The following is a 115,343-nucleotide window of genomic DNA, read 5'->3' as shown; positions in this document are numbered from 1 at the left end:
GACAGCAAATACATCCTTTAAAGTGGTTTCAAGCGATGCCTTCATCGTTAAAATCGCAACGGTGGTTGTTAATGATGCCGAAACACCAAAACAGGCTTCTAGTGCTGCTAATAGTTCAAAGACGACCGCTAGTGCCGCTGACGGAACCAGTTCACAAGAAGCGGCAACCAACAGTTTTGCAAGTGCTGCAGGAAGTTATGCAAGTGAAGCGGAGACGATTGCCAAGAGCCAGGCTTCCAATGCGACGATTCAGTCACTAGCAAGCGATGCGCAGAAGCAGGCAAGCTTAGCATCTGACGCCGAAGCTGCGGCAAGCAAGAACTCAACTGCCGCTGCTGCAGCAGCTAAATCTGCAGCCAGTGCCGCCAGTGAAGCATCATCCGCGGCTGCTGCTGTAGCCAGTGACGATGCCTTAGCAAGTTCTGCTGCCGCTGCATATGATTCATACGCAGCCGAAGCCAGTGCTGCCTCTGCAGTCAATGACTCGGCAGGCCTTGCAACAGCGTCATCTGCCGCAAGTGCTGCCGCTGCGCAAATGAATGGGGCATTGTCTGACGCGCAAACAGCCGCAAAAGTGGCCGCAAGCGATGCAATCGTTGCAAGTAGTGCAGCCGTTACAGCCGCAGCTGCTCAAAGCGAAGCCGTCAAGAGTGCGGCAGCTGCATCAGCTGCAAGTAAGCAGGCACTTGATGACTTGAATAAGATCAAGGATGCATTAAACAGTGATGCCAGTGGTGCCAGTTCCAGCGCGAGTCAAGCTGATAGTGCTTCAACCGCGACGCATGAGTATGCGAGTGCTGCAAGTTCAAGCGCCAGTGAAGCTGGTTCCTATGCAGATAATGCCAAGTCCAGTGCCAGTGACGCAACGGGTCAGTCAAGCACAGCCGACAAACATGCAAGCACCGCTGCCTCAGCTGCCTCCAGTTATCCGAAGGATAGCGGGATCCAGTCCTATGCGAATGCGGCCAAGAGTGCTGCTGCTGAAGCAGATAGCAATGCAAGCATGGCTAATAGTGCTTCAAAGGCTGGATCAACTGCTGCCAGTGATGCCAGTGACCAAGCTAAGACAGCTGCCAGTGCTGACACAGATGCAAGTACTGCTGCAAGTACTGCAAGCAGTGCCGCGAGTGCCGCAGCAAGCTCAGCAGCAAGCTCAGCAGCAAGCCATCATGTCCTACCAAATACTGGTGGCAATGGCTCATCATCGAGTTCATCATCTAGCGCAGCTGGCAATGGTGGCAGTGGCGCAGCTTCAGGCTCGTCATCAAGCTCATCCTCGAGTGCAGCTGGTGCCGGTGGCAACGGCAGTGGCACGCAGCCAGGCAATGGTGGCAATGGTGGCAACTCCGCGAATGGTGGAGGTTCATCATCGCAAACCGGCAATGGTGGTAGCAACACGTTACCAGCAACCGGTGGCACAACGGGTCAGGCAGGCTCATCATCGGAAAACGGTAACAGTGGCAAACACACGTTGCCGCAAACCGGTGAGGCAAGCGATCAAGATGCTCCTGTTCTTGGTCTGCTTATGGTCAGTCTGATGGGATTGTTCGGCCTTGCAGGAACCAGACGTCGCAAGGATGACAAAACATCAAAGTAAAGCTGAGTGACGACGATCATTAAATGTTGTTACGCAACTAAGCTTTGACACAAATAGAGAGTGGTGTGAGAAACGTTTAGACGTTTCTTGCACCACTCTTTTTGCTTGGCATTAAAAAAGAGGGCAGCCAGCGAATGGTTGTCCTCTTTTTTAAATTATTCTAGACGCCGGTATGCGTAAAGGCATTTATTATGACTTTGACGGCGCTGTCTCAATCGAATCAACCAACTTAACACCCATGGTTTCTTGTCCCAAAAAGACGATTGCGACGATAGCGATGAGGATGGATGCAGTGAAAATAGCAAAGATGCTGGTGACAGACCAGTTGGCGCCTAACAGGTGGCCGACAAGCAGTGGACCGACAATACCGCCAATGCGACCGATGCCGGCTGCCATGCCAGAACCGCTGCTGCGGACGATGGTTGGGTATTGTTCCGGTGAGTAGGCGTAGAGGGCACCCCATGCACCAAGGTTGAAGAATGAGAGCAACATGCCGGCAGTTAATAGCATTGGCAGACTCGTTGCCATTCCGAAGGCCAGTGCACTGGCGGCGGTGCCGAGGAGGAACAGGCTTAAGACGAGCTTTCGGCCCCATTTTTCAATCAACCAGGCAGCAACGAAATAACCAGGTAATTGGGCTAACGTCATAATCAGCACATACCCAAAACTGTTGATGAGGCTGAAGCCTTTAAGCACCATCACACTTGGCAGCCACAGGAACATGCCATAATAGGAGAAGACGACCATGAACCAGACGATCCACAGCATGATGGTTGAGCGTACGTAAGGCGGATGCCAGAGTGTCGTGAGCGTTTTGATCAAGCCTGGGCGGGCGACCCTTTTGAAGGCGCGTGATTCGTTGATGCCTTCGCGGAAGTAGAAGGCGTATAAGCCGGCTAAACCGGTTGCGAAAACGGCAACGCGCCAGCCCCAGACCGGCATGATGAAGTAGGAAATAATAGCCGCGAGCAACCAGCCAGCTGCCCAGAAGCTTTCTAACAACACAACGCTGCGGCCGCGTTTTTCAACCGGCACACTTTCGGAGACCAGCGTAGAAGCCACTGGTAGTTCGCCGCCCAGTCCAGCGCCGATGATAAAGCGTAAAACAAGAAAAATACCATAACCCGTTGCAAAAGCGGAAATGCCGCTTCCAATCGAAAAGACCAATAGTGTGAGAATGAGAATTGCTTTGCGGCCAAAACGATCGGCCATCATCCCGAACAAAATGGCGCCAACCGCCATGCCGATCGAGCTGACGCTGCCGATCCACCCCATTTCAACAGTACTTAGTTGCCATTCCTTATGTAAGGCTGCGATAACGAAACTCAGCATCCCCACATCCATCGCGTCAAACAGCCAGGCAATGCCAATGCCGACGATCAACCGCGCATGACTCGGTGCTTTCTTTGTCATTTTTCTCCTCCTTGATGAATTCCTCACAAGTTGGGTGTCTTGACACCCGTTTGCATGATCTTAATTTCATCAAAAAAGCGGGTCGCTGTCAATAAGAATTTTCATGAGATGCATCACAAGCGGATAAGACCTCAATGATTTCAAGTGTTTAGAAAGCAAAATAATTTTCAAAACTTGTATCAGCCTTGAGGAATGAACGGTGCTGCATGTTAAGATGGAACAACATAGCAAAAAAGCGAGGAAGGCAAAGTTTTATGAAGAAAATCACGGAATGGTATTACGGTATTTCACTTAAAGATCGCTTCAAGCAACGCACTTATGACGCGATCATGGGCCGCAACATGCTGACGGCAGAGCTCATGCTGCTGATTGCCAGTGCGACGGCCATTTTTATTGATGCCAACAGTTTGAAAATGATAACAGCCAGCACATGGATTCTGTTGCTGGTGACGGTGATCATTGGCTTGATGAACACGGTCAGCTTACATTACTACCGATTGCAGGTGATTGAAGTTGACACCCCTGAAGCTTATCACCAGTATGTTTGGCTAGCAGTTGCCCGTGGCGTTTTATCTGCGCTGATGCTAGCGGTGGCGATTTTTGCGATTGAAATGGCATATGAAGCCGCGATGGACATGAACCCGCTCCCGCAGTATTACCTGACGAATCATTTCTGGATCGGCGTGATGTTGCCAATCGCTTACGGCATTTGCCGGTTTGGTTACGGGTACCTGCATTTGCATGGCACTTGGGAGCATAAAAAGGATACTGAGGACAATGATTAATTGGCAGCCGGGAGCAGGGCGAAATGTCTCGTCGGCGGAATTACAACCTTTGTTAAAAGGCGAAGATCAATGGACGAAGCAGCTTTTTGGTAACAAAGCAGCAATCATCCGTGGCTTTCCTCAGGTAGGGCCTCTACAATATGCGGTGGCTGTGTGGCAAAATACTTATCATAAGCGTGCGCTCTATTTCAATGTGGTCGGCCGAAACATCCGGTTAGCTGAGCTGATCCCGATGCTTAAGCAATTAGCGGGTCAACACGATCGGTTGCAATTTAGCAGCTATGATTTTCCGTCAGAGACGACGCAACAATTGCGTCAGGCAGGTTTTCAGGTCATTCGCCACACCGCCATGGGTACTTATCGAACGTTGCAACCGACAGCGACGATCCGTGGCATTAAATCACGTTCTCAGTTAACGGCAACCCAGTGGCAGGCTGTGGTTCAGCTAAGCTATCAAAATTACGTAAGTGCACACACAGTTAATCCTGCCACAATGACGCAAGCTCAATTTGAAAAGGCGTTAAGTGATGCCGATCCGCAGCAGCCCGGTTTTTGGGTTGTGGGCAACAGTGTCCGGGCTTATGTGTTTTGGTTTGAAGATGAGCCCGGCGAATTGACAAGTGCCTGGCTCGGCGGGGTCAAGCAGGCTGACACCTTGCGACTGATGCGGGCCGTTTTGCCGCTGGTTCAAGCAAACTACCGAGTGGTTAACGGTGAATTTGATGATACCAATCCGCATGCTTGGGCAGTTTATCGCCGATTAGCGATCCCTGATCCGCATCCACTTGTTACGTGGCAGCTGTTGTTGCGCTAACACTTATTGGCAGGCACAATTCAAAAAGGTTCCGCAGACAAATTCAACGTCTACGGAACCTTTTTGAATACAAATATGCTGTTACCACTTATCACAGCAGACGATTATTCCTGCTGCTGCGGCCGGCTGGACCAGATGTGCGGAATGAACGTCCAAACCATTGCAAGATCAAGCGCCAGGCACAAAGCAGTGAAAATGAAAACGCCGTTGTAGTCGAAAATATTGGAGATGAAACCACCAGCCAGTGATCCGGCCATGGAACCAAATGCCTGAGCGCTTTGATTCCAACTGAAAACCGTTCCGGTGTAGCTCACCGGCGTCAGTTTGGAAAGCAGGGTTTGGATGGTCGGGAAAAGCGCGCCATCCGAAACGCCGATCATGAGCCGAAGAAATCCTAGTGCCCAGATGCTGCCGACAATGCCTTGAGGAATATACATAATGACGGCAAAGATCAGGCCGCTGACCAGAATTTTACCGGAACCGATCCGATCACCTAACTGACCTAAACGCGGGGCCGCCATTAAATTCGAGATCCCGGGTAGTGCCGCGATAATGCCGGCGACAACTGTGATTGGCCCGACGTTGTGCATTAACTCTTTAACGTAAAGACTGATAATCGGGTAAATCGACATGTTGCCCAGCTGAATGATTGCCGTCGAGATGAGAAGCACCATAATTGCTTTAGGGTTGCTGACTTGGGTAAGCAGTCCCGGCCGCTTTTCCTTTTTTAACAGGCGCGGATCAGGCGTATAGTGTTCGTGAACCATTGTGAGACTTAGGACAAACACGATCAGTAGCAAGGCACCGGTAATGATGAAGGTCAGCCGAATCGAGAATGTCTGGGCGAGAAAACCGCCGAGAATCGGACCGATTAAATTACCGGAAACATAACCGGTTGTGAGAATGCCAATCGCCGTACCACTTTTGGCTTTCGGTGTTTCGGTCGCAATTAACGCACTGGCATTAGGGATGTAGCCTGCCGCCAGCCCTTGCAGAAAACGCAGCGCGATCAAGACGTAGACATTGTGCACGAATCCGCAGGCGCCAATGATAATCGCCATCCCAAAACTGGAACGCAATAACATGAGCTTACGGCCGCGGCGATCAGCCAATCGACCCCAAAGCGGACTGACAATGGCAACGACCATGAAAGTGACCCCGAAGGTAATCCCGGAATAAATGCTGAGTTGGCCTTTGGTAAAATCGCCGAGTTGGTCGACATATAATGAGATAAACGGCGAGACCTCACTGAAGCCCATGCCGGCGATGAAGGTACCAAGCCATAAGACAGCCAGATTTTGCTGCCATGGTTCGAGACTTTTAAGTTTACTTGGCAAAATCGCCAACTTCCTTTCAGAAAAATAGTTACCCAACTAATATAACGCAATCAAAAAGGGGATACAATTGGGGGGACTGCTGAAAATCAGACTTGAAAATTTGACATTAACGCTAAATAATTTTGACATGCCTTGGTTACCATGGTATTCTACTCGTTGTGATTAGTCACTCTGCCTAAGACTCAGGGGGCGTAAAAGCCTTAATCATCCTGCCGAGGTGGTATCGGAAACATAAGATACCTCTATGTCTTGGTAGGCATGGAGTTTTTTTATTGCTAAAAACTTCAACCAAACTAATGGAGGTGAAAAACATGAGTGAACAAGCTATCGCAAAAAAAGCTGAACTCGTTAAGACGATTTCTGAACAATTCAAGAATGCTACCAGTGCTGTCGTTGTTGACTATCTGGGCTTAACAGTTGAGCAAGTAACCGCATTACGTAAGGAACTGCGCGAGGCCGGTGTCAAGATGGAAGTCTTGAAGAACACTTACCTGCGTCGGGCCGCTGATGCCAACGGTTACGAAGCATTGGACGATGTTTTCAAGGGCCCTACAGCCGTTGCCTTCTCCAATGACGATCCTGTTGCTCCGGCACGCATTATGGCCAAGTACGCTGACCAATTTGATGCACTGCAGATCAAGGGCGGCATTATCGAAAATAAAGTTGCTTCTTTGGACACCATTATGGAAATGGCCAAGATGCCAGATCGCGAAGGTCTGTTGTCGCAACTTGCTTCTGTCTTGCAGGCACCTGTCCGCGACTTTGCACTTGTTGTTAAAGCAGTTGCAGAAGCCAAAGACGAAGAACCTGCTGCATAATATGACGTTACAAACTATTTAAAAAACGGAGGAAACAAACATGGCTTTAGATGTAGATGGCATCATTGCACAACTTAAAGATGCTTCCATTTTGGAACTCAATGACTTAGTTAAGTCAATCGAAGATGAATTCGGTGTTAAGGCAGCTGCTCCTGTTGCTGCCGGTGCCGCTGCTGGTGGCGACGCTGCAGCTACCAAGGATACCTATGACGTTGAATTGACCGAAGCCGGCCAAGAAAAGGTTAAGGTTATCAAGGCTGTTCGTGAAATCACTGGCCAAGGTCTGAAGGATGCCAAGGGTCTGGTTGACGCCGCTCCTAAGGTTATCAAGGAAGGCTTGTCCGAAGACGACGCTAACAAGATCAAGGAACAGCTTGAAGAAGTTGGCGCAACGGTAACCCTCAAATAATTAAGCTTCATTTTCGAAAAGGCACCTCACTCAACACAGTCGTTAAGGCTATGGTTGAGCGAGGTGCTTTTTTGATGTGTATAAATTGATTGGTTTTGTGGAATCGATACCATAAACTTGGAAGCAAAGGAACCCTGCTTTAACAGGATCCATATAAAACTAATCCTTCGCGACGCTTTGCTTGTAACTATCCAGCGCATCTGACAGATCCTTATCTTTAATCGTCACATGTTGGTCTTTTAACACCTGACTAATAACCCGCTGCATGACGCTGGAATTACGCGACCATTTTGCGTAAACGTTGGCTGTCAGCGCTTCTTTATTGCTTTCAAAAGAGCCTTTAGCGGGGTGGTTGACCATCTTGATCACTTCATAGCCGTTGGTCACTTTAACCGGTGATTGGGTATAATCGCCATTTTTTAACTTGTATGCTGCGTCTTTAAAGGTCGAATCGAAACTTTTGCTGGTGGCTTCAAAGCTGGTTTTGCCACCGTTGTCTTTGGTTGCGGTATCGATTGAATATGTTTTGGCTAATGTCGTGAAATCCTTGCCGGCTGCTAAATCGCTGATGACTTGCTTGGCCGTCGCTTCATCGCTGGTCAGAATATGTTGCACGGTGACTTTGGGCTGATAGGTTTTCCACGCTTCTTTAAGTTGGCTGTTCGTGACCTTCTTCAGCTTTTTAAGTGCCACTTCGCTTAGCAGGTTCGTGCGGATGCTTTGCCGGAAGCTGGCCTTGCTGAAGCCGTTTTGGGTTAAGAAGCTGGTGAAGTTTTCACCGTATTGTTTTTGATAGCTGTCATAAGTGGTGTTAACAGCTTTGGTGCTGACGGATTTGCCGTATGCATGGTCTAGTGCGCGATAAATCAATAGGTTAGCCAGAACGGTTTTTGTTGTTGGTGATTGTTTGAGTTCTTTATATAAACTCGCCTGGGTGACCTGGCCACCTGAATAAGTTGCAACAGTCGAACTATTTGCCTGCTTGGTTTGGCAACCGCTTAGTAGCACAAGTAAGGCGGCCAGCGTGGTTAACAAGCCCTGAATGCGCAGTTTATTTTTCATTGCATCAATCCCCCTATGACAAGCTGACGGCATAACGTGGCTACATTTTAACGTTTAAAATTAAAAAACTCAATATATTTCCTCATAATCACATAATCTAATTTTTGAACCGAAAAAATGAATTCTGATTCCTTGATACGACAAGAATGGATGAAAATTTACAGATAAGAAAATTAAGTTAAGATTAAGAAAATTGTTGAAAGTCTTTTTTAATCGTATATAATCCTAACTATATCGAGCAGGGTTTTGATTGGTTGTGGAACTACCGGGAATTGGAGGGTATTGGATGCAAACGAAAAAGAAAGGGCTATCTATTCTCTTAGCCAGCACTGTTGCATTGGGCGCGCTGGCGGTTTTACCGGTCGGCGAGGTTCAGGCTAAGGCAGCGATCTCGCAACAGACCAAGGAAAAATCACTGGCAAAGACCGTTGCGGCCGGACAAACGGCGACCGATACAACAAGTGCCGTCACGAGTCAGGCCATTGCAACCCAGTTAGCGGCAAAAGGCATTGATTATCACAAGCTGAACAAGGTGCAACAGCAGGATACTTATGTGGATGTTATTGTTCAGATGAGTGCAGCACCTGCATCTGAAAATGGCACCTTGAAGACGGATTACTCCAGCACCGCCGAGATTCAACAAGAGACGAACAAGGTCATTGCCGCGCAAGCAAGCGTGAAAGCCGCGGTCGAACAGGTGACCCACCAGGCAGCTGGGGAAAGTTATGGTTATGTGGTCAATGGCTTTACCACGAAGGTCAGAGTGGCGGACATTCCGCAGTTGAAGCAAATCGCCGGCGTCAAAACCGTCACACTCGCCAAAGTTTATTATCCGACCGATGCCAAGGCCAATTCGATGGCGAATGTCCAGGCGGTTTGGTCCAATTACAAATACAAAGGTGAAGGAACCGTTGTTTCAGTCATCGATACTGGCATTGACCCGACGCACAAGGATATGCGGCTGAGTGATGGCAAAAAGGCCAAGCTAAAGCGTGCGGATGTCGAACAATTTACCAAAACCGCTAAGCATGGCCGGTATTTTACCGACAAAGTGCCTTATGGGTTTAACTATGCCGATAATAATGACACGATTACCGATGATACTGTTGACGAACAGCACGGGATGCACGTGGCAGGGATCATTGGCGCAAACGGTACCGGGAGTGACCCGACCAAATCGGTTGTTGGCGTGGCTCCGGAATCGCAATTGCTGGCGATGAAGGTGTTCACCAATTCGGATACTTCCGCAACGACGGGATCATCGACGTTGGTTTCGGCAATTGAAGATTCGGCCAAATTAGGGGCGGATGTGTTGAACATGTCGCTTGGTTCGGTTTCCGGCAACCAAACGCTTGCGGATCCGGAAATTGCCGCGGTCCAAAATGCCAATGAATCCGGTACGGCAGCGGTTATTTCTGCTGGTAACTCCGGGACTTCCGGTTCGGCAACCGAAGGCGTCAACAAAGATTATTATGGTTTGCAGGATAACGAAACGGTGGGCAGTCCGGGGACGGCGCGTGGCGCAACCACTGTGGCGTCGGCCGAGAATACCGATGTGATCGGGCAAAGCGCGACAATTACCGATGGCAGCGGTCTGAAACTCGGACCGGAGACCATTCAACTTTCAAGCAACGATTTTATCGATAGTTTTGACAAGAAGAAGTTCTACGTGGTGAAAGATGCCACTGGTAAACTCAGCATCGGCGGCGCCAGCGATTACACGGCCGACGCCAAAGGAAAGATTGCCATTGTCAAGCGTGGCGACATTGCATTCACCGACAAGCAAAAGTATGCCGAAGAAGCAGGCGCATCCGGCTTAATCATCGTCAACAATGATGGGACAGCTACTGCGCTAACCTCGATCAAACTCGATGCAACCTTCCCGACATTTGGTTTGTCCAGTGTCACCGGCCAGAAGCTGGTTGATTGGGTAACGGCTCACCCGAATGATGAATTGGGTGTCAAAATCGGGTTGGCCTTGTTACCTAACCAGAAATATAACGCCGATCGGATGTCAGATTTCACTTCATATGGTCCGGTTTCTAATCTGGCCTTTAAGCCGGATATCACGGCGCCAGGCGGTAATATCTGGTCCACACAAAATAACAATGGTTACACTAACTTATCCGGAACCTCGATGGCATCACCGTTCATCGCTGGCTCACAAGCCTTGTTGAAGCAAGCACTTAATAACAAGGATAACGAGTTCTACGCTGACTACCAGAAGCTAAAAGGCACGGCGTTGACCGATTTCCTTAAAACGATCGAGATGAACACCGCTCAGCCGGTCAATGACATCAATTACAACAACGTCATCGTCTCGCCGCGGCGGCAAGGGGCAGGATTTGTCGATGTTAAGGCTGCCATCGATGCGCTGGAAAAGAACCCGTCGACGGTTGTTTCCGAAAATGGCTATCCGGCAGTTGAATTAAAAGATTTTACCAGCACTGACAAGACCTTCAAGCTGACCTTTACGAACCGCACGAAGCACGAGCTGACCTATCAAATGGACAGTAACGAAGATACTAACGCGGTGTATACCTCAGCAACCGATTTAAACTCAGGTGTACTTTATGACAAGAAAATTAACGGTGCGACGATTAAGCCCGATGGTGAAATTGTGGTACCGGCAGGCCAGTCAGTTCAGGTTGGCTTCACGTTATCATTGCCTAAATCTTTTGACCAACAACAATTTGTTGAAGGTTTCCTGAATTTCAAAGGCAGTGACGGTTCGCGATTGAATCTGCCATATATGGGCTTCTTTGGTGATTGGAATGACGGCAAGATTGTCGACGGCATTAATGGCCAGACTTATGCGCCTGCCAGTGGTAACTATGGAACTGTACCGGTCATTACCAGTCGGCGAACAAAGAATCAGTTTATTGGCGGCCTGGTGAACGATGCCAGTGGTAACCCGACGATTGATGAGAAGGCCATTGCTATTTCCAGCAGCAAGGATGCTATTTATAACGGAATTAGCATGCAGTACTATCTCCTGCGCAACATCAGCAATGTTCAAGTTGACGTGTTAGATGGTCAGGGTAATAAGCTAACAACGCTCAGTAGCTCGACCAATCAGACGAAGACTTATTATGATGCGCGCGCAGGTATGTATATTTATTACCAGGCACCGACCTGGGATGGTACTTACTACGATCAGCGTGATGGCAACATTAAGACTGCTCAAGATGGAAGCTACACGTATCGACTTTCAGGTGTTCCTGAAGGCGGCAACAAGCGGCAGACCTACGATGTGCCGTTCAAGCTTGACTCCAAAGCGCCGGATGTTCGCAACCTGTCGTTAACCTCCAAAAATGAAAACGGGAAAACGGCGTACTATCTTAAAGTCGAAGCCAAGGATGAGCTCAGTGGATTGGATGCAGCAAAGGATATCAAAACATCCATCAATGACGTCACCAATCTGGAAGGCACGTTTGCAACCACCGGCACAACTGCTGACGGTTACACACAACTCGAAGTGCCTTTGACGGATAAACAGGCGCAGGCTTTAGGCGAAGGTGATAATCAGGTTGAAGTTTACCTCACTGATAACGCGTCGAACCCGACGTATCAATCGGCCGCGGTTCAGAAACCGGGATCAACGACCTTCAGTCTGATTGTCAATGGCGGCGGATTACCGAATAAAATTTCAAGCACAACCGAGAACTATGAAGCAGGCAAGCAAGGTGGCAAGTATACCTTTAGTGGCACGTATCCTGCACCGGTTTATGGCACTTATACTGATGCGCAAGGTAAAAAGCACGACTTGACGACCACGTATGATGCCGCAACTAACAGCTTCACCGCTTCCATGGCATTGACGGCGGATGATTATGCGACCAAGGTTGATCTGTATGCCGACAAGGCGCACACCCAGTTGCTCAAGCATTTTGACACCGACGTTCGCCTGACCGCCCCGACTTTCCGTGACTTGAAGATCAACAACAACCAAGACCAGACCTCTGAAAATTCGGTTAAAGTCACCGGGACTGCCAGTGCGGATACGACGAAGGTAACGATCACGAATGGCAGCACGAAAACGCCAGTAACGTTGGATAACAAGCATCAATTTAGTGTCGATGTGCCGGTCAACTATGGTGACAACACGCTGAAAGTGACGGCTGAAGATGAAGATGGCAACACCGCAGTTCAGGAGCAAAAAGTAAGCTCGACCTATGATGCCGATGTGCTAAAGGATGCAGTAACCTTTGATCAAGGCGTTCACTTCGGGGCAAACGATCTGTCGAACATTAATCAGATCAAATACTATAATCCAAAGACAGGAATCGCGACCATCACCGGCAAAGTCAAGCATCCAACCACGACATTGCAGGTTGATGGCAAGCAGGTACCGATCAAGAGTGACCTGACCTTTAGTTTCACGTTAAACTTAGGCACCGCGGGGCAAAAACCGTTCGGTGTTGTTGTGGGTGATACGACCCAAAACAAGACCTTCCAAGAGGCCCTAACGTTCACCTTGGACGCTATTCCACCGACGTTGTCATTGGATCAGCCAACCGACAAACCGGTTTACACCAACGATCCTAATTTTCGGATTACCGGAACGGCGACTGACAACGTGAATTACCTGGAACTTGCGATCAACGGCAGCAATGTTGCCAGCCAGTATGCCGATGTCGACATGAACAGCGGCAAACCGGGACACATGGCAATTGATCAGGCCGTCAAACTCCTCGAAGGCAAAAATGTTTTAACTGTGGCCGTCACTGACAGTGAGAAGAATGTTACAACCAAGAAACTGACAGTGTACTACGAACCAAAGAAAACATTAGCGGCACCGACCGTCACGCCAAGCACAACTGATCCGGCTAAGCAGGTGACGTTGACCGTCAAAAACGTAGCAGCAGGTGAAACTGTTCAATACAGTGCGGATGACGGTAAAACGTATCAGGATCTTCCGGCAAACGGTCTAAATGTGACGGCTAATGGAAGCTTTAAGTTTAAAGCCGTTGATTTGTATGGTAATGAATCGCCGGCGGTAGACTACGTTGTTAAGAATATCAAGACGGATGATCCGGCTCAGTTGCAGCAGGCTAAAACAGCCTTGCAGGATCTGATCGCCAAGGCAAAAACGACAGCAGCAACCGGCAAGTATCTTGATGCTTCGGTTACAGCGCTAAATACGGCGGTTGCGGCGGCACAAGCGGCACTGGATCAAAGTGATGCAACGGTCGATTCATTGACTGCTGCTAATAATCAGTTAACGACGGCACTCAACCAGCTGGTGCTTAAACTGCCAGCCGATCAGCAAGACGCACTGCTTAATAAACTGCAGTCAGCAAAAGATGTTTTAGGGACAACGTTTGGCGGTCAGACAAATCCAGCTACTGGAATGACGTTCACTGCCGAGCTAGACGCATTGGCCGCTGAAACCAAGGCCGGCACGAGCACTGCCGACCAGCTTGATGCCAATTTCAATAAGATGTTGGATGCAGCCTTAACACAATTGGCGAAAGCAGTTAAAGACGACACTCCGGCAACGGTTGGCGATGCCAAGGACACCACCACCGGTCAGACCTGGTATGCGCAGATCGACGCTGCATTGACAGCTGGGACAGCGGCAACGGCTGACACGCAAAAGATTGCGCAACTACAAGGTTTGTTTAGCTTAAAGGCCAAAATCGCGGCGGCAGTTGAAGCCGCCAAGCAAGCCGGTGGCAACGGTAGCGATTCGAATAAGGGCGGCTCAACCAACAAAGGTAACGGTAGCGACTCGAATAACGGTGGTAGCGACAAAGACTCCAATAATGGTGGCTCAACCAACGATGACAAAGGAAATGATTTGAACAAAGGTGGAAGCGGCAGTGGCGCGAATAAAGATGGCACTGGTAACGATCCAAACAACAACGGTGGGACACCAGCACCGGAGCCAAATCCGGGAAGCGGAAAGGATCAAAAGCCAGGTGAAGGTGGTGGCAGTTCAGCTGACACCAAACAACAACCATTGACACCAACTGGCGCCGGGACGCAACCACTGGGAACGGCTGGCAAAGATGACACAACACCGCAACCGCCTGTATCAACCGGTCAAGGTGATGGCACTTCCACACATGATACAAATCAACAAACTTCCAAGAAAGACATTCTGCCGAGAACAGCCGAAGTTGGCCAGGCAGCGGCATTGGCATTCCTTGGTGCTTTCATCACAAGCATCGTTGGGTTTCTTGGGGTTCATCGTCGGCGCAAAGAGCATTAACAACCGCCGTTAAGTCCAGTGACCATCGGAACTGGCCGGCGATCACCAAGCTCAGATTCACGGTTCTATTTTCAATAAAAGCGGCACGCAATCAGGGTGATTCCTGTCATTGCGTGCCGCTTTTAAATTGATTTATGTGCTGATGAACGCTGATAACTAAAAGTTAATCACGAAGAATTAAATCCGACTGAATCACCGTTTGCGCGACTTCTGCCCGCAATGCCAGCTTTAATGCTGCTGCGCCGATTGCCGTGACGTGGTGATCGATGGTGCTCATGTTCAGCAGGTGACTGGAAAGCTGATTTTCCTGGCCCATCAGTGGTGGGACGGGGAGGTGGTGATCAACAAAATATTGACGTACACCAGCGGCAATATCATCCCCGTTGCCGAGAATAAAATCAGGATGTTGCGGCGCCAACTTAGCGCCAGCTTGGTAGCCATCCTGAAAAGTCCGCATTTGATAAACGACCAGCGAATGTGGGGGACGTTGCCCGAAAACGTCCACGTAGCTGTTGATGGTCAGTTTACTGGTAGCACTTTGCGCGTAGGACCGACTTAGCAGCAAAGCAATTTTGGTATAGCCTTGCGCTTGCATCCATTCAAACGCTTTTCGATAAGCAGGTGTCCGCTCGGCATAGGCGGCTGCCAATTTGACACGGCCAGGGTCTTCACAAACGACAATGGGACCATATTTTTGGTAAGCGGCAATAGTTGTCAAGCTGAGTCCATGGGAGGTGAAGATAAGGCCATCAAAAGCGTGGCGGCGTAAGGCTTCCAGATAGGCTTCTTCGAGTTTCTGGTCGTAACGCGAAGGCAAAATAACGGCGTGATAGTTGCCAGCCATGGCGGCATTGAGTATGCCAGTGACCAATTGTTGAAAATAGGGATGGTCGGTGTGCGGCAGAATAACACCGATTGTGCGCGTTTTGCCAGCGCTCAGGTTTTGCGCCATAGTGCTGGGCACATAGTCTAGCTGATCAATGACGGCCTGTATTTTGGCGCGTGCCGAAGCCGAGACGTAGGGATGGCGATTCAAGACACGGGAAACCGTTGCCGTTGAATAGCCTGAAAGCCGCGCAATATCGTGAATATTTGCCATGTTATCATCTCCCCATTCAGTATAACAGAGCCCGTTTTTGCAACAGGCAAAAGCCGGCATGCGCATGGTGGATAACGCCACCCGGCATGTCGGCTTATGGCAATGCACACATTTTAGGCAATCGCGGCAGTCGCACTTTGGGTCATGCTTTCTAGGCTTTGATCGGGATCATTAGCTGCTGCAATGGTTGCCAGCCACTCGTGGATAGTCACATCATCGGTTGCCACCGGGACGAGCAAGACCACAGCACCGCTGATCTGATGGTTACCGGCCCATGGTAAGGACTTGCCAAAGTCAAAACCGATGACAATCGGTTCAGTCAACTTGCTGACATGACCATACGTCAGCACCACTTGATCGCCCATCGTCTGCGTCGGCTCCGCGGCACTGGCGAGCAACGAACTCAATACTTCTTGATAGTCAAAATCATAATCATTGGTTAGTTTCAGTGCAATACCTTTCAAAGCACCGATTTGCGTGTCTTGATAAACGGAAAGTTCTGGGTAAAAGTGTGTTTGCATTAACATGGTGCAACCTCCTTTAGTGAAACGTTCAGGGACCCTCATTAACAAGTGTGATTTGTATCGGCGGAACAGTCGCGAAAACAACTGATGTAACAATTGATTTCTTAATGGCGATCACACATATTTGTTATTTCCTAACTGCAAACACAGTGTAATTTGTGTAACGCGTTTCAGGTCAAGCGTTTTTATTCAAAAATTTTGGAAGAGCTTTCAGATGTCAGTGCAACCTTACACCGTCTTACAAAAAAGTCAGAATGAGTGCGACCGAGGCGGGTTTTCCCTATAATGAATGAGAATACAGGCACGGAGGACACAAGTAATGAAGAGACTCTTTCGAGAAGTCGGAGCTTTTTTTAAAAAACATCTCACAACGCTAAAAGTGCTATTTGTGTTGGCAGTCCTAGTGTTTGTGATTGTTCAAGTCGGACGGATCAGTCAGGATCTCAGTGGCGAGCAAATGCGAGCCAGCCTGGCGACCCAAAGCCCGGTTTCTTTGTTGATTTTGTTGGTGGTGGGCTTGATCGCCGTCACACCAATGCTGACTTATGATTTTGTAATCACAGAACTGCTGCCGGGTCATTATAAACGCAGGTATGTTGTGAAGTCCGGTTGGATCGTCAATACCTTTACTAATATTGCCGGTTTTGGCGGCTTATTGGGTGCTAGCTTGCGCGCCAATTTCTACCACGAAAAGGCGACCCAAAAGCAGGTTCTATTTGCCATTTCGAAAATAGCATTGTTTTTGTTGGCGGGACTGTCATTGTGGTCGATGATTGGCATCGTGGTTATTTTCGTGTTCGGGATTGGTCAGGAATTCTCGAATTACTGGATTTGGCTAGTTGGCGGCGCCGCTTATTTTCCGTTGTTGATGTTGGTCACCCATTTACGAAATAGCGAATTTTTTGCGGATATGCCGTTGAAACGGCAACTGCGCTTGACCTTGGGCTCGTTTCTTGAGTGGGGCAGTTGTGCTGCGTTCTTCTTGTTGATCGGTTACTTTCTTGAAGTGCATGTGCCGTTGCTGTCGATTTTGCCATTGTTCATGGTGGCGAATGTTATCGGGGTCGTTTCGATGGTGCCCGGCGGTTTGGGTTCGTTTGATGTCCTGATGATTGTTGAACTCGGCCAAATGGGGCTTGATAGCAACATTGCCGTTGTTTGGCTCCTGTTTTATCGACTGTTTTACTATGTGATTCCGTTTCTGATCGGCGCTGGTCTGTTCGCACAGGATGCAGGAAAACGACTGAATGCTTTTCTTGAAGGGTTGCCGGTTCAACTCATTCGGAAGGCAGCCTTTGGTTTTCTGGTCGTATTCCTGTACTTTTCAGGGATTATGCTGTTATTGCGTGGCGTTGCGCCGGATCTTGCTTTTCGCAACACGCTTTATCAGCGACTGTACCCATACACTTTCCTGTTCCTGGATCGCGTCACCAATGTGGTTGTCGCCTTTTTGATTCTGGGATTCGGGCGCGGCATTGCCAGTCGAGTGAAGCGGGCTTATTGGCCGACGGTGATCGTCTTGATCGTCGCGATGGTGGCCTCCTTGCGCGAAGATAATCATTTGCGGTTTGTCCTTTTCCTGGTACTGGTCGTTGTGGCGCTGATTCTGACACGGCGCGAGTTGACGCGCGAACGTCTCGCCTTATCGTGGGGTAACAAGCTGATCGACGGCGCGGTATTCGGCATGACGTTTATCTTTTATGCGTTTGCCGCGTTTTACAATGCGCCGGCAATTCATCATCGCCGGGTGCCGGATGTGTTTCTTTTCCCATCCGAGCGCATGTTTTTTACAACGCTGATTGGTGTGATGCTGGCAGCGTTGACGGTTTATTTGATCTTCCGATATCTATCGGCGCCGTCCAAAGATTTGGCTGATCCTTATGACGAGGAGCGGTTGAAGGCGGTGGTTGAAAAATACGGCGGCAATGAGGTTAGTCACCTGGCCTTGATGCGCGACAAATCATTGCGGTTTTATCAAGTCGACGGCGAAGATCGGGTTTTCTTCCAGTTCAAGAAAAAGGCGGACAAGCTGATTATCATGGGCGAGCCGATTGGGGATGAGACGCAGATGGCTGCTGCGATCGGCGATTTCATGAAAGAAGCCGATAAGCAGGATATGTCGCTCGTGTTCTATGAAATCAATGAAAATCTGACGATGAAGCTGCATGAGTTCGGGTTTGATTTTATGAAGTTCGGTGAAGAAGGCTATGTCGATGTAACGACCTTCACGTTGGCTGGCACGAAGCGCAAAGGCGAGCGGGCCTTGATGCATAAGTTTGAGCGGGAAGGTTATACCGTCGAATTGGTTAAGCCGCCGTTTGATGACACCTTAATGCACGAATTAAAGGCCGTGTCTGACTCTTGGTTAGACGGGCGCAGTGAGAAAGGCTTTAGTCTGGGATTTTTTGACGAGCATTATTTGAATGAGGCCCCGATAGCCGTGGTGCATAGCCCGGAAGGTAAAATTGTGGCATTCGCGTCAGATATGCCAAGTGGTAATCACGAGGTCACGAGCATTGATTTGATGCGGTCAAGTGCCGATGCACCATCTGGCATTATGGACGAGGTCTTTATCAATCTGTTCCGGTTGGCAAAGGATCGCGGCTATAAGTACTTCAATATGGGAATGGCGCCCTTGGCGAATGTCGGAACGTCGACTTATTCCTTTGTTGAAGAAAAAATTGCCCATCTGGTGTACGAGTATGGCTATCGGTTTTACGGATTCCAGGGGTTACGTTCCTATAAAAATAAATATGTGACGGAATGGGTACCAAAATACGTTGCTTATCGTAAGCGAACGTCATTACTTTTCACGCTGTTGCAGATCATGATGGTCGTGAACCAGAAGGTGTCTTTGACCACTTCTAACAGTTGGTGGCCGAAACGATTGGCGTGGGTCAGCCGCCTTGGTCAGGGAATCGATAAGTAGCCGGTTGATACGAATAAGATGCGAAAAAGTAGTATCAACGTGTAAAATACTGGTAGTGCCAGGTAGATAGGAAGGCGGCTTATCCATGCAGCATTATTATACGAACGATCCTGATTTAGCCCATGACGAGCACAGCTTTGATTTTGAACTCGGCGGCCGCGTTTTGCACTTGACGACCGATAATGGCGTGTTTTCAAAACACACGGTTGACTTTGGCAGTCGCGTCTTGATTGCCAGCGTTTTAGCGGCATCTTTGCCTGAAGGGCCGATACTGGATGTGGGCGCGGGCTATGGGCCAATTGGGCTTGCACTGGCCAAACATTTTCCCGAGCGGCAGATTACCATGAGCGACGTGAATGAACGGGCGCTTGCGTTGGCCAAGAAAAATGCTGCCGACAATGGGATTACCAATGTGACTATCCTCGAAAGCTCGATGTACGACCAAATTGATGGACAGTTTGGCGTCATCGTGACTAATCCGCCGATTCGAGCCGGCAAAGCAATTGTTTCCGGTATCCTAGCCGGAGCAGCCGAGCATTTATTGCCTGGTGGCCAGTTGTATGCGGTGATCCAAAAGAAACAAGGCGCCCCATCAGCCTTGAAATTGATGAAAGCGACTTATAAAACGGCGGAAGTCATTAAAAAAGAGCACGGTTATTACATTCTCAAGGCGAGTCAATAACAGTTTTAATACTTGACGTGGTAAACTCGTAGTAAGGATAGAAAGGAGCAGATTTAGATGACAAAATCGAAGTACTTAGCAGCAGGTGCCATTGCGGCGGCTGTCCTTGCAACCGGTGCGTTTGTTTGTGCCAAAAATCTGACGGAATATTTTGAACGCAGGCAACAACGCAAGCAGGTTGAAGGCTTTGTGAAGAAGATTTTTGGCGACAGCGATCGGGTTCAGAGCATTCTGGATAAACTGAGTGACGAAGACGTTGCCAGTCTGCTCCGGGTAAGCGACAAGCTACGCAGCCTCAAAGACAGCGCCAGCGAATACGCGGGATCGGCACGCGAACAAGGCATGGCCACGCTTGATCGGTTGAAGAGCGCTTTGAATCGCTAAACAATTGAATGGCGATTAGAAAAGCGTGGGCAATAATATGTTCCGTGCCGTGCCAAACTCCGCAATCTCCGGCCAGCTGGGGTGGCGACGCGAAGCTAGAGCGGAGGGCACGACTTTGAACCCGCAAAGTGCGCGGTTTCAAAGCTCGGCCTTGTTGTAGGCGGGGCAAAGACCGCCCCACCAACAACAATTTCACCACTAAGCCTCATCTGGCCTCCGATTGCTACGCTTTGGCACTGGAATCTTAACTTTCTGACAAATTGACCACGGACACAGGATATAAAGCGAGCGATGTTTTTCGTTCGCTTTTATATTTGTCTATGACTCGTTCAACAGCTATATTCTTACGATTTAAAATAGGGGGATTTTCCGTGGCCGAGACCGAAAAAACAACCATCAACCAATATATGGAAGCCGCACTGGCCGAGGCCAGAAAAGCCGCTGCGATTGGCGAGGTGCCAATTGGTGCTGTGGTTGTTCATGATGGCCAGATTGTCGGCCGGGGCCATAACCTACGCGAGACTTCCCAGGATGCAACGCAACACGCCGAAATCATCGCCATTCAGGCAGCCTGTCGCAAACTCGGCACCTGGCGTCTGGAGGATTGCCAATTGTTTGTCACACTGGAGCCTTGCCCCATGTGTGCCGGCGCGATGATCAATGCGCGGGTTGCCACATGCTATTTTGGTGCAACCGATCCCAAGGCAGGTGTCGCCGGGACCTTCTACAATTTGTTGGAAGATTCGCGGTTTAACCACCAAGTTGCCGTGGTTGGCGGAATCAAAGCCGCGGCCAGTGCCGAACTGCTGCAAAGTTTTTTCCGGACCATTCGCGCAAAACGAAAAGCAGCCAAACAGGTGTCAAGCGATTTTCGACTTTGACAGTAAATTCCATAAAACATGCGTCCGAAAACTGGACGCGAGATGATCCTGATTAGACTTGAATCGCTTGTGAATTCTTGTATGGATATCGTTCGGCGACCAACTGTTTAACCCTTGTACTGTTAATGCCAAGAGAATCAAGGTAATCGCGATAGTTAGCACGGCGCCACGGATGCGTAATTGCCGGGATTTTCTTGGTTCGTTTAGGAGTTGGTGCCGCGGCTGGCGTAAGATCGAATTTAGCTGACATGAACTGTTCTTTTGGCACACAGAAAAGGTCGTACACCTGGTCGTCATCAGTGGTCATATAAAGTCTGCCAGTGAAGCTTTTGATGACTAAGACCTTTGTATGCGGCGGTAAGTAAACCAATTCGCCATTTCGATGTGGCAGATAGCGCTTGTTGTCAAAGCGAACACAGTGTCCGTGGCCGATGCTGCGTTCATTGGCAATGATCAAAATATTGTCAATTTCCTTGGGTGTTAGTTGCTTATCAAACACCGACATGCTACTTTTGATGGTAGATGCGAAGCGGTCATTGTAACGCTTGATAAAGCCGACCAAAAACCGATTGGCATCTGCGATTGTGGTGATGTTATGCAACCGCAGTTCACTTGTGAGCCGATCTTGAAAAGTCTCCAGAAGACGTTCTATGCGGCCTTTGGCTTGCGGAATACTGGTGACCGAAAGTTCTGTTCCAAGTGTCTGGCAGGCATAACCGAAACGTGTGAGAGGGTTCTCGGTCGAAGGTGAGCCCTCTTTTTTGTTGCTATTAAACACGGTGCGCCGATCCGTTAGGAATTCTGCTGGAGCGCCATAATCGCGAAGGACTTGGGCAAACACGTGATAATAGCCGCTGAGTGTTTCCTGTTTGGCAAAGTAGCCGCCGACAACGTTCCCGGACTGATCATCAATGGCTGCGTGTAAGGTGGTTTTTTGAGTACCAAACCAATACTCCCATGAAGCATCCATTTGTACCTGTTCACCAGAATAATGTTTCCGAGGACGTTCTGGATGGGCTTTGATGTTTTCAACGACTTCGATGGCTGACAAGGTGGCTTCATCACGTTTGGATAGGAGCTTGGCCTTCTTTTCTTTTTCTTTTAACTCACGCTTGACCCGACGCTTGGTGGCTTTATGGGCTTTGGGTGACAGAATGTGGTGGTGTCTGAATAAGAGCCGAAGTGAGGATTCGGAGATAGCGATTTGTTCGGCAGTGGTTAAGAACTCGTGGAAATGAGCGATGTTGAAACCGGCATACTTGTTGGTGTACAGATGAATGATCCGACGTTCGAGTTGCGCGTTGCGTTTGTTGGCAGGCTCACGGCCGGCATTACCATGGATAAAGCCGTCTTTGCCTTGTTGCTTGTAAAGCTTGATCAGTCGGTAGATGGTTCGTTCGGAGCGCTTGAGCTTAACGGCTGCGCGTTGCACGGAGGTCTTACCATTGACCACTGCTTTGATGACTCGGTAACGTTCTTCTTCTTTCATTGTTAAGACAACCTTCTTCATGTGATTCCTCCTAGATGTATCTTCTAAGAGGTTACAGTTTTTGTGACACTTTGGCTAACTGCTTACTTAAGACAATATCGCTTGCGGTCGACACGCAAAACGAAAAGCAGCCAAACAGGCTAGTCAAACGCGTAAAAATCAGGTATAATAGTTTTTGCCGCAAGGCCTTAAGGCAATGGTGACTTTCCAAATTGTGTCAGGTCCGGAAGGAAGCAGCACTAAGGTAAGTTCGTCATGTGCCTTTTGTTATTGAGAAATTGACCGGTCGCTTTCATCACGAAGCGACCGTTTTTGTTGTCATCATGTCAGGCAAATTTGTTCCAAGCTATGGTAAACTAGAACGAGGTTTTGCCGTCCGCTACGCTGAGTGGTGGACGGCAACATCAAACAAATCGTTGTTTGATAGCATTCAAGTGAACCTGGGGCATCCGCAACAGGTTGAAAGGGGCGTTAAGGTGAGTTATCAAGCGTTGTATCGGGTCTGGCGCCCGCAACAGTTTAAAGATGTCATTGGCCAAGATGCGATTACCAAGACGCTGAAGAATGCGTTGATCACCGGACAGACAAGTCACGCCTATCTTTTTACCGGCCCGCGCGGAACCGGGAAAACGTCCGTTGCCAAGATCTTGGCGAAGGCATTAAACTGCCTGAACCTGAAAGATGGTGAGCCGGATAATACCTGTGAAATCTGTCAGGCGATTAATGATGGCAGTCTGACTGATGTGATTGAAATCGATGCGGCCTCTAATAACGGGGTCGATGAAATTCGCGATATTCGCGACAAGGCGAAGTATGCCCCGACGCGTGCACGCGTTAAGGTTTATATCATTGATGAAGTACACATGCTTTCAAGCGGCGCCTTCAATGCTTTGCTGAAAACGTTAGAGGAACCACCGGCACACGTGGTCTTCATTCTGGCGACCACCGAACCGCATAAAATTCCGGCAACGATTATTTCCCGAACGCAGCGCTTTGATTTTCGCCGCATTACGCCGGAAGACATTGTCAAACGGATGCGCTTCATCTTGGATGACAAAAAAATCACCTATGATGACGCCGCGCTCAAGGTCATTGCCAAGGCGGCTGAAGGCGGGATGCGCGATGCCTTGTCCATTTTGGATCAGGTACTGAGTTTTGGCGATAATCATGTCACCACCGAGGATGCCCTGGATGTTACCGGTGGCGTCACAACCGCGGTGCTCGGCAAGTATCTGGCGGCGGTCCTTGCCAAAGATCATGCCCAAGCGTTGAAAATGATCGAGGACTTGCTGGCGGCCGGTAAAGATGCTGGTCGACTCATTGAAGACCTCATCGAATATTTACGCGACTTGCTGGTCAATCAACAAGCATCATCATTATTAGGGGACTTGGAAAAGAGTCTGTTAGACGATCAGTTCAAAATTTTAAGTGAAAATTTCAAGCCGGCGCAGATTTATCACATGATTGATGTGTTGAACAATACGCAGCAACAGCTACGAATGACCAATCATCCGGAAATTTATCTGGAAGTGGCCACGGTGCGGCTAAGTGAAACCGCCGCGCCTGCTGCTGCCCCTGTGGCTGCGGAGCCGGCAGACACGCAGAAACTGGACCAGCTTTCGGCTAAAGTCAAACAGTTGAGTGACCAACTCAAACGGGTTGAGGCAAATGGTGGCACAGTGCCGCCACCAACCCGGACGCGGAAGCATGTGAAGGCCAAAGCCAGCCATGTCAACCGCAAGGCGATTTATCCGATTCTTGGCGCGGCCACGAAGCAAGATTTAACCAATCTGAAGGATGTCTGGCCGGATTTGTTGGGGATGTTGAGCATCACCAAACGGGCCATGATGAAAGTCAGCGAGCCGGTTGCCGCCAGTCCTGACGGTGTGATTGTCAGCTTTGATTATGATATTTTGGTCGAACGGGCCATGAATGATGCCGCACTGATGACTGAACTGGAAAACGGCTTGCAGAAGCTGACCGGCAAACAGCCTAAGATCGTGCTGGTTCAAAGCGATGTCTGGCCAACGATCCGTAAAGATTATATTCAAGAACTTAAAGCGCCAGCGACCAAAGGAAAAAGCGCCGACACCAAGCCAAAAACGCCACCGGTTGTCAACAAGATGACTGAACTTTTTGGCAAAGATGCGCCTAATGTGACGATTAAAAACGATTAGAAAAGGATGATCAAATATGCGTGGAATGGGCAATATGCAAGGTATGATGCGCCAAATGCAAAAGATGCAAAAGGAAATGCAGGCGGCACAGAAGGAACTTTATGCAACGGAATTCGAGGGCAAGTCAGCGTCTGATATGGTCATCGTTAAATTCACCGGTGAAAAGGTTATGAAAGATATTCAGATCAAGCCGGAAGCCATTGATCCTGACGATCCTGATATGTTGCAGGATTTGATCCTCGAGGCAGTTAATCATGCGATGAGTGAAATTGATAAGCAAACTCAGGATAAGTTAGGTAAATATACCCGCGGCTTGCCGATGTAGCGTGCCGCGCCAGTCTATCCAACCTGGTAGGATGACGACTGCAGCCACATAATGTTTTGAACGTTTTCAGCAAGAGGGATGACTATGCAATATCCGGAACCAATCAGTAAATTGATTGACAGTTACATGCGTTTGCCCGGCATCGGAGCGAAGACAGCCACCCGACTGGCTTTTTACACGATTGATATGGACAAGGATGATGTGACGGCTTTTGCCAAAAGTCTGGTGGCAGCTAAAGAAGACCTGCATTATTGCTCGATTTGCGGCAATATTACCGATGAAGATCCTTGTTCGATCTGTCGGGATAAAAGCCGCGATCAAAGTACGATTCTGGTCGTTGAGCAGCCTAAAGATGTGATGAGCATTGATCGGGCTCAGGATTATCACGGCCTCTACCACGTTCTTCATGGGGTGCTTTCGCCGATTGAAGGCCGGGGACCGGAAGACCTGAACATCGAAAGTCTGTTGAAGCGCTTGAAGACGAACACGGCTGTCAAAGAAGTGATTATTGCGACGAATGCAACGCCTGAAGGGGAAGCTACGGCGCAGTACCTTGCGCGACTCATCAAACCGGCCGGCATTAAGGTGACCCGGCTTGCCCACGGGCTGGCAGTCGGCAGTGACATTGAATATGCCGATCAAATGACGTTAATGAAGGCCGTTGAAGGAAGGACTGAACTGTAATGTTTGGACGCAAGCGGATCAAGGTCAAAGAGGAAAAAGACGAAGAACTCATGATGCTTGTTTACCGAGTTCGTGACCAGATGGCAGCTCAGCGCAAACTTGTTGCGACTTTCCGCGAAGTCGACGAAGAGACGAAATCACAGGTGGCGCTTGAAGCTGCCTTGTTTGATTTTCTCTACCGCGAGGCGCGCACTCGTAAGATCAAAGGTGAGGTCGTTGCTAAGGTCGCTGCCGAGCAGATTGCGGAGTTTAGGGATTTGTAAAAGCGCCGACTTAGTTATGGACCGCGTACCATGTTAAATAGACCATAAGATGATTCTAATTCACTGAATATAGCTTTTCGATTGACGGCAAATGGTGATGATCGCACGATAAGATCGGCCATGGCCGTTTTTCTTTTTTCAGCATCGTTGTTGGGGCGTTTTAAAAGTTCATCGGCGCAGATAAATTTTTAATTGTGAAACATATCAAGTAAAATAGACTTAATTCTAAAAAAGGAGCAGCATATCGTGACAGGGACGTTTATCACATTTGAAGGCCCGGATGGTGCAGGAAAAACCAGTGTCTTGCAAGCGTTAATTCCAAGACTTAAGGCGCAATCACAGGTCGCCTTGAATCTCACCAGAGAACCCGGAGGCGCCAAGATTTCCGAAAAGATTCGTGACGTGATCCTCGATCCAGCTAATACAGAGATGGATGCGCGTACCGAAGCATTACTCTATGCGGCTTCTAGACGACAGCATTTGGTCGAGGTGATCAAACCGGCGCTTGCACAAGGTGATATTGTTATCTGTGACCGGTTTGTCGATAGTTCTGTTGCCTATCAAGGCGGTGGTCGGCAAATCGGTACACAGGCGGTTTTGCAAATGAATCAGTTTGCAACAGCCGGGCTTGAGCCGGATTTAACGATTTACTTAGACGTGCCGGTGCAGGTCGGTTTGGATCGGATTGCGGCCCATCAACATGAGCGCCAATATGATCGACTCGATCAGGAAAGCCTAGCCTTTCACGAACGCGTTCATTCAGCCTATATGAAGTTGGTGGCGGATAATCCAATGCGAATTGTCACGGTTGATGCCACTCAGCCGCTTGGGTCCGTCGTCACGGCAGCAGAGGCAGCGATTACGAAGCGGTTCCCGTCGTTGTTCGGATAATAGTGCTGAGGATGGCTCACGCTCACACTCATAGGAGGACATACCATGAAACTCATTCTCGCAATTGTTCAAGATAAAGATAGTAACTTACTCAGCAGTCAATTTATTGATGCCAACATTCAGGCGACCAAGTTGTCCACCACGGGCGGCTTTCTGAAGGCGGGGAATACGACGTTTATCATCGGGGTTGCGGATGAACGGGTCGATGACGTGTTGAAGATTATCAAGGAAACCTCGCAGACCCGGCAACAGTTTATGACGCCGCCGGTTAATCTTGATGCGACATCAGACAGTTCCATGGCTTATCCAGTTGAGGTTCAAGTCGGCGGCGCCACCGTCTTTGTCTTGCCGATTGAATCTTTTCACCGCTTCTAATGGCTAAGTTTTTGATTGATTCGTTGCAGCCTAAGTTAGTCGCCCAATTTGCCCGAATCATTGACCGCAAGCAACTGGCCCAATCCTATTTGTTTGTGGGGCCAAAAGGTGCCGGTAAGTTGGAACTGGCTGAATGGATTGCCTTGCGCCTATTTTGCCAAAATGTCCAAGACGGTGCTCCTTGTGGCGAATGTCCTGAGTGTGAACGTATTTTGAATCACAATCATCCGGATGTGATGGTGCTCAAAACCAGTACCCAGAGCATTAAGGTGGATGATATTCGCAACTTGAAACAGGAAATGAGCAAAACCGGTGTGGAAGGCAACCGCCGCGTGTTTATCGTTGAAGATGCTGATAAAATGACGGCAGGAGCGGCTAATTCACTACTGAAGTTTTTTGAAGAACCGGTTCCGGGCATGACGGTGATTCTCACTGCTTCATCGAAAAATCAACTTTTGCCAACGATTTTATCGCGGGCGCAGGTGATTACGTTCCAAAGCCCTGATCGGCAAGCGGTGATTGCCAAATTAGAAGAAGACGGTGCCAATCCGCAATTGGCGCGGGTGGCTGGCCGGTTAACCGGTAATGTCAGCGAAGCTCAGGAATTATTGACTGCCGAGGACTTCCAGGATCGGGTCAATCGCGTGTTTCAGTTGTTGGACCGTTTGGCTGACCATGATCCTGAAAGCTTTGTGCGGGTGCAGACCCAATTATTACCGGTTGCCAAGGATGCTGCGGCACAACGTCAGGTTTTAGCGCTGATCGGCTTGGCGTATGCCGATGCCTTGAATCGCCATTTTGAAATTGCGGCGACGCAACAGCTGGATATCCCGGCGGTTGCTGCGTTGGCGAAGTTATCGAGTCGGCAACTGACCGATGATTTGCAGGCCATTTTAACGGCCCAGGTGCGCTTGAGCCAGAATGTGACGTTTCAGTCGGCAACAGAACAGTTAATGCTTAAACTCTTAGAAGGGTGATCTTGTGGAAAAGAAAGAACTGTACGATGGTTTCTTAGTCCTTGAGAAACACGCCCAGCAGATGCTCAAGGAAATTGCGGCGATGAAAGACGACATGGCGGAGACGCTAGAACGTAACGCGGAACTTGAAATCGAGAATAAGCATCTGCGTCAGCACCTGGCAGAGCTGGAAAAAGATGACAACAAAACCAGCGATGGCGGCGTTGAGTTATCCAAGTCGAAGCAGAACCTGGAAAGCCTCTACAATGAAGGATTCCACGTTTGCCCGATGTTTTATGGCCAGCGCCGGGTTAATGACGAGCCATGCGCCTTTTGTCTTGATATTATTTATGGGGAGAATTGATTTGGAGCAGCAACGAAGCTTTGGGTCGCATACAACGGGGACTTTGTATTTGGTGCCGACGCCGATCGGAAATTTGGATGATATGACCTTTCGGGCGGTTGAGATTTTGAAAACGGCTGATTTAATTGCCGCGGAAGATACGCGCCATACGCAGATGTTGTTGAATCATTTTGCGATTACGACCAAAACCATTTCATTTCACGAACATAATACCCAAATGCGCATTCCGGAGTTGTTGACGAAACTGGAAGCCGGGCAGACGATTGCTCAGGTGAGTGACGCGGGGATGCCGTCGATTTCCGATCCTGGCAAGGAATTGGTCCATGCGGCGATTGAACGTGGTGTGCCGGTTGTTCCGCTGCCAGGGGCCAATGCGGCGACAACGGCCTTGATTGCCTCCGGATTGTCACCGCAGCCATTTCTGTTTTATGGGTTTCTACCGCGCAAAACCGGCGAAAGGCAACGCATTTTGGCCAAGTTGGCGACTGAACCGGCAACGCTTTTGTTCTATGAAAGTCCACATCGGGTCGGGAAAACCCTTGCCGCGATGTTAGAAGCGTTCGGTGATCGCCAGGCCGTTTTGGCGCGGGAATTGACCAAAAAGTTCGAAACCTTTATCCGCGGGACGATCACGGAACTGCAGACGTATGCTGAGAATGAGTTGAAAGGCGAATTTGTGATCATGGTAGCAGGAGCACCGGATAAGCCAGTTGTTAAAAGCGCGGCGCCGTTCAAAGACCAAGTGGCCGCCATCGTTGCCACCGGCGCCAAACCGAATGCGGCGATCAAGCTGGTCGCCAAGCAAAACGGGGTTGCTAAACAAGTGGTCTATGATGCATATCATGACCTAGACAGAGCGTGAACCGGTGCCAGTACGCGCTCGAACACTGACTAACAGGAACAAGTCGAAACGAAAGAGAAGGGATTTTCATGGGAAAAGTCTATGAAGAAGATTATCGCATTCCAGGCTTTCTGGGTGATCGGTTTGGCCGTGCGGGCTTAGCCAATATGATGAATGTGATGCTAGAAGTGTCTGAGCGTCAGTTGGAGAAGCTGCATGCCGGGATTGATGCCATCAGTGAATTCCACGCAGGTTGGGTGATCACCCAGTATCACATGGAAATCCAACGTATGCCAAAAATCGAAGAACTGTTGCGGGTCGGGACCGAAGCTACGACTTACAATAAATATTTTACTTACCGTGATTACTGGATTGACGATGCGCAAGGTAACCGGCTTGTTTCCGTCAGCAGCAATTGGGTTATTATGGATTTGCGCACGCGTAAAATCGTGGACGTCATTCCTGAACTCGTTGAGCGGGTTGGTGCGGTTTCCGATCGCAAAATCAAACGGTTCCCCCGATTCAAAAAGGTTGATCAACCGGATGGCGAAGAGACGTTTCATGTGCGCTATTTTGACATTGACAGCAATGGCCATGTAAATAATGCCCATTATCTGGAGTGGATGGAAAATAGCCTTGGATATGACTTTTTGAGCTCGCATACTTTGCGTGGTGCCGATATTCGTTACGAGCGCGAAGTGGCGTATGGAACGAGTCCGAAAGCCCAATTTCAGGCCGATCCGGATGACGCAACCCGCACGTTACACCGCGTGACGACCGATGGCGAAGTGAACGCCGAGGCCCAGATGATTTGGGATGACTTTAAGGCGTAAGTTTTGTATAACTCATATTAAAGCGTCAAAAAAGCAGTTCTAGGGACAAAATCTGTCGCGCCTAGAACTGCTTTTTTCCTAGTCTTAGATCGATTAACTCACGGCATTATCAACGAAGTCAGCGAGTGCCTGGCCGCGTTTGCCATCACTCAGACCAACTTGCAGCTTGATGCGCGCTTTCTGGCCGTTGAGTCCCTGACAGAAGATGATACCCATTTTTTTGAGCTGGACACCGCCGCCTTCGTAATTGTAGACAGCTTGGGCAACCCCGTTGAAGCAGCGGGAGACCAGTACGATCGGCACATGCCGGTCTAGCAGTCGCTGGATAGCCGGCAAGGTGGCTGGTGGGAGATTACCGGCGCCGAGCGCTTCAATGGTCAGACCGTGGATATTTTCCGGGAGTGCGTCAAACAGCGTGCCGTCCATCCCTGCGTATGCCTTGATCAAGAAGACGTGGTCGACAAGGTGGTCAATAGCACAGACTTCCTGGTTGATCAATTCCTGGAAGAAACGCACACCATCTTTTGTCACGAGACCAACCGGCCCGAACGTTGGCGTACGGAAAGTTGCGACATTAGTGGTGTGGGTTTTGGTAACAAAACGGGCGGTATGGATTTCATCATTCATCACGACCAAGGTGCCCTTGTTCCGCGACTCGTCGCTGGCAGCGGTTTTAATCGCGCTTTGCAGATTTTCCAGCCCATCGCTGCCAATTTCGTTACTGGAACGCATGGCGCCGGTGACAACGACCGGCATGGCGGAATCCAGGGTGAGATCCAAAAAATAGGCGGTTTCTTCTAAAGTGTCTGTGCCGTGGGTGACGACCACCCCGTCAGCACCGTCTTTTTCGGCCTGGCGGATGCGTTTGACTAAGGTGAGCATTCGCTCGGGGGTCATGTGCGGCGATGGTAGATTAAAAATCTCCTCACTGGTCAGTTCGACGCCGGCAGGGACAAAGCTATCGGCGCCGAGCAACGGATTATGCTTGCTGGGCATGATGTCGCCGTCCCTGGTTTCGGTCATGGAGATGGTGCCGCCAGTATGTAAAACGAGAATGTGTTTAGTCACGGTCAAAGCTTCCTTTCAACGGTTATTGAAACTTATTATACGGAGTTTTGAGTGCAAGTCTATGCGGGAAGTGAGATTGTTGCAGTATTTGGTGAATTAGGGTGTTCTTACGCCCATAACGCGTTCGCAGTCGCAGAAATCTACGTGTAAGGACCTTAAAGCCTAAATGGCCAAAGCCCAGCCATTTAGGCTTTAAGGCCACTTACACTCCGATTTCTAAGCGCTCCTGCTCACGCTCACACAAAACTAGCGGTGCACTCATAGTTCTGAGTACACCGCTTTTGAGGGAATCCCTTTTTCAGGGAGTTTTGAGCAACTAAGAAAAATTTGCTTACGAGGCATCATTTTAGCGGACCAATCTGGTAGCAGACTTGGTGTAGCGCTAAAAAATACCGAGAAAGTCGTGAGATAATTTTCACGATGATGTCAAGAGTTGAGCATGCCTTTAAGTGATGATGCGAACGTTTAAGGGGTTCCCTTTGGTTAACTTTCGGTGTACGATAGAACTCGTGACAAAATCTAGGAGTAGGTATCTGCGCGTTAAGTGCTGCTGGAACGGAATGTGAACGGCAGACGAAGACGAAAGTCGCGGTGCAGATGCCGCATTCGCCTGATATTTAGGCGTCTCCGCAAAAAAGGAGATTGCAGCTTATGCAAGTTTTATCGTTTAGTAGTCCCAAGCTTTCCACTCGAAACATCGTGTATATGGCCATGTTGATGGCGATGCAGATTGTTTTGGGTCGTTTTTCTTTTGGTACACCATGGTTGAAGATTAGTCCGGCATTTTTCGCCACCATTTTGATGGGGTATTATTTCGGACCATGGCTGGCCGCGGGTGCCGCTGCCTTGAATGACCAGCTGTCGATTATGGTCTTCAACCCGGGCGCCAATTTTCCTGGGTTCACGCTTAGTGCCGCAATTGCTGCGATGATTTACGGCATGTTCTTCCACGGCAAGAAGGTAACGGTTATGCGGACGTTACTTGGTGTCGGGTTGGTGTTGCTGATCAGTAATGTCATTTTGACAACGCTGTGGCTGAACATGATGGGGACGCCTTGGCAGGGAATTATTTGGCCACGAACGATTAAGAACGTGGTCATGTTACCGATCCAGACGGCACTGTCTTATGGGACGTTAAAAGCCGTCGAACGGATTCGGCCGCATCTTTAATTGAAAAAGTCGTTTTAACGCCGACTCAATAAGTGGCAGCAAGGTTCTCGGTCATCTTCGCAGTGACTTGGAAGCTTGCTGCTGCTTTTTGCATGCTGGCGTGAACCCGCTGGCACAACCTAGCACCCAGTTCATCTAACTGGTCACTCACCGGATTAATTGCTAAAATAGGCGAATCAAAGTTTCTGGAAAGGAAGGCGGACGATGGATCTTTTATTGCTTGGTCTGGTCGCGGTCGCATTGGCCGGAACCGGTTTATGGGCGTGGTCCTTGGAGCGTAAAATTGTCGCTATGCAGCTGACGACGCACAAGATGATGTACCCGAATCAGATACGTACTGGCCGGAAAACGTATGTCCGCAACTTATATCGTGAAAATGTTTTGGCGCAGCAGATCCGCCGTGTCGGACTGACAGGCAGTTGGATCAGCGGCTTAGCGTTCGCTTTTGCGATTGGGAATCAGTTTTACAACGAACTGAGTCACTTGCCGCTTATTAGGCGATTATATATTTTTACGGCAGATTATTTAACCACGCGCAATCAGGCGTTGTGGGTACTGGCCATCAGTGCGGTCGTTGCCGGGTTTGCCTGGATGTGGCTGGCAAAATGGTTGCACGATCAGCTGCTTGCTGCCAACGAGGCGACCGGGATCCAGAGTGCCGCGGACTTGTACTGGACGCCGGAAAATATCATTCATCAACGCTTATGGCTTAAGATTCTATTACAGATTCTTTTAATGATTGGTAGCATTCTCATTTTGCTTGCGGCGTTGAACGGGGAACTGCCTAATCCCGGCGAAGCGTGGTTATCCTTGTAGTTGAGGGTCATGCTTGGGGTTCGTTTGGTTCGGTGAGAGGCGGGCTGCTTAGCGGCCTGTATGCAGCCGCACGAATATACCACTCACGCTCTAAGCCCATTTGTGATAAACTATTGCCATGATTGTATCGCCGAAGGGAGGCCTGAATTATGCGATTATTAGCACTTGATACCTCAAATGAGGCGATGTCGGTTGCCGTGTTGGACAATGATCGGTTATTGGCGCAGACGACCATTAATCATGAGCGGACTCATAGTGAACAGTTATTACCAACGATTGACGATTTGGTTGCGGCAAGTGGCCTGCAACCCGAAGATCTTGACAAAATTATTGTTGCGGACGGTCCGGGTTCCTACACGGGCATTCGCATTGCCGTGACTACCGGAAAAACTCTGGCATACACGCTGAACATCGCATTGGTCGGTGTCTCCAGTCTAGAAGTGTTAGCGGCTAATATCACAGACACCAAAGCCATGATTGTGCCGATTATGAATGCGCGGCGCAACAATGTCTTCACAGGTGTTTACCAGTGGGACAAAGGCCAACTAATCAATGTGGTCACGGATCGTCACGTTCCGCTGACGCTTTTACTCACCGAGTTGACAACGTTGCGGCAACCGGTTATCTTTGTCGGATCCGATGCTGCGATGTTTCGCGGACAGATTATCGAGGCATTGGGCGGTTTGGCTCATTTTGCCCCGGATTGGTTAAATCTGCCGCAAGCGTTGCGACTGGGGCAGCTAGGTAAAGATTTACCACCGGTTTCTGTCTATGATTTTGTGCCGCGCTATTTACGCTTAACGGAAGCCGAAAACAACTGGCTTAAGGCGCATCCCGGCAAAGGACATGATGTTTATGTTGAGAAAGTTTAGGTCGTGGTTTGACCGCACGACGCCTGATGAACTGCAGTTTGAACCGCGGACGATCACTGTCCGGAATAAGGAATATTTATTACGACGCATGACGGAGGCTGATGTTGACGCAGCGTTGGCAATCGAGCGGCGGATTTATCACGATACGCCGTGGGATCGCTATGCGTTTTTCTCTGAATTACGCAAAGTGCGCCATTCGTTGTATCTTGCCGTTGAAGACGCCGGTCAGATGGTTGCGTTGATTGGCACGTGGTTTACAATGAGTGAGGCTCACGTTACCAATATTGCCGTTGATCCAGCTTACCAGCATATGGGGCTGGGTCGCTTTTTGATGCAGTTTATGATTGGCCGGGCCATTGAATACGGCAGTGAAAAGGTCACGCTTGAGGTTAGAACAAATAATGACATTGCCAAGCGGCTTTATCACTCGCTGGGATTTCAAGATGGCAAAGTTAAAAAAGGTTATTATGTCAGCAATCATGATGATGCACTGGATATGTATCGGCCTTTGCCGTAACATCTGGAACCATCATGTTTGTAGAGGAGAACAATGTGGCAGCAAGGGAATTGATCTTAGCATTTGAAAGCAGCTGCGACGAAACCAGTGTGGCTGTCGTTGAAAATGGTAACAAAATTTTATCGAATATTATCGCGACGCAAATCAAGAGCCACCAACGTTTTGGCGGCGTCGTTCCGGAAGTCGCCAGTCGGCACCATGTCGAACAGATTACGCTGGTAACAGACGCAGCACTAAAAGAAGCCGGGGTGACCTATACCGACTTAACGGCCGTAGCAGTCACATACGGCCCGGGTCTGGTTGGTGCACTGCTGATCGGTGTGACGGCTGCCAAAACGATTGCTTATGCCCATCACTTGCCGCTCATTCCGGTCAATCATATGGCTGGTCATATCTACGCCGCCCGCTTTGTTAAGCCGCTAACCTATCCATTGTTGGCGTTGGCGGTTTCCGGTGGCCATACCGAGCTGGTTTACATGAAAGCCGCCGGTGAGTTCGAGATTATTGGTGATACCCGGGATGATGCCGCTGGTGAAGCCTATGATAAAGTGGGACGGATTCTGGGCATCCCATATCCGGCAGGGAAAGAAGTCGATCGTTTGGCACACTTGGGTCACGATACCTTCCATTTTCCGCGTGCCATGGATAAAGAGGATAACCTGGACTTTAGTTTCAGCGGCTTGAAGTCTGCTGTAATCAATACGGTGCACCATGCCGATCAAATCGGTGAAACGCTTAGTCGCGAAGATCTTGCGGCTAGTTTCCAGGCTGCGGTGGTGGATGTGCTGGTTCACAAAACCCAGAAAGCTCTGACAAACTATCCGGTTAAACAGCTGATCGTAGCTGGCGGAGTAGCAGCCAATCAGGGGCTTAAAGAAGCCATGAACGAAGCGCTTGCTGTGCATTTTCCGGATGTGGACGTGATTGTTCCGCCGTTGCGCTTAACCGGCGATAACGGTGCCATGATCGGGGCAGCCGCGCATATTGAATTAGCCAAGCGCCATCTTGCCTCCGAGAATCTTAATGCGGATCCAGGCTTGAGCTTTGCCCATGCTTAGGGTCACGAGCAAACTATTAGCACTTTCGTTGACGCGGGTTCGTTGATTTAGTTAAACTTAACTTATCGATAAGTTTGTTAACGAAAGGATGATTCCCATGGCTGAAAAAACAATTATGTTAGTGTGCTCCGCCGGTATGTCCACTTCAATGTTGGTGCAGCGAATGAAAAAAGCAGCTGCAGCAGACGGTATGGACGTTGATGTTTTTGCCACTGCAGCGGCAGATGCCGACAATAAACTGGCATCGGAGCCAGTTTCGGTACTGATGCTCGGCCCACAAGTCCGTTTCATGGAAAGTCAGTTCAAAGCCAAAGCCGACGCTAAAAAAATTCCGATGGCCGTTATTGACATGAAAGCCTATGGGATGATGGACGGCGAGAAAGTTTTACAGCAAGCAATCGGGTTGCTGGATCAAAAGGTTTAAGTAAATGAATATAACAGTGTCTTGTCAAAAAACACGACAGGGCCGTCATTCTGTATGGACGTTCATGGTTTAGTGAATTCCAAACAATTCGAAAAAGCTTGGGCAATAAGTTCCAGGCCGTGCCAAACTCCACAATCTCCGGCCAGCTGGGGATGGAACGCTGTGGGCACGACTTTGAACCCGCAAAAACCGCGGTTTCAAAGCTCGGCCTTGTTGTAGGCGGGGCAAAGACCGCCCCACCAACAACAATTCCACGGCTGATCCCCATCTGGCCTACGATTGCTCCGCTTTGGCACTAATAGCTTAATAACCTTAATGAATTACCCTTGAGATAATAAAAGGTGAGCACTCCAAGCAATGGATGCTCACCTTTTTATATTGCCGCCATAAGTTACGATGCCACCTACTTGTCAGCAGTTTCCATGTCTTCAAGCTGAATGCTTTTTTCTTCCCAAGCATTCTCAACGTCCGTGGTTTGTTTTTGAACTTCTTCGAGCTTGGTTTGCAGCTTTTGCATTTTGACATAGTCGCTCAAAACATCAGGGGCGGTCATTTCTTTTTGGATCGTGGTCGCTTGGTCGCCAAGCTTCTGCAGTTGTGCCTCTAAGTCAGCAACTTCCCGCTGTAACTTACGGGTTGCGCGGGCATCTTCTTTGGACTGTTGATACGAGGTGGCGCCCGCGGTTTCGGTTTTGGCGGTGGGCTGTTCAGCAGCCGCAGCTTCGGCCTCTGCCTTGGTCTCGGCCAGCTTTTCCTGATAATAGTCCCAGTTGCCGAGGTAAGTGGTGCTGCCGGTCGGGGCGATCGCAATGACGTTGGTTGCCAGTTCGTTGATGAAGTAACGGTCATGGGACACGAACAAAACGGTGCCATTAAAATCTTTTAATGCCTGCTCAAGGACTTCCTTACTGTTGATGTCCAAGTGGTTGGTCGGTTCATCAAGCACCAGAAAATTATCATGTTTGAGCGCCAATTTAGTTAACTCCAACCGGGCTTTTTGGCCGCCGGATAAGGCACTGACCGGCTTTTGAATATCGTCTGGGCCGAACAAAAAGGCAGCCAGAACGGAACGGACGTCTTTTTCCGGCATCATTGGGTGCTCATCCCAGATTTCGTCAATCACGGTATTTTTGGGATTGAGTTGTTGGATCTCCTGGTCGTAGTAGCCGACATCAACGTTAGCGCCGAATTTTGCCGATCCAGCCAGAAACGGGATTTTGCCTAAAATACTTTTGAGTAAAGTCGATTTACCGACCCCGTTTGGTCCGATAATGGCAATCCGATCGAATTTATTGACTTGAAAATCGATAGGACCGGCCATCGGGTGATCAGCTTCGTACCCCACCGTTGCTTGGTTGACTTTGAGCACTTCATTGCCGCTGGGACGATTGGGAGTGAAGTTAAAATGCACACTTTTGTCGTCACCAGTCGGTTTTTCCAGAACATCCATTTTTTCCAATTGTTTCCGGCGCGCTTGGGCCTGCTTGGTGGTGCTGGCGCGGACAATATTCTTGTCCACGAAATCCTGGAGCTTGGCGATTTCTTCTTGCTGCTTGGTGTAGGCTTTCCAAGCCTGCGCCTGGCGCTCGGCCTTTTGCTTGAGATATCCGCTGTAATTGGTTTTGTAATGGGTCGCGTGGTGGTGATCCAGTTCGTAAATTTCGTTGACCACGTGATCAAGAAAATATTGATCGTGGCTGACCGTTAAAATGGCGCCGGGGTAAGTTTTGAGATAGCCTTCCAACCAGCTGAGTGTTTCGATATCAAGGTGGTTGGTTGGCTCGTCGAGGATGATCAGGTCATGCTTTTCCAGCAAGAGCTTGGCCAAAGCCAGACGGGAACGTTCGCCGCCGGACAAGGTGCCAACCGGCTTGTCGTAAGTGTCTTCACCGAACTGGAAGCCATGGAGGACGGAGCGGATTTCGGCTTCATAGCCATAACCGTTTTGCTCGTTAAAATCGTGTTGCAGCTGATCGTACTGTCTCATGGTTGCGGCAAACGCCGGCTTGTCCGCAATGAGTTTAGGATCGCCGAGTTTGGCCTCTAAAGTATGGATTTGTCGCGCCATTGCTTGCAGCGGGGCGAAGACCGTCAACATTTCTTTGAAAATCGTTTTATCCGAATCAAGGCCAGAGTTTTGGGCCAAATAGCCAATGGATAGATTCTTCATGGTCGTCACCTGACCGCTATCCGGAGGCGCGATCCCAGTCAGGATTTCCAGCAGGGTGGTTTTACCAATCCCGTTGGGGCCAACAAGGCCGATGCGCGCGCCGTCTTGGACTTCAAGGTTCACATTGGCAAATAATTCGTTGCCGTTGAAGCTGCGGCTAACTTGTTGTGCCTGCAAAATGATCACAGGAATACCTTCTTTCACAATAATCGTTAAGACCTAATATACCATAGTTTTGTTCCTGGGCGTGCGTTCCCTGATGATGCATTCGCACAATAAAATATGCTTGTGAAGATGTATCCGCTTGCGTTCAGGCCATAAACCAGCTAATATTAGCAGAAGATACTATGTTGGACAGTTCACATGTTCTGCATGGGAATACTTCTACAGGAGGCTTGCTTACATGGCGGAAACAATCATCCCCAAAGCAACGGCGAAACGCCTACCCGTGTACTACCGATATTTGAATTTCTTGGCGAATTCCGGGACAACCAAGATCAGTTCAACTGAACTGTCGGACGCGGTGAAAGTTGACTCGGCAACCATTCGGCGTGATTTTTCTTATTTCGGTGCATTGGGCAAACGCGGCTACGGCTATGACGTCAACGATTTGCTGAAATTCTTTAAAAAGATTCTGAATCAGGATCGGCTAACTAATGTCGGTCTGGTTGGTGTCGGCAATCTTGGCCATGCCTTGTTGAATTATAATTTTCGACAGGCTAACAACATTCGGATTAGTGCCGGATTCGATATCAACCCTGATTTAGCCGGAACCATTCAAAGTGGGGTACCAATTTATCCCATGGATGAAATGATTAAGCAAATTAAAGATCAGCAGATTGAAATCGTGATTTTGACGGTGCCAATTGATGCCGCCCAGCATATCACCGATGATTTGGTTAAAGCCGGGATTAAGGGGATCATGAACTTCACCCCGATTCGCATTTCGGTGCCTAGCTACGTGCGGGTACAAAATGTCGATTTGGCAACGGAACTACAGACCTTGATTTACTTCCTAGAACATTATGGGCCAACGCTCAACGAACCGGAAGCTTAACTGAAAAAAGAAAATGCGTCGCCCATGACAGATGGACGGCGTTTTTTCTTGCGTTGTTGAGTGTACTATGTATAATAGTACACGTAGTACGAAAGGGGGCGCCGGAATGGCAACCGAGTCATATACTCATTTGGCGTACTATGAACGCTTGGTGTTGCAGATTAAGACCCGGATTCTACAAGGCATTATGCAGCCGGGCGATAAACTGCCATCGGTGCGGGAAATGGCGAAGCAAGAACATCTGAATCCCAATACCGTCGCCAAAGCCTACAAGCAACTGGAGGCGGACGGCGTGATTTACGTTGAACCTGGGCGCGGCACATTTGTGGCTGAGCCATTAAAACATGCGAATTCAAGAGCAGTGGCGGCGTTCCGCCCAAAATTTGATGCACTCGTCGTGGAAGCGCAAAGTCTAGGCATCAGTCTGGCGACGTTGCAAGCATGGCTGACCGAAAAGGAGGACTAAGGATATGAGTTTAACTGTGACCAAGTTGCAAAAAAAGATCGCCAATCAGGAAGTCCTGCGCGATATCACGTTTTCGCTGGATCGCGGCCAGGTTGTCGGGTTAGTCGGCCCGAATGGCATCGGCAAAACCACGCTTTTTCGCACCATTACGCGCCAGTATATCGCTGACGGCGGGACGGTCACGTTGGATCAGCATGATCTGACAAAAGAATCGCCGCAACAAGCAGCCATTTTTTACTTAGATCAGCAACATTTATTTTTTCGCAAGTATGCATTAACCAAGATTGCGACAACCTATGCGCTGCTTTATCCCTCATTCGACCAGGCGGCGTTTCTGCATCTGATCGAAAAATTCGGGTTAACTGGCGGCCAGCGGTTTCAGGGGCTATCCAAAGGGTATCAGGCATTGGTCATGGTGGCGATGGCTTTGGCGAGCCAATCCCCGTATGTTTTTCTCGATGAACCATTCGACGGGCTGGATGTCCTGATTCGTGAGCGCATTGTCAATTTGGTGGTGGATGCGGTAGCCGATGGTCAGCGGACTTTTCTGATTGCGTCCCACAATCTCGCCGAATTAGACGGTTTATCCGATCGTGTTTTATTCGTCAAAGATGGCCGCATCAGCCGCGATCTTACGTTGGAAAATGTCCGTCAGCAAGCGGTGAAACTGCAGCTGGTATTCCGAACCAAGGAAATTCCGGCGGTGATCAAACAGCATGGCCGCATTTTGAATATCCGTGGGCGCGTCATCGAAGTCGTTTTCCCTGATTTCACGCCAGATGTGCAAGCGGCACTGCAAGCTGAGCAGCCGGTTTTGAACGAAAGCCTGCCATTGTCGTTGTCGGATTTGTTTAAAGTTGAATTTCGAAAAAAACATGCGGAGGTGGGCTAGATGGGTGATCATCAGTTGTTGAAACTTGTCCGGATGAGGCATAAGGCGCTTGTTCGTGTGATGTTTGTTTTTGTTGTGTTATTAGCGCTGCTTAATACGGGTGAGTCGTTAAACACGTATCACGAGCAACAAAAAAATACTATGACGTTCACACAGTTTATTGAGGAGAAAAAAAGAGCGGCTAAATATCATGATACAAGCCTTTTAAATGAAAGTTATGCAACTTACCTTAAGTAACAGCGTTATTTTGTTATGCCGCAACGCGATAAGCTTTATTCGTCTTTAGTGGTCGGACAAATCATAACGATCATCCATTACGCAATCCCATTACTGCTCGGATTAGCTATGGCTGGGATGGATCAGGCAAGCAGTTTTAATGTGGCCATGTTTAAAAGCCGATTTAAGCGAAGACAATTTTTTGCTGCCCGTTACTGGTATGGGCTGACGTGTTTACTCGGAACTACAACACTTGGCATCGGCATTCTTCTGCTTGGTATTTTCGCTGGCGTGCCGACCGAGTATGTTGGCATTAGCGGCTTGAATATTTTGGGCTTATTGATGATGAATCTGGCCATTGACAGCTTTTTGTTCACCGTTGGCATTGGCGTTGGCAGTATTTTTTCCACGTTGTTCGGCATGTTTGTCTTTGGGCTTTTTGGCGGGTGGCTTGGTGCCAGTGCGATTCAACGGTTCATGGTTTATAACGCTATGAACCACCGTTCTTATTGGTCACTTTTACCGCGTGGCGATCAGTTATTCCTGCTCTTGTTTATACTGGCGTTAACGATTAGCGTGGCTGGGTACTGGCTCACCCGCTGGCTATTTGACCGGATTTCACTGGAAAACGAGGGCGACATCCTATTGTTGCCAAAACTCCGCTGGGTCATTTTTGTCTATACTTTGATTGTTGTCCCTTACAATTTTGGTGATTGGCTGTTACAAAATGAATTGTTGTCCTACAGTGTCTCCATTATCGGTGTTCTCGCGCTCGGCCTCTGGTGGCTGCATCGTGAGCGCGTGCAAGAACGGCTGATGGTTCGATAGCGCTGAGCAGGCAGAAGCAGATTTTTACGCCACTAAAAAAACCGCCGCCGACGTCATAAGTCGGCAGGCGGTTTTTACTTGCAAGGAGGTTAACGATCATACGGTGTGAAGATAATGTAATTCTGATCGGTCGTTGCCTTGAAATCAAACTGGGTGTTCTTGGCATTTTGTTTGGTTTCTTCGTTGCTGATGGTTTCGGTTTGCAGGCCCAGTGCTTTGCGCAGCTTATCGGAAACCCGCTGCATTTCGGCATCTGAGGCAATTTGATAAGCACCGTCGCCGACCCATGCATTAACCCCTTTGAGATGATCGTTTGTGATGGTTTTGGCAGCGCCGCGATAGTTCATGAAAATGCTTTGCATATCGGCAAAACTCAGATTAGTGGCAATGTTTTTGGAAATCGTATCCATGAGTTTAGTGAAGTTACCGAGCGATCCGACAGAAACGGCTTTTTTCAAAATTGCTTTGATGACTTGTTGCTGGCGCTTTTGCCGGCCATAGTCGCCTTCCGGATCAGCGTGGCGCATCCGTGAGTAGGCAAGTGCCATGTTGCCATTTAAATGCATGCGGCCCTTTTTGAATTTCTGGTTGCCAGTGTATGGATCCTGGAATGAAAATGGAACATCAACGTCAATCCCACCGACCGCATTGACGACTTTTTCCAGCGCGCCCATGTTGATCGTCAGATAATAAGAAATCGGCACATTCACAAGTTTAGAGACTGTGTTGATGGCCATATCAGAACCGCCGACATTGTATGCAGCGTTGATTTTCTGCATATTGAACTCTTTGGTGCCAATCAATTCAGCAGCCGTATCGCGGGGAATGCTGACCATGGTGGTTTTGTTGGTCTTCGGATTGACGACGGCCACAATCATGGTATCGGAGTTGCCCTTTTCAACGCGTCCTTCAGCACCGGTGTCGACCCCGAGCAGGAGTACTGCAAATGGCTTCTTTTGGGCGATGTCCGTACTGACGTGTTTGGTGGCATGGTATGTATTATCGATGGCATATTTTGCCTGGCTATAGAGGCGCAGGGCATAGGCGCCAACCGTAAACAGGCCGACAATGACGATTAAGCCGATGAGGCGTCCCCAGCGAAAACGTTTAGGCGGTTGACGGTGGCGGTGATTTGAACGGGTCTCCATTTTTGAACGGCTCCTTTATAAAAACATTATTTCCATTATAGAAGATTGAATGCGCCAGCGAGATTAATATTCGATTACGTTTACAGCGCGTGGGCAATGTAATATAGCCAGACCACCCATAGTGCACCGACATGGGCGATGATGGCAGTGCTGATGGCGCCGGTGTGACGGTAATCATAGGCCAGAACCAATCCGACCAAGGTCGCGCTGAGCCAGTGGCCGCCTGGTTGAGTCACGGCAAATAACAGACTGGCGATCAAAGCGCCACCGAAAACGCCAGTGACATTAACCAGATTACCGAACAATACTTTACGAAAAGCCAGCTCCTCCAGAACGGGAATGGCGAGGCCGATTGCCAAAAAGTACCAGGGATTGGTGGTCATACTGGAAAGCTGCTGATGAATCTGGCTATTAGTTTGCGGCATTTTAAAAAGGAACATTTCAAGCCATGAGCCGACTAACTGAGCAGCCAAGACGCCGGCAATGCCGATGACACCCCAGAAAACGCGCTGTTGTGGTGCGAGGACGCCAGGGGCTTCAACCGCGTTGGCAATGACCAGTTGCCGTTCGCTATACGCCGCAGCAATCATTGCGATGACACTGATTAAGGTCACAATACCAAGGCTGAGCCGCCCAACCGGCATGAATTGGAAAATCAAAAGGTTAGCGATAAACGTGACGAGGTAAGCACCGACAACGGAAAAGGCATGTTTTTGCAGTGACATATAGGGGACTCCTTTGAAAAAATATCTGAAATTAGTATAACATTCCCGGGTTTTGGGGTTGCATTCACCCGGAAAACTCGTTATAGTTACTTTTGTAGTTAGCACTTAGACATAGCGAGTGCTAAATCAAAAAATGTAATGTGGAGGGATTGCCTTGTTAAAACCATTAGGAGATCGCGTGATTGTCGAGGTCGTTGAAGAAGAGGAACAGACTGTTGGCGGCATTGTCTTAGCCAATAATGCCAAGCAAAAGCCGCAAACCGGCAAAGTTGTCGCAGTAGGTGAAGGCGCCTTGACACCGGAAGGCAAGCGTCTGCCAATGGCTGTCAAAGTTGGTGATACTGTATTATACGACAAATACGCCGGCTCTGAAGTAAAGTATGAAGGTCAAGACTACCTCGTACTGCACGAAAAAGACATTATGGCAATTGCGTAAAAAATAATCGATCAATTTTGAGGTGAATAAAAACAATGGCAAAAGAAATTAAATTCTCTGAGGATGCACGTACCGCAATGCTGCGTGGCGTGGATCAGTTAGCAAACACGGTAAAAACAACTTTAGGACCAAAAGGCCGTAACGTTGTTTTGGATAAGAGCTATGGCGCACCGGAAATCACCAACGACGGTGTTACGATCGCCAAGTCAATTGACTTAGAAGACCATTACGAAAACATGGGCGCTAAGTTGGTAGCGGAAGTTGCATCCAAGACAAACGATATCGCCGGTGATGGTACCACAACCGCAACGGTTCTGGCACAAAGCATCATTCGTGAAGGTATGAAGAACGTAACTGCCGGTGCTAACCCAGTTGGCATTCGGACTGGTATCGAAAAGGCGACCAAGGCAGCGGTTGATGAACTGCACAAGATCAGCCACAAGGTTAACGGCAAGAAGGAAATCGCCCAGGTTGCTTCGGTTTCATCTTCCAATGAAGAAGTCGGCAATCTGATTGCGGACGCCATGGAAAAAGTTGGCCATGATGGTGTTATTACCATCGAAGAAAGCAAAGGGATCGACACTGAACTTTCCGTTGTTGAAGGGATGCAGTTTGATCGCGGCTATCTGAGTCAATACATGGTAACCGACAATGATAAAATGGAAGCTGATCTGGACGATCCATATATCCTGATTACCGATAAGAAGATTTCCAACATCCAGGACATTCTTCCACTATTACAAGAAATCGTTCAACAAGGTAAGGCACTGTTAATCATTGCTGACGATGTTGCCGGCGAAGCATTGCCAACCCTGGTTCTTAACAAGATTCGTGGTACCTTCAATGTTGTTGCAGTTAAGGCGCCTGGCTTTGGCGATCGGCGCAAGGCACAACTGGAAGACATTGCAACCTTGACCGGTGGCACCGTGATCAGTTCCGATCTTGGCTTGGATCTGAAGGATACCAAGATTGAACAATTAGGCCGCGCAGGCAAGGTTACCGTTACCAAGGACAACACCACGATTGTTGATGGTGCAGGTTCCAAGGATGCCATTGCTGAACGGGTTAACATTATCAAGAAGCAAATTGATGACACAACAAGCGACTTCGATCGTGAGAAGTTGCAAGAACGTCTGGCTAAGTTAGCCGGCGGGGTTGCGGTTGTCAAGGTCGGTGCTGCAACCGAAACCGAATTGAAGGAACGTAAGTATCGGATCGAAGATGCTTTGAACGCGACCCGTGCTGCCGTTGAAGAAGGTTACGTTGCCGGCGGTGGTACTGCCTTGGTTGACGTCATCCCTGCAGTCGCTGCTTTGAAAGAAGAAGGCGACGTTCAGACCGGGATCAACATTGTTCTGCGTGCCCTTGAAGAACCTGTTCGCCAGATTGCCGAAAACGCTGGCCGCGAAGGTTCTGTCATCGTTGAACAATTGAAGAAGGAAAAGCAGGGCATTGGTTACAATGCTTCAACCGGTGAATGGGAAGACATGGCTAAGTCAGGTATCATCGACCCAACCAAGGTTACCCGTTCCGCATTGCAAAATGCTGCATCAGTTGCTGCTTTGATGCTGACCACTGAAGCGGTTGTTGCTGACAAGCCAGAACCAAAGGATAACAACGCGGGTGCTGCAGGTGCAAACCCGGCAGCCGGTGGCATGGGCGGCATGATGTAATTTCGTCCTATCCTTAAAAAGAAGAACACAAATAAAACACCAGCGAACTTTGCTGGTGTTTTTTTGTGCACCGCGATCAGGAGTGCGTTGCAACATGTATATTGTGCCTCACAAGCACGTTCCAAGCGTTATCATAGGCATTGACCACGTTTCCCTGATAAAATAAAATTGGTAAACAGTTAAAGTCACTTTTTCAATGTCAGACAGAAGGGACGATTTATATGAAATTAGTTCAAAATCCCATTCGGCTTAATGCCAGTTTACACAAAATGCTTCCGCACACCATGCGCTTTTTATATAGTCGCAAGCCGGTCAAGTATTTTGAACTTTACACGTTAGGATCGGTACATGTTTATTATGTGGAAGGATTCGACCAAATCGATATTGTCCTGACTCATGACAAGCGCACCATCAAAGATGCCGAAATTGATTTTGTCCTCGAGAAACTATTGCCAGACACACCAAAAACCGAGCTAAAAATCGACCACGCCGCCAAAAGCGAGATCGAACATGAAGTCCATCGTAAATTGAAAGTGCATGATGTTGTTATTATCGAGAAGTGAGCGTGAACCGGCGCGGTTAGAAGTCGGAGTGTAAGTGGCCTTGGGCGTGATGGTCGGGCTTTGACCATTGCGACCAAGGTCCTTACACGCAGACTTCTGCGCCGGTGAGCGCGTTATGGTCGAGCGTGAACCGACTTCTGCGCCGGCGAACGCGTTAAAGTGAGCGTGAACCGGCGCGGTTAAATAAAGCGTAAGTAGTCTCAACCCCAATGGCGGTTTTTGCCATTGGGGTTGAGGTTCTTGCACCTGAATTTCTGGGCTATCAAACGCGCTACAGAACTTAGCAGTCAACGGAACCCCTTAGCTTCTTTATAGAGCAGTGCCTGATCGTGGCTTTTTCCGAACCATACCCGCTGACAAATATCAATCCAACCGGTGTTTCTGGCGGCACATATAAGTTAAGATGAAACAAGGTAGGCGTAAGCCGAAATTTAGAGTACACTAATGCATGTTTGTTTACGATTCATTAAAATTTTTGAACCGGTGTGGGTTAATAGGAGTTTAGAAAATGATGCACTTGAAACGGCTGTTCATTGGGCGGCCTTTGAAATCTTCCGAGGAAGGTGGTCAACAGCTTAACATCTTCAAAGCATTGGCGATGCTGTCGTCAGATGCTTTGTCCAGTGTGGCTTATGGGACCGAGCAGATTGTCTTGGTCCTCACGACACTGTCGGCTGCGGCAATTTGGTATTCGTTACCGATTGCGGCGTTCGTTTTAGTCTTACTGATTTCGCTGACACTTTCATATCGGCAGATTATCCATGCTTACCCTAGTGGTGGCGGGGCCTATGTTGTTGCCAGCGAAAATTTGGGCCGCAATGCCGGTTTAACGGCCGGTGCTTCGTTGCTGATTGATTACATGCTGACGGTGTCGGTTTCGGTTTCGGCCGGCGCCGAGGCGATCACTAGTGCGATTCCTGCGCTGTATGGCCATCAGGTGGCGATTTCGCTGATTATCATTTTTATCTTGATGGGCATGAACTTACGTGGCATGAGCGAATCGGCTAATTTTCTGATGATTCCGGTTTATCTGTTTGTACTCGTGATGACTGTGATGATCGTCTGGGGACTTTATCAGGTTGTCAGTGGTGCCATTCCGTATAAGGCAACTTCATTGGTCGGCGCAGCGATTCCCGGCGTGTCGATGGCGTTGATTTTCCGGGCGTTTTCCAGCGGATCCAGTTCACTGACCGGGGTTGAAGCGATCAGTAATGCGGTGCCGTTTTTCAAGTTGCCCAAGGAAAAGAATGCAGCCAAAACGTTAGCGATTATGGCTGGCATTCTAGGGTTCTTCTTTGCCGGGATCACGTTCTTGAACTACTGGTATGGTTTAGTGCCGATGGCGAAGGTGACGGTACTTTCACAGGTTGCCAAAGAAACATTTGGTGGCACCGGCATCATGTATTATGTCGTTCAATTTGCGACCGCGTTAATTTTGGCGGTTGCTGTCAACACAGGGTTTTCGGCTTTCCCGGTCTTAGCGTTTAACTTGGCTAAGGACAAGTTTATGCCGCATATGTACCTGGATCGCGGCGATCGGTTGGGTTATTCCAATGGGATTTTGACCTTGGCGCTGGGCTCGGCGGCGTTGATCACCATTTTCCAAGGCTCCACGGAGCGCCTGATTCCGTTGTATGCGGTAGGCGTGTTCATTCCGTTTACGTTGTCGCAAACCGGGATGATCATTCACTGGTTCCGGCACCGCGGCAAGGGCTGGATTGGCAAAACGGTCGCCAACCTTTCTGGTGCATTGATTTCGTTCGCGATTCTGGTCATCTTATTTGCTTACCGGCTGTTTGATATCTGGCCGTTCTTCATCGTCATGCCGCTCGCCATCTTTATGTTTTACAAGATTCATGATCATTATCGTAAAGTGGCCGCGCAGTTACGATTGCCGGCAGATGTTGAGGAGCATGAGTACGATGGCAGCACCGTCATTGTGCTTGTCGGCAATGTGACGCGGGTGACCCGTGCAGCGCTGAATTACGCCCAATCTATTGGCGATTATGTCATTGCGATGCACGTCTCGATGGATGAGAATCCGAACAAGGAAAAAGAAACGCAAAGCGAATTTCGGGCTGATTTTCCGGATGTCCGGTTTGTCGATATTCACTCGTCATATCGTTCGATTGAAGCACCGACAATTCGCTTCGTCGACATCGTGGCGCGGAATGCTGCTAAACGCAACTTTACGACCACGGTGCTGATTCCGCAATTCGTACCGCGCAAAAAGTGGCAAAATATTCTCCATAACCAAACCAACTTCCGTCTACGCGCTGCGTTTGCAAGCCGCGAGAACGTGATTATTGCCACTTACAGTTATCATTTGAAGAAGTGACCGTTTAGGCAGGTTGGAGAGACATGCAATAGAGGCGGATGAATTCCATAGGTGTGGGTTCATTCGCTTTTTTTGGTTTCTAACCGTGTCTATTTGCGCTCTGAAAACGCGCTCACTGGGCCAGAAACCTCCACATAAGGACCTTGGTCGCAATGGCCTAAGCCCGGGCCATCACGCCCAAGGCCACTTATGTTCCGGTTTCTAACCGGCCCTGTTCGCGCTCTGTTGACTTACCTGTTAAAATATAGGTTATAGAACGTCAGAGATAGTCAAAGACAAAGGGTGAAGTTTGTGCCGCAAAAAACCAGTGATACGCCAATGATGCAACAGTATAATGCGATTAAGGCGCAGTATCCGGATGCATTTTTATTTTATCGAATTGGCGATTTTTACGAATTGTTCAACGATGATGCCATTAAAGGCGCACAGTTGCTTGAGCTGACCTTGACGGCACGAAATAAGAGTGCGGATGATCCGATTCCGATGGCAGGGGTGCCGCATCATGCGGTGCAGAGTTATGTTGATATTCTGATTGATCATGGGTATAAAGTCGCTATCTGTGAGCAAATGGAAGATCCTAAAAAAGCCGTGGGGATGGTCAAGCGCGCCGTGATCCAGCTGATCACCCCGGGGACCAATGTCGACATCAAAGCCGGCGCCGCAAAGACAAATAATTACATTACTGCTGTTTTGCCACACGCAGGCGGTTATGCCTTTGCTTATGGCGATGTTTCCACCGGCGAGCTGAAGGTGACCGATCTCAAAAGTAAATTTGCCTTGGAAAACGAATTGAGTGCCCTCGCGACCAAAGAAATCGTGGTGCCAGAAGACCTGACTGATGATGACGCAGCCATGTTGAAAAAAGGCGAGCGTTTGTTGTCGGTTCAGCCTGACAGTCAGCCAACGAGTGAAGGCAGTTATGTGTCGCAAGATCTGACCGATCCCGCCGAAGCCGCCGTTGTGCAAATGCTGATGGCTTATTTGTTGAACACGCAGAAACGGAGCTTGGCCCATATCCAAAAAGCCGTGGCCTACCAACCGTCAGCGTATCTAGAAATGGATCAGGATGCCCGCAGCAATCTAGATATTCTGCAAAACAGTCGTACCGGGCGCAAAGGCGATACGTTATTGTCTTTGCTGGACGCAACGAAAACCGCAATGGGCGGCCGCTTGCTGAAGCAATGGTTGGAACGGCCGCTGTTGGATATTGGCGCAATCAGCGTGCGGCAAAATCAAGTTCAGGACTTGCTGGATCACTTTTTTGAACGCAGCGAGCTTCAGGAGCGACTAACCAAAGTTTATGATCTGGAGCGGTTAGCCGGTCGCGTGGCTTTTGGCACGGTTAACGGACGCGACTTGATTCAATTGCAAACCTCACTTGATCAGGTGCCGGCGATTCAGGATGTCCTAAGTAAGCTTGATGATGGCAGTTTTAAAGCACTTCGCGGTAAAATCGATCCAGTCAGCGATGTTGCTGGGTTGATTCGCCGAGCGATTGAGCCGGAGCCTCCAATTTCGGTGACTGATGGCGGTTTGATTTTACGCGGTTACAATAAGAAGTTAGACGAGTATCGCGATGCCATGAAGAATTCCAAGCAGTGGATTGCGGAACTGGAAGCATCAGAACGCAAGGCCACCGGTATCCACAATTTGAAAATCCGGTATAACAAGGTGTTTGGCTACTTTATCGAGGTTACTAAGTCCAATTTGGACAAGGTACCGGAAGGCCGCTACGAACGCAAACAGACGCTGACAAATGCCGAACGGTTTATCACGCCTGAGCTGAAGGAAAAAGAAACCTTGATTCTTGAAGCACAGGAAAGTTCAACCGCGCTGGAGTATGATCTTTTTCAGGATATTCGCGATCAGGTCAAAGCTCAGATTAAACGACTCCAAGCGTTAGCCGCCCAGATTTCGGCATTGGATGTCTTGCAAAGTTTTGCGACAGTGGCTGAAAACAATCACTATGTCCGGCCGACGATGCATGCCGGCACCCACGACATTAATGTTAAAGGCGGCCGACATCCGGTTGTCGAACACGTTTTGGGGCAAGACAGCTATATTCCTAACGATGTTATCATGGACCAGGATACGGATATGCTGCTGATTACCGGCCCTAACATGTCCGGGAAAAGTACCTACATGCGGCAGTTGGCGTTAATTGTGATCATGGCGCAGGCCGGATCATTTGTTCCAGCTGATGCTGCGGATTTACCGATTTTTGATCAAATCTTCACCCGCATTGGCGCGGCGGACGACTTGGCGAATGGGGAAAGCACCTTTATGGTCGAAATGCTAGAGGCCAACGCGGCACTGAGTCATGCAACGGCTTCGAGTCTGATTCTCTTTGATGAAATTGGACGCGGAACGGCGACTTATGACGGCATGGCGCTGGCACAGGCGATCATCGAATATCTGCATGATCATGTGCACGCCAAGACGCTATTTTCCACCCATTATCATGAACTGACCAGTCTGTCCGATTCATTGGCGAAGCTCAAGAATGTGCATGTCGGTGCGGTTGAAGAGCATGGCAACCTGGTTTTCCTGCACAAAATGATGCCGGGACCGGCAGATAAAAGTTACGGGATTCATGTGGCCAAATTGGCTGGTCTGCCGTCAGACTTATTGAATCGTGCCGATGCGATTCTGAAGCAGCTTGAAGCCGCCACGCCGGAGAAAACCGTGCCTGCAGCCCCAAGCCAGGTGACGGACCAACAATTGTCGCTTTTCGAGGAACCTAAACCGCAACCGAAGAACAGTCCGATTTTGGCGAAACTAGCTAAGTTTGATTTGATGGATGCGACGCCAATGGACGCCATGAATTTGATTTTCGACCTTCAGAAACGTTTAAAGAAGAAGTGATTTTATGCCAAAAATTCATCAGCTATCCGCCACGTTAAGTAATCAGATTGCTGCCGGGGAAGTCATTGAACGCCCAGCCAGCGTGGTCAAAGAATTAGTGGAAAACAGCATCGATGCCCAGGCAACCCAGATTGACGTGAAGGTATCGGCGGCTGGCTTACAGAAAATTCAAGTGAGCGATAACGGGGTCGGGATTGATCCTGACGATGTTGCGACCGCCTTTTTGCGCCATGCGACGAGCAAAATTCTGACGACGCGGGATTTGTTTAATGTGCATTCGTTAGGGTTTCGCGGTGAAGCTTTGGCCAGTATTGCGGCGGTTGCCGATGTCACGTTAACGACGGCGACAGATTCTGGCATCGGCGCCAAGATTCACGTGAAGGGTGGCAAAGTCGAGGATCAAACTACGGCGGCGCATCGCCGGGGCACGGATGTTGAAGTGTCTGATCTGTTCTTCAATACACCAGCGCGCCTGAAGTACATGAAGTCACAGCAGACCGAGCTGGGGAAAATTGTCGATATCGTTAGTCGGCTGGCCTTGGCTAATCCCAGCATTGCCTTTACTGTTTCGCATGATGGCAATATGGTCGTTCGAACTGCCGGTCAAGGTGATCTGCGACAGACACTTGCGGGAATCTATGGCTTGCCGGTTGCGCGGTCGATGGTTGACTTTCAGGCGCAGGATCTTGATTTTCAGGTGAGCGGGTTAACCAGTTTGCCGGAGACTACGCGGGCCTCGCGCAATTACTTGAGCATGGTCGTCAACGGCCGTTATATCAAGAATTTTCAGCTCACCAAAGCCGTGATTGCCGGTTACGGCTCCAAGCTCATGGTTGGGCGGTATCCGATGGGTGTCATCACGATTCAGATGGATGCAGCCTTGGTCGATGTCAACGTGCATCCGACGAAAGCGGAAGTGCGTCTGAGCAAGGAAGATCAGCTCAGCCATCTGCTGAGTGAAGCGATTCGGAGTCGGTTAGCAAAAGAAAATCTCATTCCAGACGCGTTGGATAACCTGCCTAAACGTGAGCACTATGACCTGGATCAGCCGGAATTAACGCTCAATAAAATCAGCCCGAAAACAGCTGCACCAACGCCGCCGCAGGGAACTGAACTACGCGAAGAAACCCATGACCAGCCTGTAAATACGCCTCAAGCTGGATCAACGCCGTCTGCCGAGACAGCGCCGGACTTAACCATGGATGATTTGGATGATCGGCCAATCTTTAGCGAACCGCAACGGCTGGCTGCGTGGGATCAGCGTTATCAGCAGTTGGATGCCAATGTAGCGCCAGCGCTGGTGGAAGACTTGCCAGCGCAAGATCTGAAGCGGAACGAACCAGCTGAGCGATTTCCGGATTTAACGTATTTGGCGCAGGTTCACGGCACTTACTTGCTAGCTGAGTCCAGCGACGGTCTGTATATTTTGGATCAGCACGCCGCGCAGGAGCGGGTCAACTACGAATTTTATCGTCAGGAAATCGGCAAAGTCAGCACCGATCAGCAACATTTGTTAGTGCCGATTGTCCTGGATTACTCCGCCGCCGATGCGATTGATATTCGGACGCACCGCGATGTTTTGGAATCGGTCGGCCTGTATCTGGAAGACTTCGGCCAAAATAGTTTTGTAGTTGAACATCACCCGACTTGGTTTAAAGCCGGCCAAGAAGAGGATACGATCAAGGAAATGGTGGATTGGGTGCTGCGGGACGGTAAAATAACGGTGGCGGCGTTTCGGGAAAAAACCGCCATCATGATGAGCTGTAAACGCGCCATCAAGGCTAATCATCATTTGGATGACAAGCAGGCACGGGCACTGATTCAAAAACTGCCGCAATGCGAGAACCCATTTAATTGCCCCCATGGTCGGCCGGTTCTGGTGCACTTTTCCAATACGGATCTGGAGAAAATGTTCAAACGGATTCAAGATAGTCATGAAAGTGGGGAAATGCAGGCATGATCATATTGGCAAGTCACTCACCGCGGCGGCAGGAATTGCTCAAGCGAATTATTCCCAGTTTTGAGAGCCATCCGGCCGCGATTAATGAGCGGGCGCTGCCGGTTTTAGCGCCGCCGGAATATGTCCAGAGTCTCGCGAAGGCAAAAGGCGAATCGTTGGTGCCCAGCTATCCGGGTGCTACGATTATCGCGGCAGATACGATGGTGGCGTTTCAGGGCAAATTGCTGGGCAAGCCGCATAGCCGGCAAGAAGCCAAGCAGATGATCACCGCACTTGGCGGCCAAACCCATCAAGTGTATACCGGCTTATGGGTACGTTTGGATAATGGCACGGTGCGCCAACAAGTCGTAGGCACCGATGTTACGTTCTGGCCACTTGAGGAAGCAGAAGTCGAGTCCTATTTGCAGGAAGATGCTTACCAAGACAAGGCCGGTGCTTACGGAATTCAAGATGCCGGGGCTTTGCTGGTTAAGTCCATTCACGGCGACTTTTACAATGTGATGGGTCTACCGATCAGCACGTTGTATCGCATGTTGTTGGCTTAATCCAAATGGGTTAGACAGATCGAAAATACAAAATGACCGAGTTGCCAGATTCTTTTATGGCAGACTCGGTCATTTTTGATTCATTCAGTTAAATTGTTACATCGTGAATAAATAGCTGAGCAGGTTTGACACGCCAAGAATCCACGACACCTTAACTCTTAGGCGATTTAACAACCTGCCAGTTGCTTGGTAGGGTGAAGGTGTAGACCTTGCCGATGGTTTTGCCTTGTTCCCCAGAGCCGGCAAACATGATGGCGGCAAAGACGTTGCTGTATTTGAGTTTCTGCTCGGTGACAGCGACTTGCGGAATGGTGCCGTGTTTCAGTTTCGTCTTGATGGTGGCACTTGGCTTGACTGTGTGATCGATTGCGTCGCCGGAAATCCGGTAGCGGTAAGCAATATGTTTTTTAGCCGTACCGATGGGCTGGCTGATAATCTGCAATTGGTCATTCATGGGTGCCAGTGGTTGCAACTCGGTGGTTTCGTCAATCGTAAAACCAACATGGTAAAGATCATTCACACTCAACAAAGCAATCGGGCCTAAAACCAGCAAGCCACTCACAATGATGGCTAATGGCCGCTGGCGGCTGGGTTTCATTAACACGACAGCCCAGAAAAAGGCGATGGCACCGATGATCAACAATAAGATAATCATGAGGCGTCCCTCCGATCCATGGCGTCATTTTTTAAGAAAAAGCTCAGTATCAAGCCTAGCGCTGCCATGACCAACGAAACGGCAAAAGCCGCCCGATAGCCAGCCAAGGTGGCCTGATGTAGCGCGTTGGCGTAATCAATTGGATCAAGGGCCTTGCCGCTAGCTGCCGGCGTTGCGCCCTTGGTGACGACCGACAAAACAGAGACCAGGATCGCAGTCCCGATCGATGCCGCCACTTGCCGAATCGTGTTGTTCACGGCCGTTCCGTGGTTGATTAAATGCGTTGGTAAGGCGTTCATCCCTGCAGTCGTGACCGGCATGGTGACCATGGTGATCCCGAACATCCGCACGGTATAAACTGTCGTGATATAAATCAGCGGCGTGGTTTCAGTTAACGTCATCAACGGCAAGGTGCCGGCGACCAGCAGAAACAGGCCAGCGACAGCCAAACGTTTGGCGCCAATTCGATCGAAAATCCGGCCGGTGATCGGACTCATGATCCCCATCATAATTGCCCCCGGGAACAAAATCATCCCGGAATGAAAGGCACTTTCGCCACGAATTGTCTGAATATACATCGGCAGCACCATTTCAACCCCGACCATCGACATAAAGGCGACCGCGGTCAAAATGACACTTAACGTGAAGGTCTTGGATTTAAAGACTCGCAATTCCAGTAGCGGTGTTTTGAGATGCAGTTGCCGCCAGCAGAACAAGGCGACAAAAATAATGCCAATCGCGAGACTGATCAGAACCTGAGTGTCCGTCCAGCCGGCATCGCCGACTGTTGAGAAGCCATACAATAAGCCGCCAAACCCAAGCGTCGAAGCAATAATCGATGGTACGTCGATCTTGGGATGTGACGTCGGCAAAACTTTCCGCATGCTGTAAGTGGCCAGTAGCACAACCCCGGCAGCAATTGGCATGATGACGGCGAATAACGCACGCCAGGTATGATGCAGCAAAATCCAGCCGGAAAGCGTCGGACCGATTGCCGGCGCCAAGCCAATGACGATGCCCGCTAAGCCCATGGCGCTGCCGCGTTTTTCCGGTGGGAAGATGGTGAACATCACGGTCTGAAAGGTGGGCATGGACATGCCGACACCAATCGCCTGGATGAGGCGGCCGGCCAGCAGCATCTGAAAATCGCCGGCAAGCCAGCAAATCAGCGAACCTAAGAAGAAAATGGTCATGGCCGTCAAATAAAGGTTTTTGACGTTGAATTTGTCCAACAGCCACGCGGAAACCGGAATCATGATACCCATAATTAACATGAAGCCGGTTGTCAGCCACTGAACCGCGCTGGTGCTAATATGAAAATCAGCCATCAGTGTCGGATAAGCCGTGGTGAGAATGGTTTGAGTTAAGAAGGTCGTAAACGTGCCGATCAATAGGGTGATGACAAGTAGCAAACGATTATATGGATGCCCATTAACATCAGTTGGTGTCAACAAAATCGTGTCCTTTCTAAAAACGTTATAATCCAGTCTAGCACGTCAACAGCAGGTTTGGGTGAATGGCCTTCACAAAATCTTTAAAAAGGTATCAAAAAAACATCGTTGCGACTTGTTAGCCTAAAAGTAAGTTAATGAATACGGAAGGGGCGTTTCAAAACGTGAAAGTCCAATCGACGCATCAACGCATTGAATGGATTGATGTTGCCAAAGGCCTCGGAATCATTGCAGTTGTGTTGGGGCATTTCTATCCGCGCAATACAACGTTTTATGAAAGCTTATATTGGTGGCATATGCCATTGTTCTTTATGATTGGCGGTTTCTTCGTCAAGCCGACAACGTTGCCGACTTTAAGAGATTATCTGAGGCGGCGGTTCTGGCCAATGTTCAAGCAGTATTTTGGATACGGCGTGGGGCTGATTTTGCTGAATTTTGTGGTTGAGCAACGCACGCCTGCATTTACCCTGGATTATTTGCGGCGACTGGTTTATGGCGGAACCGAACTGAATGGTTATTTATCGGTCTTTTGGTTTATGACAGTTTATGCCTTCAGTAGTTTGCTGTTTAGTCTATTACGTGGCTATATGCCAAAAGTCTGGCAAGAGGCGGTTTTAATGGCCGGACTTTTCTGGTTAGGGTTCAGTTATCCTAACGCTGAGGCAGCTTTAGGATTTCCGATTCCAGGCAACCTTGATTTAGTACTGGTTGCTTTGCCGTATATGTTTGTCGGCTGGTGGTTATTCCATTATGCCCGGCAAATTGTCACCAAGCCGTGGTTTATGGTGGTCGCTGTCGGCCTTTTCGCAGTGCTGTTTACTGCCCAGTCGCGTGGCCAAATCGACTTTTTGCTTTATATGAAATCCCATCACTTAACTGATCCACTTCTGGCGGGATGGGCGCCAGTCATCATCTGCGGTGGTTTATTTGCTGGAGCCAAAATAGTGTCAGGAACTTTTGCAGGAAACTGGTTAGATCGCATTGGCCGTAGTACACTACCTATAATGTATGGTCATAAAGCGGTCGGCTATGTTTTGGAGAAGTTCGGTGATCCTAATATACTTGTGCTGGTGATTGCCGGTGTCACGATTCCTCTTTTCCTTGCTTATGCGGGCCGCTGCGTTCGGGAACGTTGGCAAGGCGGGGGATTATATGCGTTTAATTAAACGGTTATTGCTGGTCGTGGTGATTTTACTCGTTGGGCTGGCGCCAGGCACGCAATTGGTGGAAGCGGACACGACACCGACCATTTTCGTTCATGGTTATCGGGGTACGGCTTTTTCAACCAATCAGCTGATTGAAGGCGCCGAAGCTGCGGGGGTAGCTAAACGCAGTATGGTGATTACGGTAAGTCCAACGGGTCAGTTAGATGTTCGTGGTACGTTACACACCACTGCTGCGCCGATTATTCAAGTGATTTTTCAAAACAACACTGCTGGCGAGGAAGTAGATAGTCAGTGGCTGGCTAAAATTTTTACGATGCTGCATGAGCGCTATGGCGTGGTGAAGTTAAACGCCGTGGGTCATAGTATGGGTGCCTATGCCGTCATTGCGGCGGCGATGGCGCAAACACCGATTGAATTGGAAAAAGTCGTTGCGATTGCCGGCCCGTACGACGGCTTGCTCGGCTGGAATGACCAGCCACATCAGTTACAGCTTGCAGCAGATGGGCGGCCGAACCTGATTCGGCCTGAGTATGCGCGGTTATTGAAGAACCGCACGCATTTCCGCGCTAAGTCGGTGTTGAATATTTATGGCAATGTTCAAGACGGTACGGATACCGATACTGTTGTGAGCGTCAACTCCGCCTTGAGCTTAGGCTATCTGCTTCGTGGCCTCACCAAGTATCAGACACTTGAAGTCACTGGCCCCCATGCCCAACACAGCCAGCTCCATGAACACAATGTGACGGTCGACCGCGCGATGTTGCAGTTTATCTGGGGAAAGTGACTTTGGTCGTGCCAAACTCCGCAATCTCCGGCCAGCTGGGGTGGCGACGCGAAGCTAGAGCGGTGGGCACAACTGAGCCCCATCTGGCCTACGATTGCTCCGCTTTGGCACTAAGATCTCAATCCCTATACAAACAAGAATCGTTCATGAAAAAAAGACCATTCGACTGCATTGTACGGTCAATTGGTCTTTTTTACACTTTGATCATGAATATTAGGCTTTTTAAACACACATTAGTTGAAGTTTGTGAGCTTAACGTTGCTGCTAATCCTGCTTCTTATCTTTTGCCTCTTTAACTTCCTCAGCAACGGTTTGCTTGACCGGCTTTGGATCCTGGGTGACGTCAAACCAGTTGGCGAAGCCGCGGGAGAAATCAGCAACGGTGAAGTTGAAGTGATCAATTTTGACTTTGTCATGCAACTTCAGATCGGGATGCGTTTCCATGATAAAGCCGGCAATGGTGATGATCTCGGAATCCGTGAACGCTTTGATATTAGTGTGGAAGAAACGTTCAAAGTCCCAGAGTGTCGTCTTGCCGCTGACCCGAAAGACTTTGGGATCGTCGGTTTTCCGAATGTACTCGTCGGAGACATCGTCGATTTCATCTTTAACCGTACCAAACAGCTCTTCATAAATATCTTTATCAGTGACGATGCCGCTAGTGCCACCGTATTCATCGACGACCACAACAATTGGCGTTTGTTTCTTGATCATTTGCGTCAAAATATTGTGAATCGGGGTAACTTCAGGCACATTGATAATCGAACGCAGCAGCTTGGAGACTTTCACAGATGGATCGACTTGCCCTTGCTTGACGAGATCATAGATGTAGACATACCCCAGAATCTTATCTTTGTCACCGTTTGCCACAACCGGGAACCGGCTATAGCCTTGAGTTAGATAGTCGCGCAAGGCTTCCTTAACGGTGGTATTAATATCGATCACAAACAGGCTGGTACGGTCAACCATGATGTCTTTGGCCGTTTTGTCATTGAGCTCAAATGCCCGCTGCATATAAATGACATCATTTTGTTCCATGTCGCCGGAAGTAACAGCATTCTTACTAAGGTTCAGAATTTCGGCTTGGGAGAAGGCCTCGTTACCTTCATCGGCTGGCTTCATGCCCATCATTTTGACAATGCCGGTGGCGCTGACGTTCAGCAACCAGACAAATGGGAAGAACAAGATATGGAAGTAATGTAGCGGCGTCACAACCAGCATTAACGTTTTAATTGGATAATCAATAGAAATGTTTTTCGGAACAATTTCGGTGAGCACCACTTCCAAGTAGGTTAAAATAATAACCCCCAAAATAGCGCCGACCGCATGCAGGCTGCCATTTGGCAAACTTAAGTGGGTCAGGCCAAACAGATCAACCAGCAAGAATTCAACGGTGGTTTCCCCGATCCACCCTAAAATGATGCCGGCCAGTGAAACACCAACCTGGGTCGTTGACAGATACTCATTTAAGTTGTGAACCATGCGCAAGGCGCGCTCAATTTTCGCTTTGCGCCCAGTGCCTTTGTCGATCATTTCCTCCAAGGCACTTGGACGACTTTGAACCAGTGCAAATTCACAGGCAACAAAAAACGCTGCGAAGAAAAAGGTGACAAGCATCACCAATAAATTGGGGACGATTTGGCCACTTTCCATGTATTCCATTCCTCATTTCATGTAGCTTTACAAACTTAATTTTAACATTGAATAAGCCAAATGAACGATAATTCATCGATTGCCTCTATATTATGCGTTATGCTGGTATCAACGAGTATGCGATTCGAGGGGAGAAGCCGAAATGGAACAAGTCAAAATGTATTGGGAAACAATGAAGGTTTTTAAAGCCGAGCCGGAAATGCCCAAAACCCAGCTGATTAGCAAACCGCTGCCACGGACACCGGCAACAGGGACGGAAATGCCGCAGATTGCGATTCGCAACGTGGATGTTTTTCAACTAATGAGTGAGTTAACTGGCAAAGTCGGCGTGATGAACTTTGCCAGTCCGGTTCATCCAGGCGGTGGTGTGGCGTTTGGCGCGCGGGCGCAGGAAGAAGCGATTGCGAAGGGAACATTTTTGGTGCCGGCGCTGGAACAGCACATGGCGGATTATTATGATCAGAACTGCAAACAGCCTAATCGCGGCCTGTTTAGCTCAAAGCTCATTTATGCGGAACACGTACGGCAGGTTTTTGACGATCAGGGACGCCGCTTGTCAAAAAAATATGTCGATATCGTCACTGTCGCGGCACCTGATCGCCGCGTTGATCCGCAGCTGGATGACGCGACGGCTATGAATGACATTGCGTTTAAGGTTTTACAGACGCTGCGGGCGTTTAAGGCGCATGACGTTGATCAGTTAATTCTGGGCGCATTCGGTACCGGCGTTTTTGGTAATCCAATCAAGCCAGTTGCCCGCGTTTTTCGGAAGGCGTTGTTGTTACCGGAGTTTGCCGGCGCATTCAAACGCGTTTATTTTGCAATTTACGACCCGCAGATGAGGTCGATTAAGTCGTTTGCTGCTGCTTTAAAAGGTGACGATGAATAAAGAAAGGAATTAACCGATGAAACTCACAGTCATGCAACACGCAGATGCTGAAGGCTTAGGGGTCATTCAAGACTGGGTCGATAAGCATTCAATCGAAACTGTCACTTACCGGCCTGATCAAGGTGATCCGATTGCGCAATTGAATCCGGCAGACATTGATGGCTTGATTGTGCTTGGTGGCCCCATGAGCGTCAATGACGATCCCGCTTGGCTAGCAGCCGAACGGATTTTGATTCGCAGTTTGAACAAACTGAATCGACCGGTTCTTGGCATATGCTTGGGGGCTCAGCAGATCACCAAGGCTTTTGGTGCCAACGTCTACCCGATGGAAAAACCGGAAGAAGGAATCGGCACGGTCAGGACCAGTGATGGGACGCTGCTTAACGTTTTCCATTGGCATGGGGAAGCGATGAGCCGATTGCCGGGCAGCCAAGTGTTATACGAAAATGACCAAGCACTTCAAGGGTTTAAATATCACGATCGGATCGTCGGGTTGCAGTTTCATCTGGAAGTGACGCCGACCATGATTACAGCGATGGGGACCGCTGCCGGTAAACCGCAAGGCCCGGTTAATGAAGCCATTTTGGCACCCGGACACAAGGTTCTTAATGGGATACTTGAGCAACTTTTTGGCTAAAAATGCGTAAAAACAACTTTTTATTGACGATTGACGCGAAAAATCAAGGTTATTCGCAAAGATTTTTTGAAGTTACGCTGAAAGAAAAACCGCGCTACAGCAGGGGTTTGCGGTTTTTAATGTTAAGGATGTAACCTAATGTAATCTTTTGTCATAGAACTTAACGTAACCGCAACACCGCGAATACATGTTCGTAATACTCACTGACTATACTAAGCCACAGTTAGTTAAGTCACCACATGAAATCAGGAGGAACTACGAACATGAAAAAGCTCTTAAGTACAGTATTATTCTCAGCCGTTGCATTATCCGCCGTTGCTTTGTCCAAACCTAGTCACGTTAGCGCAGCAACGAAAGATACTGAATCGACAACCGTCACTGCACCGGCTAGTGATAAGACGGAAGCCGACGTCACTTATAACGGCGGCGCAACAACTGTTTGGACTTCACCGACAGTGGGACAACAAGCAAAACGTTACGTTACAACTGGCGAACATCTTCAATTTGTTAACAGTAAAAAAGTTTATTCGGAAATTTGGTATGAAACTGCCGATCATGGCTGGGTTCCAGAACGCTACTTGAGCATCAATACCTTGCAGCAACTGGCACCGTTAACCCAGAAGGCTGACGCAAGCGCCGCACCGACGCAGACAACGTCACCAGCTGAACAGGCCGCTCAGTCAACTTCTAATAATGCTCAGGCTTCATCAAGTGCTGCTGCTCAAGATGCTGCAGCATCAAGTGCGGCCGCATCAAGTGCAGCTCAGGCAGCTGCCCAGCAACAGGCACAACAACAGGCTCAGCAAGCTGCTGCCGCTTCGCAAGCCGCTGCTCAGCAACAAGCTCAGCAATCGGCCGCTGCCCAACAGCAAGCACAACAAGCAGCCGCTGCTTCGCAAGCTGCGCTCCAGCAACAACAAGCTGCTGCATCTAAGGCTGCCGCTCAACAACAGCAGGCACAACAACCTGCCAGCCAGGCAACCGTTCAGACAACGCAGACAGCGGTTCAGACAGCTCAACCTCAACAGGCAACCCAACAACAAGCAACTAGCAACCAAGGCACCTTCAAGATCAGTTTCTATGATCCGTCTGTTTTAGGTAGCAACATGGGCTACAACGGTGTTGCCGCTAACTTAAGCGTCTTCCCTAAAGGCGCCAAGTTACGCATCACCATGTCAAATGGTCAGGTCTTAGAACGGACCGTCAATGACACAGGTTCATTTGCAGCAGGCAACCCACGTCAGCTTGACGTTGCAATGCCAAACAACCAGATTCCTTCAGCAGGGGTTCTCTCTGCAACGGTTGAAGTGATTGGCTAAAGCGATTTGCCATTAACTTGATTCAAAAATAAACGCACTCGCAGTTTCCCAATACAGGGAAGCAACGAGTGCGTTTTTTTGCAGAGCGTGAACTGGCGCGGTTAGAAGTCGGAGTATAAGTGGCCTTGGGCGTGATGGCCCGGGTTTAGGCCATCGCGACCAAGGTCCTTATACGCAGACTTCTGCGCCGGAGAACGCGTTTAAGCCAGAGCGTGAACTGGCGCGGTTAGAAGCTGGAGTGTAAGCGGCCTTGGCGTGATGGCCTGGGCTTAGGCCATTGCGAAGGTCCTTATACGCAGACTTCTGCGCCGGAGAACGCGTTTATGGTCGTTCATGGACTATCTGGGTCTCTGTCACGCTTTTGCGAAGAGTCACCGCACACGGGAACTCAGTAGCAAATAAAGTTGCGCAGCCTGAGTCAGCCGTTTATCGGTGACCTGAAACCAGCGATTAATCACCAGCTGGGAACTAATCAGTTCATCAACGGCAAGCTGGTCGCCAGTTGGCTGTTTAGGCGGCGCCACCGCTGCAATGAGCTGCCCTTTAGCGCTAAGTAATTGACTAAGTACATGGGTGATAGTGCGCAACTCGGCAGGGGATTGGTTAAACGCGCCGACAATCAGATCGTAAGGGCCGGTCAGCAGTTTTAACCAATGATCAGGCATGATGCGATAGCGCAGCCGATCGGAACTGGCCACTGCACGGGCACTTTGGATGGCAGCGGTATCGGTATCAATGCCCAGTACGGCAGCCGCACCATGGTTCAAGGCATAGCGGCAAAACCAGCCGTCACCACAATGAATCACAAGCACACGCAGATCCGTTACTGGCGGCATTTTCTTAACGAGCGCCTGCCACACTGGTTGATCGTCACCTGATTCGAATGGCATGTTGGGATTATCTTGCATATTAGGATATGGCGTGTCCATAGGTTCACAACCTTTCACATTCATTATAGAGGAAAATGACCCAAGATGTCGGTTGATCTTGCAGGTTTGTCGGCGATGAGTTAACAGCTTAACGAGGCCTGATTTAACACAGCGGGGAGCTTGTCTAAGGAAACACTGAAAAAAGTTCGGAAAAGTTAAACAAAAGTATTGCATTCTGCTAAGAAACATGAGAATATAATAGACATGTTAATTGCCCAGTAGTTCAGTGGTAGAATGCTTGACTGTTAATCAAAGGGTCGCTGGTTCGAATCCAGCCTGGGCAGGACTGAGCTGTGAACGATATAAAGTTCACAGCTATTTTTTTGCAGATTTTCATAAAGATTTATCACTGCTGATTGTGTTCAGACTGGGTCCGGATTTAATGAAATGGGTTCTATTTTTTGAAGCTGACTAAGACTGGCGTTCGCTCGAAAGAAAATATGATAACTATTGTTGCCTTGGAGTTCAGACAAAGGTTTATCATAAAGGTGTTGTTGAAGAACAGCGTCTGAATATTGATATTTCTTACAATTTTTAAGTTATTGATGATGAGTTCAAGTATGCCTAGTGAAACATCCAAATCGGAATGCATGACATTTTTCTGTATATCATTTGGGAATCGCAGGTTATTTAACAGTAGAAAAGGACTGAACTTATCTGGTACGTCCACAACATCAGTCAACATTACAGTCGTTGACAGAAACTGAAAGTTCGGTTCCACCGGTTTACCAAAAAATAAGGAGCAAGCTTTTATGGAAACAGTTAAATTAAACAACGGTGTCGATATGCCGATCCTCGGCTTTGGCGTCTTTCAGGTTACAGATCTCAATGTTGCTGAACAGGCAGTTTTGGATGCGATTGAATCAGGTTATCGGTTGATCGACACTGCTCAAGCATACGGTAATGAAGAAGCAGTTGGCCGAGCGATCAAACGTAGTGGTGTTGATCGTCAGGATCTTTTTATTACAACCAAGCTTTGGTTGACTGATACGGGATACGCGGCAACCAAGAAGGCGTTTCAAGCCTCGCTTGATCGACTGCAGCTGGATTATCTTGACTTGTATTTAATCCATCAACCTTGGGGAGACGTTCACGGATCGTGGCGCGCCATGGAGGAGTTGTATAAAGAAGGCAAAATTCGAGCAATTGGTGTGTCTAATTTTGAGCCGGATCAATTGACTGATATTGCAATTTTCAACGATGTGACGCCTGCGCTGAATCAAATTGAGGTTAATCCTTGGGATCAGCAACTTGAACCTGTCAAATTTATGCAAAACAACGACATCCAACCAGAGGCATGGGCACCCTTTGCGGAGGGGAAGCACGATATCTTCAAAAATCCGACATTAGCGGCAATTGGCGCCAAATACAACAAGTCAGTTGGGCAAGTCATTTTACGATGGCTGACTCAACGTGGTATTGTGGCAATCCCTAAATCCGTTCATAAAAATCGGATGATCGAGAACTTTAACATTTTCGATTTTAAATTGAACGATGATGATATGGGGAAAATTGCCGGCTTAGACATGAAGGAAAGTCAGTTCTTCGATCACCGTGACCCTGAGGCGCAAATGAAGATTGTTGGTAGGCGCATTAAATAAGACGAGGTGAGCTTGTTATGACGATTGATGAGGTTAGTAAGAAGTTTGACCTGACGAAAGACACGTTGCGTTATTGGGAGCGTATCGGGTTATTGCCCGATATTGCGCGTAACGCAAGTGGGTATCGTGAGTATGATGAACATGCGCTGAATTGGGTTTATTACATCATGATTCTTCGTAAAGCAGGGATGTCGATTGAGGCGCTTTCTGAATTTGTTAAACTTTTACGTGAAGGCGACCAGACGATTGCTGCTAGAAAGTCTTTGTTCATCGAACAGCGCGATCATTTAATGGCGCAGCGTGACAATATTAACAAGACACTTCGGTACCTAGACTACAAGATCGATCACTTTGAAGATCACATGCTTAGCTATGAAAACGAGAAATTGGCTTATGAAGGCAATTTGGCCGATGAAAAGTAGCACGGATTATTTTAGCTAAAAAACAGCTTTTCTTGAAAAAGAACACAAAAGAGACATGCTCTGAACGAATTTTGATGCTGCATGCCGTTACGGTATGGTATTCTAAGTAAAATATAGAACGGGAATGGTGACTTCATGCAAACAAAAATTCTAACACGTATGGGGCTATTATTGGCAGTCTTAATCGGATTGGCATTTGCGCCACCGATCACAGTTGGTTTTCTAGGTGTGCCGATTGTTTTGCAGAACATGGGCGTCATGTTGGTGGCCATGTTGTTACCGAAACGGTCGGCAACGATCACAATTGGCATGCTGCTGGCTTTGGCCGCGCTTGGCTTGCCCGTATTAACAGGTGGGCGTGGCGGCATCGCCGTTTTCATGGGGCCGACTGCCGGCTTCATGTATGGCTGGTTGCTGACACCGCTGGCCTATGCCGGCATTACCCATTACCTTAAGCAAGATTCTTGGGTGACCAAAGCCCTTGGGATGACGTTGGGCGGCGTGCTGCTGACGGAATTGTTGGGCGCCGCGTGGTTGGCTGCGACGACGAATATGACATTTGTTCCGGCGCTTTTGAGTGTTTTGATCTATATTCCAGGTGATCTGCTTAAAATGGCGCTCAGCGTTTTGGTGGTTCAACAATTAACGGCTGTGATGCCTGCGTTGAATTCAAAGTAAGCTAGTACAAAAAAGTATCTTGATTACCACCGTGTCAATGCATGGTGGGGAATCAGGGTACTTTTTTCGAACGGAGCTATGTTTTTGCAGGCTTTTAATCAACGAACAACAGTTCAAAAGCATGATCTTTTGTATTAATATTAACCGAAACGTGGCGATTGAGGTCACTCACGAGATTTCGGGCAAACGCCATTTTGGATTCAAAATCCTTCAACTTGGCCGTAAAAGGCACCGAATTGAAATCAAAGTTTTCGCCGATGAACGCGGCATCCGTGACATATTTAAGATTATTTTGATCGTGACGGCTGCCGGGTTTTAGAACAGCATCTAAATAACGGTACAATTCCGATGGCGAATAGTGTAACGGTTTAACCAGATCGGTTGTAATGTTGAAGTCTGGCGCATCATCGGCCATCTCTTCGTTGACCTGCACCTGTGTCAGTCCTTGATATAATTTCAATGTGGGCACCTCTCATCCTTATACTTTATTATAACATGCTCAGCGTTGGACGATTCGATCAATTGCGTTTTGAAACTCGGTGCGAGCTTCTTCGGTGGTTTCCTTAGCCTGGGCATTTTTCAAAAATGTCGTGAGTTCAGCTGTGGGAGCCGCGGCCAGTTCGCTAATAGCCCACGCGGCCGTTGCCCTGATCATGGGGCGGGGGTCGTTTTCAATGACCTCAAGTAGGTGCGGAACAGCACTGCGATCATGAAGGTTAACTAATGCAATGATGGCGTTACGCTGCAGCGGCTTTTTCCCGCGCCATGCCCCGGCCAGTTTACCGAAGCGGGTCTTAAAGCCTTTATTGCTTAGCGTTAGCATGGGAATCAATTCCGGCATCACGGTGTCGGGATCAGGTTCCATTTCGGGATGTATATGAAAATCTTTGCCTTTATTAAACGGGCAGACCTGTTGGCAGATATCACAGCCGTACAAGACATTGCGAATCATCGGCCGAAATTCCGGATCCATGTAACCCTTTGTTTGAGTTTGGTAAGACAGGCACCGCTGACCGTTCATCCGCCCATCGCCTAGCAGTGCCTTGGGCGGACAAAAGTCAATACAGCGGGTACACGTCCCACATTGACAAGCCATCGGTTCATCCGGTGCGAATTTAATATTCGTGATGATTTCGCCTAAATAGACATAGGAACCAAATTCAGGCGTGATTAGCAGGCCATTTTTGCCGATAAAACCAAGCCCGGCGCGCTGGGCGACGGCGACATCGATTAATTCTCCAGTGTCGACCATGGGTTTGAAGCGGATGGCTGTATCCGTCGCAGCCGTGTCTTTGATAAATTGCATTAATGCGTCCATCTTGCGATCCAAAACGGTGTGATAATCAATGCCCCAACTAGCCCGCGCAAAGCGACCGCGTTTAGGACCGGTGCGAGGTGGACGGTCATGAATTTTGGATGGATAAGCCAGCGCAATGGCAATGATACTCTGAGGCTGGTCAAAGATCTTGTCAGGATATAACCGTTCATCCAGATTTTGGTGTTCGAATCCGGTTGTATGGCCAGCGGCTTTTTGAGCCAGCAAACTGGGTTTTAATGCAGCAAAATCATCGGCTGTGGTAAAGCCGATTTTATCGATCCCCAAATCCTTCGCGTGGCTTTTGATCGTTTCCTTAAGATCCATGCCGCCAACCTCCTAACATTGATGATGTCATTATTTTAGCGAAACGGTAGCGGGAAAGCAAAATTGCAGAACGCTCCGACGCCTATTAACGCGGTTACTGGCGCAGGAGCCTGTGTGTAAAGACTTCGGGCGTGATGGACAAAGACCATTCTTTGCCATTTGGGCTTCAAGGCCACTTACACTCCGATTTCTAAACGCTCCTGTTCACGCTCACAAAAAAACGTTATCCAGCCATTGCCAGACAACGTTTTTCGTTAAAAGAACAGGAGGCGGAACATCGCTTTTTCACGACGCTGCTAACATATCGGAAAAATGTGAACAGATTGTGACGAATTTATCGCTAATTACTGAAGATAGAGTTCCCGGAGGTCGCGCTTTTCCGCCGGCGTGAGTTGCAGAGCGTCTTGCAGATAATTTTTCATGCCGCCGTACTCTTCGTCGATGGTCGCCAGTGCACTGTCGAGAAAGGCACCCGAAACGGTACCTAGGTCACGAATGTTAGCGAGCAACGCATCCGTTGCGCCGCGTTTGCGTGCCGCAGCAAGATTCTTTTCGACCATCGGCTGAATCAGGTCGTTGGTTGCCAAATAATCTTGCCGAATCGTATGACCATCGACCCCCAAAGCCGATAGCAGATAAACGGCGCCCATACCGGTACGGTCTTTACCTGCTGTGCAGTGGAACAGCACAGCGCCGTTTTCGCTGTCGTTACTTAACAGAATATCGAAAAATTGACGATAGGCTTTTTGGGCGGACGGCATTTTGACAATATCGGCGTAAGTTTTGACCATATTCTCGAAACCAGCGTGCGGATCGCGGGAGAAACTCTTTTGCAGGGCATCAGCCTGTTCGCTGCTTTTGGTTTCGTCGGTTGGGAAGACAGGGACGAAGTGGTATTCAGCGACGTTCGGATAGCGATCGGGCTCGGCCGCTTGTTCCTCGGGCGAGCGAAAGTCCACATCGGAAATCAGTCCATAATCGGCCAAATAATCCAAATCCTCATCAGATAATTCACTTAGTTTTGCCGAGCGGATAATTTTGTGAGATTTAATCACCTGGCCGGATTTGGTCCGATACCCGCCAAGCTCGCGAAAATTTAAGCCGTGTTTAATATTAAGAACATAAGGTGCCAAATTTAATTCCTCCATCGTGAAAACGTTTGACCCTAGTATACGCGACATTGATGGTGACCGGCAACGGGCCGAAGCGTTTTCATAATGACTAGATAAAAAGAGCCGCCCGCAGACGACTCCTAGTGTAACGCAAAGAAACTATTCTTCCGGTTGAGAAATAATTAAACCGGTAATGAAGGCTGCCACAAGGGACTTGGTTCCGGAACTAAGCGGGGAACCATTGTAGGTCAAAACGGAATTATTACCGATCAGATCTTCAATCCGAATGGTCGAACCCTCTGCAGCTGCTTTTTCCTGCTCTTTTTGTTTCGCGTACTTGTCAGGATATGCAACGCCTAACAAATCAAGCGGATCGACATCATAGTATTCAGCAAGCTTTCGAATACTGCGTTCGCTTGGAATTGTCTGATCGTTCTCCCACTTGGTAAAGCTTGCAGGGGACGTGTGCGTCGCCTTGGCAACTTCAACAATTGATTCGCCACGACTCTTACGGATTTGCCGCAAGACACTGCCAACACCATTTGTAATCATAAATTTCACCACGCTTCTTTTTTTCTTGTGCGACGCCGAATTCTTAAAAATTAAGAATACAAGCTTACTCACTATAATATAGCATCATTACGTATTAAATCAATCATTGAACCGCAAAATCAAAATTTATTTAAATATATTTTGATTGACGGTTCCTTGACCTGCCACGTTGACGCCTCAAGGTTGGTACTGATGTATATTTTACATGGTATGGTGATCGATTACCATGTTAAGACCAAATTTATTTCTTGTATTCGTTTCCTCACCGTTCTATGCTTAAGTTAATAAGAAAGTTAGGATGTGAGCGGAATGGACCAAGAATATGATCGCTTACTTGTACCCGTAGATGGGTCAAAGGAAGCCGAGTTAGCTTTCAGTAAGGCTGTTAAAGTTGCAATGGCCAACCAAGCCCACTTGGATGTTTTGAATGTGCTTGACACCAAGCAGTTTATCGGCAGCTATGGCGGTATGATATCCGGTGATGCGGTTTATCAGCTGACGCAAGATGCGCAGGAATACTTAGAGAATTTGAAAGAAGAAGCTAAAAGTACAGGACTGACCGATATTGACATCCACATTCGTTTTGGCAATCCCAAGACGGTTATCGCCACTGACTTTCCACATGACCACCACAACGATCTGATCGTCATTGGCGCCACTGGGCTGAACGCAGTCGAGCGGGTGCTGGTCGGTTCGGTAACCGAATACGTGAACCGCACCGCGCCATGCGATGTGCTCATCGTTAAAACTAAATAAGCTTTTGGTAAGGTAGGCATCGGCGACGTTGAATCGCTGATGCTTACCTTTTTTTTGGTGAGCGTGAACCAGCCCGGTAGAAACCGGAGTGTAAGTGGCCTTGGGCGTGATGGCGTTCTTTGCCATTGCGACCGAGGTCCTTACATGCAGGTTTCTGGGCTGGCGAACGCGTTATGCCAATCATAAAGTTGAAAGCGTTACAAACAAATCCAATAACTTGAGGGTGACTGCTGGCATTCTGACAGATCGCGGCGTAATGTATCTATAACCAATTAGCAAAGATTTGGAGGTCATTTGAAATGGCAGATACAAGCGATCGAACTGCAGAGGCTAAAACGGAAGCAGCATTGCGTCGCTACCAGGAACGCAAACGCTATACGGATTGGGTTGCCAAAATGTCACCGGAATTACGCGCTTATCATGATCATGAATGGGGCGTGCCGGTTCACGATGATCAAAAACTATTTGAGTTGTTATCGTTGGAAATTTTTCAGGCAGGTTTAAACTGGGAACTCGTGTTACGCAAGCGGGCTGCCTTCAAGGATGCTTTCCATCATTTTGATATTAAACAAGTGGCAGCGATGGATGAACCAGATGTGGATGCTTTGTTAAAACGTGCCGACATCATTCGCAACCGCATGAAAATTGAAGCGACGATTACCAACGCGCGCGCTATTTTAAAAATTCAGGCCGAGTATGGCAGCTTAAATGATTATTTGTGGGCCTTTGTTGACGGCAAGCCATTGGTTAACCGCCCCAAATCACTAGCGGAGATACCGACTAAAAGCGCACTGTCGGTAAAGATTGCCAAAGATATGAAAAAACACGGCTTTGCCTTCGTCGGCCCGGTAATCGTGTATAATTATTTGCAAGGCGCAGGATTAATTGATGATCATGTTGTTATGGAAGACTGATCCAATCAGCGCAAGAAGGGGCAAGGGCGTTGAAACGCATCCGCTTGTGGGGGATTTTTCTAGCCATCATGGGGTCAAGTTTTTGGGGTATTTCCGGCCCGGTAAGCGAGTCCCTGTTTGATAAAGGCATCAAGGTGTCTTGGCTAATTAGCTCGAAAATGCTGATTGCCGGTGGTGTGTTGATGGCGGTGGCCTTTTGGAAAGATCGGTCGGCCATCATGGCACCGTGGCGCAATCGGCGTGATGCGTTGCAGCTGATTATTTTTGTGTTATTTGGCATGATCGGCATGCAGTATATTTATTTTAAGGCCGTTGCCGTGGCGAATGCCGCAACCGCGACGATTTTGCAGTATCTTTCACCGGTCGTGGTCTTGGTTTTTCTTGCACTTCGATTGCGGGAAAAACCGCGTCGGATTGATTTACTGACGATTGGCATGGCTATGCTGGGGACAGCACTAGTTGTGACTAAGGGCCGGCTGACACATTTGGCGATTTCCCCGTCAGCTTTCTTTTGGGGCATCATGGCCGCCTTGGCTGCAGCCGCGTATACGTTATTGCCGGCAGGACTTTTAAAACGGCACTCACCAATTGTGGTGACAGCCTGGGCGCAATTGTTAGGCGGATTCCTGGTTGATGCGTTTGATCCCTTTTGGAAACAAATACCGCATCTTGATGCCGCTGGCTGGGCCGGTTACTGGTTTATTGTGATTTTCGGAACGATTATCGCTTATTCGGTGTACCTTGCCAGCCTACAGTTTATTTCGCCAACAGCAGCAACCTTACTGGATGCGTTCGAGCCGTTGGGCGCAACACTTGTATCGGTAGCCTTCCTGCATATGCATCTAGGGTTTGCCGAAGTGCTGGGCGGGGTGCTGATTATTTTGACAGTTGCCATGATGGCAATTGTGACACCACGTGGACCTAAGCTGGAAAAACGACCCGATGAATGAACTATTTTGGTTTGAGAGTCAGTTGGTGATCAACAGCGGCTAAAACGTAAACGACCCTAGAGACTTGTTTTGCCTCTAGGGTCGTTTGATCTGAAGGCGATTGGACGAATCGATATCGCCAGTCGACAACTTTAACTTGCGTGTTTGACTAGGAGATTCGGCAGTGCCTGTTGGTGTTGGTTACGCCGTAATGCCAGGATATAGCCATTTTTTATGAGTAATCGGTACGTGACAAATAATTGCAGTCGGATAGGGCGGCCTAAATAATCAATGATCGGATACGGTTTTTGATTGCTTAGCATCGTGCTCATCTCCCGACTCCATTATATAACTTGAAATGTCACAGGTTTATGACAATCACCTACATTAGATGGCGCGTCCATGCTATACTGGCGTATGAATCAGCAATGAAGATGGAGGCACAGTATGGATCAGTTTAGTATTAGTAATTTAGCAGACTGGCTTGAAGCGCATAGCGATGAGTTGATGGCCAAAACCACCCAACTGGATCCCACGAAGGTATATGCCATTGTGGATTATTTGAAAGTGCTCAAAAAGCCGGCTGAGAAATACCTGCACATGAAACAGACCGACTATTACACAACTGAGTCAGATCACAAATTGAATCTACCAGACGATCAGGCACCCCTGACGGCTACTCACGATCGCATTATGGTCAATCACGTTGATGGCTCCATTAAAGATGATCAACTGAATTTTACATATAACCACGAACCGGTTTTCGATGGTGGTTATGCACCTCAACGCGATCTCAACATCGTGAAGTATGGTCTGGAGGTCATCGGAGCAGTGGCAACCAGCGGCCACATTGAGACGGTCAGCAAGGCCTTATCCCCAGACGCCGTTCTCACACTTGTGCTGGCGGCCACCGCATTCGCTAACCACCAGTCTTAAGACTACGCAGGCGTTGCCAGCCAGTCATGGTCGGTTAACTCATGATATTTTTTCGAAACCGGAACCCAGAGATGGGCTCTTAAAATAGCGCTGATGCTTTGCCAAAATGCAGGGTCGTCGCGCTGTTTTTTATTCGTTGTAATCGTAATGGGGACGCCGGTTTCAGTGATGGCGTTAATGTTAGGGTAAACAATTTGCTGCAACTGGGTTGCAATAAAGTCAGTTTGGTTAATCAACATAAGAATCATCCTTTCATTTGTTGATAAAACCAGCATAACCAGACCATGTGGTGATATCACGAATCAACCGGGATGAATCTGGGGAAAATTGATGATGAAGTTGTGGCTTTTCCCTTAAGTAATGGTTAAGGGCTTTAAGGAACAGACTGGCGGAGTTTGCGGTCTTAACCCAAATGCCTATCAACCTACAGAAAAGCCGCATAATCCTGCTGCAACCGATTGCGCAATGTTTGCTTAGCCGGTTCGGAAATGAACGCGGCGTTAATGGCGTTTAAATTGAAGGCCAAGAAGTCTGCAGCGGTGGTTTTAAAATAGGTTTGATACAGCTCGTACTCGTGGGTCAGAGTCGTATTGGAAACAGTGCGGTTGTCGGTGTTGATGGTGATAGCAGCACCGGCAGCTTTGAGCGCTTGATACGGGAACTCATCTAGTGACCGGGCCGCTTTGGTTTGCAGGTTGCTGGTCAGGCACAGTTCGATCGTGGTATGGGTCTGGACGATCTTTTGAATGAGGTCTGGTTGATCAAAGCAGGCAGTGGCATGACCGATTCGCGGAATGCCAAGGAAAATGGCTTCGGCAATATTTTGCGGACAGTGACATTCGCCGGCGTGAAAAGTTAATGGAACGCCGAGCGCTTGCGCAGTTTTGATCGCAGGAGCGCACACGCTGGTGGGAAAATCAGCCTCGTTGCCGGCAAAATCGCCGCCGACCAACCCGTTACCTAGCAGCGCAGCATTGGCACGAAACATGGCTTGATTATCAGCATTGGGCAACTGGCGCATGCCACAGACGAGCGCTTTAGCAACAATGTCGAACTTGGTCATGGCCTGGTGCAGACCTTCGATGACAGCCTCGGTTGCTTCACTTAAAGACAAGCCGCCGCTGATTGAGAACGCTGGGGCAAATCTGATTTCGATATACCGAACATTTTCTTCCGCCGCCTGGGCGACAACATCGAAAGCCGCCAATTGTAAAGCTTTTTTGGTCTGGAGCAGTGGGGCAACAAAGTCAAAAGTTTTGAGATAATCAGCCAGATTTTCAGAATCGGCCGGCGCCTGAACGAGTTGGCGCAAGGCGTCATCGGAGGCCGGCAAAGGGCGATTGATCATTTTGGCGAGTTGGCGAATGCATCTTAGCGATAATGAGCCGTCAAGATGGCAGTGCAGTTCCGTTTTACCTAAAGCATGTAGCGTGTCGAAGTCCATCGGTTTCTCCTTTGTTAAAGCCTAGAATGACTTGAGTTTAACATAGGCAGCAGCTAACGCGTTACAATAGTTATAGGAACCGAATTAAAGGTAAGGGTGATAAAAGATGCGCATGGTCGATTTGATCACGAAGAAACGCGATCGAGGTGAGCTGACAAATGATGAGCTGACCTGGATGATTGAACAATATACCGCTGGCAAGATTCCTGACTATCAGATGAGTGCCTTTTTAATGGCGGTTTACTTCAATGGCATGACGGATGCCGAACGCAACCATTTTGCGTTTGCAATGCTGCACTCCGGCGATGTTCTTGATCTCAGCGAAATTCCTGGCATTAAGGTCGATAAGCACAGCACCGGTGGGGTAGGCGACAAGATCAGTATTCCGTTGGCGCCGCTGGTTGCGTGCTTAGGCGTGCCGGTGCCGATGATTTCCGGTCGCGGGCTTGGCCATACAGGGGGGACGCTTGATAAGCTCGAGAGTATCCCCGGTTTCAACGTCACCGAAACCGAGGCAGAGTTTAAAAAGCAGGTGCAGACGATCCACGAAGCGATTGTCAGCGCTAGCCGCGAAGTTGCCCCAGCGGATCGCCGGATTTATGCGTTGCGTGATGTGACGGGCACTGTGGAATCGATACCACTTATTGCCGGCTCCATCATGAGCAAAAAACTGGCCAGCGGCACCAATGCCTTAGTCTTCGATGTCAAAGTCGGCAATGGTGCGTTCATGAAAACGATCAAAGATGCACGGGCCTTAGCCAAGGCTTTGGTTAGCATCAGCAAGAGTGCTGGCGTCAAAAGCGTTGCCTTATTGACTGACATGAATCAGCCACTTGGGATTACGATCGGGAATAGTCTGGAAATTGCCGAATCCATTGCGGTACTGAAAAATCGCGGGCCGCGTGATGTGCATGATCTGACCGTCGCTTTAGCAGCGCAAATGTTGGTACTAGGCGGCAAGGCGCCTAACTTGGAAATTGCCAGCGGCTTAGCCGAAGACGCTTTGCGGGATGGGCGCGCTTTGAGTGCATTTAAGCAATTAATTCAAGCACAAGGCGGCGATCCCGCTGTCGTTGACGATCCGCGAAAATTACCGCAAGCCAAGTATCGGATTCCCGTGACTGCCGATGAAAGCGGCGTTGTCGATCAAATTGATACGAATGCGCTTGGCCTAGCAGCGATGCAGCTCGGTGGTGGGCGGGCCAAAAAAGATGACGTTTTGGATTTAGCAGTCGGATTGGTTTTGCACAAGAAACTGGGAACACCGGTGTCGAAAGGCGATACGCTTGTGATGTTGCACACGGATACGAAAAATGTCGCCGATATTGTTGGACTAGTCCAAAAAGCCTATCACATTGGCTCCTCAACGCCGAAAAAGTCACCGCTCATTCATGAAATTATTCGCCCGTGACGTTTATTTTCACAAACAGATGGATTATTTCTATAGTCGTGAAAAAGATAGAAAACAGAACGTCCGGGAAGCGTTTGCGGACGGGCGTGTCGGCCAATATCATAACACCCTTGTGATTTGAAAAAATGTGAGAAGCATGATTTCCATCTTGTTTTTTGGGTTTTTGGTTTTTAAAAAATAAATATCGGGGTATACTTAGATTGTAATGAATCTATTGAAGGAGGAGAAACATATGCTAATGGCAATGGACGTATTATCGCTTGCACGTTTTCAGTTTGCGATGACGACCGTTTTCCATTTCTTTTTCGTACCGTTTTCAATTGGTATGGGTCTTGTGACCGCCATTATGGAAACGCTATATGTGCGTAAAAAGAATGAGACATATAAGAAGATGGCCAAGTTCTGGGGCAAGATCTTCTTGCTCAGCTTTGCCGTAGGGGTCGTTACCGGCATTATTCAAGAATTTCAGTTCGGCATGAATTGGTCGAACTATTCACGATTCATGGGGGACATCTTCGGGGTGCCACTGGCGATTGAAGCGCTGCTGGCATTCTTTATGGAATCGACGTTCATCGGTTTGTGGATGTTTACTTGGGATCGCTTCAAGCCAGCTGTACATGCTATCTTTATTTGGATGACTTGGTTAGGTACCACGTTATCGGCTATTTGGATTCTTTCAGCGAATGCCTTTATGCAGCACCCAACTGGCTTTGCGATCAGTCAAACCACAGGACGGGTCAAGTTGGTTGACTTTGGTGCCGTGATCACGAATCCGCAGTTGTGGGTTGAATTTCCGCATGTTATCTTTGGTGCCTTCACTACAGCCGGGTTTGCCGTTGCCGGCATGGCTGCTTGGCGGTTACTGAAGAAGGATCAGGTCGACTTTTACAAGAAGTCACTTAAAGTCGGTTTGGTAGTCGGCACCATCGCTTCTGCGTGCGCGATCGGCTTTGGCGACTTGCAGACGCAATTCATTATCAAAGATCAGCCCATGAAGTTTGCGGCTACCGAAGGGATTTACAAAGATACCAGTGATCCGGCACCGTGGACGTTGGTTGAGTTGATCAATACCAAAGATCACACGACGAGTGGCAATATTGAAGTGCCATATTTGCTGAGCCTGTTGTCCTACCACAAAATGAACGGTTCGGTTAAGGGCATGGAGACGGCTAACAAAGAACTTCAAGCTAAGTATGGTAAAGACAAAGATTACTATGTACCGGTTAAGACCTTGTTCTGGAGCTTCCGGGTCATGGCCGGTGGCGGTGTTCTGCTATTCCTGCTTGGTGTCTTAGGTCTTTGGTTCGGTCGCAAGAAGAAGGATACGTTGTTGAATCAACGTTGGCTGCTATACATTCTCGGCTTTGCACTATGGCTGCCATTTATCATTAACACGGCTGGCTGGTTCATCACTGAGTTAGGTCGTTATCCGTGGGTTGTTTACGGATTGTACACGATTGCCGATGCGGTTTCGCCAACCACGACAGCCGGTCAATTGCTGTTCACCAACATTTGCTACTTCCTGATCTTCACCTTACTCGGCGGTGTCATGATTTACTATTCGCACCGCGTTTTGAAGAAAGGACCAGAAGGCGATTTGAACACCGATTATGGGGTCAACAGCGATCCGTTAGCTAAGGAGGCGTTCGCAAAATGAGCTGGTTACAGATTTTATGGTTCTTTTTATTGTTCGTCCTGTTCAGCGGTTTCTTCGTACTTGAAGGCTTCGACTTTGGCGTTGGCATGTCAACCAAACTGTTAGCTCGCAACACGAGCGAAGAAGATCAGTTGGTGGCAACGATCGGTCCGCATTGGGATGGTAATGAAGTTTGGCTGATCACCGCTGGCGGTGCGATGTTTGCTTCCTATCCAATGTGGTACGCAAGCTTGTTCTCCGGCTTTTACATCATGTTCTTCATCGTTTTGTTTGGGCTGATTGTTCGTGGTGTATCCTTTGAGTTTGCGGCACACGCCGAGACCAAAACCGGTCGCAATATCTGGCGCTGGGCGCTGGCTTGCGGCAGTTTGATTCCGCCGTTTGTGTTAGGGATGATTTTCACTGCGATTATCCAGCCGCTACCAATTACCAAGGCTGGCGATGTTTATCCGACGTTGGGCAATCAGATTAATCTTCTGACCATCGTTGGTGGTGTCGCGGTTACGTTGATGATGCTGATGCACGGGTTGAACTTCATTCGCCTGAAGACAACCGGTGATTTACGCAAGCGTGCGCGCGATTGGAATAGCAAGCTGTATTATCTGCTATATGCCGGTGAAGTTGTATTCGCAGTTCTGCTGTTCTTTATGACCGACTTCTTCAAGGAACGCCCTATCAGCACGTTACTGATTTTGGTTGTGATTGTCGGCTCAACTGTTGCTGCGCATATCGGCGTTTTGAAAGATAATGAAGTGCTTTCCTTTGTCGGAAGTGCGATTGGACTGGTTGGCGTCGTTGGCGTCATCTTCAATGGCTTATTCCCACGTGTCATGATCGGGCAGGATGCAGCAATGTCCATTCTTGCAAAAGATGCCAGTGCCAGCTCGTTGACCCTGACCATCATGACCATCGTGGCAGTTATCCTGTTGCCAATTGCCTTAATCTACTTCATCTGGAGTTACGTTGTCTTCCACAAACGTATTCAAGCAAAAGGGGCGGTTAGTGAATGATCGATAAGACGCTCATGCGCTTATCGGGAATGAGGAAAACAATGACAATGCTTGCCGGGTTTGCGCTCGTGCAAGCTTTTGTTATTTTATTGCAAGGAAAGTTTCTTGCAGAAGGGATCGTCCATTCCTGGAATCGTCAAAGTTTAGCTGGGTTATGGATGCCTTTGGGGCTGTTTGCACTGGCATTTACCGTGCGGCAGCTCATTGTGTGGGTGCGTAATCGTATCGGTGCTCGCTTTGCCATGAACGGATCTGCGTGGTTGCAAGAACAATTGCTGAAGCACTTGTATGCATTAGGACCAGCGGCAGTGGCAAAAGAAGGTACCGGTAATCTGGTCACCATGGCGCTCGACGGCATTCCCGAAGCCGAAAATTATATTGAACTGATCTTAAACAAAATTCTCAACATGAGCATTATTCCATGGGTTTTGGTCGCCTATATCTGGTATGAAAATTGGTTGACCGGCTTTACTCTGCTGATTATGTTTCCGATCATCATCTTGTTCATGGTGATTTTGGGACTGGCAGCGCGTGACAAGTCGGAAAGTCAGTATGCCGGTTTTCAGAAAATGAGCAACCATTTCATTGATTCGCTGCGGGGACTCAAAACGCTGCAATTGATGGGCATTAGTCGCCAGTACGCCAATAACGTTTATGAGGTTTCGGAAGATTACCGGAAGCAGACCATGGGCGTTTTACGCATTGCCATGTTGTCGACCTTTGCGTTGGATTTCTTTACGACGTTATCGATTGCGGTTGTCGCGGTTTTTCTTGGGATTAAGCTGATGGATGGCGGCATTCCTTTATACCCCGCGATGGTCGCGCTGATTCTGGCGCCGGAGTATTTTATGCCGATTCGTGATTTCGGCACGGATTACCACGCAACGTTAAATGGCAAAAACGCGATGGCCGCGATCTGGAAGGTGATCGACCAGCCGTTGCCGACTGACACCAAGGTGTTGCCGGCGTTTGACGGTTGGCAGAATCAAGATACATTAATCATGAAGCATCTTGATTTCATGTACGACGATAAACGTGCAGGAATTCATGACGCCAATCTGCAGTTTACCGGCCCGGAAAAGGTAGCAATCATTGGCGCCAGCGGTTCCGGCAAGTCGACATTGTTAAATTTGATTGGCGGCTTTTTGCAACCGCAATCCGCAACGATCACTGTCCGGGGAACCAAGGTGTCGCATCTGACGCAGGCCGCCTGGCAGGATCATTTGAGTTATATTCCTCAGGATCCGTATTTGTTTGCGGATACCATTGCCGCTAACATTCGCTTTTATCGCCCCAGTGCTTCGGATGACGAAGTTCGGCAAGCAGCAGCGGCGGCAGGTTTGAGTCACTGGATCGAGACGTTGCCGGATGGGTATGCCACCCGCATCGGTGAAGGTGGCCGGGGAATTTCTGGCGGCCAGGCCCAGCGAATCGCGTTGGCCAGAACACTGGTTGACACCAACCGGTCGATCTGGTTATTCGACGAGCCGACTGCCCATTTGGATATTGAAACCGAAGCCGAGCTAAAGGAGACTTTGGTGCCGCTATTTAAAAATCGCCTGGTCATCTTCGCCACGCACCGACTGCACTGGCTCAATCAAATGGATCGCGTGATTGTCGTGGATGGCGGGCGGATCGTTGCTGAAGGAACACCGAGCGAGCTAGCGGCCCACTCTAAGCCATATCAGGCACTGGTACACGAAATGCGAGGTGAATTCAATGCATTGGTGGAAAAATGAACACTGGGTCCGGCCTGATCTAAAACGCTACCGGTGGCTACTGTTTTGGTCGCTGGTTCTTGGGGTCATGACGTTCGTGTTTGCTGGCGCGTTGATGTTCACTTCAGGCTTTTTAATTGATAAAAGTGCCACTAAACCCTTATTTGCGGCGATTTATGTGACCGTTGTCCTGACCCGTGCCTTTGGGGTTGGCCGCCCGGTTTTCCAATATGTTGAGCGTTTAACCAGTCACAACTGGGTGCTGCGGATTACCAGCCATATGCGCCGTAAGTTATACAAAGTGCTGGAAACCGATGCGGCATTTGTCTCGGAACACCACCAGACCGGTGATATTTTGGGATTACTGGCAGATGACATCGGCCACATTCAGAACCTCTATTTGCGGATGATTTTTCCGACCGTGGTTGGCGCTGGCTTAACGGTGATTGCCACGTTACTATTGGGCTGGTTCAACTGGGGTTTTGCGTTATGGATCTGCTTGTTACTACTGTTCCAGATCCTGATTCTTCCTTGGTGGGGGCTAGTGGTTGAACGCTTCCGCAAGGCTGAGCAAAAGCAACTGAACCATGATGCCTATGTCTCACTGACAGACTCTGTGCTTGGTCTATCCGATTGGGTCATCACCCATCGTGGTCAGGAGTTTTTGGATCAAAGCTTGGCAGCACCGAAAAAACTGGCTGCTTCGACTGCAAAATCCAAACGTTTCCAATGGAGACGGGACTTTGTCGGCCAGTTACTCTTCGTGTTGATTACCATCAGTATGCTAATTTGGACCAACCTTGAATGGACTGGCAGTCAGGCAAGTGCCAACTGGGTCGGCGCTTTCGTACTGGTTGTTTTTCCGCTTGATCAAGCCTTTTCCGGCATTGCCCAAGGCGTCGGTGAGTGGCCGACTTATCGAGATGCGATCCGGCACCTCAATGATCTGCACCCCGTGACGCGGGCATTGCCCAAACAGCAACCGGTACCGACTAGTTTTAAAACCGTTCAGCTGAAGCAGGTTAGCTTCCGCTATACGCCAACCGATCCTGAATTGATCACCGATATCGATTTAACCGTTCACGCCGGCGAAAAAATGGCGATTCTCGGTCCCAGTGGCATGGGAAAAACAACCTTGTTGCAACTGGTCTTGGGTGACTTAACGCCGACAACCGGCCAAGTGCTGATTGACGGGCAGGATGTGCTGACCTATCAGGAACACCGCACGAATTTGTTCGCGGTGCTAGATCAAAGTCCATTTCTGTTCAGTACGTCGATTATTAATAACGTCCGTTTGGGAAATGAAAATGCCAGCGATGAAGAAGTCGCTGCGGCGTTGAAAGCCGTCAAGCTGGACAAGCTCATTGCCCAACTGCCCAATGGTATGGACAGCAGTGTCGAAGAAGCCGGCTTTGCCTTTTCCGGTGGTGAGCGTCAGCGGTTATCGTTAGCGCGGATTCTTTTACAGGATGCGCCTATCGTACTGCTGGACGAACCTACCGTTGGCTTGGACCCGATTACCGAACAGGCGCTGCTGGATACGATGTTCTCCGTTCTAAAAGGGAAGACCATTCTATGGGTCACCCATCATCTGCAAGGTGTTAGTCAAACCGACCGCGTTGTCTTCCTGGAAGATGGCAAGTTGACGATGAATGACACGCCGCAGCATTTGGCTGAGCAGAATCAGCGGTATCAGAATCTGTATGCGCTCGATGCGGGGTTGCGGTGAGGTGTTAAAAAAGTTCTAATTTTAAATTTAGTAGCGTCGCCAATAAAACAACTGATAAGTGTGGTGGCGTTAGAAAATTGTTTTATTTTCGATCCAAGTTCTGTATGCAATCAGAATTTGGATCGTTTTTATTTTGTTACAACTTAAAAAAGTTGAGGCTGCAAAAAGAAAAATCACGAATAACGTTTAAATTGTTGAAACCGGTTACGTAAAGCCCTATACTGTAGATATTATTAGAAATGTGGAGGAGAAAGATGACAAAACTTAATCAACCATACGGAATTGGCCTCGATATAGGATCAAGTTCGATCGGTTTTGCTGTTGTGGACGCAAATAGTCATTTGCTTCGTTTAAAAGGTGAAACGGCTATTGGGGCAAGATTATTCAGGGAAGGTGAATCCGCGGCGGGTAGGCGAGCAAGTCGAACAACGCGGCGACGTTTGAGTCACAATCGTTGGCGACTGCGCTTTTTGCAGGACTTTTTTGAGCCTCATATATCTTCAATAGATCCTGATTTCTTTTTACGGCAAAAGTATTCAGAGATCTCTCCTAAAGACAAAGAGCGGTTTAAATATGAAAAACGGCTTTTTAATGATCGAACAGATGCTCAGTTTTATAAACAATATCCAACTATGTATCACTTGCGCCTTCATCTAATGAATGATGCTAGTAAAGCTGATCCACGCGAGATTTTTTTTGCAATCCACCATATTTTAAAAAGTCGTGGGCATTTTTTGACGCCAGGTGATGCTAAAAACTTTAACACTGATGATGTGGACCTAAAACGCATCTTTCCAGCATTGACCGAAGCGTATGCACAAGCTTATCCTGACTTGACCTTAAGTTTTGAAGCGAGTAAGGCCGAGAAGTTCAAATCCATTTTATTAGACGAAGATGCTACGTCGAACGATACCCAAAAAGCATTGGTAAAGTTATTGCTGGTTGATGACGGTGACAAAGAATTATTAAAGCAACAGAAGAAAGTACTGACTGAGTTCGCAAAGGCCGTGGCTGGTCTTAAAGCTAAATTTGATGTTGCACTAGGAATAGAAGTTGCAAATGCCGAGAACTGGCATTTTGGAATGGCACAATTGGAAGATAAATGGAGTGACATTGAACCGTCCTTGACAGATCAAGGGATGGAAATCTTTGAGCAGATTCAGGATCTTTATCGCGCGCGGTTGCTTAATGGTATCGTTCCAGCAGGAAAAACCCTTTCGCAGGCAAAGGTTGACGACTACGATCAGCATTGCAAAGATCTTAAGCTATTTAAGGAATATTTGAAACAGCTTAATGATCACGATTTAGCCAAGCGCATTCGGTTGCTTTATGATCGTTATATTGATGGCGATGACGCTAAGCCCTTTTTAAGAGACGATTTTGTTAAGGCGTTAAAAAAAGAGGTCACAGCGCATCCAACCGAACTGGCTGAGTCGTTATTAGAGCGGATGGAACAAGATAACTTTATGCTCAAGCAAAGGACAAAAGCGAACGGATCAATTCCAGTCCAAATGCAGCAGCGTGAGCTTGATCAGATTATCGCTAACCAAGCCGAATATTATAGCTGGCTGGCTGCCGAGAATCCTGTTAAGGAGCATCGGGATAGCAAGCCTTATCAACTAGATGAATTGTTGAATTTCCGTATTCCCTATTATGTTGGTCCGATGATCACCAAAAAACAACAGGAAAAGTCAGGCCAAAATGTTTTCGCCTGGATGGTGCGTAGAGATCCTTCAGGCAACATTACGCCTTATAACTTTGATGAAAAGGTGGATCGGGAAGCGTCAGCGAATGCCTTCATTCAACGCATGAAAACCACTGATACCTACTTGATCGGTGAAGATGTGCTCCCTAAACAGAGCCTGCTTTATCAGAAGTATGAAGTCTTAAATGAGCTAAACAATGTTCGGGTTAATGGCGAGAGTTTGAGCACGGATAAGAAGAAGCGGCTTATACGCGAGTTATTCGAACGACATAGCAGCGTTACGCTCAAGCAATTTGTTGAAAATCTGGTCGCTCATGGCGATGTAGCAAAGCGACCAGATGTTCGTGGCTTGGCAGATGAAAAGCGGTTTTTAAGTTCACTTTCTACCTACCATCAGTTAAAGGCCATCTTGGGTGATGCTATTGATGACAGAGATAAGTTAACTGATATAGAGGCCATCATTACCTGGTCCACAGTCTTTGAAGATGCTGCCATTTTTAAAACGAAATTAAATGAGGTTAGCTGGCTGGATTCAAAAACCCGTACATCATTAAGCAATATTCGTTATCGCGGTTGGGGACAGTTCTCACATAAACTGCTTGATGGGTTGAAACTGGGTAACGGACATACGATTATTCAGGAACTGGTGCTATCAAGTAGAAACTTAATGCAGATTTTGACCGATACAACGTTAAAGGAAGAAATAGCAGCGTTAAATCAGGAGCGATTAAAGCCTGACAGCATCAACGAGGCTATCGATGATGCCTATACGTCACCGAGTAATAAGAAAGCCATACGCCAAGTGCTAAAAGTCATTGAAGATATCAAGCACGCAGCAAATGATCAAGCTCCGAGCTGGCTGTACATTGAAACTGCTGATGGAGGAGGCCGTCCGGGCAAAAGAACGTTGTCTCGTCAAAAACAAATTCAAGCAATTTATGAAAACACAGCCAAGGAATTGATTGATAGTGCAGTCCGTGGTGAGCTAAAAGATAAGATCGCAGATAAAACGAATTTTTCTGACCGACTTGTACTTTACTTCATGCAAGGTGGACATGATATATACACTGGGACGGCCTTGAACATTGATCAGCTGAGCAGTTATGACATCGACCATATTTTGCCGCAGTCATTGATTAAAGATGACTCTTTAGATAACCGGGTTCTTGTTCATGCTAAAATCAATCGTGAAAAGAATGCTGAGTTTGCATCAACCTTGTTTGCGGCTAAAATGGCATCTACTTGGCATCGTTGGCGTGATGCCGGTTTAATCAGTGGGCGCAAACTTAAAAATTTGCTGATGCGTCCTGATGAAGTCGATAAATATGCGAAGGGATTTGTTGCGCGTCAGTTAGTGGAAACGCGACAGATTATTAAGCTTACCGAGCAAATTGTTGCTGCTCAATATCCTGATACAAAAATCATTGCGGTCAAGGCTGGACTTTCGCATCAGTTACGGCAAGAACTTGATTTCCCGAAAAATCGTGATGTTAACCATTATCATCATGCTTTTGATGCGTTCTTAGCGGCTCGCATAGGAACGTACCTCCTTAAACGTTATCCGAATTTGGCTCCATTCTTTACGTATGGCGAATTCACAAAAACCAATCTCAAAAAATTACAAAGCTTCAACTTTATTGGTGCGCTGACGCATGCAGATAAAAAAATAACGTCCAAAGACACTGGTGAGGTTTTGTGGGACAATCAGCGAGATATCGAAGAACTCGATCAAATTTATAACTTTAAACGTATGCTTATAACTCATGAAGTTTATTTCGAGACCGCGGGTTTGTTTAAACAAACAGTCTATGCTGCTAAGGATTCGAAGGAACGCGGGGGCAGCAGGCAACTGATTCCGAAGAAGAAGGGTTATTCGACTGAGGTCTATGGTGGTTATTCAGGAGAAAATACAGCATATCTAGCAGTAGTACGTTTGGTGAAAAAATCAGGGGTGACTTATAAGGTTATTAAGATTGCTTCATCACAAGCAGCCTTTTTGGGAAAGGCTAGGGAAAAATCGTTATTAGAAGAGAAGAAGCTTCTCGAGAAAATGTTGATCTCAAAATTCTCGAAAAGTGGAAAGAGCAATTCCACACAGCTTGAAATTGTTTTGCCACGTGTCCCCAGAGAACAACTTTTCCATAATAAAAAATATGGACTCTTTTTGGTAAACTCTGATACTATGTTTCATAATTTTCAAGAATTATGGCTCTCACGTTCGGATCAGAAACTGCTGCAAAAGATTTTACGTGATTCCAAGGTAGATGAAGCAAGAGGCGAAGAAATAGATTATCTTTTTTCTAGTATAGTGCAACAGGTCACTCAATATTTTGCGTTATACAATATTGCTGGGTTCCGTAAAAAACTACAGCAAAGTCTCGAAAAATTTAAAAGCTTAAAAGTCTCCGATGTGGATGCGACATCTGGGAAAATCTCGACAATTAAGGAGCTACTAAAGGGAACACAGGCTAATGGAGTTACTGGAAATTTAAAAAATTTAAATATTGCTACCCCATTTGGGTTTACACAAGACAAGAGTGGCATCCTGACAGAAGACACTTCAATAATTTATCAATCTCCAACGGGGTTATTTAAGAGAGTCATTCGCTTAGCCGATTTATAGGGAACAAAAAAAGCCATCCGATAAAATTTCAGATGGCAGTATGTAGAGGCCCTACATGGGCTCAGTAATTGAAACTCAGCCGAAGCTTTGTTTGATCTCAACGTGTAGATGTCAGATCAATCAATTCAAGTTGTTGAGGATGTCGTCTCAACAACTGTATTAAATCATATTACGCAAGCGATTACAAGAGGTGATTTTATGGGATGGCGATCGTTGATTATAACCCAGCATTGTAAGGTAACAACAAAGCAACATTCCTTGGTTGTTCAAACAAACGGCGATATTCATACGATGCCAATAGATGATCTGAATCAGGTCATTTTTGCGACGACGCGGGCTTTTATTTCCGCGGATGCTATTACATCGTTGGCGGAAGCAAATGCAAAGGTCGTTTTTTCCGGCCGAGATGGGCAACCGGTAACGGAAACTGCAAACTTATACTCCGATCGGCGGAAAGCTGAACAGATCCGTCGACAAGCTAATTGGCCGGAGGATTTGGTCGAAACAATGTGGACAAAGATTGTTGCCGCAAAAATAAACAACCAGGCCCAAGTTGTCAAACTTTGTGGGCATGATGAGCAACCACTGCTAGATGACCTTGACGCTCTAGAATTAAATGATGTATCAAATCGTGAGGCCAGTGCAGCTCGACGTTATTTTAAGATAATGTTTGGAGAGGACTTTTCGCGATCAGATCTATGTGCGACCAATTCGACCTTAAACTACGGTTATTCGATTTTGCTGTCAAGTACGAATCGTGCGATTGTGAGCACTGGTCATATAACAGAACTGGGGATGCATCACCACAGTGCGTCCAATCCATATAATCTTGGCTCAGATTTAATGGAACCGTTCAGACCTGCAATCGATTACTGGGTTGTGCAACACTCAATCAAAGATCTTACGCCGGATGTTAAATACGCTTTGATTGGTTTACTTAACTTAGAGTTGACGTTTAATGGCAAAAAGGCCTTACTTCAAAATGCATTAGCAGATCATGTTGAGAATTGTATGGCATTTTTGGATGGGCGTGCTAAGAAGTGTCGAATTGAGGTGACTTTTCCCGATGAGGTATCGAGTTATGCGATTAATGATCATGTTTGATTTACCCGTCGAAACATCAGAAGACCGCCGAAATTATCGTAAATTCCGACGAGCGCTTATTGATGAAGGCTTTTTGATGATGCAATATTCCATTTATGTACGTGTTTGCAAAACAAAAAAGTCAGCTACGTACATGGAGCAGAGAATCGCAACTGTCAAGCCACCCGTTGGAACTGTCCAAACCTTAATGATTACAGAAGCACAATATCAAGCTATGCATTTCATGGTTGGGACAGAAAAGCAAGACATTCGGAACTTAGCGGACAGGACGGTGATTATTTGAATTTAACCTACTATCCTTTTCAGGTGATTACAACCAGGCCTTCGCTAATAACGGTGATAGACACAGCTGTACCTAAAGTGTTTCTTGATCTGCTAAGAACGCTTCGAGACGATAATGGAGAAATTGTCGTAAGTGATGACAAAATGCAGATTCAAGAGGCTCATAAAGCGTGTCTGTGGGTTGGTGATCCTGCTCTGGAACTCGATTTGGATAAGCTACTGCAACGTTGGATTTACAAAAAGATTGCACAAATGATTGACGATCAGCGGCTGGTTAAATTAATCGATCAATCACAACATATGGCCATGGACTTGCTGAAGGATCCCCTCTTGAATGATCTTCCTCTTACAGTTGAGCCCGGTGGGAAGCTGGAACAAATTATGAAATATTGCAATCTTCATTTTGATGAAGGGGTAACTGTAGAACCAGTTTCTAAAATTGAAGCCGCGATTCAAACCTTAACAAAGCTTGAAGAAAAGCGCCTTGTAATTTTGACTAATGTCAGTCATTATTTAGGTGCTAAGGAGTGGAAACATTTGGTAGATCAAGTTAGTGACACCACACTGGAATTGGCTCTCATTGAATTTTCAGATGTCGAGCGAAAGAACTTCTTTGAGAACTGCCAGTATGTGTACATTGACGAAGATTTTATGGATAGCCGGGAGCTGATTGATTAAGAGGCCATGTGAAAACACCGGTCTCAGGTAGATGTCAGATCAATCAGTTCAAGAGCCTGCATGTACTCATTGAACTCTTTAAGTGTGTCTCAGGTAGATGTCAGATCAATCAGTTCAAGAGCCAGGTGCGAAGATGATAGACTTGCCAGCCAGTCTCAGGTAGATGTCAGATCAATCAGTTCAAGAGCTCGATTGCTGGTGTTAGTCGCATCACAGTTGTCTCAGGTAGATGTCAGATCAATCAGTTCAAGAGCAAGGAAGCGGACGCTAATGACGCAGCCATCGTCTCAGGTAGATGTCAGATCAATCAGTTCAAGAGCACTTCTTGTGTGTAGGCCAGCCCTGTATCAGTCTCAGGTAGATGTCAGATCAATCAGTTCAAGAGCAAGTGGGCACTGATTAAGGGAGCGGATGGTGTCTCAGGTAGATGTCAGATCAATCAGTTCAAGAGCCTCGGTTAGGATTACTCGATTGGAAGACCAGTCTCAGGTAGATGTCAGATCAATCAGTTCAAGAGCCAGTGATTCCACTGTTACCAAGGACGGCAAGTCTCAGGTAGATGTCAGATCAATCAGTTCAAGAGCTGATCTTCTGTGGCTTGTTGCGTATCAGCAGTCTCAGGTAGATGTCAGATCAATCAGTTCAAGAGCTCAAAGCAACAAAATTAGCCCTCCACACGCGTCTCAGGTAGATGTCAGATCAATCAGTTCAAGAGCCAAACAACGTTTATGGTTGAGTATGGCCGGGTCTCAGGTAGATGTCAGATCAATCAGTTCAAGAGCTTAGTGGATAGTTAAGGGTTCGTTACCCTTGTCTCAGGTAGATGTCAGATCAATCAGTTCAAGAGCCAAATTGAGTGTCAACAAGTTTGAAACGATGTCTCAGGTAGATGTCAGATCAATCAGTTCAAGAGCTTTCGTCGGGCGTCATCAGAGAACGGCTCGGTCTCAGGTAGATGTCAGATCAATCAGTTCAAGAGCTTGCTTGGTGGCATCATGAGCTGGATCAACGTCTCAGGTAGATGTCAGATCAATCAGTTCAAGAGCCGGTGGCGATGGCAAAAAGTACATTGGCACGGTCTCAGGTAGATGTCAGATCAATCAGTTCAAGAGCGATGAATCATTTCAGCGAATGTCTGTTGATGTCTCAGGTAGATGTCAGATCAATCAGTTCAAGAGCCAGAACCGCGAACTTTTCACTGGTCACCTTGTCTCAGGTAGATGTCAGATCAATCAGTTCAAGAGCAGAGACGATTATAGTTGGCACTCAAGATGGGTCTCAGGTAGATGTCAGATCAATCAGTTCAAGAGCCATGATGTCGATCATTGCGTGTTACTCATAGTCTCAGGTAGATGTCAGATCAATCAGTTCAAGAGCTGCAGTTTTAGCTGACGATTAATTGTCTCTGTCTCAGGTAGATGTCAGATCAATCAGTTCAAGAGCCAGATGATTGCGAGAAAGCATAGAAGTAGTGTCTCAGGTAGATGTCAGATCAATCAGTTCAAGAGCTATACAGGCTTTCGCCTGGATAAATCAGGCGTCTCAGGTAGATGTCAGATCAATCAGTTCAAGAGCACTGTTCCCGGTTGTAATCAATGATGCGTTGTCTCAGGTAGATGTCAGATCAATCAGTTCAAGAGCTGCCACGATCATCTTTAAACCGCTCGCTATGTCTCAGGTAGATGTCAGATCAATCAGTTCAAGAGCTAACGTTGTATTTCTTTTCCTTTGCCACGGGTCTCAGGTAGATGTCAGATCAATCAGTTCAAGAGCACTGTGATTTTCATAAGCGACGGTGTTCAAGTCTCAGGTAGATGTCAGATCAATCAGTTCAAGAGCATGCAATGGCTTTGTGTGCTACCGTGTCATGTCTCAGGTAGATGTCAGATCAATCAGTTCAAGAGCTTGAATAAGGCTCCAAATACCGGAGAAATAGTCTCAGGTAGATGTCAGATCAATCAGTTCAAGAGCATGGTCAGGCTTTACCGGCATGGTAAACGGGTCTCAGGTAGATGTCAGATCAATCAGTTCAAGAGCATTAATAGTCCAGGTGGTGATGTATTTGCTGTCTCAGGTAGATGTCAGATCAATCAGTTCAAGAGCTTGGGACGGTGTTAAAGACGCTAGCTCGTGGTCTCAGGTAGATGTCAGATCAATCAGTTCAAGAGCTCCGCATCAACGGCAGCGGCCAAGGAACGCGTCTCAGGTAGATGTCAGATCAATCAGTTCAAGAGCTCGGTTCGTTGCGATCGTCATTAAAGGCACGTCTCAGGTAGATGTCAGATCAATCAGTTCAAGAGCTAAGTTGTCTTGACAACAAACTAAAACGCAGTCTCAGGTAGATGTCAGATCAATCAGTTCAAGAGCTATGACCGTGTTGTTATTGGTGATGGTGTGGTCTCAGGTAGATGTCAGATCAATCAGTTCAAGAGCCAGCAACGTGCCGCACGGGTATCCGTTTATGTCTCAGGTAGATGTCAGATCAATCAGTTCAAGAGCCGTCATAAATAACCACTGTACCACTATTAGGTCTCAGGTAGATGTCAGATCAATCAGTTCAAGAGCCGACTTTGGTGTCATCGTAGAGATAAGCAGGTCTCAGGTAGATGTCAGATCAATCAGTTCAAGAGCACATGCTGCCCTACACTGACTTTGATCGCGTCTCAGGTAGATGTCAGATCAATCAGTTCAAGAGCGTGTGCACGTACGCGTTGACATATTCAGGCGTCTCAGGTAGATGTCAGATCAATCAGTTCAAGAGCCCTTGATTACGAAGACGGCGCGAGTGCGAGGTCTCAGGTAGATGTCAGATCAATCAGTTCAAGAGCGCAGTATTGTTGAAGCCTGAACAGATTCCAGTCTCAGGTAGATGTCAGATCAATCAGTTCAATAGCGCTGGAATAAGATGACCCTAAAAGAGGCAGAGTGTGGAAAGAAAATCAGTACAAGAAAGGAAGTTTTAAAAGTGACAACCAAGGTTTACAGACACGCACTTGACCTATTATTAGATGGATATGCACCTGATAATGTAGAAACTTTGAAAACAATGAAGACAAGGGAAGTTTACAGTCGCATTACTCGTAATGGCATGGTTGCCGAGCAACTGGGTGTTTACTTTCCATTAAGGCTTATTGGAAGGAAAGAATTAAGGGAACTACGTGAGGCCGTTCCTCCGGACAAGACACCTTTAGAGATCTCATTAGATGTAGCCACCATTAAAGGTCAAGCAAAACCTTTACACCATTATGCACCGGATTCAGACGTATGGCTTGATAGACTTATCGGGTCTTTATACTTTAGAGGTAGTGATGGTTTAAAATAATTAAAAAAAGCCTTGACAGGTCTCAAATAGAGATCGGAACACCAAGTTCAAAAGTTCTTAAACATGATCGGCACAGTAGTCAAGTTTTATTAGATAAATGGTGTTGATGAAGTTGTTTATTAGCTACAGTATGGATTTAACAGGACCATAATTTTTCAAAGCCTGCGAATGATATTCGCGGCTTTTTGTTTGGCCAGGTAAAGAGTTCAGCAAACTGTTAGTCAATCACCATATTCTTAGTCGTTAACGCGTACAATAAGAAACTGATAAACCGATTCGAGGTGACCTAACATGCACTGGTTAAAAAAATATGTACGACCACTGGATTATGTCATTGTGGTCTTACTGTTCATTGCATGCTTCATTCCGCTGGGCATTTTTTCAATGACCGAAGCGCATGTGAACACGAATCAAAAAGTGGCGGTTATTTCGATTAATGGCCATGTCAAACGGCGCATTAAGCTGGATGCTCATGCGGGCCACCAGCAGTTTACGCTGTATCCGGCAAAAGGACAGTATAATGTCATCGAAGTTGATGGCACACGCATTCGCGACAAGGAAGATAATTCGCCAGATCAGATTGCGGTGCATACGGGCTGGATTAGCCAAATTGGGCAGCAAAGCATCTGCCTACCGCATAAATTGCTGATTGAAATCAAGCCAGCGCAAGGAAATAAAGGCAATAGCGGCGATGATGGCGGACTGGTACACCTTTAATCAGTTGGCTTAAACGTTTACAAGCTGTTAAATGTAGTGCAGTATTTCAAAAATAGCTGCTTAAATATGTTTTTCTCATGGTAAACTGGAAAAACAATCTGTTGTTTAGCAAGTCGTTTGCGACACCGATGGCAGTCACAATGCTGCAGACTGATTGAAAGAAAAGAGGCAAGCCTTTAATGCTGGGATTACTGAAATACGGACGTGACAAGCTTGGGGCTGGGGTTATTGAAACAATTTTTGATTGGTTGCCGACAGTCCTGCCGGTCATCATTGCGCTTGAATTGGCGGCAAATCGTGCGATGGAAGCAATCGTGGTGGCCGGGGTACTGGGGATATTCTGGCTTCTTTATATTACGATTTACGAACGGCATCACCGTCATGACTGGGCCATGAGTGCCAAGCGTGAGCTGCGTGATCGTTATTTCGAGGCGCTTTACCAACGCAATGATGCAAGTGCCGCAACCGGTGCAGACAATGCGGTGATTCAGCGTGATTTGGGTGGACTTAACAATTTGGATATGTTTTATAGCACGTTGTTTCCCACTTCCTTGCAGGCCATGATGACTTACCTGCTGTTAATCGGGCTGTCGATTTGGTATTGCTCATGGCTGGCTTTACTGCCGCTGGCCTGTGTTTTGTTGATTGGCTTTGCCATGATGTTTCTTGGCAAGCAAATGTCAGCACAAAATAAGACCCATCTGGCCGGATTTTTAAAAATGGGTGGGCGCTTTATTAACGATCTGCGCGGGATGAATACCTTGGTGATGTACAATGCTGCCGACCGTTACGGGCAAAAGTTTGCGGACGATAGCGAATATTTTCGGCAGGCCACGATGAATCTTTTGAAAACCCAGTTGCAAGTGCTGTTCGTCATCAACGGTTTTGTTTATCTGACAGTATTCGTTGGTGGTTTTGTGACCGCACTTCAGCTCATTGGCGGCCAGTTACCAGCGGCCGGGGCGTTTGCCACTTGGTTTACGTTGGCCATGATGATGGTCAATGCCCGGCAACTCGGCTATTTCGTGCATGTTGTCAAATCAAACGGCCCGTCACTGGCCGCGATCCTAGGAACGATTGCTAAGGCCAAGGCGGCGCCGGCGACAGTTCGGATTACCGATAACCGTCCGCTTAAACAAATCACGCTTGATCAGGTGACGATCGGTTATGCGCCCGATAAACCACTTGTGACGGCCATCGATGCCACGCTGGAACCGGGCAAGTTATACGGCTTAGCAGGGGAAAATGGCACCGGTAAGAGTACGCTCATTCAAGCCATTTTAGGCCGCTTGGAACCTTTATCCGGAACGATTATGGCTGATAACACGGCTGTCACTGCGTTGAGCAACGCGCAGAAAGCGGCCGTGTTTGGGTACGTCACGGCAGATGAATACCTTTTTTCCGGCACCGTTCAGGAAAATCTGTTGTTAGGAAATCGATTTGGCGACACATGGCAACGGAAACTTGATGATTTGGGACTGATGCAGTTTGTCCCTAAGCTGGAAAAAGGGTACGACACGCAGGTGGGCGAAGGCGGTCGGCTGCTTTCGCCGGGGCAGCGGCAACAGTTGGCGTTTGCGCGGATGTTACTGGCGGACAAGACCGTTTACCTGTTGGATGAAATTACGTCCAGCATTGATAAAGTCAACGCTGCGGCGATTTTGGCGGCTGTTAAAAAGTTGAGCCAGGAGAAAATTGTTTTGTTCATTTCTCACAACCTCTCCGCCATGGCGCAGGCTGATGTAGTGTGGTTTATTCATGATCAACATTTGATCGTTGCTAATCATGAGCGGCTTTACCAGCAGCAGCCGACGTATCGGCGACTGGTGGATAATCCGGAGACGATGCAGAAAGAGGGTGCACGCTGATGATCAGAGGGTTATTAAAGTACACCCATCATTTAACCGGCGCCATTGTGATCAGTTTTTTGATCGGCATGGTCGCCGAACTGGCCAAGGCAGTTGTCTTGATTCTTGCGGCGATGATGCTGTTTGATCCGCAACACGCGTCAGAGTTGCTGTTGCCAGGCGTCATCGCGGTCATTCTCTTGGGTCTCGGAAGTTTCGGCGAGCAATATGCCGGACATTTTGTAGCTTTTCATGTCCTAGCTGACTTACGCGGCGCGGTTTATCGGCAATTGGTACGATTGGCACCGACAAAACTGGATACGCAATCGAGCGGTAAGTTACTCAAGTTAATTGGCAGCGACATCGAAGCGATGGAAATCTTTTATGCCCATACCATTGTGCCAGTCGCAATCGGGTTAACATACGGTCTTTTGATGACGGCAGTTTATAGTCGCGTCAGTATTTTGGCAGCAGTGGTTGCGCTGGTCGGTTATGCGGCAGTGGGCGGGTTGATTCCGTATGCGCGGCATCGGCAATTGACTGCTAAGACTCAGGCTGCCGATCAGCTGAAGGCGGCCAACCAGCAGTACTTACTAGAATCAGTCCGCGGGATGGGGGCAGTGCGTCAGCTGGGCATTGCAAAAGAACGCATGGATCAAGGCAATGTCGGGTTTGACCGTGAAGCCGCTGCGTTTCAACAAGCGCAATTCAGTCAATTATTAAAAAATGTCGCTGCAACGTTTGCCATGGTCGCAACGTGGTTGTTCATGGTCTGGCTAAGCGGCTGGCAGCAGGCAAACGCCTTGCAGCAAGCGGTTCTTGCAGTCTTCCCGTTGACGTTTGGTCCATTGCTCGCATTAAACAATCTTCCTGGATCCCTACTTAACGGGTTTGCGGCGGCCAAAAATCTATTCAATCTATTGCAGGAACAGCCGCTAACAGCAGCACCAGCAACCGCAAGTCAAACAGTTGGTGCTATTAAGCAGATTCAGGTGAAGCAGGTTTCATTTAGTTATCCAGCGCGTCCTGAAGAAGTTCTAAACGACGTGACGCTGACCTTAAAGGCTGGCGAGATCACCGGCTTTGTAGGTGCCAGTGGGTCGGGTAAAAGTACGTTAGCTAAACTGATCATGGGTTGGTATCCGGTCACGAGCGGTCAGATTCTGATCAATGACACGGATCTTGCGACCATCAACCCCCAATTGCTGCGGGCACAAATTAATTATTTGCCGCAGACCGCGGTATTTTTCTCCGAAACGGTCCGTGATAATCTGACGTTACATGATTCGACGATTACGGATGATCAAATTTGGACGGTATTGGCGCAAGTTAAACTGAGTGACCGGTTAAAACAGGTTGCCAATGGACTGGATACGCAGATTGCTGCCGGACACGTGCCTTTTTCTAGTGGCGAACAGCAACGGCTCGAATTGGCCCGCGCCTTATTGCATCCTAGCAGCGTCTTGGTCTTAGATGAACCCACCAGTAATCTTGACACTGAAAATGAGCGGCTGATTCTGGATACGATCAAAGCCTATTATCACGGCATCGTCATTTTGATTTCACACCGCGCAGAATCGGCAGCCTATGCGGACCGGATTTATCGCTTCAGTAATCGGCAGGTTGTGGAAGAAAAGTAATTTGTTGGCACTTCAGGTTGTTATTTTCGATAAAAAGAGCACGCGAAAACATTTCCGTTGTCATTTTCCCCAAAGATTGTTAGCCTGAATTTGAACACGGATCAGCAAATGGTCTGACCGTCTTGGAGGAGGGCACGCGCCATGATCATTGAAACGATTCTTAACAATAATGCGGTTGTGGTTCGGCATGAGCAGCGTGAGACGATTATCGTTGAACGCGGTATCGGGTTTCATGCCAAAAAAGGGGAAACACTGACGTTGCGGGACAGCATGAAGGTGTATGTTCCGGAAGACCAAGCCAAGCTGAAAATTGCGGCAGAAACGATTGCCAGCTTACCGAGCGAGTATTTGACGCTGGCGGCGCGGATTGTGCAAGAGGCAGAAGTTCAGTTGCAGACAACATTTAACAGTTATTTGCTGATTGAATTGGCTGATCATCTGCACTTCGCGGTAATGCGGTTGCATGACAATTTGTTATTGCATAACCGACTGTTGTGGGAAATTCAGATGGCCTATGAGCAGGAATATCGAATGGGCAAGTGGGCGTTAGAAGCTGTGGCTGAGCAGTTAGGCGAAACATTGCCGGAAGATGAGGCTGGGTTCATCGCATTGAAGTTTGTTAGCAACGACCTCAATCATCAGCAGCCGGTTGATTCGTTGGCGTTTACGCAGATGCTGGCGAATGTTACGAAAATTATTTTCTATCGGCTGGGACTGGACATGAACACCAAAACACCGGAGTACCAGCGATTAGCGATTCATCTTAAGTTTTTCCTTCAACGGGTTTACGCGCACACAGATAAACAGGAAGCGAGTTACGACCACGCCCTGTTAGCACATTTGCAAGAAGATTATGTACAGGCTTATCAGTGTATGGAGGATGTTGTTCAGTTCATCGAGCAGAAGGTCAACGTACCCGTTTCCAAAAACGAGCAGATCTATTTAACCTTGCATATTTCCCGATTAGCTGCCAGTCATGCGCAAAATTTAAAAAGTAGTTGACGACGGCTAATGAATCAGATAAGATGTGGTTATTGAAAGCGAATACAGTACCATCTGGCTTGTTACTATTGAATTAGGCAAAACCAGAAAGACTTGACTTAGGCACGCCCTAGGTTTCGTCTTTCTGGTTTTTTTATTGCCCAAGGTCTGGAGGAAAAGAAAATGGGAGAAGCAACACTGGCGAAGCAACTGTTGCAGTTGGTTGGCGGCAAGCAGAATATTGAACAGGTTTGGCATTGTGCGACGCGGCTGCGTTTCACATTGAAGGATCCGCAAAAAGCGACCGCGGCTAAACAGAAAGTCGAGGTGTTGGACGGGGTCATCACGGTCGTGGAAGCAAGCGGCCAGTATCAAGTGGTCATCGGCAATAACGTGAGTGATGTTTATCAGGCAATTATCAAACTTGAACCGAGTTTAGGTGACAGTGCGCAGGCGGCCAATGACCGACCGCGTGAAAAAATGACATTCAAACGTGCTTTCAATGGCTTGTTAACCTTTATTTCCGGCGTTTTCACGCCATTTCTAGGTGCGATGGCCGGTGCCGGGATTCTAAAAGGCTTACTGTCGCTGGCCGTGGCGGTTGGCTGGTTAACGACCAAAAGCGGCGCCTATCAGATTTGGTGGGCAGCAGCAGACGGCATTTTCTACTTTTTACCGATTGCGTTAGCGTTTACGGCCGCGAAACATCTGAAGGTGAATCCATTTGTGGCGATGGCAATTGCTGCCGCGATGGTTTATCCCAACATCGTCGGACTCGTTGGCAAACCGAGTATTGATTTCTTTGGTATTCCGGTGGTGGCGGCTAATTACACGGCCACGGTCTTGCCGATTTTGCTGGTCGTCGTGGTTCAGAAGTTTCTGGAACCATTTTTCAACAAAATTTGGCATCCGTCGGTTCGGAACATTTTGGCACCGTTATGTCTGTTAGTGATCATCGTGCCGCTGACCATGTTGGTGGTTGGACCGGTCAGCTCCATTCTCAGTAATGGTCTTGCTACGGCGATTGTGTCATTGAACAAGAGCGTGCCGGCTTTAGCGGGGATGGTTCTTGGCGGCTTCTGGCAGGTGTTTGTAATTTTCGGCGTTCATTGGGCCTTGGTGCCGGTCATGATGAACAACATTGCCCAGTATGGGACAGATCCGATGATGCCGATTCTTTTGCCGGCAGTTTTGGCACAGGCCGGCGCGGCGTTTGCGGTGTTCCTTAAAACCCGCGACGCTAAAATGAAAAGTCTGGCTGGTTCAAGCACGATTACGGCACTTTTCGGGGTCACAGAACCAACTATTTACGGGATCACCTTAAAATTGAAAAAGCCGTTTTATTGCGCGTGTGTTGCCGGAGCAGTTGGCGGGATTATCGTGGCCATGTCCGGCGCCGGTTCGAATGTAGCATCATTGGCCAGCATCTTATCGTTGCCGACTTATCTCGGTAAAGGGTTCGGCGTTTCGGTGATCGGCGATATTGTAGCCTTTGTTCTCGGCGTTGCCCTCACCTTGGTGTTTGGCGGGATTAACGCTGGCGTCAAAGAAGACAAGACGCAAGCAGCACAGGTGACAGCGGATCATGCAGAAACATTGGCAGCGCCGGTGAAAGGAACCCTGGTGCCGCTCAGCGAAGTGCCGGATGAAGTCTTTTCTTCGGGCACCATGGGACAAGGCATCGCGATTGAACCGGAGGATAACTTGGTCAAGGCACCAGTCGCAGGGACGATCAGTCTGGTGTATCCAACCGCGCATGCTATTGGCATCACGTCTGATAAAGGCGCAGAGATTCTGATTCACATTGGTGTCGACACCGTGAATTTAAAAGGCAAGTATTTTAAACCTTTGATTGAACAAGGACAGAAGGTGGCTGTCGGTACGCCGTTGGTTGAATTTGATTATCAAGCGATTAAAGCTGCAGGGTATGCGCCAACCGTGCTGATGATTGTGACGAACTCCGACCGTTATCAGGTTGAAACTCGAGCGGACGGGGCAACAGAAGACGATGCGTTAATGACGCTAGCTTAGAAAGGATGGACATTTGACCATGACTTATTTGAATTTTCCTAAACAATTTATGTGGGGCGGTGCGACCGCAGCCAATCAGCTGGAAGGCGCCTATCGTGAAGATGGCAAAGGCTTATCGATTGCCGATGCCCTTCCCCAAGGAAAAGCACGGTTTGATCTGGTGAATGAGCCGGATTTTGACTGGACCATCGATGAAAGCAACTATCGGTACCCGAATCATCGGGGGATCGATCATTACCACCATTTTAAAGAAGACATCAAGCTGTTTAGTGAAATGGGCTTTAAATGTTATCGCTTTTCGATTGCCTGGTCACGAATTTTTCCGGAAGGTGATGAAAAGACACCTAACATGGCTGGCCTGGCGTTCTATGATGCAGTGATCGCGGAGTGTTTGAAATATGGGATTGAACCGATTATCACGATTTCCCATTACGAGATGCCACTGCACCTGGTTACCAAGTATGGCGGCTGGAAGAACAAGCAGCTCATTGGCTTTTACAAGCGATTTGCCGAAACCGTCTTGACCCGTTATTTCAAACAGGTGAAGTACTGGATGACCTTTAACGAAATCAACAGTGCGCTGGCATTTCCGGTGATGAGCCAAGGCTTGGTGAAAAGTAACGGTGCGGCTGATAAGCGCAACATTTTCCAAGCCTGGCACAATCAGTTTGTGGCAGGTGCCGAGGCGGTTAAAATCGGCCACCAGCTGGATCAGAATCTTCAGATTGGCTGCATGTTGTTATACGCCACCACTTACAGCTATGACGCGAATCCGGTCAATCAGCTGGCAACGCTGCAACAAAATCAAGCGTTCAATTTCTTCTGCGGCGATGTTCAGGTGCGCGGTGAGTATCCGGCATACACGGATGCTTTGCTGGATCAATATGGCATCAAGTTGACCGATCTAGACTTTTCGGCTGCTGAGTTGGCACTGTTGAAGCAGCATCCGGTTGATTATATTGGCTTCAGTTATTACATGTCTGCTGTTGTCGAAACGATTCAAAAGGATCATGCCGAGGTCGGCGGGAACTTGTTAAGCGGCATTAAGAATCCTTTCCTGGAAGCAAGTGAATGGGGCTGGCAGATCGACCCGATCGGCTTACGTATTGCTTTAAATCAGTTATACGACCGTTATCGCAAGCCCCTGTTCATCGTTGAAAATGGCCTCGGCGCCGTGGACCAGCCGGATTCAAACGGCGAGATTCACGACGATTACCGGATTGACTATCTGAAGCAGCACATCGAACAAATCGGTGCGGCCATTCATGATGGCGTTGATGTCATGGGCTATACGCCATGGGGATGCATCGACTTGGTCAGCGCGTCAACCGGCCAGATGTCGAAGCGTTATGGATTCATTTATGTTGATCTCGATGATGCCGGGCAGGGAACCCTCAAACGCTCCAAGAAGAAATCTTTCGACTGGTATCGGCAGGTGATTGCGTCTAACGGGGCTGATTTAGATTCCTAACTGACGGCTTGCGTTAGGATGCCTGAGTCCAACTTGACAAGGTTAATGGTGTTATGTTTTAATATTAGCTATAGTGAATAGCAACGAATCGGTTGAGCGTATGCTTCAAGATGCCTTTCCTGGGGAAGAAAGGGCGTCGAGGCGTGCGCTCTTTTTGTGAGCGTGAGCCGGCGCGTTTAGGAGTCGGAGTGTAAGTGGCCTTGGGCGTGATGACCCGGGCTTGGTCATTGCGACCAAGGTCCTTACACGCAGACTCCTGCGCCGGCGAACGCGTTATGGAAAGGAGCACGTTTTAAGTGGCCTTGGGCGTGATGGCGGGTTTTGCCATTGCGGCCAAGGTCCTTACACGCAGACTCCTGCGCCGGCGAACGCGTTATGGAGAGGCACGTTTCAAACAGCTTAAGTAAGCAAAAAAGCGCCACCAACCGAATTCGAGAACTTATATCAAGAAAGGGATGACCATGAACAAAGTTTATTTAAAACACAAAGAAGAAGTTTTAACGGCACTGACGACGAATCGGACACATGGATTAACGAGCGCAGAGGCTGAGGCGAGATTGGCCAAGTTCGGCCCGAACGCATTGAAAGCAGCACCGACGATTCCAGCGTGGCGTCAATTTCTACTGACACTCAAGGAACCACTTGTCATTATTTTATTTGTTGCGGTCGGCTTGGCGTTGCTGAGTGCGGCGTATGATTTTTTTGTCACCGGTAATCATGGTCACGGGATGGCGGCGATTTATGAAAGTATTGCGATCTTAATTCTTATCGGCGTTAATTCCGGCTTGGGCTACTGGCAGGCGCAATCGGCTAAAAAGTCGATGGACGCACTCCGTAATATGGCCGATCATCAGGCGCGGGTGTTACGCGATGGCGTTTGGGAAGATGTACCGGTTGCCGAGTTGGTACCAGGCGATATTGTTCGAGTGCAGACCGGCGACTTTTTGGAAGCCGATGTGCGGTGGCTGCGGGTGGCCAATTTGCAAACATCCGAGGCGCACTTAACCGGTGAAGCGGAACCTGTGAGCAAGCAATCCCATGCCTTGACTGAGGAAGTCGAACTAGGCGATCAGACCAACATGGGCTTTTCCGGTTCGATGATAACTGCCGGGAACGGATATGGCGTTGTGGTTGCTACCGGGATGGAAACCGAACTTGGCAAAATCGCCAAGTTAATGAATGACGTGCAAACACAAAAGACGCCGATTGAGCGGGTCGTTCACAGTTTGAGCAAAAAGCTGATGATCGTTGCGATCGGGATTGTTTTCGTGACGTTAGGTTTGGCCTTGTTTAAAGCCTATCAGCAAACCGGTAACCTTTCCTTTGAAATACTGGCAGCGTCACTGTCCACTGCGATTGCGCTTGCCGTGGCGGCGATACCCGATGCACTGCCGGCCGTTTTGTCGATTGTTTTAACCATTGGTGCGACCAAGTTGGCCAAGAATCAAGGCTTGATCAAATCATTGAATTCGGTTGAAACCTTAGGCGCCACGAATTATATTGCGTCCGACAAAACCGGCACGCTGACGAAAAACGAAATGACGGTGACGCGCTTTTTTGCTAATGGCGCGCATTATGAAGTCGAAGGCAATGGGTATGACACGACCGGGGACTTTTTACCGGTAGATGAACAGGACACCCCTGCATTTCAACGATTTTTGCAGGCAGCGGTTTTAAACAACGAAGCCAATGTGACGCAAGATGAAGATGGTCGCTTCCAGCCGTTTGGCAATCCGACCGACGTGGCGTTGGTCGTGGCTGGCGCAAAAGGCGACATTGACCGGGCGACTTTGCTGGAAAAAACCGATCAGCGCGATATCGACATTTTACGGGTGTTACCGTTTGATTCAACGCGGAAAATGATGAGCGTTGTGATTAAAGCAAACGGTCAGTTCAAAGTCTTAACCAAAGGCGCGCCGGATGTTATTTTGCAGAAAACGGACCAGGTGGTGGATCATGATCAGCTGGTGCCGATTGCAGATGCGCGGGCGGACATGGAAAAAGTGATTCTGGACTTTGCCAATGATGCGTTGCGAACCATTGCGATCACGGAACGCGCCATTGATGAATCGCTGGCGTTGCACGGTGAGACGGCCGAGCTGGAGCAACATCTGACATTGCTTGGGATCGCCGGCATCATCGATCCACCACGCCCGGAAGTGAAGCGCTCGATCCAGACGTTACACATGGCTGGGGTAAATGTCGTCATGATTACCGGCGACCACGCTGCCACTGCGCGCGCCATCGCGTACAAGTTGGGGATTGTTCAGCAAAAAGACGCCCAAGTTATTGAAGGCGCCATGTTAGACAAGCTGCCTGATGCAGAGTTAGATGATGTGGTCTTGGAAGCGCGGGTTTATGCGCGCGTGTCCCCGGAGCACAAGCAACGGATCGTTAAAGCTTTGCAACGGCGCGGCCAGGTGGTTGCCATGACTGGTGACGGGATTAATGATGCACCGGCGTTACGCGCCGCGGATATTGGCATCGCCATGGGCATCAATGGCACTGAGGTCACCAAAGACGCGGCTGATTTGATTTTGCTCGATGATAAATTCACTACCATCGAAAAGTCAGTGGCGGCTGGCAGGACGATCTTCGGAAACATTAAGAACTTCATGCGTCATGAATTGACGACCAACGTTGCGGAAGTGCTGGCGTTATTGTTAGGCGTCATCTTGATGACCGGTCCCATTGGTCACGTCAGCGTAACCACACCAACGCTGACCGCACTCATGGTTTTGTGGGTGAATATGATTTCGGACGCGTTGCCAAGCTTTGCCTTAGCGTATGATAAACCGCAAGCAGACCAGATGAAGCAAAAACCGCGCGATACTGATGTTTCGATTCTAAAAGGCATGGTGGGCCGCATCTTCGTTCGCGGGACCGTCATGGGCGGTACGGTGTATGTTGCGTTTATCTGGGCAGCCAGTGCCGGCTTACCAGCTGCTGCAGCCCAGACGATCGCGTTCCTGACACTGGTGTTTGGCCAACTGTGGCATGTCTTTGATGCCCGGAGCATGACAACATTATATCGACGCAATCCATTTAGCAATATCAAGTTGCTTGCTGCAGTGAGTTTCGCTGCCGTGAGTTCACTATTGGTCACAACCTTGCCGTTTTTCAACGTGGTAATGGGGACCCAAATGCTGACATGGCAACAATATTTGCTAGTCACTGTGCTGCCGGCGATTCCTACGCTTGTACTTTCGGGGATTAAAGAACTTTGGTTGGCAGTGTCTAAGAAAAAATGATGTCTTTTCAAATAAACCGGTGCTGATTGCGTTAAGCTGCTCATTCAATGGGCGGCTTTTTCGTTAGCGCTCGCGGCTTCTACACCGGCGAACAGCCTATGGTGCAGAATTCAACACGTGATTGATTTTCATATTTCTAAAAATAAAATTGACTTTTTCCAGAAAACAGCAGTATTATATAGACCGGTTGTTATAATCTGGAGGTTAGCAATGAACACACGTGAAAAGTTAGTCGCGACAGCTGCGGATCTTTTTCAGGAGGAAGGGGTCAGGGCAACAGGATTATCAAAAATTCTAGCCGTTAGCGGGACCCCGAAAGGATCACTTTATTATTATTTCCCAGAAGGCAAAGAGCAGCTAATTAAAGCCGCGATTCAGTATGCGGGTGCGCAAATTTTGGCGCGGGTTAAACAAGCACTTGAACGGGATGCGGCGCCGGAAATTGCCTTGACCGGACAGCTGGCGGAAATGGCGGAGGAGATGCAACAGCATGGTCGGCTCAGCAGCCATTCAATCAGCCTGATCGCACTAGAAACACGCGATGATCCGAAACTGCAGGCAGCCTGCAGTGCGGTTTATACGCAACTTGAAGATTTATACACCGACAAACTGGTTTCAGCGGGGATGTCAGTGGTCCCGGCGCGGCAACTGGGACAATTCGTTCAGGCAACGATCGAAGGCACCATTATGATCGCGACTACCAAAGCGAATCCTGACTTGTTACGGCAAACCGCGGCTCACCTGTCTTACCTGATTAAACAGGCACTGACGTCTTGAAAATGCCTGCCAATTGTTGATTGATTCGAAAGTAGAAAAGGAAGTTATTCATGCAATTATCACAAACAAAAGCAATGCCACAAGCACGCGTTCATATCGCGCATCCGGCCTTGGCCATGATTGGGCTGATGATCGGGGCATTTGTCGGCATGTTTTCAGAAACATCGCTTAATATCGCCTTACCTAGTCTGATGACGGCGCTGAACGTCTCACAAGGCACGATTCAATGGCTCGTCACCGGGTATATGCTGGTCATCGGGATCTGCATGCCGATTTCCAGTCTTTTGTCCAAATGGTTTAATACGAAAAGAATTATTTTATTTGCATTAGGCGCCTTTATTCTTGGCTCCGTTATTTCCGCGATGGGCGCCAGTTTTGCCGTTGTCTTAATCGGTCGCCTTATTCAGGGCATTGGAACCGGCTTGATTCTGCCGCTGATGTTTTCGGTGGCGATGCAGATTTTCCCGCCGTATAAACTGGGAACAGTGATGGGATTGGCAGCACTGGTGATCATGTTTGCGCCTGCGATCGGCCCGACCATTACCGGACTCATCCTGGCCAAGTTTACCTGGCATGATATTTTTTGGTTATTTGTCCCGTTCTTGGTATTGGCATTTATTTTCACCTTAACGTCAATGGAAAATGTCTATCACCAAACTAAAACACCGGTTGACTGGATCTCGATTGTTGCCTCTTCGATCGGTTTTGCCGGGATTGTCGTTGGCACAACCATGGCGAGTGATTCGGGTTGGTTATCCCTCACAGTAGCGGTTTCACTGCTGATCGGTATTGCCGGTTTGGCGTTTTATACCCGGCGACAGTTGACGTTGAAAAAACCGATGTTGAACTTGCGAGTCTTCGCCAATAAACAGTTTACGGTTGGTACCTTACTGGTCATGCTGGATTTTGGCGTGATTCTGGCTTCGATGTATTTGTTGCCGATGTACCTGCAACGCGTTATTGGCCTACCAGTCGCGATGACCGGTCTCGTGATGTTGCCAGGCGGGATTGTCAACGCCGCGGTTTCAGCGATTGCCGGCCGGATGTATGACAGTCATGGCGCGAAGTGGTTAGCCCGTGGCGGATTTGTGATTGCCATTCTCGGGATCCTGATATTGCTCAGCAGTGGGGCGCAAAGTCCGCTTTGGTGGATCATTTTGGGACATGTGACCTTAATGATTGGGGCGCCGCTTGCGATGTCCCCAGCGCAGACGTATGGGTTGAACAGTTTGAGCGGCGCCGAAAGTGCAGATGGCAGCGCCTTGCTGAACACCTTGCAGCAAATTGTCGGTGCAGTTTCAACGGCGGTTGCCACAAGCATGCTCGCCTTGGGTTCCGCTCAAGCAGCCGGACAATCAGGACTGACAATCGGCTCGCACTATGGGTTCGTGTTCGTCTTAATCCTTGCGGTGGTTGGTCTGATCGTTGCCTTCCAAGTTAAAAAGCCCCAAGTGAGTCGCGATCTTTAGTTTCATAAAAGCATTTAAGAGTTCCGGTAAGTGATTGCGAAAACAGTCGCCCTTACCGGAACTTTTTTACTATCAAGTCAACATGTTGTGAAGAGTGCTATGTCTAAAGGCTTCAAAAAATGTGTCCACCGCTAAGCATTGTCCGTGACTAATTTGTATACCATCTGTTATGCTTACTTCGTTGTTAGTAGACAGTGTCATAAGGAGGTCGATGTTTTGAAGAATCCATATGATTTTGATGTCTTGTACTTAGGTAGTGGGCATGGCGCGTTTGACGGGGCCGGCCCATTGGCAGCTTCGGGGAAAAAAGTTGCGGTGGTTGAAGGCGACATGATCGGCGGCACTTGCCCGAATTATGGCTGTAACGCGAAAATTACGCTTGATACGCCGGTGGCTTTGCAGCGGTTGGCAGAACGGATGCAGGGTGTTGTGTCTGGCAATATCAAGATCAACTGGTCGGCATTAGTAGCCCACAAACAAGCTGTGATTAAGCCATTACCGAATGCTATCGGTACGGGATTAACCCAAAACGGCGTGACGATCATCCATGGCTATGGAAAATTTCAGGACGCGCACACGATTGTTGTGGGTGAAAAGACTTATACCGCTGACAAAATTGTCATTGCGACTGGCCAGCGCCCGCATCGCATCGATGTTCCGGGGACCGATTTAGCCCATGACAGTCGGGCCTTCATGGACCTGGACGTCTTGCCGAAGCGAATCGGTATTTTGGGATCTGGCTATATCAGTATGGAATTTGCGACGATTGCCAATGCGGCAGGCGCCGATGTCCATGTGTTGATGCATCATGATCGTGCTTTGCGGGAATTCCACCAGCCGTTTGTCGAAGATGTGATGGCCGACATGACGAAACGGGGCATTCAATTCACGCCGAACGCGGCGGTGACGGCGCTTGAGAAGACCGCTGATGGCATTGTGATTCATTATGGCGACAAGGAACAGTTAGTTGTCGATTGGGTGCTGGATGCAACTGGCCGAATCCCGAATGTTGAGCAACTGGGATTAGAAAACGTCGGCGTCAAGTTTAACCAGCACGGGATTCTTGTGGACGACTATCTGAGAACCAATGTGGCCAATATTTATGCATCGGGCGATGTTTTAGACAAACCGCAACCGAAATTAACACCAACGGCCACGTTTGAGTCCTATTACCTTTACAAGTTGTTGAGTGGCCAAACGAGTGCGCCGATTGATTATCCGGCGATTCCGTCGACGGTTTACACCTCGCCAAGAATTGCCAAAGTCGGTGTGGCACCGGAAGCGGTCAAGGGTGATACTTACAAAGTCGTGCACAACCACATTCCTGATGACTGGTATCATCAAACCGATCAGGAAACGGTAGGTGATAGTCTTTTGGTGTTCGATCAGGAACATCATCTTGTCGGCGCCACGGAGTACAGTGCTCAGGCCGAAGACGCAATCAACACGTTATTGCCGGCAATTGTCTACCATCTGAGTCGTGATCAGATGTGGCGAATGGCGCATATTTTCCCGGCTGAGGGTGCAGCAGCATGGCATAAGATTCGGTGATTTCGAGAGAAGCATTAAGTAAAATCCACAACTGTAATATAAAAACGAGCTTACTATAATAATCGCGCGCAGCAGAAGTTACGATAACGCGATAATAGTAAGTTCGTTTTTGATTTTGCGTTGCTGAATTTTAAAACTACCAGAATCTTAGTGCCAAGGCGGAGCAATCGTAGGCCAGATGGGGCTCAGTGGTGCCCACCACTCTAGCTTCGCGGTCGCCAGCCCAGCTGGCCGGAGATTGCGGAGTTTGGCACGGTATGGAACTTTTAGCCTAGATTTTTCCTCTATATCGTTCGTAAAATTTCAGTGTACAGCATCAAAATTCAAACACAGAACAACAACACTAGAGATTCGGATCCATTTTGAAAGTCAGCTTCGATAAGCCGGTTCCCGTCGTGATTAGCTTAAACAACAACTCGCGGGTGGCGTTGTTGTAATGTTGCGCAATCAGATGGTTTTGCTCGGTGAGATATTGGGTTAGATCCGAGCCGCTCATTTTGGCGGTGGCGGCGTCGACCGCGGCGATTTTGCGGCGGGCCCATTCGTTGAGCTCTTTTTGGTAGGCTAAGTCGTCTTCGATAAAATCGGCGTAATGGGACTCGACGACCATCGCTAGCGCTTCGTAAAGCCAGTATGCGGCGTTGAGATCCATTTTGGCCGGTAGCTCGCGGTAACTTTCATCGGTGTCATTGGCGTCGGTGAAGAAAGGAACATGTGGGCAGAAGGCGGGGATGCCAAAGCCGACCCACTGGACACCGGCAGCGTGGTGCTGATCGGCCGGACGCATTTGCAGAATGTGAGAGTTGGCGGTGCGGGATAGCGAAATGGCGCGATATGTTTTGCGGTCATGTTCGCTGCCGCTTCCTAATGGGTCGAACTGGGTTTCATTGAAGTGTGACTTGAGCACATACTGAATATCTTCAATCGAAATCTTGCGGTTGGCTTTGCGGATAAAAGGCAGCTCAGGCGATTCCGGATCTTGGATAATTTCGGGATTGAGGTAACGTTGGGCGAACCAGACCCGCGGCGTGTTGTAGTGATGATCCTTCTCGGTGTCGGTGCCGAAGATGTGGCGGAAGTTCCATTGATCAGCATCAGGATTCAAGTTATGACGATCAACAAAATCCTGGATGCCGTCTGCCCACATGTAGTTGTCAGGATCGTTGAAATCGATCGTTTGAATGGCAACCTGATTGGCGGCAACTGCATAACAATCGTCGGGGATGCGGACGGCGACCCATTGATGGCCGGTCACGATTTCCATGTACCAGACTTCGTTTTGATCATTAAACTGCACGCCGTTACCTTCAGCCGATCCATATTGTTTCACGAGATCACCGAGATACCGGACGCCTTCGCGCGCACTGTTGATAAAAGGCAGGACTAGGGTCGTCATGGAATCCTCGGCTAAGCCATTTTTGACAAACGGATCATAGGCGAGAACGCGTTCATTGGCATAAACACTTTCAGTGGCACTTTCGCCGACGTTTTTCTCGTTAAAGCCGTCTTCTTCGTTAGGGCCGGCACTTTGATCGGCATCAGGCGTTGCGGTGTAGCGGTAGCCGGTTTCCGGCCAAGGGACCGTTAATTGATTGTAGGGTGAGACATAAGTTTCTTTGCGTCCAGTGACGGCTGGCTGGACAATGAAGCGCTTGGGATAGATGGCAACAAGCCGATCTTCGTTGCGGGAGATATAAGTGGCACCGTCAAGTGAAGCTTTTTTGCCGACCATCATTGAGGTACAAGCAGACATTTCGATTCGATCAATCATTTTATTTTCCTCCATTTTTATGAGTGAGCGTGAACCGGCGCGCTTAGGGGTCGGAGTGTAAGCGGCCTTGGGCGTAATGGCCCGGGCTTAGGCCATTGCGACCAAGGTCCTTACATGCAGGTTCCTGCGCCAGGGAACGCGTTAATGTGAGCGTGAGCTGGCGCGGTCAGGAGCCGGAGTGTAAGTGGCCATCGCGACCAAGGTCCTTATACGCAGGCTTTTGCGCCGGCGAATGTGCTATAGAAAGTTTGGGTTGTGATCCAGCCGTTGAATTAAATGGTCCTTTTCAGCAATTTGATTGAGATAAAGGGCTAACCGCGCGTCACGCTGATCGTCGGCTTCTGGGAATTTCTGGGCGAGTTCTTTGCCAATCATGGCGGCAGTTCGGCGGCCATTGATTTTGCTAAAAACGAAGCTGCCATAAGCATCGAGGTGCAGGTAGCTGACTTCGGGAATTTTCATGTGCAGTACTTTCCGGCAAAACCGCTGAATGGGGTGGTTCTGCGGTCGGATAATGGTGACTTGGCCATTCTTTTTGGTGTACTGCACCCGCGGATTTTTTCGGTAAATGACCGTGGTGATCATGTCAGTCTTTGTCATTGTCTAAACGCCTCCTACTCAGCTTGCTTCTTGGCTGCAGGGTGTTTGATGGCCATTAATGGCACGATAATCGCTGCTGCCATGATGATCAGCAACACGACGGCCATGGCGTTGCTGCCGGCAAAACCAGCAGGAACCCGGTTTTGCAAGACACCGGTGACGTGTAAAATGATGCCGATTAAACCGATGATGGAACCGCCGGCAATCAGGCCGCTAGAAAGAGAGACCCCAGCGGATAGGCGCGTTTCGCGAAGCTCCTTGTTTTGCGTGGTTTTTTGGATGAAAAGCTTTAACAACGCACCAACCAGAATAATCGAAGTCGTGGAAATCGGTAGATAGAATCCTAGGGCAACGGTCATGATCGGCAGATTCAGCATCCAGCAAACAAGCGCCATGATGATGCCGACAATGATCATGATCCATGGCAGGTTACCCGATAAAATGCCCGTGGTCAGCGTGGCAATGAGGTTCGCTTGCGGCAGACCGAATGGTGGATCGGCACTTTTAACGGCCAGTTGCGGGGAGAGGATTACCGTAGTGCCGACAACAACGACGACACCGATGAGTGCGGCGAGAAGAAAATACTTCATCATTTCGGAGCGTCGACCGCCGACAAGGTAATTGACTTTTTGGGTTTGCATATAGGCACCGCCGACAGAAATTGCGGTGACAATGAAAACGCCGAACAACAGGAGAATTTCGTTGTGGGTATTGGACGTCCAGCCCATGAGTGCGAACACCAGCGTCATGACAACCAGACTAGCGATAGTCATGCCGGAAACCGGGGCGTTCGAGCAGCCGATCGTACCGGCGAGTCGGGCTGAAACAATAACAAACAACAGGGCCAAGACGAGAGACATGATGCCGGCCAAGATGGTGATCACCATGTTGCCGGTCAGAAAAGCACTGACGATGAAGATTGCGATTGTGGCAACCAAAAGCGCCATGATGCCCAGTGAATTCTTTTCTTCGCCACTGTTATTGCGGGCGTTGAGCGTTTTCTTGATCGACGTTCCGATAACCGGGATTAACTTGATAGCACCGATAATCCCGCCGCAGAGCATCATCCCGGCGCCGATATATTTGGTATAGGAACCGGCCACGGTATCGATGTTCATCTGCGACATCAACATGTTGGCGTCGTTCCAGACATGGGCGTGGCCGCCAGCCATCTGCGTGAAGTAAGCAATTAATGGCGTGATCCCAAAGTTAGCCAGTATCGAACCAGCAAACATGGTTAAGGACACATCCAAACCAACAACAAAGCCAATGCCGGCCAACATCGGATTGACTTCGGTCGAAATTTTCCAGCGGTATGATGCACTACCCACAAACGTCATCACACTGTTGACCCACCCAAAAACCTGCGTGGTGAGCAACGTGATCACGCCGCCAATGCCAAAACCGATGCCCATATGTTTCAGCGCGTCGCCACCGGCTTCACTGGCATCCAGCGCTTCGGAAATGGCAGTCGATTCCGGATACATGAGTTTACCGTCTTCTTCAACTAACAAATAATTCTCAACAAGGCTGGCCATGCCGACTGCGAATAAAACGGCCAGCGCACCGACGGCAATGCCGGCAAAAAAGTTGACCCGGCCGCCAATGATGATAATGGCTGGCAAGACATAAATCATCCCGCTGGCTATCGATTCACCGCCTGAACTCATCCCTTGGAGCAGATTCTTGCCAAACAGTCCTTTTTTCTTGGCGAAAACGCCGACCAATCCTGATCCGATAATTGATCCGGGAATTCCGGCGGCAACGGTCAAGCCAGCCTTCATGCCTGAATAAGCCGTAGAAGCAGCAAAGATGGTCGCCAAAACGGCACCGATGATGAAAATAGCCGTGCTTCCGCCGCTATTTTCCTGTGTGCGTTCCGTGGCATACGGCACATATTTCGTCTTGGCCGCGGTTCGCTTCGAGATCGTCTTTTCCATTGTGTTACCCCCAATTAACGCGTGTTCTGGCGCCACAACATTTGCCCATTAGCCGTGATGAAAAGTTCTCCTTTCTGTCGGAGGCTAATTTTTGACAGACGGTTGCTGGCGCCTTGACAAAAACATTAGCCGACAAAATGGCCGGTTGGATCATGGTCGAAGAAATGTTCGATATTTTGGGCGACCCGTTCCAAATCAACATTGCCGCCTGATACCAAAGCGACGACTTTTTTGTCGGTGAGCCATTTGGCAGCGATTTTGTGGGCTTCGAGCGCAGCGGTTGGCAACGCGCCCGCTCCCTCGGCAACCGTTTTAGCGCGTTGCAAGAGATCCTTCATGGCTTCAGCAATTTCTTCTTCCGAAACCAATACCATCTCATCGACGAGATCGCTTGCGAGGCCGAAAGTGATATCACCGGGCATTGCCACGGCTGTTCCATCGGCCAATGTCGAGCCAGCGCACTGCCGCGTCAGGTGACCGGCTTGCAAGGAAGCAGTCATGCCGTGAACGTTTTCGGATTGCACCCCGATGATGTGAATCTGCGGATGGGCATGCTTGAGCGCCACGGCGATGCCAGAGATTAGTCCGCCGCCACCGACTGGCACAATGACGGTATCGATGGTAGGTAGTTGCGTCAAAAGCTCCAGACCAATTGAGCCTTGGCCAGCAATGACGAGCGGATCGTTATAGGGATCGACAATCGTGAGGCCGTCAGCGGTCGCCTTTTTTTCCATAAAAGCGCGCGCTTCATCAAACGTTTGGCCAGCCAGGATCACGCGGGCACCATAGCCGCTGGTTGCCTGCTGTTTGGCGAGCGGTGCGGTTTCCGGCATCACGACGGTGGCGTTGATCCCCAATAAATGTGCGGTTAATGCAACACCTTGGGCATGATTACCAGCGCTGGCGGTGATGACGCCTCGCTGTTTTTCGCTATCGGTGAGGTGGTGGATCTTGTTGTAGGCGCCGCGAAACTTGAATGAGCCGGTCAACTGCATATTCTCAAGTTTGAGATAAACATCGCCGTGCGTGACAGTGCGGCTGAGGAACATAGATTGAATCAGCGGCGTCACGCGGCCGACCTTGTGAATGAGCTGACTTGCCTCCTGAATATCTTTTATCGTGACGGGTGGGGTCATCGTTAGCATCAAAACCACCTCCTAATTTCTGACCAGTACTTCTGTCAACGGTGTGAAAGGCTGCGACAACGAGTTGGCAAGACTCTGATTCGTGATCTTGCCATGGTAAAGATTGACGCCGGATGCCAAGGCAGGATCCGTCGCAATTGCCTGGTCAATACCCTGAGTCGCAATCGCCAGTAGGTAAGGGATGTTCCCACTTGCCAGCGCCAGCGTTGCAGTTCGTGGCACCGCACCGGGCTGATTCGGAACAGCGTAGTGGATGACGCCGTATTTGGTAAACACCGGTGCTTCAATCGTTGTCGGCGCAGCAATAGTTTCAACTGTGCCACCCTGATCAATGGCAACATCAACCAAGACGCTACCTGGTTTCATGGACTGAACCATCGCCGTTGTCACAAGCTTGGGTGGTTTAGCCCCCGGAATCAAAATCGTCGAAATGAACACATCGGCCGTTTTGATCGCAGCGGCAAGGGTTTCTGGGGTGGAGGCCAATACAGTCAGGTCTTGACCCGCAAACTTTTGCTCAAGCCATGTGCGCCGCTCTGGCTTCAATTCGATAATGGTGACGTGGCAACCCATGGCCAACGCTAAGGTAGCCGCATTGAACGCTGCCGTGCCGCCGCCAAAAATCACGACAGTACCAGCTGCTACTTCTGGGGTGCCCGGTAGCAAAATACCTTTGCCGCCATGTTGTGCTTCAAGATAATAGGCCCCCATGATCACTGAACGCCGCCCGGCAATCGCACTCATCGGCTTTAGCAAAACCAGTTCACCATCTTTGACAATCGTCTCGCCGCCAATCGCCGTGACGCCAGCAGCTTGCATGGCGTGGACGGTTTCCGGCGCAGATGCTAAGTGCTGAAAACCCCAAATCACCTGACCGGACTTGAAATACTGATACTCTTCAGCATCCGGTTCTTTTACCTTAACCACCAAGTCGGCATCCCAGCTGGCCGCATGGCTGACTAACTTACCGCCAGCGACTTCATAATCCGCATCCGCAAATCCGGCCCCGATCCCCGCAGCATGTTCAACCCAAACCTCTGCACCGGCCGCAGTCAATTTCTTCACATTGGCAGGCGTCACGGCAACACGGCCTTCGCCAGCCTTTTGTTCCTTAACAACCCCAACACGCATGATGATCCTTCCTTTCTCTTACACCCATATGTTAAATACTTCACAGTTGCCAAAACAACAGCTATGTGACAACTCTCACAAAACAAATGTTAGCGCTTACGAATTTCCGCGGAGAATCTCATGGATCACTTAATTGGGATTTTGATAAGTGCTCATAAAAGAACAGGAAATAAGGGTAATGTTTGCTAAATGTAGTGTTGATATTAAGCAGGAAAGTAAGAGACCTTGATGACTAATAACTTTAATTGATATTGAAGTAATTTAAAGTGAGGCAAGGGTGGCAAAATGAGACAGCAATATGATGACATTTAAAACGGAAAGAAGACGGAGATATGAAATTCAAGCATATTGTGAATATTCGAATAAATGAAAACAGCTATCACGTGCCGATTTTATTTTCAATCTTGAAAAGACACTTGTTTACAAATGTTGAACCATTCTCATAATGTTCTTTTGACTCGTTTTTAGGTTTTATAAGTGCACATCTACAAAGCCCCGTTTAGAATGCCGCGTGGATGCAAGCATCAAAAAAGTACCGGTGTCTCCAGTGAAATCGGAGATCTCGGTACTTTTGGAAAAGGCGGCAGTTTGTCAATAATATTGAGACATTAAAACTCTCTTTTGTCGTACAGCACAGTGCTTATCCACCAAGAGAGTGCAAACAGAAGTACTAGAACAACGGCCATTAACCCAAGCCATGGGCGCATCGAAGTTAAGGTGAGGTTCAGGCTTCTTTCCAGGAAAATGACGATGACCAAAATTAATGTGACAGGCAAATAGGCGGCGAGTGGTGCTCGTTGGTAACCTAAGAAGATCATGATCGGGAATGATAACATTATTTGAAACAAGACGAGACCGGTCCCGAAAAGTAGTATCCCCCAAAAGGATTGAGCGTCGCGAACAGGATTGAATCGAGCTATGGTGCCAACGCCGATGATTAACATGGCTATTCCATCAATCAGAATGGTAACGATTAAGCCAAAGAGATAATGACTTGCGACTATCGTATGGCGCTGAATCGGCAGCATTGCATATAACTTTTCCAAGCCACTGCGGTCAGTGCTGATAAATGGCAAGATCAAAATACCAATGCTGGCGCCAATAATGCCTCCAGCTAGTGGCGTGGACAAGTCAACGTTTAAAAAAACCAGTCCCAATGTGATGACTAGGGCGAGCATCGACCCCCACCGATATCGACTGTTACCTGCAAACAACGAGCTCAAATCCAAGCTGACAAGTTTAACAAGGTCATGCATGCGGCCGACCTCCTTTACCAAAAGCAATCATCAAAGACTCCAAGTCAACTGGTTCCTGAACGATGCTGGCTGGCAGAGTAGCTATCTGATCGGTAGGCCAG

General features: G+C 48.5%; 98 protein-coding genes, 1 tRNA gene, 1 other RNA gene, 1 CRISPR repeat array, 1 riboswitch and 1 other annotated feature (2 of these 103 running past the window's edge). Of the genes, 72 read left to right on the top strand and 28 right to left on the bottom strand.

Features of this window, described 5'->3' with window-relative positions:
- A protein-coding gene (locus LACZS1_RS10735) for a pectate lyase-like adhesive domain-containing protein (RefSeq protein ID WP_070650301.1) crosses the window boundary here: on the top strand, window positions 1-1,597 show its 3' end. Its footprint begins 2,297 nt before the window's first position; only the last 1,597 of its 3,894 coding nucleotides appear in the window; its start codon lies off the left edge, out of view; it ends in the stop codon at window positions 1,595-1,597.
- 189 nt (window positions 1,598-1,786) lie between these two features.
- Here LACZS1_RS10735 and LACZS1_RS10730 read toward each other — a convergent pair whose 3' ends face one another.
- Entirely contained in the window at window positions 1,787-3,010 is a 1,224-nt protein-coding gene (locus LACZS1_RS10730; RefSeq protein WP_070650300.1) for an MFS transporter, read from the bottom strand.
- A 254-nt stretch (window positions 3,011-3,264) separates the two neighbouring features.
- Between LACZS1_RS10730 and LACZS1_RS10725 the strand changes: the two genes are divergently transcribed.
- Both LACZS1_RS10725 and LACZS1_RS10720 read left to right on the top strand, forming a co-directional pair.
- A complete protein-coding gene (locus LACZS1_RS10725) occupies window positions 3,265-3,795 on the top strand; it encodes a hypothetical protein (protein ID WP_070650299.1) in 531 nt (176 codons plus the stop codon).
- Window positions 3,788-4,609, top strand: a complete 822-nt coding sequence (locus tag LACZS1_RS10720) for a hypothetical protein (RefSeq protein ID WP_274804364.1) — start codon at window positions 3,788-3,790, stop codon at window positions 4,607-4,609. Before LACZS1_RS10725 ends, LACZS1_RS10720 begins: the two co-directional genes overlap by 8 nt.
- A 104-nt stretch (window positions 4,610-4,713) precedes the next feature.
- Here the strand turns inward: LACZS1_RS10720 and LACZS1_RS10715 are convergent, their stop codons facing one another.
- Window positions 4,714-5,946 carry an MFS transporter gene (locus LACZS1_RS10715; protein WP_070650297.1) on the bottom strand — a complete coding sequence of 411 codons (1,233 nt, stop codon included), beginning with the start codon at window positions 5,944-5,946 and terminating at the stop codon, window positions 4,714-4,716.
- Window positions 5,947-6,102: 156 nt separating this feature from the next.
- Window positions 6,103-6,226 (top strand) — a sequence feature (ribosomal protein L10 leader region).
- 31 nt (window positions 6,227-6,257) lie between these two features.
- On the opposite strand from LACZS1_RS10715, the gene rplJ reads away from it, so the two are divergent.
- Complete coding sequence (gene rplJ / locus LACZS1_RS10710; protein ID WP_010492058.1) at window positions 6,258-6,764, top strand: 50S ribosomal protein L10; 507 nt, start codon at window positions 6,258-6,260, stop codon at window positions 6,762-6,764.
- Between the two features lie 40 nt (window positions 6,765-6,804).
- Window positions 6,805-7,173 carry a 50S ribosomal protein L7/L12 gene (rplL, locus tag LACZS1_RS10705; RefSeq protein ID WP_010492057.1) on the top strand — a complete coding sequence of 123 codons (369 nt, stop codon included), beginning with the start codon at window positions 6,805-6,807 and terminating at the stop codon, window positions 7,171-7,173.
- Between the two features lie 159 nt (window positions 7,174-7,332).
- On the opposite strand, the gene LACZS1_RS10700 is transcribed toward rplL, so the two are convergent.
- The gene (locus LACZS1_RS10700) at window positions 7,333-8,235 is read right to left on the bottom strand and encodes a peptidylprolyl isomerase PrsA (RefSeq protein ID WP_070650296.1); all 903 of its coding nucleotides are present in this window, start codon (window positions 8,233-8,235) and stop codon (window positions 7,333-7,335) included.
- Window positions 8,236-8,521: 286 nt separating this feature from the next.
- On the opposite strand from LACZS1_RS10700, the gene LACZS1_RS10695 reads away from it, so the two are divergent.
- Window positions 8,522-14,452, top strand: a complete 5,931-nt coding sequence (locus tag LACZS1_RS10695; protein ID WP_070650295.1) for a S8 family serine peptidase — start codon at window positions 8,522-8,524, stop codon at window positions 14,450-14,452.
- A gap of 163 nt (window positions 14,453-14,615) precedes the next feature.
- On the opposite strand, the gene LACZS1_RS10690 is transcribed toward LACZS1_RS10695, so the two are convergent.
- Window positions 14,616-15,551 (bottom strand): LacI family DNA-binding transcriptional regulator, encoded by a 936-nt coding sequence (locus LACZS1_RS10690; protein WP_070650294.1) that lies wholly within the window; start codon window positions 15,549-15,551, stop codon window positions 14,616-14,618.
- A gap of 113 nt (window positions 15,552-15,664) precedes the next feature.
- Entirely contained in the window at window positions 15,665-16,078 is a 414-nt protein-coding gene (locus LACZS1_RS10685) for a transcriptional regulator (protein ID WP_070650293.1), read from the bottom strand.
- A 316-nt stretch (window positions 16,079-16,394) separates the two neighbouring features.
- Here LACZS1_RS10685 and mprF point away from each other — a divergent pair, with 316 nt between their 5' ends.
- The 4 genes from mprF to tadA all read left to right on the top strand — a co-directional run bounded on the left by mprF (window position 16,395) and on the right by tadA (window position 20,951).
- Window positions 16,395-19,004, top strand: coding sequence for a bifunctional lysylphosphatidylglycerol flippase/synthetase MprF (gene mprF / locus LACZS1_RS10680; protein WP_070650292.1), 2,610 nt, complete (start codon window positions 16,395-16,397; stop codon window positions 19,002-19,004).
- Between the two features lie 85 nt (window positions 19,005-19,089).
- On the top strand, window positions 19,090-19,686 hold the full coding sequence (locus tag LACZS1_RS10675) for a class I SAM-dependent methyltransferase (RefSeq protein WP_070650291.1): 597 nt from the start codon (window positions 19,090-19,092) through the stop codon (window positions 19,684-19,686).
- Window positions 19,687-19,743: 57 nt separating this feature from the next.
- Entirely contained in the window at window positions 19,744-20,070 is a 327-nt protein-coding gene (locus tag LACZS1_RS10670; RefSeq protein ID WP_070650290.1) for a hypothetical protein, read from the top strand.
- A 407-nt stretch (window positions 20,071-20,477) separates the two neighbouring features.
- A complete protein-coding gene (tadA, locus tag LACZS1_RS10665; protein WP_070650355.1) occupies window positions 20,478-20,951 on the top strand; it encodes a tRNA adenosine(34) deaminase TadA in 474 nt (157 codons plus the stop codon).
- Between the two features lie 52 nt (window positions 20,952-21,003).
- Here the strand turns inward: tadA and LACZS1_RS10660 are convergent, their stop codons facing one another.
- Complete coding sequence (locus LACZS1_RS10660) at window positions 21,004-22,461, bottom strand: ISNCY family transposase (protein WP_070650230.1); 1,458 nt, start codon at window positions 22,459-22,461, stop codon at window positions 21,004-21,006.
- Window positions 22,462-22,625: 164 nt separating this feature from the next.
- Here LACZS1_RS10660 and ffs point away from each other — a divergent pair.
- The 11 genes from ffs (at window position 22,626) to LACZS1_RS10605 (ending at window position 30,149) form a co-directional block, all read left to right on the top strand.
- Window positions 22,626-22,712: signal recognition particle sRNA small type (gene ffs / locus LACZS1_RS10655), an RNA gene on the top strand.
- Window positions 22,713-22,916: 204 nt separating this feature from the next.
- On the top strand, window positions 22,917-24,617 hold the full coding sequence (gene dnaX, locus LACZS1_RS10650) for a DNA polymerase III subunit gamma/tau (protein WP_070652009.1): 1,701 nt from the start codon (window positions 22,917-22,919) through the stop codon (window positions 24,615-24,617).
- 16 nt (window positions 24,618-24,633) lie between these two features.
- Window positions 24,634-24,942, top strand: a complete 309-nt coding sequence (locus LACZS1_RS10645) for a YbaB/EbfC family nucleoid-associated protein (protein WP_025012715.1) — start codon at window positions 24,634-24,636, stop codon at window positions 24,940-24,942.
- 84 nt (window positions 24,943-25,026) lie between these two features.
- Window positions 25,027-25,626 (top strand): recombination mediator RecR, encoded by a 600-nt coding sequence (gene recR / locus LACZS1_RS10640; protein WP_010492034.1) that lies wholly within the window; start codon window positions 25,027-25,029, stop codon window positions 25,624-25,626.
- Window positions 25,626-25,889, top strand: a complete 264-nt coding sequence (locus LACZS1_RS10635; RefSeq protein ID WP_025012716.1) for a YaaL family protein — start codon at window positions 25,626-25,628, stop codon at window positions 25,887-25,889. The genes recR and LACZS1_RS10635 overlap by 1 nt, the downstream gene beginning before the upstream one ends.
- A gap of 246 nt (window positions 25,890-26,135) precedes the next feature.
- Window positions 26,136-26,780: a dTMP kinase gene (gene tmk / locus LACZS1_RS10630; protein WP_070651983.1), complete on the top strand. Its 645-nt coding sequence runs from the start codon at window positions 26,136-26,138 to the stop codon at window positions 26,778-26,780.
- A gap of 45 nt (window positions 26,781-26,825) precedes the next feature.
- Window positions 26,826-27,155 carry a cyclic di-AMP receptor DarA gene (gene darA / locus LACZS1_RS10625; RefSeq protein WP_010492028.1) on the top strand — a complete coding sequence of 110 codons (330 nt, stop codon included), beginning with the start codon at window positions 26,826-26,828 and terminating at the stop codon, window positions 27,153-27,155.
- Window positions 27,155-28,132, top strand: a complete 978-nt coding sequence (gene holB / locus LACZS1_RS10620) for a DNA polymerase III subunit delta' (RefSeq protein WP_047106333.1) — start codon at window positions 27,155-27,157, stop codon at window positions 28,130-28,132. Before darA ends, holB begins: the two co-directional genes overlap by 1 nt.
- Before the next feature lie 4 nt (window positions 28,133-28,136).
- Window positions 28,137-28,475, top strand: a complete 339-nt coding sequence (locus tag LACZS1_RS10615; protein ID WP_005687107.1) for a DNA replication initiation control protein YabA — start codon at window positions 28,137-28,139, stop codon at window positions 28,473-28,475.
- A 1-nt stretch (window position 28,476) separates the two neighbouring features.
- The gene (gene rsmI, locus LACZS1_RS10610; RefSeq protein WP_070651984.1) at window positions 28,477-29,337 is read left to right on the top strand and encodes a 16S rRNA (cytidine(1402)-2'-O)-methyltransferase; all 861 of its coding nucleotides are present in this window, start codon (window positions 28,477-28,479) and stop codon (window positions 29,335-29,337) included.
- A gap of 68 nt (window positions 29,338-29,405) precedes the next feature.
- Complete coding sequence (locus LACZS1_RS10605) at window positions 29,406-30,149, top strand: acyl-[acyl-carrier-protein] thioesterase (RefSeq protein ID WP_010492017.1); 744 nt, start codon at window positions 29,406-29,408, stop codon at window positions 30,147-30,149.
- Between the two features lie 93 nt (window positions 30,150-30,242).
- Here the strand turns inward: LACZS1_RS10605 and LACZS1_RS10600 are convergent, their stop codons facing one another.
- Window positions 30,243-31,223: an asparaginase gene (locus tag LACZS1_RS10600; protein WP_025012722.1), complete on the bottom strand. Its 981-nt coding sequence runs from the start codon at window positions 31,221-31,223 to the stop codon at window positions 30,243-30,245.
- Window positions 31,224-31,736: 513 nt separating this feature from the next.
- A riboswitch (THF riboswitch) is annotated at window positions 31,737-31,831 on the top strand.
- 37 nt (window positions 31,832-31,868) lie between these two features.
- Between LACZS1_RS10600 and LACZS1_RS10595 the strand changes: the two genes are divergently transcribed.
- The 6 genes from LACZS1_RS10595 to LACZS1_RS10570 all read left to right on the top strand — a co-directional run bounded on the left by LACZS1_RS10595 (window position 31,869) and on the right by LACZS1_RS10570 (window position 36,074).
- Window positions 31,869-32,387 (top strand): folate family ECF transporter S component, encoded by a 519-nt coding sequence (locus tag LACZS1_RS10595; protein ID WP_039639299.1) that lies wholly within the window; start codon window positions 31,869-31,871, stop codon window positions 32,385-32,387.
- A gap of 204 nt (window positions 32,388-32,591) precedes the next feature.
- Window positions 32,592-33,203: a hypothetical protein gene (locus LACZS1_RS10590; protein ID WP_070651985.1), complete on the top strand. Its 612-nt coding sequence runs from the start codon at window positions 32,592-32,594 to the stop codon at window positions 33,201-33,203.
- Window positions 33,204-33,352: 149 nt separating this feature from the next.
- Complete coding sequence (tsaB, locus tag LACZS1_RS10585; protein ID WP_010492002.1) at window positions 33,353-34,075, top strand: tRNA (adenosine(37)-N6)-threonylcarbamoyltransferase complex dimerization subunit type 1 TsaB; 723 nt, start codon at window positions 33,353-33,355, stop codon at window positions 34,073-34,075.
- Window positions 34,059-34,592, top strand: coding sequence for a ribosomal protein S18-alanine N-acetyltransferase (rimI, locus tag LACZS1_RS10580; RefSeq protein WP_025012724.1), 534 nt, complete (start codon window positions 34,059-34,061; stop codon window positions 34,590-34,592). The genes tsaB and rimI overlap by 17 nt, the downstream gene beginning before the upstream one ends.
- Before the next feature lie 35 nt (window positions 34,593-34,627).
- Entirely contained in the window at window positions 34,628-35,650 is a 1,023-nt protein-coding gene (tsaD, locus tag LACZS1_RS10575) for a tRNA (adenosine(37)-N6)-threonylcarbamoyltransferase complex transferase subunit TsaD (protein WP_010491997.1), read from the top strand.
- A gap of 97 nt (window positions 35,651-35,747) precedes the next feature.
- On the top strand, window positions 35,748-36,074 hold the full coding sequence (locus tag LACZS1_RS10570; RefSeq protein WP_010491995.1) for a PTS sugar transporter subunit IIB: 327 nt from the start codon (window positions 35,748-35,750) through the stop codon (window positions 36,072-36,074).
- A 403-nt stretch (window positions 36,075-36,477) separates the two neighbouring features.
- On the opposite strand, the gene LACZS1_RS10565 is transcribed toward LACZS1_RS10570, so the two are convergent.
- The gene (locus tag LACZS1_RS10565) at window positions 36,478-38,430 is read right to left on the bottom strand and encodes an ABC-F family ATP-binding cassette domain-containing protein (RefSeq protein WP_070651986.1); all 1,953 of its coding nucleotides are present in this window, start codon (window positions 38,428-38,430) and stop codon (window positions 36,478-36,480) included.
- Between the two features lie 217 nt (window positions 38,431-38,647).
- Here LACZS1_RS10565 and LACZS1_RS10560 point away from each other — a divergent pair, with 217 nt between their 5' ends.
- From LACZS1_RS10560 to LACZS1_RS10540, 5 genes are all read left to right on the top strand, one after another.
- On the top strand, window positions 38,648-39,301 hold the full coding sequence (locus tag LACZS1_RS10560) for a redox-sensing transcriptional repressor Rex (RefSeq protein ID WP_010491991.1): 654 nt from the start codon (window positions 38,648-38,650) through the stop codon (window positions 39,299-39,301).
- Between the two features lie 106 nt (window positions 39,302-39,407).
- Complete coding sequence (locus LACZS1_RS10555; protein WP_306402854.1) at window positions 39,408-39,767, top strand: GntR family transcriptional regulator; 360 nt, start codon at window positions 39,408-39,410, stop codon at window positions 39,765-39,767.
- 4 nt (window positions 39,768-39,771) lie between these two features.
- The gene (locus LACZS1_RS10550; protein ID WP_070651988.1) at window positions 39,772-40,659 is read left to right on the top strand and encodes an ATP-binding cassette domain-containing protein; all 888 of its coding nucleotides are present in this window, start codon (window positions 39,772-39,774) and stop codon (window positions 40,657-40,659) included.
- Complete coding sequence (locus LACZS1_RS10545) at window positions 40,660-40,896, top strand: hypothetical protein (protein WP_070651989.1); 237 nt, start codon at window positions 40,660-40,662, stop codon at window positions 40,894-40,896.
- Between the two features lie 15 nt (window positions 40,897-40,911).
- The gene (locus tag LACZS1_RS10540) at window positions 40,912-41,703 is read left to right on the top strand and encodes a hypothetical protein (RefSeq protein ID WP_306402853.1); all 792 of its coding nucleotides are present in this window, start codon (window positions 40,912-40,914) and stop codon (window positions 41,701-41,703) included.
- Between the two features lie 89 nt (window positions 41,704-41,792).
- Here the strand turns inward: LACZS1_RS10540 and LACZS1_RS10535 are convergent, their stop codons facing one another.
- Together LACZS1_RS10535 and LACZS1_RS10530 are read right to left on the bottom strand one after the other, a co-directional pair.
- The gene (locus LACZS1_RS10535; protein WP_306402852.1) at window positions 41,793-42,851 is read right to left on the bottom strand and encodes an LCP family protein; all 1,059 of its coding nucleotides are present in this window, start codon (window positions 42,849-42,851) and stop codon (window positions 41,793-41,795) included.
- 80 nt (window positions 42,852-42,931) lie between these two features.
- A complete protein-coding gene (locus tag LACZS1_RS10530) occupies window positions 42,932-43,576 on the bottom strand; it encodes a CPBP family intramembrane glutamic endopeptidase (RefSeq protein ID WP_070651990.1) in 645 nt (214 codons plus the stop codon).
- A gap of 154 nt (window positions 43,577-43,730) precedes the next feature.
- On the opposite strand from LACZS1_RS10530, the gene groES reads away from it, so the two are divergent.
- From groES to LACZS1_RS10495, 7 genes are all read left to right on the top strand, one after another.
- Window positions 43,731-44,012: a co-chaperone GroES gene (gene groES, locus LACZS1_RS10525; protein WP_003567052.1), complete on the top strand. Its 282-nt coding sequence runs from the start codon at window positions 43,731-43,733 to the stop codon at window positions 44,010-44,012.
- Between the two features lie 35 nt (window positions 44,013-44,047).
- Entirely contained in the window at window positions 44,048-45,685 is a 1,638-nt protein-coding gene (gene groL / locus LACZS1_RS10520; RefSeq protein ID WP_010491955.1) for a chaperonin GroEL, read from the top strand.
- Between the two features lie 221 nt (window positions 45,686-45,906).
- Window positions 45,907-46,248: a DUF1827 family protein gene (locus LACZS1_RS10515; protein WP_025012731.1), complete on the top strand. Its 342-nt coding sequence runs from the start codon at window positions 45,907-45,909 to the stop codon at window positions 46,246-46,248.
- Window positions 46,249-46,756: 508 nt separating this feature from the next.
- Window positions 46,757-48,586 carry an APC family permease gene (locus LACZS1_RS10510; RefSeq protein ID WP_274804362.1) on the top strand — a complete coding sequence of 610 codons (1,830 nt, stop codon included), beginning with the start codon at window positions 46,757-46,759 and terminating at the stop codon, window positions 48,584-48,586.
- A 291-nt stretch (window positions 48,587-48,877) separates the two neighbouring features.
- Window positions 48,878-51,451 (top strand): DNA mismatch repair protein MutS, encoded by a 2,574-nt coding sequence (gene mutS, locus LACZS1_RS10505; protein WP_025012732.1) that lies wholly within the window; start codon window positions 48,878-48,880, stop codon window positions 51,449-51,451.
- A gap of 4 nt (window positions 51,452-51,455) precedes the next feature.
- Complete coding sequence (gene mutL, locus LACZS1_RS10500) at window positions 51,456-53,411, top strand: DNA mismatch repair endonuclease MutL (protein WP_070651991.1); 1,956 nt, start codon at window positions 51,456-51,458, stop codon at window positions 53,409-53,411.
- Entirely contained in the window at window positions 53,408-53,956 is a 549-nt protein-coding gene (locus LACZS1_RS10495) for a Maf family protein (RefSeq protein ID WP_010491945.1), read from the top strand. Before mutL ends, LACZS1_RS10495 begins: the two co-directional genes overlap by 4 nt.
- Window positions 53,957-54,107: 151 nt before the next feature.
- Here the strand turns inward: LACZS1_RS10495 and LACZS1_RS10490 are convergent, their stop codons facing one another.
- Together LACZS1_RS10490 and LACZS1_RS10485 are read right to left on the bottom strand one after the other, a co-directional pair.
- Complete coding sequence (locus tag LACZS1_RS10490) at window positions 54,108-54,611, bottom strand: DUF4811 domain-containing protein (protein ID WP_010491943.1); 504 nt, start codon at window positions 54,609-54,611, stop codon at window positions 54,108-54,110.
- The gene (locus LACZS1_RS10485; protein WP_070651992.1) at window positions 54,608-56,065 is read right to left on the bottom strand and encodes an MDR family MFS transporter; all 1,458 of its coding nucleotides are present in this window, start codon (window positions 56,063-56,065) and stop codon (window positions 54,608-54,610) included. Before LACZS1_RS10485 ends, LACZS1_RS10490 begins: the two co-directional genes overlap by 4 nt.
- A 161-nt stretch (window positions 56,066-56,226) precedes the next feature.
- Between LACZS1_RS10485 and LACZS1_RS10480 the strand changes: the two genes are divergently transcribed.
- Window positions 56,227-57,228: an acyltransferase family protein gene (locus LACZS1_RS10480; RefSeq protein WP_070652011.1), complete on the top strand. Its 1,002-nt coding sequence runs from the start codon at window positions 56,227-56,229 to the stop codon at window positions 57,226-57,228.
- Window positions 57,215-58,012 carry an alpha/beta hydrolase gene (locus LACZS1_RS10475; RefSeq protein WP_010491937.1) on the top strand — a complete coding sequence of 266 codons (798 nt, stop codon included), beginning with the start codon at window positions 57,215-57,217 and terminating at the stop codon, window positions 58,010-58,012. Before LACZS1_RS10480 ends, LACZS1_RS10475 begins: the two co-directional genes overlap by 14 nt.
- Window positions 58,013-58,276: 264 nt before the next feature.
- Here LACZS1_RS10475 and LACZS1_RS10470 read toward each other — a convergent pair whose 3' ends face one another.
- Entirely contained in the window at window positions 58,277-59,665 is a 1,389-nt protein-coding gene (locus LACZS1_RS10470) for a hemolysin family protein (protein ID WP_047106347.1), read from the bottom strand.
- A 142-nt stretch (window positions 59,666-59,807) separates the two neighbouring features.
- On the opposite strand from LACZS1_RS10470, the gene LACZS1_RS10465 reads away from it, so the two are divergent.
- The 3 genes from LACZS1_RS10465 (at window position 59,808) to LACZS1_RS10455 (ending at window position 62,510) form a co-directional block, all read left to right on the top strand.
- Window positions 59,808-60,554, top strand: a complete 747-nt coding sequence (locus tag LACZS1_RS10465) for a TIGR02452 family protein (protein WP_070651993.1) — start codon at window positions 59,808-59,810, stop codon at window positions 60,552-60,554.
- Window positions 60,555-60,570: 16 nt separating this feature from the next.
- The gene (locus tag LACZS1_RS10460; protein WP_070651994.1) at window positions 60,571-61,191 is read left to right on the top strand and encodes a type 1 glutamine amidotransferase; all 621 of its coding nucleotides are present in this window, start codon (window positions 60,571-60,573) and stop codon (window positions 61,189-61,191) included.
- Window positions 61,192-61,454: 263 nt separating this feature from the next.
- A complete protein-coding gene (locus tag LACZS1_RS10455) occupies window positions 61,455-62,510 on the top strand; it encodes an RlpA-like double-psi beta-barrel domain-containing protein (protein ID WP_306402851.1) in 1,056 nt (351 codons plus the stop codon).
- Between the two features lie 371 nt (window positions 62,511-62,881).
- On the opposite strand, the gene LACZS1_RS10450 is transcribed toward LACZS1_RS10455, so the two are convergent.
- Window positions 62,882-63,439 carry a class I SAM-dependent methyltransferase gene (locus tag LACZS1_RS10450; RefSeq protein ID WP_010491926.1) on the bottom strand — a complete coding sequence of 186 codons (558 nt, stop codon included), beginning with the start codon at window positions 63,437-63,439 and terminating at the stop codon, window positions 62,882-62,884.
- Between the two features lie 212 nt (window positions 63,440-63,651).
- On the opposite strand from LACZS1_RS10450, the gene LACZS1_RS10445 reads away from it, so the two are divergent.
- From LACZS1_RS10445 to LACZS1_RS10430, 4 genes are all read left to right on the top strand, one after another.
- A tRNA-Asn gene (locus LACZS1_RS10445) sits at window positions 63,652-63,723 on the top strand.
- Between the two features lie 468 nt (window positions 63,724-64,191).
- Window positions 64,192-65,040 (top strand): aldo/keto reductase, encoded by an 849-nt coding sequence (locus tag LACZS1_RS10440; RefSeq protein ID WP_010491922.1) that lies wholly within the window; start codon window positions 64,192-64,194, stop codon window positions 65,038-65,040.
- A 17-nt stretch (window positions 65,041-65,057) separates the two neighbouring features.
- Window positions 65,058-65,462, top strand: coding sequence for a MerR family transcriptional regulator (locus tag LACZS1_RS10435; protein ID WP_070651997.1), 405 nt, complete (start codon window positions 65,058-65,060; stop codon window positions 65,460-65,462).
- 135 nt (window positions 65,463-65,597) lie between these two features.
- Window positions 65,598-66,140 carry a biotin transporter BioY gene (locus LACZS1_RS10430; protein WP_070651998.1) on the top strand — a complete coding sequence of 181 codons (543 nt, stop codon included), beginning with the start codon at window positions 65,598-65,600 and terminating at the stop codon, window positions 66,138-66,140.
- A gap of 94 nt (window positions 66,141-66,234) precedes the next feature.
- Here the strand turns inward: LACZS1_RS10430 and LACZS1_RS10425 are convergent, their stop codons facing one another.
- From LACZS1_RS10425 to LACZS1_RS10410, 4 genes are all read right to left on the bottom strand, one after another.
- Entirely contained in the window at window positions 66,235-66,600 is a 366-nt protein-coding gene (locus LACZS1_RS10425) for a hypothetical protein (protein WP_010491917.1), read from the bottom strand.
- A 39-nt stretch (window positions 66,601-66,639) separates the two neighbouring features.
- A complete protein-coding gene (gene queG / locus LACZS1_RS10420; RefSeq protein WP_070651999.1) occupies window positions 66,640-67,782 on the bottom strand; it encodes a tRNA epoxyqueuosine(34) reductase QueG in 1,143 nt (380 codons plus the stop codon).
- Between the two features lie 344 nt (window positions 67,783-68,126).
- Entirely contained in the window at window positions 68,127-68,915 is a 789-nt protein-coding gene (locus LACZS1_RS10415; RefSeq protein ID WP_010491913.1) for a tyrosine-protein phosphatase, read from the bottom strand.
- A 138-nt stretch (window positions 68,916-69,053) separates the two neighbouring features.
- Complete coding sequence (locus LACZS1_RS10410) at window positions 69,054-69,446, bottom strand: helix-turn-helix domain-containing protein (RefSeq protein ID WP_010491911.1); 393 nt, start codon at window positions 69,444-69,446, stop codon at window positions 69,054-69,056.
- A gap of 309 nt (window positions 69,447-69,755) precedes the next feature.
- On the opposite strand from LACZS1_RS10410, the gene LACZS1_RS10405 reads away from it, so the two are divergent.
- The 3 genes from LACZS1_RS10405 to LACZS1_RS10395 all read left to right on the top strand — a co-directional run bounded on the left by LACZS1_RS10405 (window position 69,756) and on the right by LACZS1_RS10395 (window position 72,066).
- Window positions 69,756-70,202 carry a universal stress protein gene (locus LACZS1_RS10405; protein WP_010491909.1) on the top strand — a complete coding sequence of 149 codons (447 nt, stop codon included), beginning with the start codon at window positions 69,756-69,758 and terminating at the stop codon, window positions 70,200-70,202.
- 299 nt (window positions 70,203-70,501) lie between these two features.
- Window positions 70,502-71,116, top strand: coding sequence for a DNA-3-methyladenine glycosylase I (locus tag LACZS1_RS10400; RefSeq protein ID WP_025012742.1), 615 nt, complete (start codon window positions 70,502-70,504; stop codon window positions 71,114-71,116).
- A 29-nt stretch (window positions 71,117-71,145) separates the two neighbouring features.
- Window positions 71,146-72,066, top strand: coding sequence for a DMT family transporter (locus LACZS1_RS10395; protein ID WP_070652000.1), 921 nt, complete (start codon window positions 71,146-71,148; stop codon window positions 72,064-72,066).
- 131 nt (window positions 72,067-72,197) lie between these two features.
- Here the strand turns inward: LACZS1_RS10395 and LACZS1_RS10390 are convergent, their stop codons facing one another.
- Complete coding sequence (locus LACZS1_RS10390) at window positions 72,198-72,377, bottom strand: hypothetical protein (protein WP_306402914.1); 180 nt, start codon at window positions 72,375-72,377, stop codon at window positions 72,198-72,200.
- Window positions 72,378-72,492: 115 nt separating this feature from the next.
- Here LACZS1_RS10390 and LACZS1_RS10385 point away from each other — a divergent pair, with 115 nt between their 5' ends.
- Window positions 72,493-72,981, top strand: coding sequence for a hypothetical protein (locus LACZS1_RS10385; RefSeq protein ID WP_070652001.1), 489 nt, complete (start codon window positions 72,493-72,495; stop codon window positions 72,979-72,981).
- Between the two features lie 2 nt (window positions 72,982-72,983).
- Here the strand turns inward: LACZS1_RS10385 and LACZS1_RS10380 are convergent, their stop codons facing one another.
- Together LACZS1_RS10380 and add are read right to left on the bottom strand one after the other, a co-directional pair.
- Window positions 72,984-73,220: a hypothetical protein gene (locus tag LACZS1_RS10380; protein WP_010491898.1), complete on the bottom strand. Its 237-nt coding sequence runs from the start codon at window positions 73,218-73,220 to the stop codon at window positions 72,984-72,986.
- 185 nt (window positions 73,221-73,405) lie between these two features.
- Window positions 73,406-74,425 (bottom strand): adenosine deaminase, encoded by a 1,020-nt coding sequence (gene add, locus LACZS1_RS10375; RefSeq protein WP_070652002.1) that lies wholly within the window; start codon window positions 74,423-74,425, stop codon window positions 73,406-73,408.
- 106 nt (window positions 74,426-74,531) lie between these two features.
- On the opposite strand from add, the gene LACZS1_RS10370 reads away from it, so the two are divergent.
- From LACZS1_RS10370 to LACZS1_RS10275, 20 genes are all read left to right on the top strand, one after another.
- A complete protein-coding gene (locus tag LACZS1_RS10370; RefSeq protein ID WP_070652003.1) occupies window positions 74,532-75,836 on the top strand; it encodes a pyrimidine-nucleoside phosphorylase in 1,305 nt (434 codons plus the stop codon).
- A 232-nt stretch (window positions 75,837-76,068) separates the two neighbouring features.
- Complete coding sequence (locus LACZS1_RS10365) at window positions 76,069-77,493, top strand: cytochrome ubiquinol oxidase subunit I (RefSeq protein ID WP_010491892.1); 1,425 nt, start codon at window positions 76,069-76,071, stop codon at window positions 77,491-77,493.
- A complete protein-coding gene (gene cydB / locus LACZS1_RS10360; RefSeq protein ID WP_047106359.1) occupies window positions 77,490-78,503 on the top strand; it encodes a cytochrome d ubiquinol oxidase subunit II in 1,014 nt (337 codons plus the stop codon). The genes LACZS1_RS10365 and cydB overlap by 4 nt, the downstream gene beginning before the upstream one ends.
- Window positions 78,500-80,242: a thiol reductant ABC exporter subunit CydD gene (cydD, locus tag LACZS1_RS10355; RefSeq protein WP_070652004.1), complete on the top strand. Its 1,743-nt coding sequence runs from the start codon at window positions 78,500-78,502 to the stop codon at window positions 80,240-80,242. The genes cydB and cydD overlap by 4 nt, the downstream gene beginning before the upstream one ends.
- Window positions 80,223-81,950: a thiol reductant ABC exporter subunit CydC gene (cydC, locus tag LACZS1_RS10350; RefSeq protein ID WP_070652005.1), complete on the top strand. Its 1,728-nt coding sequence runs from the start codon at window positions 80,223-80,225 to the stop codon at window positions 81,948-81,950. Before cydD ends, cydC begins: the two co-directional genes overlap by 20 nt.
- 254 nt (window positions 81,951-82,204) lie before the next feature.
- A complete protein-coding gene (gene cas9, locus LACZS1_RS10345; protein ID WP_306402741.1) occupies window positions 82,205-86,278 on the top strand; it encodes a type II CRISPR RNA-guided endonuclease Cas9 in 4,074 nt (1,357 codons plus the stop codon).
- 198 nt (window positions 86,279-86,476) lie between these two features.
- Window positions 86,477-87,382, top strand: a complete 906-nt coding sequence (gene cas1 / locus LACZS1_RS10340; RefSeq protein ID WP_070652007.1) for a type II CRISPR-associated endonuclease Cas1 — start codon at window positions 86,477-86,479, stop codon at window positions 87,380-87,382.
- Window positions 87,360-87,665 (top strand): CRISPR-associated endonuclease Cas2, encoded by a 306-nt coding sequence (gene cas2 / locus LACZS1_RS10335; RefSeq protein ID WP_047106365.1) that lies wholly within the window; start codon window positions 87,360-87,362, stop codon window positions 87,663-87,665. Before cas1 ends, cas2 begins: the two co-directional genes overlap by 23 nt.
- The gene (gene csn2 / locus LACZS1_RS10330; protein WP_070652008.1) at window positions 87,662-88,342 is read left to right on the top strand and encodes a type II-A CRISPR-associated protein Csn2; all 681 of its coding nucleotides are present in this window, start codon (window positions 87,662-87,664) and stop codon (window positions 88,340-88,342) included. Before cas2 ends, csn2 begins: the two co-directional genes overlap by 4 nt.
- Before the next feature lie 20 nt (window positions 88,343-88,362).
- Window positions 88,363-91,236: direct repeats of the CRISPR family, unit length 36 nt; unit sequence GTCTCAGGTAGATGTCAGATCAATCAGTTCAAGAGC.
- Between the two features lie 71 nt (window positions 91,237-91,307).
- A complete protein-coding gene (locus LACZS1_RS10325) occupies window positions 91,308-91,664 on the top strand; it encodes a hypothetical protein (protein WP_070652359.1) in 357 nt (118 codons plus the stop codon).
- Window positions 91,665-91,955: 291 nt separating this feature from the next.
- Window positions 91,956-92,381, top strand: coding sequence for a NusG domain II-containing protein (locus LACZS1_RS10320; RefSeq protein WP_070652358.1), 426 nt, complete (start codon window positions 91,956-91,958; stop codon window positions 92,379-92,381).
- 179 nt (window positions 92,382-92,560) lie between these two features.
- Window positions 92,561-94,249: an ABC transporter ATP-binding protein/permease gene (locus tag LACZS1_RS10315; RefSeq protein WP_070652357.1), complete on the top strand. Its 1,689-nt coding sequence runs from the start codon at window positions 92,561-92,563 to the stop codon at window positions 94,247-94,249.
- Window positions 94,249-95,868 carry an amino acid ABC transporter ATP-binding/permease protein gene (locus LACZS1_RS10310; protein ID WP_070652356.1) on the top strand — a complete coding sequence of 540 codons (1,620 nt, stop codon included), beginning with the start codon at window positions 94,249-94,251 and terminating at the stop codon, window positions 95,866-95,868. The genes LACZS1_RS10315 and LACZS1_RS10310 overlap by 1 nt, the downstream gene beginning before the upstream one ends.
- A gap of 141 nt (window positions 95,869-96,009) precedes the next feature.
- Window positions 96,010-96,870 (top strand): PRD domain-containing protein, encoded by an 861-nt coding sequence (locus LACZS1_RS10305; protein WP_070652355.1) that lies wholly within the window; start codon window positions 96,010-96,012, stop codon window positions 96,868-96,870.
- Between the two features lie 162 nt (window positions 96,871-97,032).
- Window positions 97,033-98,880 (top strand): beta-glucoside-specific PTS transporter subunit IIABC, encoded by a 1,848-nt coding sequence (locus tag LACZS1_RS10300; protein WP_274804359.1) that lies wholly within the window; start codon window positions 97,033-97,035, stop codon window positions 98,878-98,880.
- A 19-nt stretch (window positions 98,881-98,899) separates the two neighbouring features.
- A complete protein-coding gene (locus LACZS1_RS10295) occupies window positions 98,900-100,351 on the top strand; it encodes a glycoside hydrolase family 1 protein (protein WP_070652353.1) in 1,452 nt (483 codons plus the stop codon).
- Between the two features lie 461 nt (window positions 100,352-100,812).
- Window positions 100,813-103,602 carry a cation-translocating P-type ATPase gene (locus tag LACZS1_RS10290; RefSeq protein ID WP_306402850.1) on the top strand — a complete coding sequence of 930 codons (2,790 nt, stop codon included), beginning with the start codon at window positions 100,813-100,815 and terminating at the stop codon, window positions 103,600-103,602.
- 210 nt (window positions 103,603-103,812) lie between these two features.
- Window positions 103,813-104,379, top strand: a complete 567-nt coding sequence (locus tag LACZS1_RS10285; RefSeq protein ID WP_306402849.1) for a TetR/AcrR family transcriptional regulator — start codon at window positions 103,813-103,815, stop codon at window positions 104,377-104,379.
- Between the two features lie 50 nt (window positions 104,380-104,429).
- A complete protein-coding gene (locus LACZS1_RS10280) occupies window positions 104,430-105,848 on the top strand; it encodes a DHA2 family efflux MFS transporter permease subunit (protein ID WP_070652271.1) in 1,419 nt (472 codons plus the stop codon).
- A 216-nt stretch (window positions 105,849-106,064) separates the two neighbouring features.
- Complete coding sequence (locus LACZS1_RS10275; RefSeq protein ID WP_070652270.1) at window positions 106,065-107,399, top strand: dihydrolipoyl dehydrogenase family protein; 1,335 nt, start codon at window positions 106,065-106,067, stop codon at window positions 107,397-107,399.
- Window positions 107,400-107,742: 343 nt separating this feature from the next.
- Here the strand turns inward: LACZS1_RS10275 and LACZS1_RS10270 are convergent, their stop codons facing one another.
- The 7 genes from LACZS1_RS10270 to LACZS1_RS10240 all read right to left on the bottom strand — a co-directional run.
- On the bottom strand, window positions 107,743-109,170 hold the full coding sequence (locus LACZS1_RS10270) for a C69 family dipeptidase (RefSeq protein WP_070652269.1): 1,428 nt from the start codon (window positions 109,168-109,170) through the stop codon (window positions 107,743-107,745).
- 237 nt (window positions 109,171-109,407) lie between these two features.
- Window positions 109,408-109,770 (bottom strand): PqqD family protein, encoded by a 363-nt coding sequence (locus tag LACZS1_RS10265; protein WP_070652268.1) that lies wholly within the window; start codon window positions 109,768-109,770, stop codon window positions 109,408-109,410.
- 14 nt (window positions 109,771-109,784) lie between these two features.
- On the bottom strand, window positions 109,785-111,710 hold the full coding sequence (locus tag LACZS1_RS10260; RefSeq protein ID WP_070652267.1) for an OPT/YSL family transporter: 1,926 nt from the start codon (window positions 111,708-111,710) through the stop codon (window positions 109,785-109,787).
- Between the two features lie 125 nt (window positions 111,711-111,835).
- Window positions 111,836-112,855, bottom strand: a complete 1,020-nt coding sequence (tdcB, locus tag LACZS1_RS10255; protein WP_070652266.1) for a bifunctional threonine ammonia-lyase/L-serine ammonia-lyase TdcB — start codon at window positions 112,853-112,855, stop codon at window positions 111,836-111,838.
- A 12-nt stretch (window positions 112,856-112,867) separates the two neighbouring features.
- Window positions 112,868-113,986 carry an alanine dehydrogenase gene (gene ald, locus LACZS1_RS10250; protein ID WP_070652265.1) on the bottom strand — a complete coding sequence of 373 codons (1,119 nt, stop codon included), beginning with the start codon at window positions 113,984-113,986 and terminating at the stop codon, window positions 112,868-112,870.
- Window positions 113,987-114,594: 608 nt separating this feature from the next.
- A complete protein-coding gene (locus tag LACZS1_RS10245; RefSeq protein WP_070652264.1) occupies window positions 114,595-115,242 on the bottom strand; it encodes an ABC-2 transporter permease in 648 nt (215 codons plus the stop codon).
- A protein-coding gene (locus LACZS1_RS10240) for an ABC transporter ATP-binding protein (RefSeq protein WP_070652263.1) crosses the window boundary here: on the bottom strand, window positions 115,235-115,343 show its 3' portion. It continues 758 nt past the right edge of the window; 109 of the gene's 867 nt are visible here — the last part of the coding sequence; its start codon lies beyond the right edge, outside the window; it ends in the stop codon at window positions 115,235-115,237. Before LACZS1_RS10240 ends, LACZS1_RS10245 begins: the two co-directional genes overlap by 8 nt.

It is taken from the genome of Lacticaseibacillus zeae subsp. silagei (assembly GCF_030770335.1).
Taxonomy (GTDB): domain Bacteria; phylum Bacillota; class Bacilli; order Lactobacillales; family Lactobacillaceae; genus Lacticaseibacillus; species Lacticaseibacillus zeae.
This window is presented reverse-complemented; position numbering and strand designations above follow the sequence as displayed.

Coding starts and splice junctions, on each gene's coding strand:
- LACZS1_RS10730 (WP_070650300.1), bottom strand. CDS start 3,010: ATGACAAAGAAAGCACCGAGTCATGCGCGGTTGATCGTCGGCATTGGC.
- LACZS1_RS10725 (WP_070650299.1), top strand. CDS start 3,265: ATGAAGAAAATCACGGAATGGTATTACGGTATTTCACTTAAAGATCGC.
- LACZS1_RS10720 (WP_274804364.1), top strand. CDS start 3,788: ATGATTAATTGGCAGCCGGGAGCAGGGCGAAATGTCTCGTCGGCGGAA.
- rplJ (WP_010492058.1), top strand. CDS start 6,258: ATGAGTGAACAAGCTATCGCAAAAAAAGCTGAACTCGTTAAGACGATT.
- rplL (WP_010492057.1), top strand. CDS start 6,805: ATGGCTTTAGATGTAGATGGCATCATTGCACAACTTAAAGATGCTTCC.
- LACZS1_RS10700 (WP_070650296.1), bottom strand. CDS start 8,235: ATGAAAAATAAACTGCGCATTCAGGGCTTGTTAACCACGCTGGCCGCC.
- LACZS1_RS10695 (WP_070650295.1), top strand. CDS start 8,522: ATGCAAACGAAAAAGAAAGGGCTATCTATTCTCTTAGCCAGCACTGTT.
- LACZS1_RS10690 (WP_070650294.1), bottom strand. CDS start 15,551: ATGGCAAATATTCACGATATTGCGCGGCTTTCAGGCTATTCAACGGCA.
- LACZS1_RS10685 (WP_070650293.1), bottom strand. CDS start 16,078: ATGTTAATGCAAACACACTTTTACCCAGAACTTTCCGTTTATCAAGAC.
- mprF (WP_070650292.1), top strand. CDS start 16,395: ATGAAGAGACTCTTTCGAGAAGTCGGAGCTTTTTTTAAAAAACATCTC.
- LACZS1_RS10675 (WP_070650291.1), top strand. CDS start 19,090: ATGCAGCATTATTATACGAACGATCCTGATTTAGCCCATGACGAGCAC.
- LACZS1_RS10670 (WP_070650290.1), top strand. CDS start 19,744: ATGACAAAATCGAAGTACTTAGCAGCAGGTGCCATTGCGGCGGCTGTC.
- tadA (WP_070650355.1), top strand. CDS start 20,478: ATGGAAGCCGCACTGGCCGAGGCCAGAAAAGCCGCTGCGATTGGCGAG.
- LACZS1_RS10660 (WP_070650230.1), bottom strand. CDS start 22,461: ATGAAGAAGGTTGTCTTAACAATGAAAGAAGAAGAACGTTACCGAGTC.
- LACZS1_RS10645 (WP_025012715.1), top strand. CDS start 24,634: ATGCGTGGAATGGGCAATATGCAAGGTATGATGCGCCAAATGCAAAAG.
- recR (WP_010492034.1), top strand. CDS start 25,027: ATGCAATATCCGGAACCAATCAGTAAATTGATTGACAGTTACATGCGT.
- LACZS1_RS10635 (WP_025012716.1), top strand. CDS start 25,626: ATGTTTGGACGCAAGCGGATCAAGGTCAAAGAGGAAAAAGACGAAGAA.
- darA (WP_010492028.1), top strand. CDS start 26,826: ATGAAACTCATTCTCGCAATTGTTCAAGATAAAGATAGTAACTTACTC.
- holB (WP_047106333.1), top strand. CDS start 27,155: ATGGCTAAGTTTTTGATTGATTCGTTGCAGCCTAAGTTAGTCGCCCAA.
- LACZS1_RS10605 (WP_010492017.1), top strand. CDS start 29,406: ATGGGAAAAGTCTATGAAGAAGATTATCGCATTCCAGGCTTTCTGGGT.
- LACZS1_RS10595 (WP_039639299.1), top strand. CDS start 31,869: ATGCAAGTTTTATCGTTTAGTAGTCCCAAGCTTTCCACTCGAAACATC.
- LACZS1_RS10590 (WP_070651985.1), top strand. CDS start 32,592: ATGGATCTTTTATTGCTTGGTCTGGTCGCGGTCGCATTGGCCGGAACC.
- tsaB (WP_010492002.1), top strand. CDS start 33,353: ATGCGATTATTAGCACTTGATACCTCAAATGAGGCGATGTCGGTTGCC.
- rimI (WP_025012724.1), top strand. CDS start 34,059: ATGTTGAGAAAGTTTAGGTCGTGGTTTGACCGCACGACGCCTGATGAA.
- LACZS1_RS10570 (WP_010491995.1), top strand. CDS start 35,748: ATGGCTGAAAAAACAATTATGTTAGTGTGCTCCGCCGGTATGTCCACT.
- LACZS1_RS10560 (WP_010491991.1), top strand. CDS start 38,648: ATGGCGGAAACAATCATCCCCAAAGCAACGGCGAAACGCCTACCCGTG.
- LACZS1_RS10555 (WP_306402854.1), top strand. CDS start 39,408: ATGGCAACCGAGTCATATACTCATTTGGCGTACTATGAACGCTTGGTG.
- LACZS1_RS10550 (WP_070651988.1), top strand. CDS start 39,772: ATGAGTTTAACTGTGACCAAGTTGCAAAAAAAGATCGCCAATCAGGAA.
- LACZS1_RS10545 (WP_070651989.1), top strand. CDS start 40,660: ATGGGTGATCATCAGTTGTTGAAACTTGTCCGGATGAGGCATAAGGCG.
- LACZS1_RS10540 (WP_306402853.1), top strand. CDS start 40,912: ATGCCGCAACGCGATAAGCTTTATTCGTCTTTAGTGGTCGGACAAATC.
- LACZS1_RS10535 (WP_306402852.1), bottom strand. CDS start 42,851: ATGGAGACCCGTTCAAATCACCGCCACCGTCAACCGCCTAAACGTTTT.
- LACZS1_RS10530 (WP_070651990.1), bottom strand. CDS start 43,576: ATGTCACTGCAAAAACATGCCTTTTCCGTTGTCGGTGCTTACCTCGTC.
- groL (WP_010491955.1), top strand. CDS start 44,048: ATGGCAAAAGAAATTAAATTCTCTGAGGATGCACGTACCGCAATGCTG.
- LACZS1_RS10515 (WP_025012731.1), top strand. CDS start 45,907: ATGAAATTAGTTCAAAATCCCATTCGGCTTAATGCCAGTTTACACAAA.
- LACZS1_RS10510 (WP_274804362.1), top strand. CDS start 46,757: ATGATGCACTTGAAACGGCTGTTCATTGGGCGGCCTTTGAAATCTTCC.
- mutL (WP_070651991.1), top strand. CDS start 51,456: ATGCCAAAAATTCATCAGCTATCCGCCACGTTAAGTAATCAGATTGCT.
- LACZS1_RS10495 (WP_010491945.1), top strand. CDS start 53,408: ATGATCATATTGGCAAGTCACTCACCGCGGCGGCAGGAATTGCTCAAG.
- LACZS1_RS10490 (WP_010491943.1), bottom strand. CDS start 54,611: ATGATTATCTTATTGTTGATCATCGGTGCCATCGCCTTTTTCTGGGCT.
- LACZS1_RS10475 (WP_010491937.1), top strand. CDS start 57,215: ATGCGTTTAATTAAACGGTTATTGCTGGTCGTGGTGATTTTACTCGTT.
- LACZS1_RS10470 (WP_047106347.1), bottom strand. CDS start 59,665: ATGGAAAGTGGCCAAATCGTCCCCAATTTATTGGTGATGCTTGTCACC.
- LACZS1_RS10465 (WP_070651993.1), top strand. CDS start 59,808: ATGGAACAAGTCAAAATGTATTGGGAAACAATGAAGGTTTTTAAAGCC.
- LACZS1_RS10460 (WP_070651994.1), top strand. CDS start 60,571: ATGAAACTCACAGTCATGCAACACGCAGATGCTGAAGGCTTAGGGGTC.
- LACZS1_RS10455 (WP_306402851.1), top strand. CDS start 61,455: ATGAAAAAGCTCTTAAGTACAGTATTATTCTCAGCCGTTGCATTATCC.
- LACZS1_RS10450 (WP_010491926.1), bottom strand. CDS start 63,439: ATGGACACGCCATATCCTAATATGCAAGATAATCCCAACATGCCATTC.
- LACZS1_RS10440 (WP_010491922.1), top strand. CDS start 64,192: ATGGAAACAGTTAAATTAAACAACGGTGTCGATATGCCGATCCTCGGC.
- LACZS1_RS10435 (WP_070651997.1), top strand. CDS start 65,058: ATGACGATTGATGAGGTTAGTAAGAAGTTTGACCTGACGAAAGACACG.
- LACZS1_RS10430 (WP_070651998.1), top strand. CDS start 65,598: ATGCAAACAAAAATTCTAACACGTATGGGGCTATTATTGGCAGTCTTA.
- queG (WP_070651999.1), bottom strand. CDS start 67,782: ATGGATCTTAAGGAAACGATCAAAAGCCACGCGAAGGATTTGGGGATC.
- LACZS1_RS10410 (WP_010491911.1), bottom strand. CDS start 69,446: ATGATTACAAATGGTGTTGGCAGTGTCTTGCGGCAAATCCGTAAGAGT.
- LACZS1_RS10405 (WP_010491909.1), top strand. CDS start 69,756: ATGGACCAAGAATATGATCGCTTACTTGTACCCGTAGATGGGTCAAAG.
- LACZS1_RS10400 (WP_025012742.1), top strand. CDS start 70,502: ATGGCAGATACAAGCGATCGAACTGCAGAGGCTAAAACGGAAGCAGCA.
- LACZS1_RS10390 (WP_306402914.1), bottom strand. CDS start 72,377: ATGAGCACGATGCTAAGCAATCAAAAACCGTATCCGATCATTGATTAT.
- LACZS1_RS10385 (WP_070652001.1), top strand. CDS start 72,493: ATGGATCAGTTTAGTATTAGTAATTTAGCAGACTGGCTTGAAGCGCAT.
- LACZS1_RS10380 (WP_010491898.1), bottom strand. CDS start 73,220: ATGTTGATTAACCAAACTGACTTTATTGCAACCCAGTTGCAGCAAATT.
- add (WP_070652002.1), bottom strand. CDS start 74,425: ATGGACTTCGACACGCTACATGCTTTAGGTAAAACGGAACTGCACTGC.
- LACZS1_RS10370 (WP_070652003.1), top strand. CDS start 74,532: ATGCGCATGGTCGATTTGATCACGAAGAAACGCGATCGAGGTGAGCTG.
- LACZS1_RS10365 (WP_010491892.1), top strand. CDS start 76,069: ATGCTAATGGCAATGGACGTATTATCGCTTGCACGTTTTCAGTTTGCG.
- cydB (WP_047106359.1), top strand. CDS start 77,490: ATGAGCTGGTTACAGATTTTATGGTTCTTTTTATTGTTCGTCCTGTTC.
- cydD (WP_070652004.1), top strand. CDS start 78,500: ATGATCGATAAGACGCTCATGCGCTTATCGGGAATGAGGAAAACAATG.
- cydC (WP_070652005.1), top strand. CDS start 80,223: ATGCATTGGTGGAAAAATGAACACTGGGTCCGGCCTGATCTAAAACGC.
- cas9 (WP_306402741.1), top strand. CDS start 82,205: ATGACAAAACTTAATCAACCATACGGAATTGGCCTCGATATAGGATCA.
- cas1 (WP_070652007.1), top strand. CDS start 86,477: ATGGGATGGCGATCGTTGATTATAACCCAGCATTGTAAGGTAACAACA.
- cas2 (WP_047106365.1), top strand. CDS start 87,360: ATGCGATTAATGATCATGTTTGATTTACCCGTCGAAACATCAGAAGAC.
- LACZS1_RS10320 (WP_070652358.1), top strand. CDS start 91,956: ATGCACTGGTTAAAAAAATATGTACGACCACTGGATTATGTCATTGTG.
- LACZS1_RS10315 (WP_070652357.1), top strand. CDS start 92,561: ATGCTGGGATTACTGAAATACGGACGTGACAAGCTTGGGGCTGGGGTT.
- LACZS1_RS10310 (WP_070652356.1), top strand. CDS start 94,249: ATGATCAGAGGGTTATTAAAGTACACCCATCATTTAACCGGCGCCATT.
- LACZS1_RS10305 (WP_070652355.1), top strand. CDS start 96,010: ATGATCATTGAAACGATTCTTAACAATAATGCGGTTGTGGTTCGGCAT.
- LACZS1_RS10300 (WP_274804359.1), top strand. CDS start 97,033: ATGGGAGAAGCAACACTGGCGAAGCAACTGTTGCAGTTGGTTGGCGGC.
- LACZS1_RS10295 (WP_070652353.1), top strand. CDS start 98,900: ATGACTTATTTGAATTTTCCTAAACAATTTATGTGGGGCGGTGCGACC.
- LACZS1_RS10290 (WP_306402850.1), top strand. CDS start 100,813: ATGAACAAAGTTTATTTAAAACACAAAGAAGAAGTTTTAACGGCACTG.
- LACZS1_RS10285 (WP_306402849.1), top strand. CDS start 103,813: ATGAACACACGTGAAAAGTTAGTCGCGACAGCTGCGGATCTTTTTCAG.
- LACZS1_RS10280 (WP_070652271.1), top strand. CDS start 104,430: ATGCAATTATCACAAACAAAAGCAATGCCACAAGCACGCGTTCATATC.
- LACZS1_RS10270 (WP_070652269.1), bottom strand. CDS start 109,170: ATGATTGATCGAATCGAAATGTCTGCTTGTACCTCAATGATGGTCGGC.
- LACZS1_RS10265 (WP_070652268.1), bottom strand. CDS start 109,770: ATGACAAAGACTGACATGATCACCACGGTCATTTACCGAAAAAATCCG.
- LACZS1_RS10260 (WP_070652267.1), bottom strand. CDS start 111,710: ATGGAAAAGACGATCTCGAAGCGAACCGCGGCCAAGACGAAATATGTG.
- tdcB (WP_070652266.1), bottom strand. CDS start 112,855: ATGCTAACGATGACCCCACCCGTCACGATAAAAGATATTCAGGAGGCA.
- ald (WP_070652265.1), bottom strand. CDS start 113,986: ATGCGTGTTGGGGTTGTTAAGGAACAAAAGGCTGGCGAAGGCCGTGTT.
- LACZS1_RS10245 (WP_070652264.1), bottom strand. CDS start 115,242: ATGCATGACCTTGTTAAACTTGTCAGCTTGGATTTGAGCTCGTTGTTT.